The organism is Pseudomonas sp. RT6P73 (genome assembly GCF_054897715.1).
In genome coordinates this window covers 3,641,030-3,756,372 of sequence record NZ_JBUBUV010000002.1, presented here as the reverse complement: position 1 = coordinate 3,756,372, position 115,343 = coordinate 3,641,030, and the positions used below count along the sequence as shown (strand labels likewise).

The window sequence follows — 115,343 nt, the reverse complement described above, 5'->3', positions numbered from 1 at the left end:
GAGCGCAGCCTCAGCCACACGCCGCTGTTCCAAGTGATGTATAACCACCAGCCGCAGGTTGCGGACATGTCTTCGATCCGCACCGACTCGGGCCTGGAGCTGGGCAGCATTGACTGGCAAAGCCGCACCACCCAATTCGACCTGACACTGGATACCTGGGAGAAGGGCGGCAAGCTGCACGCTGCGCTGACCTATGCGGACGACCTTTTCGACGCCGCCACCATCGAGCGGATGGCGCGCCACTGGAGCAATCTGCTGACGGCGCTGGTCGCTGACCAGCGCCAGCGGATCGGTGAAATGCCGCTGCTGGAGGCGGGTGAACAGCAGGTGCTGGTGCATGACTGGAACCGTACTCAGGCTGCTTACCCGACCGATGTCTGCATTCACGCGTTGATCGAAGCTCAGGTTCAGCGAACCCCGGATGCGCCAGCCCTGATGTTCGGTGCACGGACGTTGACCTATGGACAGCTCGATGCCCGCGCCAATCAGCTGGCTCATCGGCTTCGTGAGCAGGGCGTGGGACCGGATGGGCTGGTGGGCATTTGCGTTGAGCGTTCGCTGGAGATGGTGATCGGCTTGCTGGCCATTCTGAAAGCCGGTGGCGCCTACGTTCCGCTAGACCCGGAATACCCGCAAGAACGCCTGGCGTACATGATCGAAGACAGCGGCATTGCCCTGTTGCTCACTCAATCTTCACTGTTGCCAGCCTTGCCAACCGTTGCGATCGATGTCATTACCCTCGATCAGGACACTGGCCGGCTGGATGCCTACAGCGAGCAGCGTCCCGAAGTGGCGGTGGTTCCTTTGAGCCTCGCGTATGTGATTTACACCTCCGGTTCCACCGGTAAACCCAAGGGTGCCGGCAACAGTCATGCGGCGCTGGTCAACCGTTTGTGCTGGATGCAGGAAGCCTATGGATTGGACTCCAGTGACGCGGTGCTGCAAAAAACCCCGTTCAGTTTCGACGTGTCGGTGTGGGAATTTTTCTGGCCGCTGATGACCGGCGCCCGGCTGGTGGGGGCAGCGCCCGGGGCGCATCGAGAACCGGCGCGCCTGATCGAGACCATCGGCGAGTACGGCATCAGCACGCTGCACTTCGTGCCGTCGATGTTGCAGGCATTTATCCACGAGCCGGGTGTCGAGGCCTGTGTCGGTCTCAAACGGATTGTTTGCAGTGGTGAAGCCTTGCCACTCGACGCCCAGCAACAGGTCTTCGCCAAACTGCCCCAGGCTGGGTTGTTCAACCTGTATGGCCCGACCGAAGCGGCCATCGACGTCACCCACTGGACCTGTGTCGATGAAGGTGCCGACAGCGTGCCGATCGGTCGACCGATTGCCAACCTGCGCACCCATGTCCTCGATGCCGAACTCTTGCCGGTGCCCAGCGGCGTGGCCGGTGAGTTGTACCTCGGCGGTGCCGGGCTTGCGCGCAGTTACCACCGACGCCCGGGCCTGACCGCCGAGCGTTTTGTGCCGTGCCCGTTCCATGACGGTGCGCGTTTGTATCGCACGGGTGACCGGGTACGCCAACGCGCCGACGGAGTGATCGAATACCTCGGCCGTCTCGATCATCAAGTCAAGTTGCGTGGCCTGCGGATCGAACTGGGGGAAATCGAAACCCGGTTGATGCAGCATCCGCTGGTGCGTGAAGCGGTGGTTCTGGTGCAGGGCGGCAAACACCTGGTGGCGTATCTGGTACTTGAGAGTGCCGAACCAGCCGAACAATGGCAGCAGGACGTCAAGGCCTGGCTGCTGGGCAGCCTGCCGGAATACATGGTCCCGACCTACCTGATGACGCTGGCGAAATTGCCGGTCACCGCCAACGGCAAGCTTGACCGCAAAGCCTTGCCGCAGCCGGATGCGACGCCGCAACAAGCCTTCGTCGAACCTCAAGACGTCATGCAGAAGACGCTCGCCGCCATTTGGCAGGACGTGCTGGGCCTTGCGCGTGTCGGCCTCGAAGACAACTTTTTCGAACTCGGCGGCGACTCGATCATTTCCATTCAAGTGGTCAGCCGGGCTCGGCAGGCCGGCATCCGCCTGAGCCCACGGGACTTGTTCCAGTACCAGAGCGTGCGCAGTCTGGCGCTGGTGGCCACGCTCGACAGCCACAGCGCTGTCGATCAGGGACCGGTCAGTGGTGAAGCACGGCTGTTGCCGGTGCAGGCGCTGTTTTTCGAACAACCGGTGGTCGCGCGTGAACACTGGAACCAATCACTGCTGTTGACGCCCCGTGAACCGTTGAACGCGGCATGGCTCGAGGCGGCGTTGACCCACGTATTGAATCACCATGATGCCCTGCGCCTGCGGTTCAGCCACAGCGCGGACGGCTGGCAGCAGGTGCACGGACCGCTGGTCGAGCGCGCAGAGTTGTGGCAGCGCGGCGCCACGTCTACCGAGCAGTTGACCGCCGCCTGCGACGAAGCGCAGCGCAGCCTGAACCTGGAAAACGGGCCGCTGCTGCGTGCATTGCTGGTCAGCATGGCCGATGGCAGCCAGCGCTTGTCGCTGATCATTCATCACTTGGTCGTAGACGGTGTCTCCTGGCGCGTGTTGCTTGAAGACCTGCAGCAGGCCTACGAACAACTGGCCAGTGCCGGCCGCGTGTCGTTGCCGGCCAAAACCAGTGCTTATCAGGTCTGGACAGAACGGCTGGCCGAGCAGACGCAGCGGTTTGATGGGCAACTGGCGTACTGGAAACACCAGCAAAGCTGCGCGGCAGAGCTGCCGTGCGATCGCCCCGACGGCGGTTTGCAGAATGTACATGGGCAGAAAATCGAATGGCGCCTCGGTGCCGAACTGACGCGGCAACTGTTGCAGCAGGCGCCAATGGCCTATCGGACTCAGGTCAACGACCTGTTGCTGACGGCGCTGGCGCGCACCATCAGCCGCTGGACCGGCCAGCCGGACACTTTGATCCAGCTGGAAGGCCATGGCCGTGAAGACCTGTTCGACGATGTCGATCTGACGCGTACGGTGGGCTGGTTCACCAGTCTGTTCCCGGTCAATCTGACCAGCACCGACGACTTCGATGGTTCGATCAAGACGGTCAAGGAGCAGCTGCGCGGCGTCCCTGACAAAGGCCTGGGTTATGGCGTGCTGCGCTACCTGGCGGATCCGGCGGTCGGCGCGCAGCTGTCGGCCCTGACGCAGCCGCGCATCACGTTCAACTACCTGGGGCAGTTCGACCGCCAGTTCGACGAGAAGGCCTTGCTGGTGCCCGCGACCGAACCCGGCGGTTCGGCTCAGGATGAGCAGGCGCCGCTGGCCAACTGGCTGACCGTTGAAGGTCAGGTGTATGGCGGTGAGCTGGCCCTGAGCTGGGGCTTCAGCCACGAGATGTTTGATGCCGCGACGGTCCAGCGCCTGGCGGATGATTACGCCGTGCAGTTGCAAGGCTTGATTGAACATTGCTGTGCCTTGAAGGCGCCGCTGGCCACCCCGTCCGACTTCCCGTTGGCGCGCATCACCCAGGCACAACTGGATGCCTTGCCGATGGCGGCCTCGACCCTCGAGGATGTGTACCCGCTGTCTCCGATGCAGCAGGGCATGCTGTTCCATACCCTCTATGAGCCGGAAGTCGGCGCCTATATCAGCCAGTTGCGCCTGGACATCCAGGGCCTGGATCCGCAGCGATTCGCCAAGGCCTGGCAAGCGGCCCTTGATCGTCACGATATTTTGCGCAGTAGCTTCCACTGGCAGGGCCTCGATACCGCGCACCAGGTGATTGCCCGTCAGGTGACATTCCCCCTTGAGGTGCTTGAAACGGCCGATCTGGATACGTTGGCCGATACCGAGCGTGCCCTTGGTTTCGCGCTGGATACGGCGCCGCTGTTGCGCCTGAAACTGGTGCATACCGGCGCCGATGCATGGCACCTGATTTACACCAGCCACCACATCTTGATGGACGGCTGGAGCAACGCGCAGTTGCTGGGTGAAGTGATTGAACATTATGCCGCCGGGCAGGCGTTGCCGACGCCATTGGGTCAGTACCGCGATTACCTTGGCTGGTTGCAACAGCAATCGGCTGCCGATGGCGAGCAATTCTGGAAAGCTGCATTGTCACCGCTGCAAGCGCCAACGCTGTTGGCCGAAGCCTTGCGCCCACCGGTGGGCGGGCAGGGCAGTGAAGCCCATCGCGTTGCCCTGGACCCGCAGGCAACCCTGCGTCTCTCCGAGTTCGCGCGGCAACAGAAAGTCACGCTCAATACCCTGTTGCAAGCGGCCTGGAGCCTGTTGCTGCAGCGTTACACCGGTCAGGATTGCGTGGCTTTTGGCGCCACGGTTGCCGGCCGTTCGGCACCGCTGCCGGGAATCGAGCAACAGCTGGGCCTGTTCATCAACACCCTGCCGCTGGTGTGTGCGATGAGCCCGGATCAGACCGTCAGTCAGTGGCTGAGCGAGCTGCAAGGGCTGAACCTGGCCCTGCGCGAGTTCGAGCATGTGCCGCTTTACGACATCCAGGGCTGGGCAGGGCAACAGGGTTCGGCGCTGTTCGACAGCCTGCTGGTATTCGAAAACTTCCCGGTGGCTGAAGCGCTGAAACAAGGTGCTCCGGCCGGTCTGTCGTTCGCTAACCTGCACAACCACGAACGCACGCACTATCCCCTGACGCTAGGCATCGAACTGGGTGAAGGTTTGAGCCTGGAGTTCAGCTACGACGCGGCGCGCTTCAGTGCTTCGCAAGTCATTGAGCTGAGCGCCAACCTGCAGCACCTGCTCACCCAGTTGAGCACTCAGCCAAACGCCCGATTGGGCACGCTGGCGCTGCTTGACGACGCGGGTGCCCAGGCCATGCTGACGCTCTGCCAGCCGCCAGCGGTGTGCTTGCATGACTACGCGCTGGTGCACCAGCGCATTGCCGCTCAAGCGCAAGCGACTCCGGATGCGCTGGCTGTGCAGGCAGGAGAACTGACCCTGAGCTACGGCCAGTTGAACGCTCAGGCCAACCGTCTTGCACACCGTCTGCTCGCCAGCGGCGTCGGCCCCGGCCAGCGTGTCGGCCTGGCAATGCGTCGCGGCCCGCAGCTGATTGTCAGCCTGCTCGCGGTCCTCAAAAGCGGCGCGGCCTATGTTCCACTGGACCCGAAATACCCGGCCCAGCGGCTGGCCTACATGATCGAAGACAGCCGCCTGGACCTGTTGTTGTGTGAGTCCGGTCTGCTGAGCGACGTGCCGCTGCCATCACACATCACTCGCCTGAGTCTGAGTGAGCAGGCGGACGAACTGGCCGGCTACCCCGAGACTGATCCGTTGAACCGCGCGGTGGCCGAGGACCTGGCCTACGTGATCTACACCTCGGGTTCGACCGGGCTACCCAAGGGTGTTGCCATTGCCCATGATGCCTTGCGCGAGTTCTGCCAGAGCGCTGCCGAGTATTCGGTGCTTGACGCCAGCGACCGCGTGCTGCAGTTCGCGACGTTCAGCTTCGACGGCTTTGTCGAGCAGTGCTACCCACCGTTGTGTGTGGGCGCAGCGCTGGTCATGCGCGGTGACGATCTGTGGGATGCCACGCAACTGGCCGACGAAATCGTCCGCCGTGGTGTGACGCTCGCCGACCTGCCGGCCGCTTACTGGTATCTACTGGCGCGCGAGTGTGCCAGTGGTGTCATCAAAACCCTCGGCGATTTGCGTCAGGTACACGTCGGTGGCGAAGCCATGTCGGTGGAAGGGCTGCGCCTTTGGCACGAGGCCGGCCTGAATCATGTGCGTTTGCTCAACACCTACGGGCCAACCGAGGCAACGGTCGTGTCCAGCGTGCATGAGTGCCGCCTGACGGATGCCAACGACAGTTTCGGTATCCCGATCGGTCGGGCGATTCCCGGTCGCGCGTTGTACGTGCTCGACAGTGCCGGGCAATTGTTGCCTGCCGGTGGCGTCGGCGAGTTGTGCATCGGTGCACCGGCCAGCCTCGCCCAGAGTTACTTCGACCGCCCGGCACTCACCGCCGAACGCTTCCTTCCCGATCCGTTTGCCCGTGAGCCGGGCGCGCGGCTTTACCGCAGCGGTGACCTGGCGCGCTTCAACAGCGGCGGTGATCTGGAATATGCCGGGCGCATCGACCACCAGGTGAAAATTCGCGGTTTGCGCATCGAAATGGGCGAAATCGAGGCCTGCCTGCAAGCCCGCGATCACGTCCGCGAAGCGGCCGTCATCGCTCAGGACGGTCCGACCGGTGCGCGACTGGTGGCGTACGTGGTGCCGAGTGATGCCGGGTTGCCTGACGCCGAAGCGTCCGTGCAAGCGCAATGGACCGATCAACTCAAATCCGCGTTGCGCCAGGCATTGCCCGACTACATGGTGCCGGCACACTTGGTGTTGCTGGCCGCGTTGCCGCTCAACAACAACGGCAAACTCGACCGCAATGCGCTGCCCAAGGTTGACTTCACTCAGGGGTCGCACACCTGTGTGGCGCCGCAAAGCGACCTTGAAATTCAGCTTGGAAGAATCTGGGAGGCGGTGTTGCAGACCCCCTCGATTGGCCTGACCGACCACTTCTTCGAACGTGGCGGACACTCCTTGCTGGCAACCCAGGTGATTTCCCGGGTGCGACACGAACTGACCCTCGATGTGCCGATGCGCGCCCTGTTCGAACATCCGACGCTAGGGGACTTCGCCGCGTGTTGCGCGACGTTCCAGCACAGCGTAACGCTGCCGATGGTTGCGCTTGAGCGCGGCCAGCCCATGCCGTTGTCCTATGCCCAGGAACGCCAGTGGTTCCTTTGGCAACTGGAGCCGGACAGCGCCGCCTACCATGTGCCGAGTGCCTTGCGCCTGCACGGTCCGCTGGACGTCACGGCGCTGCAACGCAGTGTCGACCGGTTGGTGGCGCGTCACGAACCGCTGCGCACCACGTTCCGCCAGGATGACGAACACACCGTTCAGATCATTCACCCGCAGGGCTCGGTGAACATCCACCAGCAAACCCTTGAAGCCGACGAAGCCACAATCCCGGGCTGGGTGCAGACGCAGATCCGTCAGCCATTCGATCTGACGAGCGGGCCGCTGCTGCGAATCAATCTGCTGCAGGTGGCGGCGGATGATCATGTCTTGGTGATCACTCAGCACCACATCGTTTCCGATGGCTGGTCGATGCAGGTCATGGTGCAGGAACTGGTTGAACTGTACACCAGCGAACACGCTGGCCAGCCGCACCCCCTGACGCCATTGACCCTGCAATACGCCGATTTTGCCCAGTGGCAACGTCAGTGGATGGACGCGGGCGAGCGCGAGCGACAACTGGCGTACTGGGTCGCGCAGCTGGGCGGTGAGCAGCCGGTGCTGGAGTTGCCGCTGGATCACGCGCGGCCAGCGGTGCAAAGCTATCGCGGCGCACGGCTGGACCTGGCGCTGGACTCGAACCTGAGCACGCAACTGCATGACGTTGCACGACGCGAAGGTGTGACCTTGTTCATGCTGTTGCTGGCCTCGTTCCAGATCCTGTTGCACCGTTACAGCGGTCAAAACGATGTTCGCGTCGGCGTGCCGATTGCCAACCGCAACCGCGCCGAAACAGAGGGTTTGATCGGCTTCTTCGTCAATACCCAAGTGATGCGTGGGCAGATCGATGGCGAGCTGAGTGTGCGCGATTTGCTGGAGCAAACCCGACAAGCCGCGCTGGGTGCGCAATCCCATCAAGACCTGCCGTTCGAGCAATTGGTCGACGCCTTGGCGCCGGAGCGCAGCCTGAGCCGCAGCCCGTTGTTCCAGGTGTTGTTCAACCACCAGAGCGCCGAGGCACCGAGGGTCGGCCTGGATGATTTGCGTATCGAAAGCCTGGCGTGGGACAGCGCCACGGCGCAGTTCGACCTGACCCTGGATTCGGCCGAAACCGCTGCCGGTTTGCGGGTCTCGCTGACCTACGCCACCGACTTGTTCGAAGCGTCCTCCATTGCGCGCATGGCCGGGCATTGGCAGGCATTGCTGGCCGGTATCGTGGCCGAGCCAGGCCAGCGGATCAGCGATTTGTCGATGCTGGCGCCGGCCGAGCGCCAAGTCATCCTGCACGACTGGAACGCCACGGCCACCGATTACCCTCTGACCTCAAGCGTGCAGCAGTTGATCGAAGCCCAGGTCTTGATCACCCCACACGCTCCGGCGCTGGTCTTCGCTGACGAAACCCTCAGCTACGCGCAACTCAATGCCCGCGCCAACCAATTGGCCCACAAGCTGATCGGCTTGGGTGTCGGTGCCGAAAGCCTGGTGGGCGTCGCTGCCGAGCGTTCGCTGGGAATGGTCATCGGCCTGCTGGCGGTACTCAAGGCCGGCGGTGCCTACGTGCCGCTGGACCCGGAATATCCGCAGGAGCGCTTGCGCTACATGATCGAAGACAGCGGCGTGCAATGGCTGCTGACCCAGAGCCATTTGCGCGATGCGCTGCCGCTGTCCGCCAGCGTGCAAACGCTGCTGCTGGATGAACCGTTGGGCGGTTATGCCCAGAGCAACCCGAACGTGGCGGTCGATGGGGAAAACCTCGCCTACGTGATCTACACCTCGGGCTCCACCGGCCAGCCGAAAGGCGCGGGCAACCGCCATTCGGCGCTGACCAACCGCTTGTGCTGGATGCAGCAAGCCTACGCTCTGGACGCTGGCGACAGCGTGCTGCAAAAAACCCCGTTCAGCTTCGACGTTTCGGTGTGGGAGTTCTTCTGGCCGTTGATGACCGGCGCACGACTGGTCGTCGCCGCGCCAGGGGATCATCGCGATCCGGCGAAACTGGTGGCGTTGATCAACCGTGAGCAGATCAGCACGCTGCACTTTGTGCCGTCGATGTTGCAGGCCTTTGTGCAGGATATCGACGTCGCGAGCTGCACCAGCCTCAAACGTATCGTTTGCAGCGGCGAAGCCCTGCCGGCGGATGCGCAGCAGCACGTGTTCGCCAAGTTGCCGAACGCTGCTCTGTACAACCTGTACGGCCCGACCGAGGCGGCCATCGACGTCACCCACTGGACCTGCGTGGAAGAGGGTCGCGACAGCGTGCCGATCGGCCAACCGATCGCCAACCTCGGTTGCTACATCCTTGACGACAACCTGGAGCCGGTGCCAAGCGGTGTGTTGGGCGAGTTGTACCTGGCCGGTGAAGGTCTGGCCCGGGGTTACCACCAGCGTCCGGCGCTGACCGCCGAGCGGTTCGCAGTCAGCCCGTTTGGTGATGGGGAGCGGATCTACCGCACCGGCGACCTGGCCCGTTATCGCGCCGATGGCGTGATCGAATACGCCGGGCGGATCGACCATCAGGTCAAGCTGCGTGGCCTGCGCATCGAGTTGGGTGAAATCGAAGCGCGGCTGCTGGAACACGACAGCGTGCGCGAAGCCGCGGTGTCAGTGGTCGATGGCAAGCAACTGGTGGCCTACGTGGTACTGGCCGACGCCAGCGCCGATTGGCGCCCGGACCTGGTCGCGCACTTGCAGCGCGGACTGCCGGACTACATGGTGCCAAATCACTGGCAGAGCCTGGCGCAGATGCCGCTGAGCCCCAACGGCAAACTGGATCGCAAAGCCTTGCCCAAACCTGATCTCGGCACCGGCAAGGCCGACTATGTTGCGCCGCGCAGCGAACTGGAACAGCGCATCGCCGCGGTCTGGGCCGATGTGTTGAAGCTTGAGCGGGTCGGGCTGACGGATAACTTCTTCGAACTGGGCGGCGATTCGATCATCTCGATTCAGGTGGTCGGGCGTGCGCGCCAGGCCGGGATCCAGTTCACCCCTAAAGACCTGTTCCAGCACCAGAACGTGCAGGCACTAGCCACCGTCGCCCGCCTGGGTGTCAGCGGGGCGGTTGTTGCTCAGGGACCGGTCAGCGGCGCGACGCCATTGCTGCCGTTCCAGCAGTTGTTCTTCGGCAGCGAGATTGCCGAGCGTCATCACTGGAACCAGTCGGTGCTGCTCAAGCCGGCCGAAGCCTTGAACGCACAACCTCTGGAGCAGGCCCTGCAAAGCCTGGTCGCGCATCACGATGCGTTGCGCCTGTCGTTCAATCAAACCAGCGAAGGCTGGACGGCCACCCATCGCCCGCTCGACAGCGCACACACGCTGCTGTGGCAAGGCGCTGTGACCGACGATGCGCAACTGCACGAGGCCTGCCTGCAAGCCCAGCGCAGTTTCAATCTGGCCGATGGCCCGCTGGTGCGCGGTCTGTTGCTGGGCCTGGCCGATGGTTCCCAGCGCTTGCTGCTGGCGGTGCATCACTTGGTGGTGGACGGCGTGTCATGGCGGATTTTGCTGGAGGATCTGCAAAGTGCCTATCAGCAGCTCTGCAACGCACAGGTGGCGAAGCTGCCGGCCAAAACCAACGCGTTCAAGCACTGGGCCGAACGCTTGCAGCAGCATGCGCCAAACCTTGAAGGCGAACTGGACCTGTGGCGCGGGCAATTGCAAGGTGCGCCGACTGACCTGCCGTGCGACAACCCGCACGGCAGCGTGCAGAACCGCCATGCCCTGACGGTGCAGACGCGCCTTGGCCAGGACCTGACCCGGCAACTGCTGCAACAGGCCCCGGCGGCGTACCGCACGCAGGTCAACGACCTGTTGATGACGGCGCTGGCGCGGGTGATCTGTCGCTGGACCGGCCACGACTCGACGCTGATCCAGCTTGAGGGTCACGGTCGCGAAGACCTGTTCGACGACATCGACGTAACCCGCACAGTCGGTTGGTTCACCAGTGTGTTCCCGGTGCGCCTCACACCGGCCGCCAGCCTCGATGCCTCGATCAAGCAGATCAAGGAACAGCTGCGAGCGATCCCCGACAAAGGGCTCGGCTTCGGCGTGTTGCGTTACATGGGCGATGAGGCCACGCGCCGTGTGCTCGGCGAGTTGCCGTCACCGCGCATCACCTTCAACTACCTGGGGCAGTTCGACAGTCAGTTCGATGACGCCGCGTTGTTCGTGCCGGCCAGCGAAAGTGCAGGCGAAGAGCAGAGCCCGCTGGCACCGCTGGGCAACTGGCTGGAGCTCAATGGCCGTGTGTATGGCGGTGAGCTGAGCCTGGGCTGGACCTTCAGCCGCGAGATGTTCGATGAAGCCACCGTCCAGCGCCTGGCCGATGAGTATGCCGTGGAACTGAAGGCGCTGATCGAGCATTGCAGCCAGGGTCGTCACGCCGGTATCACGCCGTCCGACGTTCCGCTGGCGGCACTGACCCAGGCGCAACTCGATGCCTTGCCGAATGCCGGAGCGGACGTCGAAGACATCTATCCGCTGTCGCCGATGCAGCAGGGCATGTTGTTCCACAGCCTTTACGAGCAAGGGTCGGGCGACTACATCAATCAGATGCGCGTCAGCGTCCAGGGCCTGGACGCCGAGCGTCTGCGCCAGGCCTGGCAGGCCGCGCTGGATAATCATTCGATCCTGCGCACCCGTTTCGTCTGGACCACCGAGCAGGAGCAGCCGTTACAGATCGTGCAGCGTCGGGCTGACCTGCCGTTCGCCTTGCATGACTGGCGTGATCGCATCGACCTGATGCCCGCGCTGGACGCGCTGGCAGAAGAACAACTGCGTGAAGGCTTTGATCTGCTCCAGGCGCCACTGTTGCGCCTGGTGCTGGTGCGTACCGGCAATGACAGCCACGAGATGATCTACACCAGTCATCATATTTTGATGGATGGCTGGAGCAACTCGCAGTTGCTCGGCGAGGTGTTGCAGCGCTATGCCGGGCAGACGCCGGCCGCCACGGTGGGACGTTACGCAGATTACATCGGCTGGTTGCAGCGCCAGGACGCACAGGCCAGCGAGCAGTTCTGGAAAGGGCAGTTGGCGACGCTCGATGAGCCAACACGCCTGGCCCAGGGCCGGATCGATAGCACACCGGCACTGGATGCCAGCGCCCATGATCAGCACACCCGCCTGATGGATCGTGACCAGACGCAACGCCTGAGCGAGTTTGCCCGTCAGCAGAAAGTCACCCTCAACACCTTGGTGCAAGCGGCGTGGCTACTCTTGCTGCAACGCTATACCGGACAGGCCACGGTCGCGTTCGGCGCCACGGTCGCCGGGCGTCCGGCCGATTTGCCAGGCGTCGAACATCAGGTCGGATTGTTCATCAACACCTTGCCGGTGATTGCCAGCCCAAGTCCCGAGCAAACGATCGGTGCGTGGTTGCAGCAGGTACAGGCACAGAACCTGGCCTTGCGCGAGTTCGAATACACGCCGTTGGCGGACATTCAGCGCTGGTCGGGCCATCGGGGTGATGGCTTGTTCGACAGCCTGCTGGTGTTCGAGAACTACCCGGTGTCCGAGGCACTGGACAAGGGCGCGCCGCAAGGCATGCGCTTTGGCCAGGTGTCCAGCCACGAACAAACCAACCTGCCGCTGACCGTGCTGGTGGATCTGGGTGACACGCTGTCGTTGCAGTTCGCCTATGCGCGCCGGCATTTCAGCGCCGAGATCATCGAGCAGATCGCCAGCCAGATGCAGCACCTGTTGCGGCAAATGGCCGGATCGACGGCGGATCATCTGCTGGGCGAGTTGCGCCTGATGGATGACGCGCAGCAGCAATTGATTGTGCGCGACTGGAACCGCAACAGCGCCAGCTACCCGCAAACCGGGAGCCTGCATCAGCTAATCGCGGCCCAGGCGCACAAAACGCCTGACGCGATTGCCGTGAGTCTGGACGATCAGCAACTCAGCTACAGCGAGTTGAATCGCCGGGCCAACCGGCTCGCGCATTTGCTCATCGAGCGCGGCGTAGGTGCCGACGTACTGGTAGGGTTGGCGGCGGAACGTTCGATCGAGATGATCGTCGGCCTGCTGGCGATCCTCAAGGCGGGCGGTGCCTACCTGCCGCTGGACCCGCAATACCCCGCCGAGCGCTTGCAGTACATGGTCGAGGACAGCGGCATCGACTTGCTGCTGATGCAGCCTGGCGTGCTCGCCCACCTGACGCTACCGACACAGGTTCAGACCTTGCTGCTGGGCATCGACGGCGATGTGCAGCCGGATCAACCGGACACCGACCCGCAAGTGACGGTGGACAGCGACAACCTGGCGTATGTGATCTACACCTCCGGTTCTACCGGCAAGCCCAAGGGCACGCTGCTCGCCCATCAGCATGTGTTGCGTTTGTTCGAGGCCACCGACCACTGGTTCAGCTTCGGCGCCGAGGATCGCTGGACGTTGTTCCACTCCTACGCGTTCGACTTCTCGGTCTGGGAAATCTTTGGCGCGTTGCTGCACGGTGGCCGACTGGTGATCGTGCCGCACAGCGTCAGCCGTTCGCCGCAAGCGTTTTACGCGCTGTTGTGTCGTGAGCAGATCACGGTGCTGAACCAGACGCCATCGGCCTTCAAGCAATTGATGCAGGTGGCCACCGATGCTCAGGAAAGCGGGCAACCATCACTGCGTTATGTGGTGTTCGGCGGCGAGGCGCTGGAGGTCAAGAGCCTGCGGCCATGGTTCGAGCGCTTCGGCGACAGTGCGCCACAACTGGTCAACATGTACGGCATCACCGAAACCACGGTGCACGTCACCTATCGACCGCTGACCCTGACCGACCTGCACAACGACGCTGGCAGTCCGTTGGGCGAGCCGATTCCGGATTTGTCCTGGTACGTGCTGGATGCCGATCTCCACCCGGTGCCCAAGGGTTGCATCGGTGAGTTGCACGTCAGCGGCGCCGGACTCGCCCGCGGTTACCTGAACCGCGCCGATTTCAGTGCCTCGCGCTTCGTACCCAACCCGTTCAGCGACAGCGGTGCGCGGCTGTATCGCACCGGCGATCTGGCGCGCTACTGCGCCGACGGGCGGATGGAGTACTGCGGACGGATAGACCATCAAGTGAAAATTCGCGGCTTCCGCATCGAACTCGGCGAAATCGAAGCGCAACTGCTGGCCTTGCCCGAAATCCGCCAGGCCGTGGTGCTCGATCAGCCGGGCGCCGGTGGCGCGCAACTTGTGGCTTACCTCGTCGCTGCGCAGTCTATCGCCCCGACAGAGCAGGGTGCATGGCGCGAACAGGTACGCCAGGTACTCAAGGGCAATCTGCCGGATTACATGGTGCCGGCGCATTGGCTGTTGCTCGATCAACTGCCGCTGACCGCCAACGGCAAACTCGACCGCAGGGCGCTGCCACTGCCGGATGCGAATCTGTTGCAGAACGCCTACGTGGCACCGGTCAGCCCGTTGCAAGAGCAAATCGCCGAGGTCTGGGCCGACGTGTTGAAAGTGGAGCGAGTGGGCCTGGCGGATAACTTCTTCGAACTCGGCGGTCATTCGTTGCTGGCGACCCAGGTGGTGCTGCGTTTGCGCGAGCTGCTGGGCTTCGAAGTCCCCCTTGCCAGCCTGTTCGGCAGTGCCGATCTGGCGGCATTCAGCGACGCCGTTCAAGCCCTGCAACCCGATTTGCAGCCCGTTCATGATGTTTTGGCTAAATCCTTGGAGGCCCTCAATCGTTTATCAGCAGATGAACTTGAAAAACTGATTTCCTAACGAGGACCACGGCATGCAGCAGTTGATTGAATCGGTAGGCGCACTCTCTCCCGAGAAACGCAAGGCGCTGGCGATTCTACTGGGCAAACAGGGCATTAACCTCTATGGCATTGCTCCGATTTTTCGGCGCACTGCCGGTGAGCCCCTGTTGCTTTCCTATGCTCAGGAGCGGCAGTGGTTTCTTTGGCAAATGGAACCGGACAGCGCTGCGTACCACATTCCGACGGCATTGCGATTGCGCGGAGCGTTGGACATGGCGGTGCTGCAACGCAGCTTCGATACGCTGATCGAGCGTCACGAAAGCCTGCGCACCGGTTTTGCCCGTGGGGATCAGGATCGGGCCATTCAGCTGATCAACCCACCGTTTGCGCTGCAGCTTGAGGTGCGCGCGGTGGACTCGGCAATCGATGAGGCCGCACTGCGCGGTCTGATCGAGGCTGAAATCGCCCGGCCGTTCGACCTGGAACAGGACCCGCTGTTGCGAGTCCGCTTGCTGCGTCTGGCCGAGGACGATCACGTGTTGGTGATGGTCCAGCATCACATCGTTTCCGATGGCTGGTCGATGCAGGTGATGGTCGGCGAGCTGATTGAACTGTACGCCGGTTTCGCCCGCGGCACGCCTGCGGTGCTGGCGCCGTTGCCGATTCAGTACGCCGACTTCGCACAGTGGCAGCGCAGCTGGATGGACGCAGGGGAGCGCGAGCGTCAGTTGGCCTATTGGGTCGAACACCTGGGCCGCGATCCGGGTGTGTTGGAGTTGCCGACCGATCATCCGCGTCCGCTGGTGCAAAGTTACCGGGGCGCACGGCTCGACTTGCCGCTGGAAGGCGCACTGGGCAAAGGCTTGCAGGAGGTTGCCCGGCGCGAAGGCGTGACGCTGTTCATGTTGCTGCTGGCCTCGTTCCAGACCTTGTTGCACCGTTACAGCGGTCAGGACGATATCCGTATCGGCGTGCCGATTGCCAACCGCAATCGCGCTGAAACCGAAGGTCTGATCGGTTTCTTCGTCAACACCCAGGTCTTGCGCGCAACGATCGACAGCAGCATGACCTTCAGCGCGCTGCTGGCCCAGGCCAAGCAGTCGGCCCTGGGGGCGCAGGCGCATCAGGATCTGCCGTTCGAGCAATTGGTCGAAGCCTTGGCACCGGAGCGCAGCCTGAGCCGCAGCCCGTTGTTCCAGGTGATGTTCAACCATCAGAGCGGTGCCCGACAGTCCGGTCAGGCCATGCAGTTGCCGGGCCTGGCAGTCGAGAGCGTGAACTGGGACAGCCTGACGGCGCAGTTTGACCTGACCCTGGAAACCCATGAGTCACCTGAAGGGGTCTGGGCGTCGCTGATTTACGCCACCGACTTGTTCGACGCCGCCACCATCGAGCGCATGGGCCGGCACTGGCAGTCGTTGCTCAAGGGCATCGTGGCCAGTGCGCAGCAACGGGTCGGTGAATTGCCGATGCTCGACGGGGCCGAGCAGCAATTGATGTTGCGCGACTGGAACCGAGCGGACGAACCGTTCGCCAGCGATCTGTGCATTCACCAGCTCATTGCCCGGCAAGCCGCTGCAACGCCTGATGCCCGGGCGGTGACGTTCGCCGAGCGTCACCTGACGTACGCCGCCCTCGAAGGCCGGGCCAATCAGTTGGCGCATGCCTTGATCGAGCGCGGGGTCGGCCCGGAAGTGCGGGTCGGCGTCGCCATGCAGCGCTCGGAAAACCTGTTGATTGCATTGCTCGCCGTACTCAAGGCCGGCGGTGTGTATGTGCCGCTGGACCCGGACTATCCCGGCGAGCGCGTGGCCTACATGCTGGAAGACAGCCGCGCCTTATGCCTGCTGACCGAGCGTGAGGTGGCTGCGAGTCTGTCGGTCGCCAGCGGCACCGATGTGCTGCTGATGGACAATGCCGAGGCCGACTTTGCCGGTTATCCGCAGACGGCGCCGGTCACTCGGGTGCAGGCGGACAACCTCGCCTATGTGATTTACACCTCCGGTTCCACCGGCAAACCCAAAGGCGTGGCGATTGCCCATCGCAACGTTCTGGCGCTGATCGACTGGTCGAAATCGGTCTACAGTCGCGACGACATCCAGGGTGTTCTGGCTTCCACGTCGGTGTGTTTCGACCTGTCCGTGTGGGAGCTGTTTGTCACCCTGGCCAATGGCGGGTCGCTGATCATTGCCCGCAATGCCCTCGAGCTGGCGCAGTTGCCGGCACGCGATCAGGTGCGCCTGATCAATACCGTGCCCTCGGCCATTGCCGCGTTGCAGCGTAGCGGCGACATTCCACCCGGCGTGCGCATCATCAATCTGGCGGGTGAGCCGCTCAAACAAAGCCTGGTCGACACGTTGTATGCACACACCACGGTCGAACACGTCTACGACTTGTACGGCCCTTCGGAAGACACCACTTATTCCACCTGGACCCGTCGCACCGCCGGCGGTCAGCCGAGCATCGGCCGGCCACTCAAGCACACCGCCAGTTATGTCCTCGACGGCGAGTTGCAACCCGTGCCACAGGGCGTCGCAGCCGAGCTGTACCTGGCCGGTGCCGGGATCACCCGGGGGTACCTGGCGCGTCCCGGTCTGACCGCGGAAAAATACTTGCCCAACCCGTTTGGCGCACCGGGCGAGCGGTTCTATCGCACCGGCGACCTTACCCGTTATCAAGCGGACGGCAACTTGCAGTACGTCGGGCGTATCGACCATCAGGTCAAGGTCCGCGGGTTCCGTATCGAGCTGGGCGAAATCGAAGCGCGGCTATTGCAGCAAGACGCCGTGCGTGAGCTGGCGGTCCTGGCTCAGGACGGCGCGAGCGGTCAGCAATTGGTGGCTTACATCGTCCCAACCGTTGTCACCCGTGACGCCGAGGCACAAGCGCGCTTGAGTGAGGTGCTCAAAGCGGCGCTACGCGAACATCTGCCGGAATACATGGTGCCGGCGCATTTGCTGTTCCTCGACGCCTTGCCGCTGACGCCCAACGGCAAGCTGGATCGCAAGACCCTGCCCAAACCGGATGCAGCGCTGGTGCAGCAAACCTACCTGGCCCCTGGCAACGAGATCGAGCAGCAGTTATGCGAGATCTGGCAGGGCGTCTTGGGGGTGGAACGCGTCGGCGTGACCGACAACTTTTTTGCGCTGGGCGGCGACTCGATCATCTCCATTCAAGTAGTCAGCCGTGCCCGTCAGGCGGGCCTGCGCCTCACGCCAAAGGATTTGTTCCAGTTCCAGACCATTCAAGGCCTGGCCCGTGTTGTCCAGGTGGGCGACTCGTCCCTGAGCATCGAGCAAGGCCCGATCACCGGGATCACGCCGCTGTTGCCGTTCCAGCAGCGGTTTTTCGACACCGAGATTCCCGAGCGTCAGCGCTGGAACCAGGCGTTGTTGCTCAAGCCGGCTGGCGCGGTAGACGCCGCGATTCTTGAGCAGGCCTTGCAGGCGCTGGTGCTGCACCACGATGCTCTGCGTCTGAGCTTCACTCAAACAGACGGTGGCTGGACTGCGACTCACCGCGCGAGCAATGCCCAAACGCTGCTGCAATGCGTGACGCTGCAGCAGGCCAGTGAAGTCGAAGCCGTGTGCGATGCGGCGCAAGGCAGCTTGAACCTGGAGACTGGGCCGTTGTTGCGCGCGGTGTTGATGGAGCTGGCCGATGGCAGTCAGCGCCTGTTGCTGGCGATCCATCACCTGGTGGTCGATGGCGTGTCCTGGCGGGTGCTGCTGGAAGATCTGCAGCGCGCCTGTGAGCAGCTGCAAAGCGGTCAAGGGGTTTCACTCGCGGCCAAGACCAGCCCGTTCAAGGCCTGGGCCGAACACCTCCAGACTTATGCCGGCGATGCCTTGCAGCCCGAATTGCACTGGTGGACTGAGCAACTGGCTGGCGTCACCGTCGATCTGCCGTGCGACAACCCGGACGGTGGTTTGCAGAACGCCCAGGCGCTGAGTGTCGAAACCCGACTGGATCCGGACCTGACGCGTCAGTTGCTGCAACAGGCCCCGGCGGCGTATCGCACACAAATCAACGACCTGTTGCTGACGGCACTGGCGCGGGTCATCTGCCGCTGGACCGGGCAGGCATCGGCCTTGATTCAACTGGAAGGCCATGGTCGCGAGGAGCTGTTCGACGACATCGATCTGAGCCGCACCGTGGGCTGGTTCACCAGCCTGTTCCCGGTCAAGTTGACCCCGGCCACCGCGTTGGCCGACTCGCTCAAAGCGGTCAAGGAACAACTGCGCGCGGTGCCGAACAAAGGCATCGGTTTCGGCGCCTTGCGCTATCTGGGCGATGCCCGGGCCCGTGAAACCCTGGCGGCACAGCCCGTGCCGCGCATCACCTTCAACTACCTGGGGCAGTTCGACAGCCAGTTCGACGAGACGGCGCTGTTCGTGCCGGCCAGTGAAAGCACCGGTCGCGAGCAGAGCCCGCAGGCACCGCTGGCCAATTGGCTGGACGTCAACGGCAAGGTTTATGGCGGCGAGCTTAACCTGAGCTGGACATTCAGCCGTGACATGTTCGATCCAGTGACGATTCAGCGCCTGGCCGACGACTATGCCAGCGAGCTGAGCGCACTGATCGCTCACTGCTGCGATGCCCGCCATCGCGGCGTCACGCCTTCAGACTTCCCGCTGGCAGGGTTGAACCAGCAACAACTGGATGCGCTGGTCGCCGATCCACAGTGTGTCGATAACATTTATCCGCTGTCGCCGATGCAGCAGGGCATGCTGTTCCACAGCGTGTATGAGCAGGATTCGGGCGAGTACATCAACCAGATGCGCGTCGCGGTGCAAGGGCTGGATGTCGAGCGTTTCCGCCAGGCCTGGCAAGCGGCGCTGGAGGCGCACGACATCTTGCGCACGCGGTTTGTCTGGGGCGGCGAACAGGCCCGACCGCTGCAAATCGTCGAACGCCATGCCGAGCTGCCATTCACCGTTTACGACTGGCGCGGGCAACCGGCCGACAACCTGGACACACTGGCCGAGGCCGAGCGCAACCAGCCCTTCGACCTGACGCGGGTGCCGCTGTTGCGCCTGGTGGTGGTACGCACCGCTGACGACCAGCACGAATTGCTCTACACCAGCCACCACATTCTCATGGATGGCTGGAGCAACTCGCAGCTGTTGGGCGAGGTGCTCCAGCGTTATGCCGGCCAGACACCGGCCGCGACAGTCGGTCGCTACAGCGATTACATCGCCTGGCTACAAGGTCAGGATGGCCAGGCCAGCGAACAGTTCTGGATGGCCCGACTGGCTCAACTCGATGAGCCGACACGCCTGGCTCAAGGTCTGGCTGACCGCTCGGCGCCGGGCATCGGCACTGGACATGACCAGCATCAGCACTTGATCGATGTCACCGCCACACTGCGCCTGGGCGAGTTCGCCCGGGCGCAGAAAGTCACCCTCAACACCCTGGTGCAAGCGGCCTGGCTACTGCTGTTGCAACGCTACACCGGCCAGTCGACCGTGGCGTTCGGCGCCACGGTGTCTGGGCGTCCGGCCGACTTGCCCGGCGTTGAGCAACAGGTTGGGCTGTTCATCAACACGTTGCCGGTGATCGCCCGCCCCGAACCGCAACTGACCGTCAGCGAGTGGCTGCAATCGGTGCAGGCGTTGAACCTGTCGCTGCGCGACTTCGAGCACACGCCGCTGGCCGACATTCAGCGCTGGTCGGGGCAGGGCAGCGATGGTCTGTTCGACAACCTGCTGGTGTTCGAGAACTATCCGATTTCTGAAGCGCTGGAGCAGAGCGCGCCGCTGGGCTTGAGTTTCGGCCCGGTGGACACCCGAGAGCAGACCAACTACCCGCTGACCGTGGGTGTCAACCTGGGTCAGACACTGTCGCTGCATTACAGCTTTACCCGGGAACATTACAGCCTGGAGGCGATTGTTCGGCTGAACGCACAACTGGCTTCGTTGCTGGAACAATTCTGCCAATCCGCCAGCGTGCGCCTCGGTGCCTTGACGCTGCTCAGCGCCGCCGAACAGGCGCGTCTGCACGCCAGCAATGTCGCGCAACCGTGCACTGATCCGCTGCCGGTGCATCAACGCATTGGCGTGATCGCGGCGCAACAGCCTGACCGTGAAGCGGTTCGGTGCGGCGATCAGGTGCTCAGCTTTGGCGAGCTGGACACCCAGGCCAACCGACTGGCGCACCTGCTGATCGCCGAAGGTGTGGGGCCGGAAGTTCGTGTCGGTGTGGCCTTGCCCCGCAGCCCTTCGATGCTGGTGACCTTGCTGGCGGTCCTGAAAGCTGGCGGCGCCTATGTGCCGCTGGATGCCAGCTATCCCCGTGAACGTCTGGCTTACCTGATCGAAGACTCGGGTGTCGCGCTGTTGCTGACCGATTCGGTGTTGAGCCAGCAATTGCCCCTGAGCAATGGTTTGCGTGCACTGGAACTGGATCGACTGTCGACCGAAGATTTCCCCGGCACTGCCGCGCAGACCAGCGTCCACGACGAAAACCTCGCGTACGTGATTTACACCTCCGGCTCCACGGGGCAACCCAAAGGCGTGTGTGTCGCCCATGGCCCACTGGCGATGCATTGCCAGGCCATCGGCCAACGCTACGAAATGACCCCGGACGATTGCGAGCTGCATTTCATGTCGTTCGCTTTCGACGGTGCCCACGAGCGTTGGTTGACGCCATTGACCCATGGTTCGCGCCTGCTGATGCGCGACGACAGCCTCTGGAGCCCGGAACAGACCTACACCGCCATGCAGCAACACGGCGTGACCGTGGCGGCATTTCCGCCGGTGTATTTGCAGCAATTGGCCGAACACGCCGAGCACGTCGGCAACCCGCCAGCCGTGCGCATCTACTGCTTCGGCGGCGACGCCGTGCCCAACGACAGCTTCGAGCGGGCACGGGCAGCGCTGGCGCCGCAGTACATCATCAATGGCTATGGGCCGACCGAAACCGTGGTCACGCCGCTGATCTGGAAGGCCGGCCGCAATGACGTTTGCGGTGCGGCTTATGCCCCCATCGGCACGCGCATCGGTGACCGCAGTACCTGTGTGCTCAGCGACGATTTGAACGCACTGCCTCAAGGCGTCATGGGCGAGTTGTTCCTGGGCGGCACGGGGCTGGCCCGGGGTTACCTGGACCGTCCGGCGATGACCGCCGAACGCTTTGTCCCTGACCCGTTCGGTGCGCCGGGGGCGCGGCTGTACCGCAGCGGTGACCTGGTGCGCGAGCGTAAGGACGGCGTGTTCGACTATCAAGGTCGTGTGGATAACCAGGTGAAAATCCGTGGTTTCCGCATCGAGCTGGGTGAGATCGAAGCACGCTTGCTGGCGCTTGCCACCGTCCGCGAAGCGGTGGTGCTGGCGCATGCCGGGCCGAGCGGCAAACAATTGGCGGCCTATCTGGTGCCAACGCAACCGCTTGAAGAGCATCTGCAAGTCGCGTGGCGTGACGACATCAGGAGCCAGCTCAAGGACAGCCTGCCGGCCCACATGGTGCCGGCGCATCTGATGTTGCTGGCGCAGTTGCCGTTGACGCCCAATGGCAAGCTGGATCGCAAGGCATTGCCAAAGCCGGATGCCAACCTGACGCAACACAGCTACGTGGCGCCACGCACCGATATGGAACAGCGCATCGCCGCGATCTGGGCCGATGTGCTGCGCCTGGAACGCGTCAGTTCGACGGATAACTTCTTTGAATTGGGCGGTGATTCGATCATCTCGATTCAAGTGGTCGGTCGTGCCCGTCAAGCGGGTATCCAATTCACGCCCAAGGATCTTTTCCAGCACCAGACCGTGCAGGCCCTGGCCGCTGTAGCGCAACTGGGCAGTACCGCGCTGACGATTGATCAAGGTCCGGTTAGCGGCGAAGCCCTGTTGTTGCCTCTACAGCAGCTGTTCTTTGCCGGCGACATTCCCGAGCGTCATCACTGGAACCAGTCGCTGCTGCTCAAACCGTCCATTCAGTTGCACGCCGATACCGTCGAGCAAGTGCTACAGGCCTTGGTGCAGCATCACGATGCACTGCGCCTTTGCTTCAACGAGTCGGCGTCGGGCTGGACCGCCCATCACCGACCGCTGGAGGCCGGTCAAAGATTGTTGTGGCAAACGACGCTGGCCGATGCCGGCGACCTCGAAGCCAGCTGCCAGCAAGCCCAGCGCAGCCTCAACCTGCAAAACGGTCCGCTGCTGCGCGGTGTGTTGCTCGATTTACCCGACAACAGCCAGCGCTTTTTGCTGGTGGTGCATCATTTGGTGGTCGATGGCGTGTCCTGGCGCGTGTTGCTCGAAGACCTGCAAACCGCGTTCACCCAAGTCCAGGCCGGCCGTTCGATTGCCTTGCCGGCCAAGACCAGCGCGTTCAAAACATGGGGCGAACACCTGCAGCAATACGCGGGCACCCTGGACGCTGAACTGGCGCTTTGGTCGGAACAACTGCAAGGCGCCGCCCCGGCGTTGCCTTGCGAACGTCCTGACGCCAGCCTGCAAAACCGCTACGCGCACAGTGTGCAGACCCGGCTCGACAAGGCCCTGACCAGCCAGTTGCTGCAACAGGCGCCAGCGGCTTATCGCACCCAGGTCAACGACCTGCTGTTGACCGCGTTGGCGCGGGTCATCTGCCGCTGGACCGGTGATGCCTCGACCCTGATCCAGCTCGAAGGTCACGGTCGCGAAGACCTGTTCGACGCGGTGGATCTGAGCCGCACCCTGGGCTGGTTCACCAGCCTGTTCCCGGTACGCCTAACGCCGTCAGCGGCGGTCGATGACTCGATCAAGCAGATCAAGGAACAACTGCGGGCGATCCCCAACAAAGGCATTGGCTTCGGCGCCTTGCGTTACCTGGGCAATGAGTCGGCGCGTCAGCAATTGGCCGCGCTGCCCATGCCGCGGATCACCTTCAACTACCTGGGCCAGTTCGACAGCCAGTTCGACGAGGCCGCGTTGTTCGTTCCGGCCAGTGAAAGTGCCGGCGCCGAACTCAGTGACCTCGCCCCGCTGGGCAACTGGCTGACCCTCAACGGTCAGGTGTATGGCGGTGAGTTGAGCCTGTCCTGGACGTTCAGCCAACAGATGTTCGACACCGCCACCGTGCAGGCGCTGGCCGACGATTACGCTCGGGAACTGACGTTGCTAATCGAGCATTGCCTGGCGCCGGACAGCCATGGACTGACTCCGTCGGACTTCCCGTTGGCGGCATTGAGCCAGGCCCGTCTGGACGGTTTGCCGGTGCCGGTGCGGGAGATCGAAGACGTTTACCCGTTGTCGCCGATGCAACAGGGGATGCTGTTCCACACCCTGTCAGACGATGGCAACGACCTGTATGTCAATCAGCTGAACTTGTCGGTGGAAGGCCTCGACATCGAGCGCTTTCGCGCGGCGTGGGAATGCGTGGTGCAGCGTCACGAGATTCTGCGCACTTCGTTCCATTGGCAGGATGGCCAAGCCTCGCCGGTGCAGGTGGTGCATCGTCAGGGGGTGGTCGATCTGCAAGCGGTCGACGGCCCGATGGATGAAACCCGACTGGCCGAGTTCGCGCGTCTGGAGCGGGTCAAGGGTTTCGAACTGAACCGCATGCCGCTGCAACGCACGCGGCTGGTGCGCACCGGGGCCGATCAGTATCAGTTGATCTGGACCAGCCACCACATCCTCATGGACGGCTGGAGCAGTTCGCAGCTGTTCGGTGAAGTCTTGCAGCATTACGCCACCGGGCAGGTGGAAGGCGAGAGCGGACGTTATCGTGATTTCATTGCGTGGCTGCAGGATCAGGATCAGGGGCGCCTGGAGCAATTCTGGAAAGGCCACCTCAAGACCCTGGCCGAACCGACGGCGCTCAGTCAGGCCATGCACCCGCGTCATGACTCCACGGAGCACGGGCACCAGGCCCTGTACACCCAATGGAATGCGCAACAGACCGCGACGCTGCAACAGCATTGCCGCGCCCAGGGCATCACTGCCAACACGCTGATTCAAGGTGCGTGGCTGCTGGTGTTGCAGCGCTACACCGGTCAGCACAGCGTGGCGTTTGGCGCCACGGTGGCCGGGCGTCCGGAAGGTTTACCGAATGCCGGCAGCATGCTCGGGTTGTTTATCAACACCTTGCCGGTAATCCAGACCCTGGAACCGGCCCAACGCCTGAATGACTGGCTGAGCGGCTTGCAAGCCTACAACCTTGATCTGCGCGAGCACGCCCACGCGCCGCTGGCGGATATCCAGCGTTGGTCGGGGCAGGGTGGCCAGCCGTTGTTCGACAGCATCATCGTGTTCGAAAACTACCCGATCGACCAACGTCTGGAACAGGCTCAAGGCGGGCTGCGTTTCGGCGCCTCGGTCAGCCACGACGTGACCAACTTCCCGATGGACCTGGCGGTACACCTCGGCGAAGAACTGTCGATCGAGTACCTGTTCCTGCGGGATCGTTTCAGTGTCGAAGCGGTCGAGCGCATTCGCCAGACCATGGAGATGACCCTGCAAGCGATGCTTGATGCGCCGCTTGAACGGCTCGGTAATCTGCAACGCCTGGCGCCGCAGCAATGGCAGGCGCTGCAACAGTGGGGTGGGGAACCGCAAGCGGTCCATCGTCGCGAGCTGCTGCCGGCATTGATTGCAGCGCACGTGATCCCGCGTCCACACGCAGTGGCGGCAGAGTGTGCCGGGCAGGTCCTGAGCTACGCCGACCTGGAGTGTCGTTCCAATCAACTGGCCCATCACCTGATGGCCACCGGTGCCGGTCCTGAAGTGTTGATCGGTGTGGCGCTGGAGCGTTCGCTCGACATGTTGGTGGCGTTGCTTGCGGTACTCAAAAGCGGCGCGGCCTATGTGCCATTGGACATCGATTACCCGAGCGAACGTCTGGCTTTCATGATCGAAGACTCGGGCATGACCCAGATGATCAGCCGTGGGACGGCGGCCCTGCGCCTGCCGTTGCCGGCCGAGCTGCCGCTGCTGGATCTTGACCATTTCGACGCTCATCAGTATCCCGACAGCGCCCCGGCGGTGCAGGTTTGGGAAGAAAGCCTGGCGTATCTGATTTACACCTCCGGCTCCACCGGTGTGCCCAAAGGCGTGGCGGTGACCCATGGACCGCTGAGCATGCATTGCCAGGCGATCCGCGAGTTGTATGAGATGGATCACACGACCCGCGAATTGCATTTCATGTCGTTCGCCTTCGACGGCGCCCACGAACGTTGGCTCACGACGCTGGCGTTCGGTGGCACGCTGGTGCTGCGCGACAATGAACTGTGGACGCCGGAGCAGACCAGCCAGGCGTTGCAGAGCCTGTCGATCGATATCGCCTGCTTCCCGCCGGCCTATCTCAAACAGGTGGCCGAATACGTTGAAGGCAGCGGCATGAGCGCGCCAAAGGTGCGTATCTATTGCCTGGGCGGGGACGCCGTGCCGGAGCAGACGCTGGCGCAAGTACGCCGGATACTGCGTCCGCAATACATCACCAACGGTTACGGCCCGACAGAAACGGTGGTCACGCCGATGCTCTGGAAGGCGGCCAACGATGAAGCGTGTGCGGCGGCGTATGCGCCGATCGGACGGGTGGTCGGTCAGCGTTCGTTGTGGGTCCTAGACGATGATCTCAATCCGTTGCCGGAAGGCTTGTCCGGGCAATTGCACATCGGCGGTTACGGGGTTGCCCGGGGTTATCACGGTCGCCCGTCGATCACCGCGGAGCGCTTCGTGCCGGACCCATTCGGCGAGCCGGGTAGCCGGTTGTATCGCAGTGGCGACCTGGTGCGTTTGCGCGCCGATGGCATCCTCGATTACGTCGGGCGTGTCGACCATCAGGTCAAGGTCCGTGGCTTTCGTATCGAACTGGGTGAAATCGAGGCCTGCTTGCGGGCCCAGGACGGCGTCAGCGATGCCGTGGTGATTGCCCGTGACGGCGTTTCCGGCAAGCAGCTGATCGGCTACGTGGTCAGTGCGCAAGACGATGCCGGTGATCGCCTCAAGTCCGCGCTGCGGGCGCAGTTGCCGGAATACATGGTGCCACTGCAGGTGATCTGTCTGGCGCGGATGCCGATTTCACCGAACGGCAAACTCGACCGCAAAGCCCTGCCGGAACCCGAATTCCAGGCCGAGCATTACGTGGCGCCGCGCACCGCTGAAGAGGCGTTGCTGGCGCAGATCTGGGCCGACGTCCTGCAAGTGGAGCAAGTCGGGATCAGCGACAACTTCTTCGAGTTGGGCGGTGATTCGATTCTCAGCCTGCAGGTGATCTCCAAGGCGCGTAACCACCCAGAGTTGAAACTGGAGATCAAACTGCGTGACCTGATGCGCTTCCAGACCATTGGCAATCTGTTCGATCAGCACGTGGTCGCCCAGGCTGCACTGGCGCCGGATACCACCCATGTGGCCCAGGCCGGTGCCTTTGGCCTGATTCCGATTCAGGCGTGGTTCTTCGACGAGAAGATGAGCGAACCTCACCACTTCAACCAGGCCATGATGTTACGCGCCCGCCAAGGACTCGACGCCCGGGCACTGGAGCGCACGCTGCAGCGGATGCTGGAGCAGCACGACTCCCTGCGCTTGCGCTTCTTCCAGGATGGCGGTCGCTGGTTCCAGCACTACCAATCGGTGCAGGACAGCTTGCGCCTGGCCGAGCAGAACCCGTTGCTGTGGCAGCGTGACGTCAGTGACGTCGCGCAACTGGAGGCGCTGACCAATGAGGCGCAACGCAGTTTGAACCTGGCTGAAGGTCCGTTGTTGCGAGCCATGCTGGTGAGCCTGCCGGACGGCGAGGTGCGCCTGCTGCTGGTGGTTCATCACCTGGTTATCGATGCGGTGTCCTGGCGTGTGCTGTTGCAGGACTTGCAACTCAGTTACGAAGCCTTCAGCCAGAACCGTGAGCCGGTGCTGGATGTGCGCACCAGCAGCTATCGTGCCTGGGCCGATGGCCTGGCGGCGCAGGTGCCGATGCTGGTCGACAGCGAGCTGGGTTATTGGCTGGAACAGCTCGATCAACCGGGTCAGGACTTGCCGTGCGACAACCCGCGGGGAAAAAACCAGGTGCGTTACCGCGAAGAGACCTTCATGGGCCTGGACGCAACACGCACCGGGCAACTGCTCAAACAGGCACCTGCGGTCTATGGCACGCAAATCAACGACTTGTTGCTGACGGCCCTGAGCCGCGTGTTGTGCCGCTGGAGTGAAGCGTCTTCGGTGCTGGTGCAACTCGAAGGGCACGGCCGTGAGGATCTGGTCGAAGGCCTGGACTTGAGTCGTACCCTGGGCTGGTTCACCAGCATGTACCCGGTGCGTCTGGCGCCCTTGGCGGAACAGGGCTTCGGTGCGTCCATCGCCGCCGTTCGGGATCAACTGGCGGGTGTGCCGCACAAAGGTGTCGGCTACGGCGCATTGCGCTACATGGCCGAGAATCCCGTGCAGGCGCAACTCGCGGCATTGCCTCAGGCGCGGCTGACCTTCAACTACCTGGGGCAATTCGACCAGACCTTCGATGAGCAGGCGATGCTGATGCCGGCTGAAGAGGGAATCGGCGATACCTATAGCCTCGAAGCAGGGCTGGGCAACTGGCTGGAAGTGGTCGGCCAGGTGTTTGACGGCAAGTTGTCGATGCGCTGCATCTACAGCACCCGACGTTATCGCCCGAGCACCATCGAAACCTTGATGCAGCACTATCAGGCGGAGCTGGAAGCGCTGGTCGAGCATTGTCTGCAACAGGCGGCGGTGTAGTCGATCTCTCAAACTTTACTCAAAGGGTCGGTCGCTCTTGATGAGCATCGACCCGGGATGTCATTCATGTCATTGAATTCTGAAGTGGCCGCGTTTCTCGATCTGATCGAAGACAATCAGGACGGCGCCATGGCTTTCCACCGCTCGACGCCTGAGCAGGCGCGGCAGGCGTTCGAACAGTCCTCGCAACAGATGCGCTGGGCAGCACCGGACGTCGAAGTGAGCGAGGTGCAGCACATCGCCCGTGATGGCAGTGTTCTGGCTTTGCGCCTGTACCGTCCGTTGCAACGCACCACCGCGCTACCCGTGCTGCTGTTCCTGCACGGTGGTGGCTTTGTGGTCGGCAGCCTCGACTCCCACGACGGCATCTGCCGTGAGTTTTGTGCGCGTACCCCGTGTGCGGTGTTGTCGGTGGGCTACCGCTGCGCCCCCGAGCATAAATTCCCCACGGCGCTGCACGACTGCGCCGACGCGCTGGACTGGTTGCGCAGCCAGGCCGGCGAGTTTGGTCTCGACCTGTCGCGTCTGGTGTTTGGCGGTGACAGCGTCGGCGCCACCCTGGCGACGGTGTTGGCCCTCGAGGCGCGCGAACCGGATGCCCTCAAACCGTGCCTGCAACTGTTGTGCTATCCGGTGACCGATGCTTCGCAGCGACACGAATCCATGGACCTGCTGGGCGAGGGTTACCTGCTGGAAAGCGATACCCTGGAATGGTTTTACCAGCAATACGCGCGCAGCACCGAGGATCGCAGCGACTGGCGCTTCTCGCCGCTGTTGTGTCCCGACCTCAAGGACGTGGCGCCTGCCTATGTGGTGCTGGCGGGCTTCGATCCGCTGGTGGACGAGGGACGGGCTTACGCCGAGCGTCTGGCTGGGGTGAATGGGCTGGTGGAGTGTCGTGAGTTTGGGGGGCATGTGCATGACTTTTTGCGCATGCGCATGGTGACTGAAGAGGTGGAGGAGATTTATCAGGTGTTGGTTGGGGTTTTGCGGGGGGGGATGTATTCGGAGGGGCGCTAAAGAGGAGTTGAAGGTCACCAAATCGCAGCAATGTGGCTTGGTGACCTTCTATGTATCAGCCGTACCGGTGTTCCGTTACGAAGCTGGGCGCTTTCCAGTTAGGTCCTTTGATGGCAATCGGACCTTCACCATTAGCCAATATTCCCTGTTCAAACAGCCGCATGTAGGTTTCAAGTAATTCGCCGCTTTCTATGACTTCGTGTCGATAGCGTCCAAACATTCTGTCTAGAGAGGGGAGTGCCGAGTTGAGTGCGAACACTGTAAGCGTGTCTTCAACCGTTTCAGTCTTTACGATTTGCTCAACGATACTCATTGAACGCCTCCTTTTAAAAAATTATTGAAAAACCGTTCTTCCTGTCTGTCAGCGGCTTTGATGGCTTCTTCCGTGTAAAGCAGCGATTCAATATCTCCAAGCTTATAGTCTTCTAACGTTGCAGTATGCGCGTTGTTCCAGATGGGAGAGTCTTTGTCTGGTTTGAAGTCATCCCGTAGGCCCAGTGCCCGAAACCTTTCAAGTTCTCTGATTTCATGAGTGTAGTAGCGCAAGTCTGTATCGGTTGTCAGCGATTGCTGTCTAATAATTTTCTCGAGACGTTGAATCATGATGTCATTGGCGTCGGATTGATCAAGTCGAGCTATATGCAATTTGACGGCGTTAATCCCCTCTTGAGTAATGATCGCTGTGCGCCAGTTCAGATCAAGTATCGGGTCGCCTGCCTGATCCGGATTGAAGTAACGGCCGCTGTATGTGCCTTTGATCTTCGCACCTTCGTACGGACTACTAACCACCACATACAACGGTGCAATACCCGAATCATCCGGGAAGACCACAACGAACTTATCCCACTCCTCACCCAGAGCCGGGTGCAGATCCACACGTCCCTTCAGCGGAATGATCGGGGCACCGGAGTACGTTGGCGCATCCGGATGAACAACGGGTCGCTCGGTCGAGCTGTTGCCCGGCGTGACAATCGGAGTCCAGGTCAGCGTGTCGCTTGGCGAGCCGGTCAGGGCGATCGTGTAAACGCCGTTCTGCGGGTCGTAAGTGGCGTCCAATACCGGCGCGTTTGAGCGCTGGTCGTCCCCGGCGGCTGTGACGACGAACAGCTCGGCACCCGAGCCGACGAATCGGTAGCCCAGCCTCATCGGCATTTCCAGCGTTCCTCGCCGGTCAGCGATTGCACGCAGTGACTGGGCGTTCTGCGAGGTGAGTTCCGCGAGCGGGACGCTCATGGAGAATCGCTCACCATTGCCGAGCCGCGACGGCGCCAGCAACGCGGCGAAGCCAACCACAACCGGTCCCAGCATCGCTGCGCTTGCCGCAGTTGCCATCATCAGTGCCGAGCGCAGGGCGGTGAGAATCGATTGGGTAATGGCCGGGTTCAGCGGGAGTGCCCGCGAAGCCACCGAAAAGGCTGGCCCGGCTCCCGCCGCCAGGCCCGAGAGCGAATGGTTGTTGATGAACTGACGTCGTTGTTCCTGTTGCTCTGCCTCCAGCCGTGCCTGTTCCGCCTCTCTTTGAGCCTGCGCCAATGCCTCCAGCCTGGCCTGTTCAACTGCCACTTGCTGCGCGGCCGCCTCCGCTGCCAGACGTGCCTGTTCGTCCGCCAGTCGTTGGGCTTCCAGCAGTGCGGCGAGGCGAGCAATACGTCGGGCTTCTTCTTCGGCGGCGATACGTCGTGCTTCTGCCTCCGCAGCCTGACGCTGTAACTCCGCCGCCAGTTGTTGCGCTTGCTGTTGTGCTGCCAGACGCGCCTGTTCCTCACTTTGCACGGCGGCAAGCCAGTTGAGCACGTTGATGTGTTGCTGATTCAAAACCGTGATGGTCTGGCTCAGCAGCCTCGCTTCATGGGCTGCTCGATAGGATTGCTTCCACAGGTTCATTCCCGGGCCGTTGGGGCTTAGAACCTTGTCGACAATAAAGGCCCGGGACAGGAATTGATAAACGGTTTTATGGGTGGGATCGCTGCCATAAAACCCGTGGGACAGGGCTGTCTGACGCTGTTGCTCTGCGGATTTCCTTTGGATAACCGTGTTGCGGACGCCCAGTTCACGAATGATGGCGGCTGCCGGTGGAAGGGGCTGTGTCGAACCTTCCAGCCGGGTCGCGGCCAGATCCGTCTCAATGTTCTGCGGGATCAACGCAGCCCTGGCCTGATATTCCGCCTCAAGCGGAGCGATGAAGTTCTGCAGTACCTGCTGGTAATGGACAGTGTTCCGAGGTGTACCAAACGGGCCGTTATAGCGATTCGAATCAGTAGTGGGTACAGCCGGTTCAAATCCTGGTGGTGCCTGGGCCGTGGTGTGGATGGCGTCAAGCTCTAGAGGTGGAGGTCTTTGCATATTCATATCCTTTTGAATGTGCGTTTTTTGATTGGGACTTATGAAGTATTCATTGTTTCCTGCCATTTAAAAGTTACATCAGAAGTTACAGGTATGCGTCTGAGAGCTGTGTAGGCGGTTACGTTAAGAAAGGAGGGAAGTTTCGACGTGGACAACATTAATGGCAGGTCTTCCGTCGAGTCATAGGAAATGTCCTATGTGATAACAGGAAACATCTCCCGCACGGGTTTAGCGGGGCCTTACAAAACCATCACCCACAAAAAAAGCGCACCGGGTTCGCCGGTGCGCTTTTTTGTTACGCCTGTTGAATCAGAAGTTGTACTTGAAGCCCGTCATGATGTTGCGCGGTGCGCCGTACATGCCGTGGTCGCCGGCGTAGCTCAGGTACTCGCGGTCGAACACGTTGTTCAGGTTGACCGAGGCACTCAGGTTTTTGCTGATGTCGTAGCGGGCCAGCAGGTTGGTAACGGCGTAGCTGCCCTGGGTGAAGGTGTGCAGGTCGGCGCCGGTCTTGCTCTGCCAGTTCACGCCACCACCGAGGGTGACCTTGTCCAGCACGCCAGGCAGGCGATAGCTGGTGAACGTCTTGAGGCTGTGACGGGGCAGGGTAGTGACGATGCGCTTGTCATCGGAGTCAGTGCTGACGGCGTAGGCATAGCCGGCGGACGCCTGCCAGCCTTCGGCCAGTTCACCGTCAAGCGTGAACTCGACACCTTTGGTGGTGGTGCCTTGCTCGGACTTGTAGGTGTTGCCGCCCGGGGTATCGATCCAGATGGCCAGGTTGTCTTGTTCAAGCTTGAACAACGCGACGCTGGAGTTCAGCTTGCCGTCGTAGTGACTGCCCTTGAAACCGACCTCGTAGCCGGTGCCTTCCATTGGGTCCAGGGGTTTGTTGTTGACGTCGCGAACCCAGGACGATTGCGGGTTGAAGATTTTGGTGTAGCTGGCGTAGAGCGACCAGGTGTCGTTCAGGTCATAAACCACGCCGGTGTACGGGATGTACACGCCGGTTTCGGACTCTTTGGTTTTGGTCTCTGCCGCATTGTATGGCTTGTCTTCGATTTCGCGATGCCAGTCGATGACACGGCTGCCCAACAGCACGCTCAGGTCGTCGGTGACGTGCAGACGGGTGGCCAGATAGGCCGCGTACTGGGTTTCGTCGGTGGTGGATTTGCCGGTGACAGCGAAGTCCGGTTTGACCGAGTCGCCGTTCCAGTTCAACAGGTTGTCGATGGCGCCGGCCGGGGAGCCAGAATAGTCATATTTCCAGCCACCGTAGTTCGGCACGTTTTCGTAGTAGTTGGACAGCGTCACGCCGGCGATCAGCTCGTGCTCGCGCCCCAGCAGACTGAATGGCCCGGTGAGGTAGGCGTCGAGGTTGTTCTGACGTGGTGTGCCGGAGAAGCGAACCGGCAACTGCGTGGTGCCACTGCCGTCGGGGTTGAGGCTGCCGTTGACGTAGTTGAACACCTCGTCGAATTTGTTCTCGGAGTGAGTGAACTCGACCTTGCCACTCCAGCCGTTGTCGAACTGGTGTTCGATCGAGGTGAAGTAGCTCGTCTGTTCGTGGTCGTTATAGGACCAGGTCTGTGCCGAGTTCAGCGAACGCTTGAGGTTGGTGCGCGAGCCATCGGTGAAACGGGTCGGCAGGCCGGAACGCATCGGCGAGTCAACGTCGGTTTGCTGGTAGCTGAAACCCATGGTCAGCAGGGTGCTTTCGCTCAGGTCGAACTCGGTGATGCCATAGACCAGTTGCGAATCCTGTTTGTAACGGTCGATCCAGGATTGCTCGGTCTTGAAGTCGGCGACCAGGCGGCCGCGAATGTTGCCGGTTTCGTTCAGCGGGCCGGAGACGTCAAAGCCACTGCCGTAGCGATCCCAGTTGCCGGCTTCACCGGTGATGCTCGCCTGGGCCTCGGCCGTCGGGCGTTTGCGGATCAGGTTGATGGTCGCCGATGGGCTGCCCATGCCACTGATCAGGCCGGTGGCACCGCGCACGACTTCAACGCGGTCGTACATAGCCATGCTCTGGGTGTAGTTGTCCATGCGCTTGACGGTGGGGACGCCGTCGATTTCGAAGTTCTGAATCTCGAAACCACGGGAGAAGTAACCGTCGGATTCGGCACCCTGGCCGTCGCGCAACACGATGATGCCGGGAGTGGCGTCAAGGGTGTCGCTAAGGTTGGTCAGGTGCTGGTCGTCCAGACGCTGGCGGGTCATGACGGTCAGCGACTGGGGCGTTTCTTTGGGGGTCAGGTTCAGACGCGTCGAACTACTGGACGAGTACGTGGTGTAGAGCCCGGTGCCTTCGGTGGTCGAACCCGGCGCCTTGCCGGAAATCGATACCGCGCCGAGCTCCAGCGCGCTGCCGGTACCTGCCGGCGGAATCAGCGAGACCGTGTTGCCGGTCATCTGGAATGTGATGCCGCTCCCCAGCAGCAAGTTATTAAGTGCCTGTTCCGGTTCCAGGTGACCGGACACCGCGCTCGATTTCAGGCCCGACAACGTCTCCGGGCTGTAGAGAATCTGCAGGTTGGCTTGTTGACCCAATTGCTGCAGCGCGCTGGACAGCGGCTGCGCCGGTACATTCACATCGACCGGGGTCGCTTGTACCTGGGTGGTGCCCAGCAACAGCAGGGTCAGCAGAGCGCCGGACAATACGGTGCGACGGGGATTCTGTCGGGAGACGGCCAATGCCAGAGGTGCGCGGGACAACGTTAAGCTTTGCATCGCTCGGAATGCTCCTGAAATACGTGGGCAGTTTTATTAGTTAATGATAATTAGACGCAACACCGCAGAAAAACCGGAAAAAAAACCCGCAAACCGCGAACTTATTTGCTATCGCGAGCGTGCGGGATCGTTTTTTGCCTTGAGTAAACGCGCTGCGGGGTCGTATCAGGCTGGGTTGAGGGCCGTCATTACTTGTCCGGCTTCCATGCGCACCAACTGGTCAGCCACGTCGAAATAGCGGTCGTCGTGAGAGATCACGATGATCGTCTTGCCCAGGCGCTTGAGGTCTGGAAGCAGCTCTGTGTAGAAAATCCGCCGGAATGTCGGGTCCTGGTCGGCCGCCCATTCGTCGAACACCAACACCGGCCGTTCTTCCAGCCAGGCGTTGACCAGCGCCAGCCGCTTGCGCTGGCCGGTCGAAAGGTCAGTCGTGGTGAAGCTGCCGTCCTGAACGCTGACCTTGTGGGCAATTTCCAGGCGTTGCAGATATTTGTTCGCGTCTTCGGGAATGTGCGTGTCGCCCTGCACCACGTCGTCGAACAGGTAGTAGTCGGCAAAGATCGTGGTGAACAACTGACGGTAATCGTCGCGGTTGACGGCGCTGATGATCTCGCCGTTGAGGCGGATTTCCCCTTGCTGCGGCGTGTAAAGTCCCAACAGCAATTTGATCAGGGTGGTCTTGCCGCAACCGTTCTCGCCGACAATGAAGATGATGTCGCCCTGTTCGATTTTCAGGTTGACCGGCCCCAGGGAAAAGGCGTTGCTGCCCGGCGCCGCAGGGAAGGTGTAACGCACATCGTTGAGTTCCAGGCTGTGCACCGGCGACGCTTTTTTACCCTGGTCGCTGAGTAGCAGGTGCGGTTCCGGCGAAGAGAATTGCTCGGACAGTTCGGCAATGCGGCGAAAGGCGATCTGCGCACGACTGACAATCGGCAATGTGCCGACCAGATGTTCCAGTGGCCCTTTCATGTACAGCAGCACCAAGACAAAACCGCTCATCACCGACTTGTCAGCGCTCGGCCAGAACGATTGCAGGGCCAGTGCCAGGCCGATGACAACGAAGAACAGCATCGAGCCGAAGGTCTTGGCAATGACGAACGTATTAATCGATTTGATCTGGGTTTTGCAGATGAAGTCGGCCGTACCCTTGATACCCGCGTTGAACATGCGCTGGCGGCGTGGGCGGTGAATGCGCAGTTCCTTGGCGCCTTCGGCAATGGCGTTGTAGTGCTTTTGCAATTCGTCTTCGGCGTCGCGGGCGGCGAAGAAGCCCTTGATGCCGAGGCTCTGGGCGAAGTATTGAATGCCGGTGCCGATGATGATTGCCACGACCATGATCAGAAACATCGGCCACGACAGCATCGCCAGATAGCCCATGCAGCCCAGGGTCACGGTCATGGAAATGGCCAGCGGGGCGAAGGCAAAGGCGAAATCGCTGATGGTGTCGACGTCGTGGGTCAATACTGGAATCAGGCGATGGCTACGGTAGCGTTCGATCTGTTCGATCGGCGCCGAGAGCACTTTTTCGCCCAGTTGCTTACGCAGGGTGGCGATGATGTGCTGGCCGACATAGTTGGTGCCAATGTCCGAGCAGATCGAACTCAGCAGCGCCACCAGGCACAGACCGCCGAACAGTGCGACGACGCCCTGGGTCAGGCCGGTGTCCGAATGAAGGGCGTTGTTGATAGTCGCCAGGAGCACGGTGACACTCAGGCCGCCGACCATGCCCAGGATAACGGAGATCGCGACGACGAGCCGGAAGGGTTTGAGTAGGGTGAACAATTCATGAATTGCACCGCGCGTAGGCTGGATCATGAGAGGACAGTTCCTTGGGTATAAAGGCAGATACCCAGTAGAACGTCTGATCGAAGGGTTAATTTAACTGGCTGGCGACTGACGGCGACCACCCATGAATCTGTGGGAGCGAGCTTGCTCGCGATGGCGGCCTCAGACTCACCACAAATCTCTGGCCAAAAAAATGCCCGCATCTCACGACACGGGCATTTTTCATTTCAGCTCAAGACTCAGAAGTCATACTTCGCGGTGACCTGCACGTTACGCGGCTCGCCGTAGAACGTGGTATCGAAGTTGCCCAGGCCCGTCAGGTAGTTCTTGTCGAAGACGTTTTTGGCATTGACGGTGAAGCTCAGGTGGTCGTCGAACTGGTAACGGGTCATCAGGTCCACGAGGGTGTAGCCACCTTGCTTGATCTGGGTGTAGTCACCCACGCTGGGGCTGTAGATCTTGCCGTAGAACGCGCTCTGCCAGCTCACGCCGCCACCGACGGTGAACTTGTTCATCACGCCTGGCAGACGGTAAGTGGTGAAGGTGCGCACGACGTGTTCAGGACGGGTGGTGGACAGCGGGAAGCCGAAGATCCGTTGCTCGTCCTGGTCACGGGTGCGGGCGTAGGTGTAGCCGGCGGACAGGTTCCAGCCCTCGGCCAGTTCACCGGCCAGTTCCAGTTCCACGCCCTTGGTGGTTGCACCGTCGATGGCTTTGTAAATGCCTTCGTTGGTGACCGGGTTGGTGCCGATCGATTGGGCGACGTTGTCCTGCTCCATGCGGAAGAACGCCAGGCTGGCGTTCAGCTTGCCTTCGAAGTAAGCCGCTTTCAGACCGGTCTCGTAAGCGTTGCCTTCAACCGGTTCAAGGTTGGAACCGTTGGCGTCCTTGTTGATTTGCGGCTGGTAGATATTGGTGTAGCTGGCGTACGCGGAGTACGTGTCGTTCAGGTCGTAAACCACCCCGGCGTAAGGGGTGACGACACCATGTTCCTTATAGCTGGCGTGGGTGTCGGTCTGGCTGGCGCCCGGGTTGTAGCTGTAGTCTTCGTTGTACTTGAAGGTGCTCAGACGAGTGCCGAGGATAAACGACAGGTCGTCGGTCGGACGCAGACGCGTGGCCAGGTAAACGCCGTTCTGGCTCTGGGTGCGTTCGTATTTGCCGTTCTTCGGGAATTCCTGTTTTGGCAGTTCGCCGTTCCAGTCGTAGATGCTGCCTGGCACTTGGCCGGACGCGCTGGTGTCGTAAGTCGCGCCGGTCTGACGCGAGTGGGACGCCATGACACCGGCGACCAATTCGTGCTCACGACCGCCCAGGCTGAACGGACCGGAGACATTCACGTCTGCGGTGTTCTGCACGCGGTGGCCTTCCCAGCGACCCCAATACATGAACATGCCTTCACCGGTTGCGCGGTTCGGGATACCGCCGCTGGCCGAGGCCAGTTGAGTGTCGTGATCGGTGGTTTTCTGGTCCAGGCTGACTTTGAGTTTCCAGTCATTGGCCAGCGCTTGTTCCAGCGATGCGAAGTAGGTGGTGCTGTCGAAGTCACGACGGCTCCAGTCGGCAGCCGGGTTGAAGTGACGCGGGAACTCGGTACGGCCGCCATCGGCGAAGTACGTCGGGTTACCGGTCCACGACGATCCGCGCGGGGTCGCGCTGGACTTGTCGATGCCGAAGGTCAGCAGGGTGTCGTCGGTCAGGTCGGCTTCGAGGACGCCGTAAAACAGGTCCTTCTTCTGGCTGTAGTGATCCAGGTACGAGTTGGCATCCTGATACGTGGTCACGAAGCGACCGCGGACGTTGCCCGAATCGGTCAGCGAACCGGAAATGTCACCTTCAGCCCGGTATTTGTCCCAGCGGCCGGCGGTGGCGCTGACCGAGGCCTTGAATTCCTTGGTCGGCTTCTTGCGAATCAGGTTGACCGTGGCGGACGGGTCGCCGGTGCCGGTCATCAGGCCGGTAGCGCCCTTGATGACTTCGATGTGGTCCAGGCTGGCCGAGTCGTCGCTGTTGTTCGGGTTTTCACCGTACACACCGTCGTAGAGGGTGTTGACACCATCGTACTGGAAGTTGGTGATGGCCTGGCCACGGGCGGAAAATTCGGTACGGTCGCTGTCGTACTTCTGCGACGTAATGCCGGGGGTGTTGCGCAGTGCGTCGCCGACGCTCTGTGCACCGCGATCGTCCATTTGCTGACGGGTCACCACGGTCACCGATTGCGGCGTTTCGCGAAGGCTCAGCGGCAGCTTGGTCGCAGTGGTGGTGGCACCGGTGGTGTACGAATGGGTGTCTTCAGTGGTCAGGCCCAGGGCCTGACCGGCAATCGTGGTCGCACCCAGTTGCAGGCCCGAACCGCCGCCGGATACCAAGGTGACGCTGTTGCCATTGATCTGGAACGAAATGCCGGTGCCGTTGAGCAGGGCGCTCAGGGCCTCGGACGGCTCCAGCGAACCGGACACTGCACGGGAATCGATACCCGCAACCTGATCTGGGCTGTAGAGGATCTGCAGGTTGGTCTGCATGCCCAGCTCGGTCAGCGCGTTGGAAAGCGGCTGCACGGCAATATTCACTTTTACAGGTGCCGCATTGGCCATCGAGCTCCCCAGCAAGGTGGCCGTCAGCAGGACGCTGGTGAACAGGGTGCGATGCAATGTCGGGCGCTGTACGGCCAACGCGAGAGGTGTGCGGCGTGGTTGAGGTCGCATGACTTGCCTGAGTTCCTGAGAAATGTTGTGCAGAGCTTTTGTTAATAAGAATGATTATTAGACGCGGCGCGAGTAAAAAACCGGAAACAAGCCCGTCATATAAATTTTCGCAGGGCAAAAAGTGAACCCTGTGGGAGCGAGCCTGCTCGCGATGACGGTCCTACATTCAACGTATACGTTGACTGTTACGCCGCCATCGCGAGCAGGCTCGCTCCCACAGGGAATTTTGGTGATGCACGAAAGTGTAGGCTTAGAGATCACGCACGATACGGAACCCCATCCAGTCGCCACGCTCTTGCGGGTACTGGCTGTTGCGGTTGCCGGAGCGGGAGAACACCGGCGCTTCGCCCCAGTCGTTACCACGGATGCGCACCCCTTCGCAGTTGGCTTCTACCCACGCGCTGCCATCTGTGGGGGCGCCAACGTAGTCCGGGTGCTCGCAGTCTTCGACCCACTCGTAGACATTGCCGTGCATGTCGTACATGCCGAACGCGTTGGGTGGATAGCTGCCGACCGGCGAGCTGTAGCTGTAACCGTCCGCCGGGCCGTAAGTGTTGGCGTGTTTGCTGATGCTGTATTCCTTGCCTTCATCGAACGGGAAGGGGAACGGTCCTTTGGTGCCGCCGCGCGCGGCATATTCGCGTTGGGCTTCGCTGACCATGTGGTACGTCTGCCCGGTCTTTTTCGAGAGCCAGGCGACGTAATTTTTCACGTCATCGAAGTTCATGCACACCGCTGGCTGGCGCGGGCCCTGCGGATAACGCGGCTTGCTGGCGACGCACTCGCGACCCGGCCGGGTATCGCCGTTGGCGATGGTCACGCCGCTCTCGCGCATGTAACTGTCCCATTCACCGGCGGTGACCTGGAAACGGCTCATGGCGAACGGCTTGGCGAAGGTCACTTCGTGCATCGGACCTTCGTCGGGCTCGCGACCAACTTCATCGTCCGGCGTGCCCATGGTGAAGGTGCCGGCCGGCAACACGACCATTTCCGGGCAATCGCGGCAGTCCTTGAACACTTTGCCTGGTTGTGGGGCGGCGGCCTGGGCGGCGGTCGGCAGGAGGCCGGCGATGAGGGCGGTCAGGGCGAGTGCCCTGAGCGGCAGGGTTAGTGGGTTGCTGTTCATGAGTTGTCTCAGTCAAAGAAAAAAGCGTGGCGATAACGAAACCTGTAGGAGCCAGGCTTGCCGGCGAAGGCAATCTTGAGGCCGCCTTCGCGGGCAAGCCTCGCTCCTACACAGAAAGCGGTCTGCTCATGCGATCTTGCTCAGCAAGGCCATGAAGCGGTCGATATGGCTCTCGGTGTTGAGCAGGCCGGGCGCGATGCGGATCACTGGGCCGACGTCGCGGTCCACCGAGTCGCAGACCACGCGGTTTTCCATCAACTGGACGGCGACTTTTTCACAGTCGCGGCCCTTGAGCCGGAAGAAGGTAAAACCGGCCGACAGGTCCGGGCTCTTTGGCGTAACCAGTTCGATCTGCGGGTGTTCCAGCAGCCGGTTTTTCGCATAAGTGTTAAGCGCGTGGATGCGCGCTTGCACCTCGGCCTTGCCCAGTTCCAAGTGAAGCTTGAACGCTTCGTCCAGGGCCCAGCGATGTTCAAAGCTGTGGTAGCCGCCCGGCGTCATGGTGGTCGAGAAGGTGGTGGCTTCGGAGAAGGTCGGAATCGTCGGCGTCACATCCTTGAGCTCAGCGGAACGGGCGCAGATGATCCCGGTGCCGCGAGGGCCGAACATCCATTTGTGGGTGCCGGCGATAAAGAAGTCGCAGTGCATGTCGGGGAAATCGAGGTCTTCGACACCGAACCCGTGCACGCCATCGACCACATACAGGATGCGATCCTTTTCCTCGCGGTTGCGATTGTGTTCGTCCACCAATTTGCCGATTTCACCGATCGGCAGTTTCACGCCGCTGCCGGACTGCACCCAGGTCATGCCCAGCACGCGGGTTTCGGGACGGATACCTTTGGCGATCGAGCCCAGCACCTCATCCACCGAAACGTTGTGACTGTTCTCGAACAGCTTGAGCTTGCGCACCTTGACCCCGTCCTTTTGCTGGCGGTAACCCAAGGCGTAGTTCGTGGCGTAGTGTTCATGCTCGCTGGTGAGAATTTCCTGATCCGAGCGCACATGGATGCCGCCGTAGATCAGCGACAGGCCCTCGGTGGTGCTGCCGGTCAGGGCGATTTGCTCAGGCTTAGCCTTGAGGTAACGACCGGCCCAGGCGCGAACTTCTTGCTCGCGTTTTTCGGTTTCGCCCAGGTCCCAGTCCATCGCCAGGCCCGGGTTGCGGTCGAGGTTGGCGCGGTGGCGTTCAATCGCCTCACGCACCGGGCGAGGGTGGGACGTCACCAGAAAGTTGGCGAAGTGCAGGTAGTCCGGATCCTGGTCGAACAATGTGCGCAATTGCGCCCATTTATCCTTGGGCAGCGGCGCAGGATTGGCAGCCAGCGCCGGCAGATTCACGGCAGAACTCAGGGGCAGGCCTGCGGCGAGAATACCGGCCTGCTTGAGGAATGAACGGCGGTTAGTCATGAGCTCGGTTCACTTTTGCAAAGAGGGAATCAGTTTTTCGCCACCGGTCTGGACGACTTCTGCACCTGGTCCCACACCCGCAGGAAATTCCCGCCCCAGAGCTTGGCGATATCGGCCTCGCCGTAGCCGCGGCTGATCAGCTCGGCCGTCACGTTGCGTGCTTCGCTGACATCCTTCCAGCCATCCAGACCGCCGCCGTCGTTGAAGTCGGAACTGATGCCGACGTGGTCGATACCGATTTTCTTCACCGCGTAGTCGATCGCGTCGCCGTAGTCCTTGAGCGTGGCTTTCGGTTCTTCGTCGACGATGGCGTACAGCTGGCTGGCGTACTCGCCGAAACGTTGTTCGGACCAGACGGTGATGATCGGGTCGCCCGGCATCAGCGCCATCTCCAGACCTTGCAACGGTTGCAGGTCGAAGCGTGCGCGCAGGGCGTTGAGTTTGTCCTGAGTGGCCTGGCTCAGCGGGCGGATGTAGGTCGGGAAGCCGACAATCTGCACCACGCCGCCGCTATTCTTGATCAGTTGCATTTCCTGATCGCTGAGGTTGCGCGGGATGTCCACCAACGCACGCGGTGCCGAGTGCGAGGCGACCATCGGCGTGCGGCTCAACTGCGCAACTTGCTCCAGGGCCTTGGTCGACATCTGCGACACATCGATGATCACACCCAGATCGTTGAGGCGATGCACGGCCTGCTTGCCGATCTCTGACAGGCCACCCAGGGCGTCCCGCGAATCATTGAAGAACGGCAGCGGTCGGGACGAATCCGCCCAGGCGTTGTTGCCCACGTAACTGAAACCAAACATGCGCATGCCACGAGCGGCCCACGTGTCCAGGGCGTTCAGGTCGTTGCCCAGCGGATAGGCGTTGAGCATGCTCATAAAGATCGCGAACTTGCCTTCGCCGTGCAGGCGGCGGAAATCATCCGGGGTATAGGCGATGGCGACCTGATTGGGGAAGTCGCGGACCATCGTGCTGATGATTTTGTAGCGGGTTTCCTGCTCGAACCGGGCTTCGTCGACGAAACCGGCGGTTGGCCGATGCGGGGCGTTGGCGCCGTTCCAGATTTCCGGCCAGCCGAAAATCGTCAGGGCCGCGCCGGACAAGCGTCCGCGCCCGGTCTTGACCAGGTCGAATTGCCCGGTGCCGTCCTTATCAGCTTCATTGCCGGCGGTGCCGAAGTCCAGCGGGACGGTGACGTGGCTGTCGAAAGAGAGGAGGCGCTCCTGCAGTTCATCGGCCTGTTTCATCACCTTGACCGGGTAACCGGGATTGTCCTTGAACCAGTAATCCCAGGCGGCAAAGCCTGCCCCGGCACTGATCGCCAGGGCCAGCGGCAGGCCGATGTAAAGAGCCTTTTTCGAACGTGGTTTTGTCATTGCCATCTCAGTCAGGTTCGCCGCCCCGGTGCGGGCGCAGGGGCCTTTGCTATCTGGGAAGAACGAGTGGCCCGGTTGGAAATTTAGTGGGGCTGATGACCCCATCGCCAGCAGGCTGGCTCCCACAGGGGATTTGTGAACGACACAGATCACCTGTGGGAGCCAGCCTGCTGGCGATGCTTTTAAATTTTTGGAGGCAACAAACGTTCTAGCTTGGATAAAGCCTGCTTCATGGCTGACACAGGTAGGGCAATGACGATTTCTCGACGATGGTTCATGGCAGGCCTGGCGCTGACCGGCGCCGCCGTGCCTGCGGCTTTTTATGGGCATCGCGAATGGACGAAACCGGATCCGACGATCACCCCCGGCGAAGCTTCATTCGATGTGGCGGATGTCGCCGGCCAGCATTTGGCGAACACCTTGCGCGGTGTCTGGCAGATCCGTTTCGAAGGCCGTGACGCCGGTATCGAAGGCCTGCCACGGGACGGGCTGGAACTGTTTCTCGACGTCGGCCACAAAGGTCGCGGCTTGATCGGGTTCCTCGACACCGCCCAACGTTTGCGTTCCAGCGATGAACCGCGCTACCGCGTGTTGGGTGATCTGGCTGAAGCCAAGCCGGCGCAATTGAGCTGGCGGCTGGTCGGTGCCAACGCCGCCAACGGCACGCCGGATTACGAATTCAGCATGGCGCTGGACGAAGTCTGGGCCGGTTTCGGCAATGCCGGCAGCGGCACGCTCAGTGGCCGGGTGTTGAACCTCGATCGCCCGCTGATGATGACCGCGCAGGACAATCGTTTCATCGCCGTGAAACGGGTTTTCCCCGAGGCCCGCGAACGCGCTGGTCTCAACGCACCGCTGCTGGCCTGGCTGATTTCCGCCGAGCATCGGTTGTTTCACCAGCTCTGGCATGCCTCGCGGGACAAGTGGCACACCCTGTCCGAAGACAAGCGCAACGCCCTGCGTGGCATTGGCTGGCAGCCCGGCCCGCGGGACAAGGAGCGCGATGCCCGTGGCGCGCGCAAGGATCGCAATGGCTCGGGCGTGGACTTTTTCTTCATGCACCGGCACATGCTCGGCACGGCGCGGTCGATGCAGGATTTGCCGTCATGGCAGCACTTTCCGTTGCCGCAGCCGGAGCTGGCCCGCGATCGCATCGGCTTCGCCAATTACTGTGACAACCACGACGGCACCGCGCTGCCGCCGACCTGGCAGGCCGACGACGATGCCGAGTACTCGCAATGGGTCAGCGACATCAAGACCGCCGAGACTTACCACAGCAACTTCCAGGTCTGGGAGTCGCGCTACCGTGATCCGCGTTTTCTGTCGAAACTCACCTTGGGGCAGTTCGGTTCGGAGGTTGAACTGGGGCTGCATGACTGGCTGCACATGCGCTGGGCCTCGGTGCCGCGTGATCCGTCCAATGGCCAGCCGGTGCCGTTCGCCCGGGATCCGGCAGACTTCTCCGCGCGCTGGTATGCGCCGGAAAACGACTTCCTCGGCGACCCGTTTTCCTCCCATGTGAGCCCGGTGTTCTGGCATTTCCACGGCTGGATCGATGATCGCCTGGAAGACTGGTTCCGTGCGCACGAGCGCTTTCATCCGGGGGAGGTCAGTCGGCTGGAGGTCAACGGCGTGGCGTGGTTTGCGCCGGGGCGTTGGGTTGAGGTTAATGATCCGTGGCTTGGGCCGAGCACCCATGGGTGCAGCACGACGCCCGGGTTACAGGCCGGAAAGTCGGTTGAGATGGACCCGGAAACCATGAAACTGGCGCTGCGCATCACCTTCGGCGAAGACCAGAAGAAACTGGCGGACCTGTTCCGCAAAGTGCCGCAGCGGCCTTGGTATGCGCGGCATTTGAAGGCCAAGCCGATCGTCTCTTAAGCAGGTGAGACCGCGTTATCGTTCTTCGCGGGCAAGCCTCGCTCCTACAAGGGCGTCATTTATCCCTGTAGGAGCGAGGCTTGCCCGCGAAGAGGCCCTCAATAACAGAGCAAATCACAGAACCTGCCACCCGCCGCCCAACGCCTTGTACAGCGCAATACTCGCCTGCAACCGCGACAACCGCAGTTGCACGTTCAAATCCTGCGCCGCATACAACGTGCGCTGGGTTTCCAGCACCGTCAGCAAATCCGCGGCTCCGGCCTGATAACGGCTTTGCGCGATATTGAATGCGGTCTGCGCCTGGTTCAGTTCCTCGCTTTGCCACTGGCGCTGTGCATCCAGCCCACGAATGCTGTTGAGGGCTTTTTCCACATCGGCGAAGCCATTGATGATCGCCCCGCGATACGTCTCCAGCAGTTCTTCCTGGCGGGCCGTGGCTTTATCGCGCTGGGCGCTCAAACGACCGTTATTGAACACCGGCGCAAGCAATCCGGCGGTGAGGTTGTAGAAAGGATTGCGCAGCATGTCGGCCGCACGATCCGCGCCCGATCCGAGTTCCGCGCTCAACATGACCTTCGGCAACATCGCAGCGCGGGCGACGGTGACGTCGGCCTGTGCGGCGGCGAGCTGCGCTTCGGCGCGGGCAATGTCCGGGCGACGGGTGAGCAGTTCGCTGGGCGCGCCGGCATCGATAGTCGGCCATGACAGTTGCTCAAAGCGCTCCTGACCCAGCGCCAGTTCCTGAACCGGTCGGCCGAGCAGGGCGGCCAGACCGATCAAAGCGTCCTGCGCCTGTTGCTGCACCAGCGGCAATTGCCGTTGTTGCGCCGCCACCAGGCTCTTCTGCTGCGCCAGTTCCAGCGCCGTCGCAGAGCCTGAATCGAATCGCGTCTGCACCAGTTTCAACACGCTCTGTGCGTTCGCCAGATTCAGCTCGGCGATGCGACTTTGCTCACGCAGCGACAAGGTCTGCGCGTAGGTATTCGCAACGCCGCTAAGCAGCGTCAACTCCACAGTCGCCTGATCGAACTCGCTCGCCTGCAAACCGAATTGCGCGCGTTCACGGGAGGCCCGCTGACCGCCCCAGAAATCGATTTCGTAACTGGCGCTGAGGCTGGCGTTGAAGTAATCGACGGCCTTGTTATCGCTGTCGGCATCGAGTTGGCTGTAGCCGTTGCCGCGCAGCAGTTTTTGCCGATTGGCGTTCAGGGCACCCTTGACTTCGGGTAGCAGCGAACTGCCGGCAACCACCGTTTCGGCCTGCGCCTGGCGCACCCGCGCAATGGCGGCGGCCAGGTCGTAACTGCCGACCCGCGCCTGTTCGATCAGTTGATCCAGCTGCGGGCTGCCGAACTGCGTCCACCATTGCAGGTTGCTGCGGGTAGCGCTTTGCGTGTGCGGCGATTGCCAGGAGGAGGGCGGCGCAATGCCGCTGTCCGGGCGCTGGGCGGGGGTGCCGCAGGCGCCGAGCAACAGGCAGAGGGTCAGTAAACTCAGTTGCGGCTTCATGGAGAGATCATTCACTGGTAAGGGCCGTGACCGGGTCGAGTCGGGCAGCTTTGCGGGCCGGCATGAAGCCGAAGACAACACCGGTGACCAGGGCGCAGCCGAAGGCGCCGAGCACCGCTATCAACGAGAACGCGACGGCGACTTCGCTGAGGATCAGCACGCCGCCGACGATCAGCGCCAGGGCGATCCCGGCGAGGCCGCCGACCACCGAGAGCATCACCGCTTCCGTCAGAAACTGCCGGAGGATGTCGCGCTGACGGGCGCCGGTGGCCATGCGGATGCCGATCTCCCGCGTCCGCTCGCGCACGGTCATCAGCATGATGTTCATCACGCCGATGCCGCCCACCAGCAGCGAAATCGCGGCAATCGAGCCCAGCATCAGCGACAGGGTGTTTTGCGTGCGCGCTTCGGCCTGGATCATCGCGGCGTTGTTGGTCAGTTCGAAATCCTTCTTTCCGTTGTGCAGGCGCAGCATCAATTGCTCGATGGCTATTTCGGTCTCCTTGACCTTGCGGGCGTCGGCGGCGGCGATGGCCACGTACTCGGGATTGTGGGTGCCGAATAGCCGCACACTCGCGGCGGAATACGGGATGGCGATGCGGTCGTCGCTGTCGGAGTCGCCGGAGCTGGCGCCTTTTTCCGCAAGCACGCCGACCACCTGGAAGGGTACGTTCTCGATCAGGATGTATTGGCCGATCGGGTTGGCCACGTCCTTGAGCAACTTGGTCCGCACCTTGTGGCCGATCACTGCCACCGCTGCGGCGTTGCGTTCATCGTCCTGGGTGAAATAGCTGCCTTGCACCACCGGCCAGTTGAAGATGGCCGGGAAGTTGGTGTCGTTGCCGCCGACGTAGCTCAAGTGGTCGAGGTTGCCGAAGCGCACCCCGGCTTCCTGGCCGTTGACTGGCATGATCCGCGTCACTTGCGGCAGGCTTCCCACCGCCGCGACATCATCCAGGGTGACGATACCCAACGGCGTTCGCGGGTTCGGTGATGAGCCGCCGAGGTAAATAATGTTTGAGCCAAAGGCGCCCATCTGCGCCATCACCTGACGCTTGCTGCCTTCGCCGACGGCCAGCATCACCACCACCGACGCCACGCCGATGATGATGCCGAGCAGCGTCAGTGCCGTGCGAAAGCGGTTGATCCACATCACCCGCCACGCCGCTTGTACCGCGTCGATCAGCTCGCCTTTCCACGCACCAGTGGCTTCAGCGCCCTCGGTCAGGCGCTTGCGCAGATCCACCGCTTGCAGCGCCCCGGGGTTGGCTGAGGTTTGCGCTTCAGGGTTGTCGTGGGCGCTGTCGCTGATGATCAGCCCGTCGCGGATTTCGATGATGCGTTTGGCCCGGGCCGCCACTTCGCGGTCGTGGGTGATGAGGATCACCACGTGGCCCTGGCTCGCCAGTTCGTCGAGCAGGGTCATGACCTCGGCGCCGCTGTGGCTGTCGAGGGCGCCGGTGGGTTCGTCGGCGAGGATGATGTGGCCGCCGTTCATCAAGGCGCGGGCAATCGATACCCGTTGTTGCTGGCCACCGGAGAGTTGATGCGGACGGTTGCCGGTGCGCGAGGCCAGACCGAGGCGGTCGAGCAGGGCGGCGGCGCGGGCGTGGCGCTCGGTCGCCGGCAAGCCTGCATAGATCGCCGGCATTTCGACGTTTTCCTGGGCCGAGCCGGACGGGATCAGGTGATAACCCTGGAACACAAAACCAAAGGCTTCGCGGCGCAGCCAGGCCAGCTCGTCGCTGTCGAGGGCGGCGACGTTTTGCCCGGCGAAGCGGTATTCGCCCGACGTGGGGCGGTCGAGGCAACCGAGGATGTTCATCAGCGTCGATTTGCCGGAACCGGAGGCACCGACAATCGCCACGAATTCCCCGGCATGGATCGACAAGTCGATGCCGCGCAACACGTGAACTTCCGGTGAGTCGCCGCCGCCGTAGGCTTTGCGAATGTCCTGCAGGTCGATCAGAGGCGTCTGCATTCAGCCGCCACTCCCGTCGGCGGGGCCGATCAGCAGGTGATCGCCTTCTTGCAAACCGTCGAGGATCTGTACCCGCAGACGATCGCTGATGCCGGTGCGTACATCGCGTTGCTGGATGCTGCCGTTTTTACCGACGACCTGGGCAATTTGCCTATTCGCTTCAGTGCCGGCCTGCAACGCCGCGATAGGTGCGGTCAGGGTGTTTTTCGCCTGATCCGAAACGAAGAATACCTGGGTGGTCATTTCCGCCATCAACGCGTTGTCGGCGTTATCGACGTCGAGCAACACCGTATACAGCACCACGCGCGCGCTGCCGCTTTTGCTCGAACTGGCCGGGCTGCCGCCGCCCTGGCTGGTCTGGTCCAGCGGCTTGGGCGGCACCGGCAGAATTTGCCGCACGGTGCTGCTCCAGCGCCGGTTGCCGCCGCTGAGGGTGGTGAACCAAGCGGTCATGCCGGGTTTGACGTGGCCGATGTCGGCTTCCGAGACTTCGGCCCACACCGTCATCGGCGACAACTTGGCGATGCGCAAAATCAAGGGTGTTTGCTGCTGGGCGTTGAGGGTCTGGCCGACCCGGGCGTCGAGTGCAACCACGGTGCCGGCCATCGGTGCGTAAATCCGCGTGTAGCCAAGTTCGGCCTGATCGCTGCGCAGGCTGGCCTGGGCCTGACGGATCTGCGCCTGAAACATGTCGATGCGCGCCTGGGTGGCGCGCAATTCAGCCTGGGCAGTTTGCACGTCTTCTTCGCGAGTCGCGCCGCCGGCCTTGAGGTTCTGCTGGCGCTGGAATTTCTGCCGCGCCAGTTCGTGCTGGGCCCGCTGTTCCTGAAGCTGCGCCTTGAGGTTCTCGATGGAGAACCGGCCGGCGTCGAGTTTGGCTTGCTGGGTGGACGGATCTATCTCCACCAGCAGCTGGCCTTCCTTGACCACGTCGCCGACTTCCACGTGAATCTTCTGGATCTGCCCGGATGCCTGGGCGCCGACGTCGACATAGCGTCGAGGTTGCAGGGTGCCCAACGCGGTGACGCTGCTTTCAATGTCGCCACGGCTGACTTGCACGGTGGCGAATTTGTCCCGCCCAGGCGGGATCACTTGCCAGGCGGCGATGGCGATAACAGGTATCAGACAAAGTGCTACAAGCAGGGCGCGTCGGGTCTGTCGGGGACGTTTCATGCAGGGTTCCGGCCAATGGATATCGGCCCGTCGTTCAACCTGCGCACATAAACCGGCGACAGCCGAACGCTGTCGGGGAGCCGACAGACACGGGGAGCTGTCCTGTAAACGAGGAATGTGCCGGGGAATTTAGGTGCAGACACATAGGGTTACAGGTGTAGCACAAGACTATTTATCAGGTAAGTCAAACCAGCACTTTAAATCTATATGAGAATTACTATAAATTACGCGGCTCGAACTGCCACCATCTTGCCATTGCCTATTTCGGCGGTCGCCGAAGTGGCTCAAGGACAGAAAACCGCACTCTGTGCGGCCGGGAGTCATGTTGGAAAACTACTATCGCGAGCTGGTGTGTTTCCTGAACGCCAAGCTAGGTAACCGTCAGGTGGCCGAAGATGTGGTGCATGACGCTTATCTGCGGGTATTGGAGCGTTCCAGTGACACGCCGATCGAGCAGCCCCGGGCGTTCCTTTATCGCACCGCCCTGAACCTGGTGATCGACGATCATCGGCGCAATGCCTTGCGCCAGGTCGAGTCGCTGGACGTGCTCGACAACGAAGAGCGCTACTTCACGCCATCGCCGCACAACTGCCTCGATCACGGCCAGCGCCTGGAGATGCTCCAGCGTGCCTTGGCGGAATTGCCACGGCTGTGTCGCGAAAGTTTTCTGCTGCGCAAGATCGATGGCCTGTCGCACCCGGAAATTGCTGAACAACTCGGCATCTCGCGTGCGCTGGTGGAGAAGCACATCGTCAATGCCATGAAACATTGCCGCGTGCGGATGCGGCAGTGGGACGCCCATTGATCCCTTCTCGCTAAATTTTTTTTCATTGTCCTCGTTCCTACTCAACAGACGACCTGCTGTCCTGCATCAGGTCACTTAGGCTTATTCCCCTTGTTGAGGGGTTCATCCAGAGGACACTGGAAATGACACAGGCAATTGCATCGCCCATCGTTCACGACCTGATCGGCGTCGGTTTCGGCCCTTCGAACCTGGCGCTGGCCATCGCTCTGCAAGAGCGCGGGCCGAACCAGGGCGAACTGGATGTACTGTTTCTCGACAAGCAGCCCAACTACAGCTGGCACGGCAATACCCTATCGACGCAGAGCGAGCTGCAGATTTCCTTCCTCAAAGACCTGGTGACCCTGCGCAATCCGACCAGCCCGTATTCGTTCGTCAACTACCTCAAGCATCACGGCCGCCTGGTGGACTTCATCAACCTCGGTACGTTCTATCCGTGCCGCATGGAGTACAACGACTACCTGCGCTGGGTCGCCGGCCAGTTTGAAGCGCAGAGCCGCTACGGCGAAGAAGTGCTGACCATCGAGCCGGTGCTGCACAATCAACAGGTCGAGGCGCTGCGGGTGATCTCTCGCGACTCCACGGGGCATCAACACGTGCGCACCACTCGCTCAGTGGTGGTCAGCACCGGCGGTACGCCGCGCATTCCCGAAGCGTTCAAGGCGCTGAAGGATGACGGCCGCGTGTTCCACCACTCCCAGTACCTGGCGCAGATGGCCAGGCAGCCGTGCGTGAACAATCAACCGATGAGCATCGCGATCATCGGCGGCGGCCAGAGCGCGGCGGAAGCCTTCATCGATTTGAACGACAGCTTCCCGTCGGTGCAGGTGGACATGATTCTGCGTGGCTCGGCGCTGAAGCCTGCGGATGACAGCCCGTTCGTCAACGAAGTGTTCTCGCCGGAGTTCACCGACCTGGTGTTCCAGCAGTCGAGCAGCGAGCGCGAGCGTCTGGTCAACGAGTACCACAACACCAACTATTCGGTGGTGGACATCGACCTGATCGAACGCATCTACGGCATCTTCTATCGCCAGAAAGTCTCGGGCATCGCGCGTCATGCCTTCCGTACCCTGACTACCGTTGAAAAAGCCACCGCCACCGAGCGCGGCATCGAGCTGGCGGTGCGCAACAATGCCACCGGGGAAGTGACGATTCATCTCTACGATGCCGTGGTCCTGGCCACCGGTTACGAACGCCAGATGCACCGCAAACTGCTCGCGCCGCTGGAGCAATACCTGGGTGATTTCGAAGTGGATCGCAACTACAAACTGATCACCGACGAGCGCTGCAAGGCCGGCATTTACATGCAGGGCTTCTGCCAGGCGAGCCATGGTTTGAGCGACACGCTGTTGTCGATCCTGCCGATTCGGGCGGATGAGATAGCCGGGTCGTTGTATGACCATGGCAAGAACCGCGGGCATAGCCGGTCGGTGGTGGATTTGTTGCTAGCGACTGCCAGCTAAATTTTCGGCGCCTGTCAGGCCGCCATCGCGAGCAGGCTCGCTCCCACATTTGACCTCTGTCTTACACTGAATCTGTGTTCACTAGAGATCCCTGTGGGAGCGGGCTTGCCCGCGAAGGGGCCATTGAAAGCACCACAAACTATCAATCCTGAACCCTTCCTGAAGAACCCCGCAATTCCCCCACCACCCACCGTTCCTTCGTTTACTCTTCAGAAATCGGGGCGTAAGCTTCGCGCGTTTTCATCAATAGCGGAGACCCTCAGTGGGTACTTGTTCGAGTGACAGTAGTCGGCCGGTTTCGATAACCGGCACCTTCCCGGCAAGATAACGCGCAGCCTGTTGTGCCGTTGTCTCGCCGAAAAGCGAGCAGCGGAATCCCGATCGCGGCCAGCCCTGGCCGTGTCTCGACATCCCTCTCATCGACGCTTGACCGTGTGTGATGTTCGACGTGCCTGTCGTCATCGCAGCGACTCGACACGCCTGCTCGAAGGTCTCCCGGCTGACCCTGGGGGCAACGCCATGAACCTTACCCTGCTCAAGGAATTCTTCGCCGGATTCCTGCGCACCCGTCACATCGGCCGGCACTTTCGCCGACTGGCGCTGCTGGAAAGCTTTACCGACACCACGGTCAGCCGCGAAGTGCCGCCGACGCTGGCGCAAACCCTGGTCACTGCCGCCAACAGCGACACCGGCGCCTTGCTGAAAAAACTCGGCAGCCACACCGACGGCTTGAGTGAACAGGAATCCGACACCCTGCGCGGGCAATTCGGACTCAACGAAGTCGAGCACGAACAGCCATTGCCGTGGTGGACTCACCTGTGGCACTGCTACAAAAACCCGTTCAACCTGCTGCTGACCTTGCTCGCGGTGATCTCCTGGCTGACTGAGGACATGAAAGCCGCCATCGTGATTTTCTCGATGGTGGTGCTCTCGACCTTGCTGCGCTTCTGGCAGGAAAGCAAATCCAACCAGGCCGCCGACGCGCTCAAGGCGATGGTCAGCAACACCGCCACGGTGCTGCGCCGGGAGGCGCCGCGTACCGAGTTGCCAATCAAGCAATTGGTGCCGGGCGACCTGATCGTGCTCTCGGCCGGTGACATGATCCCTGCCGATTGCCGGGTGCTCAGCGCCAAGGACCTGTTCGTCAGCCAGGCCGCGATGACCGGCGAATCGATGCCGGTGGAAAAATTCCCGCGCCAGCAGAACAGCGATACGCGCAATCCGCTGGACCTCGAGAACATCCTGTTCATGGGCACCAACGTGGTGTCCGGCACGGCGACGGCGGTGATTCTCACCACCGGCAACAACACCTATTTTGGCGCCCTGGCCCAGCGGGTCGGCGCCACCGACCGCGCACCGACCTCGTTCCAGACCGGGGTCAATAAAGTCAGCTGGCTGTTGATCCGCTTCATGTTCGTCATGGCGCCGCTGGTGCTGTTCATCAACGGTTTCACCAAAGGCGACTGGACCCAGGCGCTGCTGTTCGCGTTGTCGATTGCCGTGGGCCTGACCCCGGAAATGCTGCCGATGATCGTCACCTCGACCCTGGCCAAAGGCGCGGTGTTCCTGTCGCGTAAAAAAGTCATCGTCAAACGCCTCGATGCGATCCAGAACTTCGGCGCCATGGACGTGCTGTGCACCGACAAGACCGGCACCCTGACCCAGGACAAAATCTTCCTCGCGCGCAATGTCGACGTCTGGGGCAATGACTCCGACGACGTGCTGGAAATGGCCTACCTCAACAGCTACTACCAGACCGGCCTGAAAAACCTGCTGGACGTGGCGGTGCTGGAACACGTGGAAATTCACCGTGAACTGAAGGTCGGCACGGCGTTTCGCAAGGTCGATGAAATTCCGTTCGACTTCACCCGCCGACGCATGTCGGTGGTGGTTGCCCGACACGAGCAGCCGCATCTGCTGATTTGCAAAGGCGCGGTGGAGGAGGTGCTGGCGGTCTGCACGCGCGTGCGTCACGGCGTGGTTGACGAAGCACTGAGCGATGAATTGCTGGCGCGGATTCGCCAGGTCACGGCCGCCTTCAATGCCGAAGGCCTGCGGGTGGTCGCCGTCGCCGCACGCCCCATGATCGAAGGCCGGGACACCTACAGCCTGGCGGATGAACAGGAACTGACGCTGATCGGCTATGTCGCCTTCCTCGATCCACCGAAAGAAAGCACCGCCCCGGCCCTGAAGGCGCTTGCCGCTCACGGCGTCGCGGTGAAAGTGCTGACAGGCGATAACGAACTGGTGACCGCGAAGATCTGCCGCGAGGTTGGCCTGGAGCAACAAGGCCTGCTGATGGGCAACGACATCGAGCGCATGAGCGATGCGCAACTGGCGGTCGCGGTCGAGACCACTAACGTCTTCGCCAAGCTCACGCCGTCGCACAAGGAGCGCATCGTGCGCTTGCTCAAAGGCAACGGCCACGTGGTCGGATTCATGGGTGACGGCATCAACGACGCCCCCGCGCTGCGCACCGCCGACATCGGTATTTCGGTGGACAGCGCGGTGGACATCGCCAAGGAAGCGGCCGACATCATCCTTCTGGAAAAGAGCCTGATGGTGCTGGAGGAGGGTGTGCTGGAAGGGCGCCGAACCTTCGCCAACATGCTCAAGTACATCAAAATGACCGCCAGTTCGAACTTCGGCAACGTCTTCTCGGTGCTGGTGGCCAGCGCATTCATCCCGTTCCTGCCGATGCTGCCGATGCACCTGTTGGTGCAGAACCTGCTCTACGACATTTCGCAGATCGCCATCCCGTTCGATAACGTCGATGCAGAAATGCTCAGCAAGCCGCAGCGTTGGCAGCCAGCGGATGTCGGGCGTTTCATGCTGTTTTTCGGCCCGATCAGTTCGATCTTCGACATCACCACGTTTGCCCTGATGTGGTACGTGTTCGACGCCAACACCCCGGACCATCAAACCCTGTTCCAGTCCGGCTGGTTCGTGGTCGGGCTGCTGACCCAGACGTTGATCGTGCACATGATCCGCACACCGAAAATCCCGTTCCTGCAAAGCCGCGCGGCGATGCCGTTGATGGTCATGACCGGGATCATCATGGCGGTCGGGATCTTCCTGCCGATGGGGCCGTTGGCGCACTACTTCAAATTGCAGGCGCTGCCGTCGCTGTATTTCGTGTTCTTGCCGGTGATTCTGCTGGCGTACATGGGGCTGACTCAAGCGGTGAAGGGGTTCTACATTCGGCGGTTCGGATGGCAGTAATTGACGGAATCTGCAGTCATTTAGGAAAAGTCCTACAGAAACCTCTGCGCGCCTCCCGTAGCCTCGCCGCATCAAATCAGTCATTCACCCAAGAGGCTCTGATGCCGAATAAAGCCTTACGTATCCTGATCGCCGATGAGCAGCACTTCCACCGGATGATCATCGAACGGCTGTTCAATCAACTTGACTATTACCGGGTGGCACCGGTGAACGATGTTGCGTCAATGCTGACCCTGATCGAGTACGGTTGCGAGCCGTTCGACCTGGTGGTGGTCAATGCCGCGCTGGCGGCGGGCGAACTGGATTTGCTCAGGTACTTCCTCGATAACCGGCAGGTTCACCACGCGCTGATTTTCGACGGCCAACGGGCGCAGTTGCCACCGGTCCCGGCCAGCGAGCAACAGAAGATTCAGGTGAGCCACGCGGCGCTGCCCGATGTGCTGTGCATTCAGCGGTTGATGACGATCATTGATCCATCGCAGAGGGAGCGCGATCAGCGGTACGCCGGGTGAGAGCGGTATACCGTTCGTCTGAACTGTCATTTCTTACAGGTAGATTCTGCCTTTCCTCCATGCAAGAGTCTTGGCGCAACCGTTGCGTCTACCCCGGCGTTATCCCGTGGGCATTCGTTGAGTTTTTGCACAGGAAGTTGCCATGAAAAATGTGCTGATTGTGGACGATCATCCGGTGATTCGCGCCGCACTCAAGCTTGTACTTGAGCGGGAAGGTTTCAAACAGATTTATGAGGCGGCAAGTGTCGGGGAAGCCTTGACGATACTCCGTGAGCATAGGGTCGATCTGTTGATCCTGGATCTGGTGATGCCCGACGGCAACGGGCTGGATCTTCTGGAGCGAATCAGGTCCAGTGACTGGACATGTGTGGTGCTGGTTTTCACCTCGCTCGATCCGCTGTTTTTCCAGGAGCGTTGCATGCGGGGTGGGGCTTTGGCGTATGTCTCAAAAACCAACAGTCTGGATCAATTGCACAAGGCTGTGCACGCATTGAGGGCGGGCTATACCTATTTCGCGCAGCTAATTTCCAGACCGATGAACCCACTGCAACACAACGAAAAAAAGATGATTGACTCACTGTCCAACCGCGAGTTGACCATCTTGCAACACCTTGCCCGAGGCTTGTCCAACAAGGCGATCGCCGACGCCATGAACCTGAGCCACAAAACCGTCAGCACCTACAAAACGCGTTTGATCATAAAACTGGGGGTCGTGGCGGCGGTGCATCTGCGCGATTTCGCCATACGCAATCACCTGATCTGAGTGCGCCCGACCGTGCGTATCTTGCTGCTGATCCTGATGGTGTACCTCGTGCCGCCGGCGTTGGCCTCGATCGCCGGCGAGCCTGAGCGTTTGCAACTGCTGGGGCGTTCCACAGTGGAAAGCTACGAGGTCCATCTGGATGAACGGGACCGCCAATGGCTGCGCAACAAGCGTGTGTTGCGCCTCGGGGTGAGCGGGCCGGACTACCCGCCGTTCGAGGTGACGCGCAATCACGATGAGCTGGAAGGCATCACCGCCGACTACGCCGCACTGGTCGCGCAATTGCTGAACGTGCAGATCGAGGTGCTGCGTTATGTCACGCGTGAAGCGGCCATGGAGGCCCTCAAGTACGGTGAATTGGATCTGCTCGGGACCTCGAACAACTTCGAACTGGCCGACCCCGAGCTGAACCTCTCCAATGCCTACGCTGAAGATCAGCCGATGCTGGTCACCCGACTGGACGAGCGCATGCCCGAAGATCTGGCGGGTAAACGCATTGCCATGGCCGATGATTATCTGCCGGCGCAGACCGTTGAATCGTTCTATCCCGAGGCCAGCCTGCAACGTTATCCGTCAGCGCTCGATGCACTCGGGGCGGTGGCGTACGGGCAGGAAGACGCGTATCTGGGGGACCTCATCAGCGCCAATTACCTGATCAACAACAACTACTTCAATTCCGTTCATCTGGTGGGGCCGTCGGGCCTCGACGCTAACCCGTTTGGCTTCGCACTGGCTCGGGACAACCTGCCGCTGAAGGACCTCATCGACAAGGCGCTGGCGGCGATCCCCATGGAGCAGCGCTCGGTCATCGAACAGCGCTGGAGCGCCGGCAGGGCGAAAGTGGCGGGGCAGCAGCGCGTGAGTCTGAGTGAGAGTGAACAGCGCTGGCTGGATCAGCACCCGACGGTCAATGTGGGCGCTGTGGAAAATTTTGCGCCGTTGACGTTCTACGATCCCGAGGGGCGATTCAGTGGGTTGACGGCGCAATTGTTGACGCTGATCAGCCAGCGCAGCGGTTTGAATTTCCAAGTGCTGCGAGGCCAATCCCTGGACCAACAGATCCAGCGGCTCAAGGCCGGCGAGATCGACGTCTTGCCCGCCATCATCCCCACGACGGAAGACGTCGCCGGACTGCACTTTACCCGGTCGTATGTGACCAATCCGTACACGCTGGTCAGTGCAACAACCTCCGATAGCCCGAAGACGCTGGACGATCTGGCCGGTAAACGCCTGGCGATTTATCCCCGTCATCCGATGCGCGCATTCATTCAGGCGCGGGCGCCGCAGGTGCAGATGGTGGACGTGCAAAACCCGGCCCAAGGTCTGGAATTTGTGGCGAAGGGGCAGGCCGATGCCGCGCTCAGTTCTTTGTTCATGACCCGCTACCTGATTGCCCGGTATTACCAGGGACGTTTACGGATCAGCAGCACCGTAGGCGATGAACCGGCGCGCATCGCCATGGCAACTGGCCGTGACGAGCCGGTGTTGAACTCGATTTTGAACAAGGCGCTGCTGAGCATTTCGCCTGGGGAAATCGACGATCTGGTCGCCCGCTGGAGCAATGATGTGGTGGTCGATGACAGTTATTGGCTGCGTCATCGCCAAGGTATTTTGCAGGCGTTTGTCGCGGCCGCGGCCTTGTTGTTGCTGGCCCTTGGGTGGATCGCCTGGCAGCGTCGGCAGATTCGCCAGCGCCAGCAGTGGATGCAGCAGTTACAGGAGGCCAAGGATGCGGCGGACGATGCCAACCGCGCGAAAACCACATTCCTGGCGACCATGAGCCATGAAATCCGCACACCAATCAATGCCCTGATCGGCTTTCTGGAAATGGCCTGCAAGCGTGCAGAAGAGGGCGTCGCCGATCGCATCGCCCTCGAAGTCGCCTCCACGGCGGCGCAGCAGTTGCTGGCGTTGATCGGCGACATTCTGGACATCGCGCGCATCGAGTCCGGGCATTTATCGCTGACGCCCGAACGCGTCAATCTGCGTGATCTGGTGGCGTCGGTGTGCCGGATCTTTGAAGGACTGGCCCGGGAAAAGCACCTGGCCTGGCGCGTCGACCTGGACCCGCACAGCGATCGCGATGTGTTGATCGACCCCACACGTTTCAAGCAAGTGCTGTCCAATCTGTTGAGCAATGCGATCAAGTTCACCCGCGAAGGCGAAGTGAGCCTGACGCTTCGGGTAACACCCGGTACGTCGGGGCATCTGGTGGTGAGTGTGCTTATTCAAGACAGTGGCATTGGTATCAGCGCGGCCGACCAGCAGCGATTGTTCAGTCCGTTCGTTCAGGCCGGTAACAGCCCGCAATCCGCGCGCAAGGGTTCCGGGCTGGGGTTGGTGATCAGCCGCACGTTGTGCGAAATGATGGGCGGCCGGCTGGTGCTGCGCAGCGTCCTTGGACAGGGTTCGCAGGTCGAGATCAGCCTGTCGCTGATCGCGTTGAAAGCGCTGCCTGCCGATGAAGCGGTGAACAGGGCGGTGGTGCCAGTCCCCACGAGATCACTGACGGTTCTGGTGGTCGACGATCACCCGGCCAATCTGCTGTTGCTCACAAGTCAGCTGAAGTATCTGGGGCATTGCGTGATGGAGGCCGAGGATGGTAAGCAAGGGCTGGAACTGTGGCGGGCACACGAGTTTGATGTGGTCATCACTGACTGCAATATGCCAAAGCTCAACGGTTATGAATTGACTGGCGCGATACGCGATGAAGAGCGCGCGCAAGGCCTGCCGCCGACGCTGATTCTGGGTTTTACCGCCAATGCGCAGCCTGAAGAAAAGGTCCTGTGCCTTGAAGCGGGCATGGACGACTGCCTGTTCAAACCCATTCGGCTGGCGGATCTGAGTGGGTGGTTGGCTGACCGGTTCGCAGAGACGACGAGCGAACCACCCCTATCGTCAGAGATCGACCTGAGCGGGCTGGAGCAATACGTCGGTGAAGACCGGACGTTGATCAACCAATTGCTGCGCGAACTGGCAGTGACCAATCGGGATGACCGTGAACATTTGCTTCAAGCCCACGCCAGCAAAAATCTCCCCGTTCTGCAAGACCTGGCGCATCGCATCAAGGGTGGTGCGCGCATGGTCCGGGCCCAGCGGCTGATCGAATGTTGTGTGGCGCTGGAGCGTGCTTGCGCCGAGGGTCATGCGGCATTGATCGACGAGACCGTCGATCAATTGCAGGCCGCCATGCATAGTCTCGAACAGAGGCTTAAGCAGGGCTGACGCTTAATCCCAGTGCGGCGCGATGCCTTTGGGGCTGGTCAGTCGATGGCCGCGGTCCAGGGCTGCGATCAACGCCATGTCGGCCTCGTTCAATTGCAGGGCACAGGCTTGCAAATTGCTTTGCAAGTTGGCGCGTTTAGTGGAGGAGGGGATGACCGCGTAACCCAACTGCATGGCCCAGGCCAGTGTGACTTGGGCCGGTGTTGCCTGCAGGCGATCGGCGATTTGCTGGATGACCGGGTCTTTCAATACTTCGCCATAGGCCAGGGTCATGTAGGAGGTGATCTGGATGCCCTGCTGCTGGGCAATTTCGACGACCTTGCGGTTTTGCAGGTACGGGTGCAGCTCGATCTGGTTGGTGGCGATGTTCTCGGCTCCGACCGCTGCAATCGCCTGCTGCATCAGGTCGACCGTGAAGTTGGAGACGCCGATCTGCCGGGTCAGGCCCAGTCGTTTGGCTTCGAGCAAGGCCCCCATGAATTCCTCGACCGGCACTTGATCTTCCGGGGACGGCCAGTGGATCAGCGTCAGGTCCAGGTAATCGGTCTGCAGTTTGCGCAGGCTCTCTTTGAGGCTGTCGATCAACCGCTCTTTGGCAAAGTTGGCGACCCAGATTTTGCTGGTGATGAACAGCTCTTCACGGGCGATACCGCTGGCGGCGATGGCCTCGCCGACCTCGGCTTCGTTTTCGTAGATTTGCGCGGTGTCGATTACCCGGTAGCCCAGCGCAAGGCCGGTGCTCACCGAATCGATGACCACCTGGCCTTGCAAGCGAAAGGTACCGAGACCGAATGCGGGAATAGACATCAATGACTCCAGGGGTTGCAGTGGGAATGGACAGGAGTATCCCCGGCTGCCTCCCTGGGAAAAACCGCTGGATCGGCAAAGCAATGTTTACCGCAAGTCATGAATCAAAAGATCGCAGCCTCGTTTCACTCGACAGCTGCTACACAGTACTCAATCCCTTGTAGCAGCTGTCGAGTGAAACGAGGCTGCGATCTTTCGATCTTAAGCCTTACGCCCGAGCCTCAAGAATCATGCAAGTAGTCGACCCGGTCGCGTACAACCGCCCATCCACATCATAGATCCGCCCCTCGGCCAGCGCGGTGGAACGGCCCAAATGCACGATTTTGCCCTCGGCCCGAACCGGTCCGCTGGCACCGGTCAATGCGCGGACGTAGCTGATGCGCAAGTCCAGCGTCGTATACCCCTGGCCCTTCTTCAGTTGCGTATGAATCGCGCAGCCCATGCACGAATCCAGCAAGGTCGCCGCGTAGCCGCCATGCACGCTGCCCAGCGGGTTGTAATGCCGCGAATCTGGCGTGCCCTGGAAAATGAACAGCCCGGCCGACCATTCGATCGGGATGAAATCCATCAAGGCGCCGATGGGCGGTGAAGGCAGTACACCGTCGCCGATACCCTCGAAAAACTCGGCGGGCGACAGCGCGCTGACCTCGGCCATGGACAAACTGCCCGGCCCGGCCAGACGCGAGCGCATGGCCTGTTCCTGGGCGATCCATTGGGCGAGGGTGGCGTCGCGGTTGGGGCTTTGCATGATGATGTCCTCAGGCGGGAGCGGATATTATGGTTGTAATCTGCATCGATATTATGTCCGAAATAAAAACTCCGCCAGCCCCGTGTGTCGCGTTATCAAGCGATATCGCTGAGGTTGAATTCCTCGCCTAAAAAGTCGATCAACGCTCTGACCGAGGGCAGCAACCCGCGACGTGACGGAAAGATCGCGTGCACGATTCCGCATTTCGGTGCCCAGCCCGGCACCAGTTCAACCAATCGCCCGGCAACGATGTCATCACGCACCACCACGCTCGGCAGGTGTGCAACGCCGATCCCGGCGAGCACGGCATGGCGCAAGGCCAACAGGTCATCGGTGACCATGCGCGGTGCGTGTCGAATCATCGCACTGGCGCCGTCTGCGCCGAACAATTCCCACTGATATTCACGCTGCGCCGCGCCCCAGTGCAGGCTCGGCAAACCACTGAGGTCGGCCGGGGAGGCGGGCGACGACAGGCGTTCGCGAAAGGCCGGGCTGCCCACCAGGCACTGCGTACTGTTGCCCAGCACCTTCATCACCATGTCGGTGTTTTCCAGCGGTGGAAAGCGCACCCGCAGGGCAATGTCGAACCCCTCGTGGATCAGGTCGACCCGGCGGTTGGTGCTCTCGATGAACAACTCCACCAACGGGTATTTGAGCATGTAGCGGGTCAGCATCGGCCCGACCCAGGAGTTGAGCAGCGCTGTCGGGCAACTGATGCGCACCAGCCCTTGCGGCTCGGAACGATTGCGTTCGATGAGTTCGGCGGCGCTTTCCGCTTCCACACGCATGGCCAGGCAGCGCTGGTAATAAGCCTGGCCGATTTCAGTCAGCGAACAGTGTCGGCTGGTGCGGTGCAGCAGGCGTACACCGAGGCGTTCCTCAAGGTCGGCAATGCGCCGGCTGAGCTTGGACTTGGGCATGTCCAGTGCCCGCCCGGCCGGGGCGAAACCGCCGTGTTCCACCACTTGGGTGAAGTAGTAAAGGGTGTTGAGGTCTTCCACCATCGTTCTCCAGATAGAACGCTAAGGCTGATTTTTGCAGTCTAGTGCATCAAAGGCTGCGGTTTTAAGCTTTATCCATCGCGTCAAACAACGAATTTGGAGGCAGGATGAAAAACATCATTGGTATCTACACCAGCCCACGGACCCACTGGGTCGGCGACGGTTTTCCGGTTTGCACGCTGTTTTCCTACGACAACCTCGGCAAACACATCAGTCCGTTTTTGCTTCTCGATCATGCGGGCCCTGCTGAATTCACCCCGACCACCGAACGTCGTGGCGTTGGTCAGCATCCGCACCGGGGGTTCGAAACCGTGACTATCGTTTACAAGGGCGAACTGGAGCACCGCGACTCCACCGGCAGCGGCGGCAAGATTGGCCCTGGCGATGTGCAATGGATGACCGCGGCCTCGGGAATTCTCCATGAGGAATTCCACTCCGAAGGGTTCGCCAAAACCGGCGGCACCCTGGAAATGGTTCAGCTGTGGGTCAACCTGCCGGCCCGGGACAAAATGGCCGATGCCGGTTACCAGACGATTCTCGATGGCGACATCCCGAGCATCCCGCTCAAGGACAAGGCCGGCAGCCTGCGCTTGATCGCTGGCGAGTTCGAGGGGCACACCGGTCCGGCGCGCACGTTCACACCGATCGACGTCTGGGATCTGCGCCTCAACGGCGGCAAGTCGCTGACCCTGGACTTGCACGAAGGTCGTAACACGGCGCTGGTGGTGCTGCGCGGCACGGTTCAGGTCAACGGCCAGGAACTGGTGCGCGAAGGGCAGTTGGCGTTGTTCGAGCGCGATGGCCATCAGCTCAGCCTGGAAGCCAATAACGACGCCGTGGTGTTGCTGCTCAGCGGCGAGCCGATCGACGAACCGATTGTCGGCCACGGCCCGTTCGTGATGAACAGTGAGCAAGAGATTCATCAGGCCTTTGCTGACTTCCAGTCAGGCCGGTTCGGTCGGATGAGCGATTGAACACATTGTTGTACTGCGCTGGCGCGCCGGACTTGGGCGACTACCCTTGTCTGGCCGCGTTTAAGCCACATCAGGATTCATTCAAGCCGGCCCGTTCGGCATCGATAAAAAGCGAGGATTACTCCCATGACTACTTCTTACAAACGTCTCGACAAGGATAACGCCGCCGTTCTGTTGGTGGATCATCAAGCGGGCCTGCTTTCTCTGGTGCGCGACATCGAGCCCGACCGTTTCAAGAACAACGTGCTGGCCCTGGCTGACCTGGCCAAGTACTTCAAGCTGCCGACCATCCTCACTACCAGTTTCGAAACCGGCCCGAACGGCCCGCTGGTGCCCGAACTCAAGGCGCTGTTCCCGGACGCGCCGTACATTGCCCGTCCCGGCCAGATCAATGCCTGGGACAACGAAGACTTCGTCAAGGCGATCAAGGCGACCGGCAAGAAACAGCTGATCATCGCTGGCGTGGTGACTGAGGTTTGCGTGGCTTTCCCGGCACTCTCGGCCCTGGCTGAAGGCTTCGACGTGTTCGTGGTGACCGACGCTTCCGGCACCTTCAACGAACTGACCCGTCAATCGGCCTGGGACCGCATGTCGTCCTCCGGCGCGCAATTGATGACCTGGTTCGGCCTGGCCTGTGAGCTGCACCGCGACTGGCGCAACGACGTGGAAGGCCTGGGCACCTTGTTCTCCAACCACATCCCGGATTACCGCAACCTGTTCACCAGCTACAACGCCCTGACCAACAGCAAGTAATCACTGACACACATCACCCCTGTAGGAGCCGGCTTGCTGGCGATAGCGGTAGAGCAGTCAACAATTCAGTGACTGTCAGACCGCCATCGCCAGCAAGCCGGCTCCTACAGTGTTTTGTGTTGTTCTGAAGGCATCAATTGCTCCTACACTGTGCCCATCCGTACATGGCTGGAGTCGCTTGATGCTGTCACTGCTTACCAATCACCCCTTGATCTGCGCGCTGGTCCTGATCCTGATCGATCTCGGATTGTGGCGCTTGATCAGTGCCAATGGCAGCAACTGGAAACTGGTCGTGCGGCTGGTGATTTTCGCGTTGTTCAGCATTCTCCTGTTCAACGAAGGCATGAACCCGCTGGAGCCGGCACCCTGGGCCGATAACGTGCCCCTGCACCTGGCGGCCACGGGGTTGCAGATCGGCTGGTGGCTGTTCGGCGCGCGTACTTTGACGGTGTTGATCGGTGCGGTGATGATGCAGCGGGTCGGGCATACCGGGCGGTTGCTCCAGGATTTGCTCGGTGCGGTGATCTTTTTGATCGCCGTCATCGCCGCCCTGGCCTACGTGCTCGAACTGCCGGTAAAAGGCGTGCTCGCCACCTCCGGTGCGTTGGCGATCATCGTCGGCCTGGCCTTGCAAAGCACCCTCAGCGACGTGTTCTCCGGGATCGTCCTCAACACCACCAAACCCTATCAACTGGATGACTGGATCTCCATTGACGGCACCGAAGGCAAGGTCACCGACATCGATTGGCGCGCCACGCGCCTGCAAACCTCCCAGGGCAGCATGGCGGTGATTCCCAACTCGCTGGCGGCCAAGGCCAAGATCATCAACTTCAGCCGGCCCAGCGATATGTTCGGCGTCTCGATCAGCCTGCAACTGAGCCCGCACGCGCGCCCGCAAACGGTGCTCGACGCGCTGGAGCGGGCGATGCAGGGTTGCCGTTATCTGTTGAGCAAGCCGGCGCCAAATGTATCGTTGAAAGGTTCCAGCGCCAGTGGCGTGGAGTACGAAATCAGCGGCTTCGTGGTCTCCATGGATCAGAAACGCATGGTCCGCAATCTGTTGTTCGACCTGGCGTACCGGCACTTGCAGGCGTCCGGGGTCAGCCTGTTGTCGAGCGTCGAATCCAACGCGCCTGCCGAGCTGTCACGGCCGCGGGCGCTGCTGGACAGCTCGAACATCTTCTCGACCCTGCGTCAGGAAGAGAAAGAAACCTTTAGCCAGAACATGAAGCTGCAAACCTTCCGCGCCGGTGAAATGATCCTGCCGGCGGGGGAGGTCAGCGATCATCTGTTCATCATCGAATCGGGTGTGGTCTCGGTGCAATTGAGCCGCGGCGGGGTCAAGTTTGAATCCGGGCGCATGGGGCCGGGCGAGGTGATCGGCGAGGGCGGGGTGTTGTCCGATACCGCGTTGCCGGCCGAGTTCAGCGCCAAGACTGCCTGCAGTTTGTACCGGATCGAGAAGGACTACCTCAAGCCATGCCTGGATGCGCGCCACGACATCAGCGAAGCGATGAAGGCGTTGCTGGATTTCCGCTTGCACAAGGCGCAGACCCTGACCCAGGAAGTGCCGAAGGTGGTCGAGAAGAAAGGGTTTTTGCAGTGGTTGCGTAATAGGGCATAGAGGGGGTTACGGGTGTTCCTCTAGGCAAGATCGTAAAGCTCCAGGTTATCCAGCATCACTAAATTGTTGGCTGTACCGCGCTCGATACTCAGGACGACTGTGTATTCATGTGGAAACCCGATTGGAATCGTTTTGAAAGTAACACTCAAACCTGTCCAGTCGGCAGAGGTAGGGATGACTGTTCTCTCCTGGTAATCCCTACCGTTAACTACGACTGAATAGTGGTTATTCTGATCCGGTGTTTGGAATGAGAATTGAAGTTGGTAAGTGGCGTCGGGTCTCAGCGTCCAGGATTTGGTCAGGGCCGTCTCCAGAACGTCTGAAAGGGCGAACGCCGCACAGTAGTTATCGCCCCTGCGAATAATTTCGCCTGGTTGTTCCTTCTGGGTTTTTTCCCAATTGTTCCAGTTGAGGTCTTCAAAGTCGGTTTTATCGATGAGGTCCACTTTGGGTTTGTTCATCGTTCTGCTCCTTGCGATCGAGTCGGTTTGTTTAATCCTCATTGCGACTCCAGTTAGCCTCAATGTGATCTGACCCGCTACTGTCAGAGTTGACAGGTTGTACCGGCGATCGGAGTGTGTCGCGAAAGTACAAATGCGGGAGCGAGCTTGCTCGCGAAGACTGCAGCAGGCCCGCCGCAGAACCTGCGGATCAGCAATCAACCGTCGCCAAATCCTTCAATGGCCTCCTCGACTTCTGAAATATTGGCTATTTGTCAGCGGCGCCGACAGGACTAACTTAGCTCCACCCCCACTTACCATTGGAGCCCACCATGAAACCTCGCATCGATTTCTACACCGCATCCCCCGACGCACTCAAAGCCATGATCGCGCTGGAAACCGCGGTGTCGAAACTGCCGTTGGAGAAGACCCTAATCGAACTGGTCAAGCTGCGCACTTCGCAGATCAACGGCTGCGCCTTCTGCCTGGATATGCACAGCGCCGATGCCCGCAAGGGCGGTGAAGACGAGCGCCGTCTGTACACACTCACGGCCTGGCGTGAAACGCCGTTCTTCACCCCCCGTGAACGTGCGGCGCTGGCGTGGACCGAGTCCCTGACGCTGCTGAGTCAGACTCACGCGCCGGATGAGGACTACGAACTGGCGGCGTCCGAGTTCAGCCCGAAGGAATTGGTCGACTTGACCGTGGCGATTACCACGATCAACGCCTGGAACCGTCTGGCGGTCGGCTTCCGCAAAATGCCTCAAGCCTGATCAGTGAGCGTCTGCTGACGGCGCGGCCGGTGGCTGCACCTTGCGCATCAAGGGCACCATCGCCGTTGCAATGATGAAGCAGACCATGATCATCAGAAACGCATCGCCATAGGTCTGGGTCTGGGCTTCGCGGTAGGTCAGCAGCCAGAGCTGATGCAGGCTGGCGGTGACGCCGGCATCGCCGCTCTGGCCGAGGGCCGCGAAGTTATTGCCGACCTGGGACAGCCATTGATTCAGCGATTCGTTGGTGCTGTTCAGGTGTTCCGCCAACCGGGTGAAGTGCAGGTTGGTGCGGTCGTTGAGAATGGTCGCGCACGCGGCGATGCCGATGGCGCCCCCCAGGTTTCGCATCAGGTTGAATAGCCCCGAAGCATGTTTGAGCCGCGCCGGTGCCAGTCCGCCGAGGGTCAATGTCACCGCTGGCGGCACGGCCAGTTGCTGGGCAATTCCGCGCAAGGCTTGCGGCAGCATCAATTCTTTAGCCCCCCAGTCATGGGTGATCGGGCTGAAATCCCACATCGACAGCGCGAACAGCCCGAGGCCGGTCATCATGATCCAGCGCAGGTCAATGCGATTGGCCAGAAAGGCGTACAGCGGAATCGCCATGATCTGGAACACCCCGGTGGAGAAAACCGCCAGACCAATGTCCAGCGCACCGTAGCCACGTACCCGGCCAAGAAACAGCGGCGTCAGGTAAATGGTCGCGAACAGGCCGATGCCGGTGACGAACGAGAAGAAACAGCCGAGGGCGAAGTTGCGGTCTTTCAAGGCGCGCAAATCGACGATCGGGTTGGCCACGTGTAGGGTTCGGCCGATGAAGGCCAGTCCGGCCAAGCCGCTGATCCATGCGGTGGTCAGAATCGTGCTGTCACTGAACCAGTTCCAGCGCGGGCCTTCTTCGAGGGTGTATTGCAGGCAGCCGAGAAACAGCGCCATGAACACCATGCTCAAATAGTCGGCGCCCTTGAGCAGCGACAGTTCCGGCTGGTCGATTTTCACCAGCATCGGCACCGCCACAGCGACGAAAATACCCGGCACCAGGTTGATGTAGAACAGCCAGTGCCAGGATGAAATGTCGGTGATCCAGCCACCAATCACCGGCCCCAGCGTCGGTGCCAGCGAAGCCACTGCGCCGATGGTCGCGGCCGCGATCACCCGTTGTTTGCCGGTGAAGAAAAAAAACGCGGTGGTGAACACCAGCGGGATCATCGAGCCGCCGAGAAAGCCTTGCAGGGCACGGAAGGCGATCATGCTCTGGATGTTCCAGGCCGCGCCGCAGAGCAGGCTGGCCAGAGTGAAACCCACCGCTGAAGCGCAAAACAGCCAACGCGTCGAGAACACCCGCGACAGCCAGCCAGACAAAGGAATCACGATGATCTCGGCGATCAGGTAACTGGTTTGCACCCACGCCGTTTCGTCGGTGCCGGCCGAGAGTCCGCCGCCAATGTCACGCAACGAGGCGGAAACAATCTGGATATCCAGCAGCGCAATGAACATGCCGATGCACATGGTGGCGAAGGCGAAGACCTTGGTCGCCGTCGCCATGCTGGCAGCATTGAACGGTTGCGCGGGGGCGGCGAGGGCGCGGCTCATGGCGCGCTGGCCACGGCTGGGGTTTCAGGCTCTTTGCGGGTGTCCACTTCAGCGGTCACCGACAGCCCTGGACGCAGATGACCGAGCACGCCATCGGCCGGATCTAGGATGATTCTCACCGGTACTCGCTGAACGATTTTGGTGAAGTTGCCGGTGGCGTTTTCCGGCGGCAGCACGCTGAACTGTGAGCCACTGGCCGGCGCCAGGCTATCCAGATGACCGTGGAATTCCTGCCCGGACAGCACGTCGGCATGAATGACCACCCGCTGCCCCGGAATCATGCGCGCCAGTTGATCTTCCTTGAAATTGGCATCGACCCAAAGACCACTGGACGGTACAACCGACAGCAGTTGCGAACCGGCCTGCGCGTAGGCACCGGCCCGCGCCCGGCGATTGCCGATCACGCCGTCCACCGGGGCTTTGAGTTCGGTGTAACCCACGTTCAATTGCGCCAGATCACGTTCGGCGTGGGCTTGCATCAGTGCGGCGCGGGCTTGCTGTTTTTGCGTTGCGATCACGTTCAGCTGACGTTGCGCGGCCAGCAGTTCGGCCTGAGCCCGCGAGCTGAGCGCCTGAGCAGTCTTGAACGTCGCGTCGGCGCGTTGGGCACTTTCCACCGACACCGCATTGCTGCCGACCAGTTTTTTGTAGCGCGCATTGTCGTCCCGCGAGCGGGCGGTTTCGGCACCGGCGGCATCGATGCCGGCGCGGGCCTGGCCGATCACTGCGTGTTGCAGTTGTTCGGTGGCGTCGAGGTTGGCGAGCAACGCTTCTTCGGCGGCCACCGCGCCTTCGGCCTTGGTCAGGTTGGCGCGGTAGTCGCGGGAGTCGAGGCGGATCAGCACATCGCCGGCCTTGACCTTCTGATTGTCGGTGACAAGCACTTCTTCGATATACCCCGCGACTTTCGGGCCGATCACCGTCACGTCGCCGCCGATGTAGGCATCGTCGGTTTCTTCGATGAAGCGGCCGGCTGTCCACCAGTGAGTCGCGTAGAGCCCGGCAAATACCAGAGCCGCGATGGCCGCCGTCAGCAGGATCAACCGTTTGAGCAGGGGAGGCTTGGGTTTGCTCACCGGGACTGCAACGTCGGGTTCGAGGCTGGGCATGCTGGTCATTGAGTGATTACCTGTGGAAAGCGGGTCTTTATTACGTGCGTAATATGACGTAGGTAATATTTCGTGGCAAATGATTTCTGCTGCCGGCCGTCAGGTGCTTACTTGAGCCAATGGCCAGGGGTGGTGCCGGTCATGTCCTTGAAGAACGCGATAAACGCGCTGTCGCTGGCAAATCCCGATTCGAAAGCGCTGTAGCTGATGCTGCGTCCGGTGGCGAGCAGTTCCATGGCGCGCATCAGCCGCCACTGTTGACGCCATTGCTGATAACTCATGCCGGTTTCACGCTGGAAAATTCGCCCGATGGTGCGGCCGCTGGCGCCGATCTGTTGTTCCAGCACCTGAAGTTCCGGCGGCAGTTTTTCGGGCGTTGCCAGTAGCGGTGCCAGGCGTTTGTCCCACGGCAAAGGCAACAGCATCGATTGCTGCACCGCATCGCGAATTTCGCTCAGACAAAGTCCCAGCAGGTGAACGAATTTGCCCTGCTGCCAATCGGTGTCGAACTCGGCGAGCGCGATCGGCTCCAGCACCGCTCGCAGCAACGGGCTGACTTCAATCACGCAGACCTCTTGCGGAAGCTCGGCGCACGCATCCGCTGTCAGGTAAATGGAGCGGTAGTCGACGCTCTGCTGCATCACGGCGCGGTGTTCAATCCCCGGCGGAATCCACGCTGCACGGGAGGGCGGTAACAGGCACAACTGCTGCGCGAGGGTGATGCGCGTGCAGCCCTGACGGGTGAACAGTAACTGCCCGCGCTGATGCCGATGCAGTCCGGAATCGTGATCGCCCAAGGTCGCGGCGATGCCGACCACCGACGCCGAGTACCGATCGGGATTGAACCTCGTGTGTGCATCAATCCAGGCCATGATTGTCCGATTTTAACGATTAAATGTCAGAATCTGGATAGTACGTCAGTCAGCGCTCTTTAAGCTGCTCGCCAGTTTTTCTTGAAGAGTGAAGTCGTGATGAATTCCAAAAGCCTGTTGATACTGGCGATCGCGTTGCTGATGTTTCCGCAGATAGCTCAAACCCTTTACAGCCCGGCACTGGCGGACATCGGCCAGGTCTTTGCCGTCGCCCCGCAACAAGCCGCACAAACTCTGTCGGTGTATTTCCTGGCGTTTGCCTTCGGCGTGGTGGTGTGGGGGCGGATGTGCGACCGCATCGGCCGTCGCCCCTCGATGCTCGCCGGGTTGGCGTTGTATGCCGGTGCCTCGGTATTGGCGCTGAACACCCATACGTTCGATGCGTTGCTGATGGCCCAGGCGCTGGCCGCATTCGGTGCGGCAGTGGGCTCGGTCGTCACGCAAACCCTGTTGCGCGACCGCTTCAAAGGCGCGGAACTGGCGCAGGTGTTTTCGGTGATGGGCATCGCACTGGCGGCCAGCCCCGCGATAGGCCTGTTCACCGGAGCGAGCCTGGTGCAATTGTTTGGCTATCGAGGCGTGTTGGGATGCCTGTTGCTGTTGTCCTCGGCGTTATGGCTTTGGTGCCTGCGCACCTTGCCGGAAACCCGACCGCAAAATGTAAGGACACCGGCTCTGTTCGAGACGCTGTGGAGGATGCTGCAAGACCGCGATATCTGGCGCTCGACGCTGTTGGTGGCGCTGTTCAACATTGCCTTGTTCAGCTACTACAGCCTCGGCCCGTTCATGTTTCAGCGACTGGGCATGAGTGCGCAATGGTTTGGCTACAGCGGGGTAATTCTCGCCTTGGGTTCCGGCCTCGGTGCATGGCTCAACAAACGATTGCTGGCTCGCGGGTTCAAGGGCCCGCAGATGATTCGGCTCGCGGCAGCGTTGGCATTGTCGGGTGGAGCGGGCGTCTGGCTGATGCAGGACAGTGGTCTGTTTGTGCTGGCGATGGTGCTGGTGGTGCTGGCATTCGGCATGGCGATCCCGAACATCCTCGGCGCTGCTTTGGCCAACTATGGCGATCGGCTGGGCACGGCCGGTGCGCTGTTTGGTTTGCTGTATTACCTGCTGATCGGTGGTGGGTTGATGCTTGCAGCCTGGGGCTAGGCGCTGGGCATAACGTTGGTGTTGTGTGGCGCGTTCGCCTTGTTGTTGGTGATAACAGCAAGCAAACCAATTGTTTAAAAAATGTAAGCGCTGTAGGACGCGTCTTGCATTTGTGTAGGAACGATCTGACTATCACCGGCATTGATGGGGTGGCATTAAGCCATTTGATGATGACAAGGATGTTGAGTGCCGGATTCGTTTCACGTTGTACCTCGTCGTAGATCCTCGCCTTGCACGCTGTTGTTGGCTTCGTTGTTGAGCCTGAGTGCTTCTGCACTCCAGGCGGCAGAGCCTCCCGCTCCAGGTCAGGAAGTGCTGCGCCAGCAACAACAGCAACAGCAACAGCGCGACCTGCAACAACTGCAACTGGATCAGCGCCGTCGGCAACTGGAACGCGGCAGTTTTGGTCCGGCGCAGGTGGCGCCGGCCGTCCCCGCCAGTGTGCCCGCCGATGAACGCTGCTGGCCCCTAAGTGGCACGCGCGTAGGCGGCGTCACCCTGATCAGCAGCCAAACGCTCAACGAGCGGATCAAGCCGCAACTGTCGTCCTGCATGGGCGTTGGCCAGATCAACCATCTGCTGGCGACCATCACCGGCCTCTATGTGGAAGCGGGCTACATCGCCAGTCGGCCGTACCTGCGCAGCGCACCGGCAGCCGGGCAATCGCTGGATATCGTGGTCGATGAAGGTTACGTCGAGTCCATCGAACTGGCCGACCAGAGCCTGCCGGTGTCCCTCGGCGGGGCGTTCCCCGGGATGCTCGGCAAGCCACTGTACCTGCGTGATCTTGAGCAAGGCCTGGATCAGTTGAACCGCTTGCGTTCGCTTGACCTGACCGCCGACATCGCCCCCGGCACCCAGCCCGGCGCCTCGCGGATCATCCTGCGCTCGCGCACCAGCGGTCAGTCACGCTGGGCGTTGGGCCTGGGCGTCGACAACCTCGGCAGTGCCAGCACCGGACGTGATCGCGACACCTTGAGCCTGAGCCTCGACAGTCCGCTGGAGCTCAACGACGCACTTAACGTGAGCCTCAGCGACACCCTCAATCGAGGCGATCGTTACAGCCGTAACGCCAGCATTTATTACGCCATTCCTTACGGTTACTGGACCTACAGCGTGTTCGCCAGCCATGCCGAATACCGCGCGCCGTTCAAACTCAGCACCCTGAAATTCCACAGCACCGGCATCACCGACCAGCTCAGCGTGCGCGCTGACCGGGTGTTGTGGCGCGATCAAAGCCGTCAGCTCAGCGCCAACCTGCAACTGGCCCACAAAGACGTCGACAGTTACCTGGAGGACGTTCGCCTCGGTATTCAGAGCCCGACCCTGACCGTGGCCGAAGCCGGTTTGAACCTGTTCTGGCTCAACAGCGCGGTGTGGAACCTGGACGTCAATTACGCCCAGGGCCTGCGCTGGCTCGGTGCCGACGACGATGCACAGCGCCAGGTCAGCAACCTGCCAAAGGCGCAGTTTCGCAAGTACCGCGCCGGCCTCAGCCAGTGGCGCAACGGCCGGTTCGGTCAACAGACATGGCAGTGGCAAAGTCAGTTGAACGTGCAGTACAGCCCCGATCCGCTGCCTGCCATCGAACAACTGCTCGGCACCGATGATTCCGCCGTGCGCGGTTACCGGGTCAACAGTGCGTCCGGCGCCACCGGCGCGATCTGGCGCAACACGTTACGCCTGCCGTTGCGCAGCGATTTACCGGTGCTGGTCACCCCGCGCCTGGGTCTGGACAACGGCTGGATCAAGGCCGATCACGGCGCCCAGGGCCAACGCCTGAGCGGTGCCAGTGCCGGGGTCAACCTGAGCTGGAAAAACCTGCAAGTGGACGTCGATTACCAACGCAGCCTCAACACCCCCAGCGGTTTGAAGCATGAGCCAGAGACCTGGCTGATGCGCGTGGGGTTGCAGATATGACCACCGCCTCACCCTGCACACATTCAGCCGTCGGACCTGTGCGCGACAGCCTCGGCAATCATCCCAACGCGCACCGTGATGCCGCACTTTTATTGAGAGGTTCCTATGCCTGAACAAACATTTGCGTTCCATCTTTCCCCTCGGGGAAAACTGCGCTGGGCGATTGCCAGCCTGTTCCTGATTGCCCATCTGCCAAGCGCTCTCGCGGGTGGCGTGGTGGTCGCGCCGGGCCCCGGCGGCACCGCACAACTGCAGACCCAGGGCGGCGTGCCGATCGTCAATATCGTTGCGCCCAATGGCTCGGGCCTGTCGCATAACCAGTTCCTCGACTACAACGTCGATCGCCAAGGCCTGGTGTTGAACAACGCCTTGCAGGCCGGGCAGTCCCAACTCGCCGGGCAACTGGCTGCCAACCCGCAGCTACAGGGCCAGGCCGCGAGCGTGATCCTTAACGAAGTGGTCAGCCGCAACGCTTCGGCCATTAACGGTGCCCAGGAAATCTTCGGCCGCGCCGCCGACTATGTGTTGGCCAACCCCAACGGCATCTCGGTGAACGGCGGCAGTTTCATCAACACGCCGAACGCCAACCTGGTGGTCGGCCGTCCCGAATTGAACGACGGCAAGCTGCAAGCCCTGAGCACCCGCGATGCATCCGGCACATTGCAGATTCAGGGTGCGGGCCTGCAAAACCGTGAGGGCTCGATCAACCTGATCGCCCCGCGCATCGACAGCCAGGGCAGCGTCAACGCTCGGGATCAACTGAACCTCACCGTCGGCCGCAATCAGGTGGATTACGCCTCGGGCCAGGTGAAAGCCGTGGACCCGGCCGGCAAGACCTCCGATCAACTCATCGACGCCAGCCTGTTTGGCGCCATGCAGGCCGGGCGCATCAACATCGTCAGCACCGCTGAAGGTGCGGGTGTGCGGGTCGGGCCGGTACAAGTCGCGGGCCGCGATGGCGTGCAGATTCGCTCGGCAGGCGATTTGAGCATCAGCGGCCAAGCGGTTCCCGACAGCCTTGATGTGGTCCGGGCAGGCGTACGCAGCAGTCAGGGCGACGTCGGTTTGCACAGCGACAAGGACCTGACCCTGGCCGCCGCCGACGTCAGTGGTCGCGACGTCAAACTCGACGCCGGACGCAACCTGACCCTGACCACCGTCGAAAGCCGCCATCTCCAGGAGAAACGCGAAAACTGGAACAACAGCACCATCGGCATCACCTGGGAAACCTACGACCGCACGCAGACCGACAGCAACTCACGCCAGCACGGCAGCCAGATTCTCGCCAGCCGGGACGCGCAACTGTCGTCCGCGGGTGACACCGAGCTGAAGGCGGCCAAGATTGAAGCGACAAAGAATCTCAGTGTGCAAAGCGGCGGCAATTTACGTCTGAACGCCGCCACCGAAAGCCACACCCAGACCGATCAGGGCAACCACCGCAAACACCTGTGGAAAGCCGATTGGGACACCAGTAGCGAAGAGCAGCGCAGCATCACCAGTCAATTGAAGGGTGGCAACATCGCCCTGCAGACCGCCGCGTTGCTGCGTTCCGAAGGTGCCGGGCTAAACAGCGCCGGAGACATAAACCTCGCGGGCAAACAGGTGGAAATCACCAGCGCCAGCCGCACTCAGCGCACAAGCGACAACCGTTATTCGGGCGATCTGGTGGGCGGCGGTTTCTTCGGCAAGACCGGCGACGCCGATCAGGGCAAGACCCAGAATCAGGGCAGTAAAATCAACGCGGCCGGCAAGCTGATCGTCAAGGCCGACGATGTGCGCATCAGCGGCAGCCAGGTGCGCGGCGGTTCTGAATCCAGCGTCATCAGCGACAAGGGTTCGCTGGTGATCGATGGTGTGCAAGACACTTCCCACGCTAACAACCACGACAAGGACAGCAAGTTCTTCGGCATCACCAAGGACGAAACCCGGCACAACGCCAAGGACAGCAGCACGGTGCGCAGCGAGCTGACGTCGGACAGCAACCTCACGCTCAAGAGTGCCAGGGACATCGAAGTGGCCGGTTCCACGGTCAAGGCCGGCGGCACCCTGAGCGCGGACGCGGCGGGGGATGTGCAGGTGCATTCCGCGCAAGATACCCACGACAGCAGCACGACCACCGAGACGCGCGGCTTCGATGCCTACGCCAAGGAAAACGCTCCGGGTGCCGGCCAGTATCGTGCCGGTGTGCACTACGAAAACAAGCAACAAACCGTGACCAGCAACGACGTCAAACAGCAGGGCTCAAGCCTCAGCGGCGGCACTGTGCAACTGACGGCGGGCGGCGAACTGACGCTCAAAGGTGCCGAGGTCAACGCCACTCATGGCGATGCGACGCTGTCCGGCAAAAATGTCTCGCTGCTGGCCGAGCAGGACAGCCACAGCACCTCTACCGATAAAGCCAGCACCAGCGGCGGCTTCTATTACACCGGTGGCCTCGACCGCGCCGGCAGCGGCGTCGATTTCGCGCACACCACCTCGCAAGACACCACGAGCAAAACCACAGCGCAAACCACCGGCGTGCAGAGCAGCGGCAACCTGAACATCAACACCGGCAAACTCACCACCGAAGGCGCGCGTCTTGATGCCGGCAAAGGTCTGAATGTCGCTGCGGTCGACGTCGACAATCGCGCCGCGAACAACACCGACAGCAGCACCCATAAAGACAGCAGCTGGTCGGCGGACATCGGCGCCAACGTCGAGTACAGGGACATCGCCCGGCCCATCGCCGGTGCGGTCAAGGACGTGCTGGCCGGTAAAGTGCCGGACAAGGATGCACTGGCTAATCTCGGCCAGCCGAATGTGGGCATCGACGTCGCGATTGGTCATCAGAACACCAGCCACACCGAGCAAACCGGCAACGCCGTGGTCAGCCAGTTCAAGGGCGGCACCGTGGACGTGAACGTGGCCGGGACCTTGCTGGACCAGGGCACTCAGTATCAGGCGAGCGCGGGCAAGGTAAACATCAGCGCCGACACGTTGGTGGCGAGCGCTGCGAGCAATACCCGCAGCAGTACCGATCAGGCACTGGACGCCAAGGCCGACGTGCGGGTCTACACCAAAACCGGTGAGGACGTAAACGTCGCCGGCAGCGGCGCGGGTGGTAGCAGTCAGACGCGCAAGGACACTTCCAGCGCCGTGGTCGGCAGCTATGTCGGCAGCGAAGGGGTGAACATCAACCTGCGTGGCGATGGTCAGTTCGAAGGCAGCCATTTTGATGGCGGGCAGGGCGGTGTTTCGATCAAGACCGGTGGTGAGCTGGCGCTGAATCAGGCCAATGATCGCCAGAGCAGCGACACCACCAGCCTGCGCGGCAATGGCTCGTTGAACGTCGGCACTGCACCGGGCACCAACGGCACCAATGTCGATCTCGGTGCCGGTTTCCAGCTCGATCACACCGGCAAACAGACCCGGGACAGCCAGGCTCAGGTGGCGAGTATTCAGGGCAAAGGTCCGGTGCTGCTGAGCAGCGGGGGCGATCAGATCCTGCAAGGGACGAAGGTCGACACGCTGGGCGGCATCGACTTGAAGGCTGGCGGCAAACTCGATCTGCAAGCGGCGACCGACACCCACACCGCGACCGGCAGCAACCTCGGCGGTGGCCTCAAGGTGGGCGGCAGCAAAACCAGCACAGAGAAAAGCGCTGATCAGGGCGGAAATCTGAGCGGCAATTTCAACATCGGCCGGGTCAATGAAACGACCCGGACCTTGACCGGTGGCCAGCTCAACAGCCAGGACAAAATCGCCCTGAGCGGCGATGCGATCCACCTGCAAGGCACCCAGGTCAACGCAGCGAGCGTCAGCCTCGATGCGCAGAGCGGCGGCATTTATCAGGAATCGGCTGAATCCACTCAGACCCGCACCAACTGGAATGTGGCGCTGAATGCCGGCGGCAACCTGAGCAACAGCACACCGGTTGTCACGGATGAAAAGAACGTCGCCACCCGTGATCACGGCTTCAATGCCGGGGCCAAGGTCGGGGTTGATGTTTTGCGAGACACGACCCAGCAGAACAGCCAGATCAAGGCAGACAGCGTGGTGCTGAACAGCGCTGGTGATGCACATCTGGCGGGGGCGCGGATTGATGCGGCGACCGTCAGCGGCAAGGTAGGCGGTGACTTGAACGTGGAAAGTCGCCAGGACAGCCAGACCAGCGCCAAGCTTGATGTGGACCTCGGCCTGACGGGCAAGAAGGCTGCACCGGCCGACAAGGACAAAGTGGCCGATAACAAAAAGCTGGACGGGACCGACTACAAACCGACACTGAAACTGGAGGGCGGTTACGCGCATAAAGACAGCGTCGGCCAGGCTTCCGGTATCAATGGCACCCAAGGTGTGAGCCTGAAGGTCGGCGGCGCAACACAACTGACCGGTGCACGGATTGCGGCCACTGAAGGCCGCGTTGACCTGGGTGGTTCCGAGGTCAGCACTGCGAGCGTGAGCAACCGTGATTACGGGGTCAACGCTGGTCTGGATTTGCCTGAAAAGGCAGAAGGGGACGCCGGTAAACCGGTTGTTTCAACCCCGGATGAGCACAGTGTCAAACTCGGTCCTGTCACCCTTGGCGGTCATTTCGATAGTCAGACGCTGCAGGCCGGGATCGACGAAAAAAACATCTAAACCACAAGACCCTGTGGGAGCGAGCTTGCTCGCGATAGAGGTGTATCAGGCGATAATTTTCTCGACTGGACGGCCGCAATCGCGAGCAAGCTCGCTCCCACACCTGACTGTCCGTTACGGTATTGATGCCGCTTTTGGCTCCAGGGTGATGGGTGATTCGTCGTCATCGTCGCCATGGAGTCTTGCGCGGTTGTAGGAAATAGCACAAGACGCTGTAGCTTCCACAAACCTTCTGAACACCCATCCCTCCTCTTGATTCTCTTGATGTTCCTGTCGTTTAAACATTAGAAACATTCTGAACAATCCCGCCGAACGCCACGCTCCAAACCCTATGCTAGCTTGAGTAGCAGCAAATCAAAGTCTGCCAACTCTTTCAGCTCATATGTGCAAGGAAGCTTACTTATGCCGCTACAGCGGCCCATCGTGTCGCTGCTCGCCAGCGACGCCTCCGGGGCACCCTTCCAGGTAAAAGTCTGTGTCGTACCCATGACCGAAGCTCTTGCCAGGCAATGGCACGAGACAGTTCAACCCATCGTCAATCGCTATTACTCCCATGACAGCTCAACGAGTCAGAAAACCCGTGCTGACGTCGGATGGCGCTGGCCCAATTACCTGAAGCTCGTGGCTGTTCACAACTACCTCACGAGGATGCCTGGCAACGCTTCCGAGAACGGCAAGGCCATGTGTGTCGTGGTTTCAAAGGGGGAACAAACATTCCCCATCGGCATGCTTTCCCTTGTTCCGAAGCTTCATTGCAATGTCCAGGGTATCGAGCGGCAGCGCGCCTTTACCTGGTATCTATCGGATGCACCCTCGGAATTGTATGAGCAATTCTTGCGTCAGCCAGCGGTTCGTGGGGTGGCCAAGGCGCTGATTGATTGCACGATTCAAGCCGCTTTGGACGAGGGTGATGACGGAGAATTGTTGTTGCATGCTGATCCCAACGGGGGCAAAAAGCTCAGCGATTTTTACGAAAACGGCTGCAAAATGCGCCGTCTATCGCCCACCAACGGACGTATCACGGCGGTATGGCGCAGAGGGTGTCCTGATGAGTATTTCCATTTCAGCGGAGCAGACGCACAGGCGTTTTCTGCTCGCTATGACCCTCGACGATAGGTGGTCATGGTTGCGCTTTGCGCTACGGACTGCCGGGAGGTAGAGTAATTTTATGACTGATGCCAGACCTCAACTTTCAAAAGCTGAACTTGCCCACGCGCTTCGCGAGATGAGGGGGTTCGAGGCTGATCTGGAAACGCAAAGTGGATACGAAGCCTCCGCGGCATTGCTCTCTGAAATAATGGCCGACGCCGTTCAGCGTGATCAGCTCATTAGCGTGCTGGAGCAATTTGATGAACAGCAAACCGAGCGTTCAGGTACTGGCTGGGTAAATGACGGCTCGCCGCTTGACCGGTCCCCGGGAGCATTGATTTTCGATGATCTTTATTTTGATCTGCCGGCAGGTACTGAAGAACCTTGTCTGATGTCCGGTTCGGCTGTTGCCAGCGTTCAGGGTTTTTTGAGCAAGTACAAAGAGGAAATGTCTGCCTCCAGTGGTTTCAAATATGCGTCTGCGACTCATGACACAGCTATGGCAGCCGCTGATTCACGCTCGTATGAATGTCGTGATCATCAGGATTTTGTTTCCTACGATGTTGTTGCCTGGAGCAGAGTGCTGGTATTGGCTAAACAGCAGTTACAGGTGGAGGCGACTCGGCGAGCGTCATTCTTATCCAGACTCGCTCAGGCTTTCGGCAGAAATGAGCCACCTGAATGGGAAGTGGAAAAGTGTCCGATAGCCCGAGACTCTCTTTTAATCATCTTGCATCACGGCAATGATCACGCCTCCATCGGCTTTATCGGCAGTGGGCAGAGTGCTTATGTCATGGTCTCGATTAATGACACCGCGTTGACAATGAATGAGTCCTTTCAGAACACTCAGAAGTTTGCGGCGCGTATCGCAGACTTTTTTACCGATGCCCCGAAGTCTGGCCACAAAGCCATTCAGCATATGCTCAGCGCATTGTGATGTAGGCTTCGGAGCTGCTGAAGGCTTCTGTCTTGCGATGTCCGGCATTGCACCGGACATCGCTCTGACACTCAGACCCGCTCGAAAATCGCCGCAATCCCCTGCCCACCACCAATGCACATGGTCACCAATGCATACCGGCCGTTGACGCGGTGCAGTTCGTGGATGGCTTTGGTGGCGATCATTGCCCCTGTCGCGCCGACCGGGTGACCGAGGGAAATGCCCGAGCCGTTCGGGTTGACCTTGGCCGGGTCGAGATCCAGTTCCTGGCTGACCGCACAGGCCTGGGCGGCGAAGGCGATGTTGGCTTCGATGACGTCCATATCAGCGGTCGTCAGGCCTGCGCGTTTGAGCGCCAGGCGCGTGGCGGGAATCGGCCCCAGCCCCATCAGTTCCGGCTCGACACCGGCGTGGGCATAGCTGACCAGGCGGGCGAGCGGGCGCAGGTTGTTGGCCTGAACTGCCTTGCCAGTGGCCATGACCAGTGCCGCGGCACCGTCGTTCAGGCCCGAGGCATTTCCGGCAGTGACCGAACCGTCCTTCTTGAACGCCGGCTTCATCAGTGCGAGTTGTTCCAGGGAGGTGGAACGCGGGTGTTCGTCGATGCTGAACAGCGTCGTTTCCTTGCGACCACGGATTTCCACCGCAGCGATCTGCTCACTGAAGTAGCCATTGGCGATCGCGAACGCCGCGCGTTTTTGATCTTCCAGGGCGAGGGCGTCCTGCATGTCGCGGGTGATGCCGTTGCGCAGGGCGATGTTCTCGGCAGTGATGCCCATGTGGATGCCATGGAACGGGTCATGCAGGATGCCCAGCATGTAGTCGATGGCCTGGACGTTGCCCATCCGCGCGCCCCAACGGGCGGACGGCATCAGGTACGGGCCGCGACTCATGGATTCGGCGCCAGCGCCGATCGCAATCTCGGCGTCGCCAAGCATCAAGGTCTGGGCCGCGCTGATAATGGCTTGCAGGCCGGAACCGCAGAGGCGGTTGACGTTGTAGGCGGGTGTTTCTTTCGGAATGCCGGCGTTCATCGCGGCGACCCGGGAAATGTACGCATCACGGGTTTCAGTCGGGATCACATTGCCCATCACCAAATGGCCGATTTGCGCCGGGTCCACGCCGGACCGCTCCAGGGCTGCCTTGACGGCCGTGGTCGCCAGATCGGCCAGCGGCACATCTTTGAGCGAGCCACCAAAGGAGCCGATGGCGGTGCGTGCGGCGCTGACAACAAATACGTCTGGGGTGTTCATGAAGGCTTTCCTGTAGAGGGGTTCTTTTCGGTGCTGCGATTAAGGAGTGCGTTCAACGCCGCCTGCGCTTCAGGGGTTTTCAGGCGTTTGATGAGCAGCAAATTTTCCTGGCGAAGGGTGGCTTGCAGTTCCGGCATCGACGTCTGTTTGAGTAATTGCCGGGACTGACGCAGGGCTTCCTGGGGGAGCGCCAGCAGTCGACGGGCCATGTGCTCGGCGGCCGCCAGGCACTGTTGCCCGTCGTCAAACAGTTCGTTGGCCAACCCGCACGCGACGGCGGCGGCCCCGTCCAGGCTGTCGCCCAAAAGCAGCAAGCGCGCTGCCCGGGCATGGCCGAGCAGGCGCGGCAGCAGCAGACTGGCGCCAAACTCCGGGCACAGGCCCAGGTTCACGAACGGCGTGCGCATCCGCGCATTGCGGGTGACCAGCACCTGATCGCAATGCAGAAGCAGGGTGGTGCCAATTCCGATGGCCGCTCCGCACACGGCCGCGATCAACGGTTTTTGCAGGTGGATGACCACGCGCATCAGGCGAAACGCCGGGCTGTCCAGATCGGTAGGCGGATGCTGGAGAAAATCCGCCAGATCGTTACCGCTGGTAAAGCACGAGGCTCCGCCCGTGAGAATGATCACGCCGGTTTCAGCGTCTTCATCAGCGGCCAGCAACAGGTCGGCCAGCTGCGTGTACATGCTGTTATTCAGCGCGTTCAGTTTGTCGGGGCGGTCAAAGGTGAGCGTCAGGACGCCTTCATTTCGTTCTTGTTTGATCAGGTCGTTCATGTACGTGCCCTGGGTGATCTTTATGTGGGGCACTCTAAGCGCGGGACCTGCGCTGGATCTATGACAAAACAAGTCAACGAAACTGCTGCTTTTTGCCATGTCGGGCAGTCGCGAGCGCCGCAAACCGGCTCACACACCCATTCGGGGTATGGTGCCGTTGGCTGAATCGCTCAATAGTGGATTCATCCGCTCATCCAGATCGGAACTCGCTTGATAAGGTGAATTTGCTATGCGCAAGGCCTTCTTGGTGATGCTTGGTGCGTTAATCGTGCCACTGTCGGTAGGCGTCCACGGCGCCGAAGTGGACGATAACAACACGCTGCGGCTGTATAACTGGGCGGATTACATCGGCGAAAAAACCATTGCCGACTTTCAGAAAGCCACGGGCATCAAGGTTATTTACGACACCTTTGATGCCTATGAAACGGTTCAGGCCAAGTTGCTTACCGGCCACTCCGGTTATGACCTAGTGGTGTTGAACGCCTCCCTCGCGCCACCGCTGATCAAGGCCAAAGTGTTCCAGCCACTCGATAAAAAGTTGCTGCCAGGCTGGACCAACCTGGACCCGAAAGTCTTGCAGGACTTGCAGGGGTTTGATGCCGGCACGCTGTACTCGGCGCCCTATACCTGGGGCAGCAACGGCATTACTTACAACGTCGACAAAATCCTGGAGCGCATGCCGGATGCGCCGATTGGCTCGTTGGCGATGATCTTTGATCCGAAAATCGTCTCGCGCTTCGCCGATTGCGGCGTGACCCTGGTCGATGCGCCCACTGAAGTCATACCACTGGCCCTGAAGTATCTGGGGCGAGACCCGAGAAGTGCCGCGCCGGCGGATCTTAAAGCCGCTCAGGATTTGCTGCTGTCGGTCCGGCCCTACATTCGCAAGTTCGACTCGGTCAACTACCTGACCAGCCTGCCCAATGGCGATGTGTGCATGGCCATGACCTGGTCGGGCGATTACGCGACCGCCATGGCTCGCGCCGAAGAGGCCAAGTTGAAAATCAAACTGGCCTATTTCATTCCCAAGGAAGGTTCGTTGATCTGGTTCGACAACCTGTACATCCCCGCCGATGCGCCACACGTGGCCAACGCCCACAAGTTCCTGGATTACTTGATGCAGCCACAAGTGATGGCGGACGTGACTGACTACATTCATTACGCCAACAGCAATGCGGCGGCCACGCCGTTGGTGCACGCCGATGTGCGCAACAACCCGGCGATTTATCCCGATGACGAGACTCGCCAGCGGTTGTTTCCGCAGAAAACCCAGGATGCGAAAGACATGCGCGCCATGACTCGCGTCTGGAGCACGGTGAAGAGCGGGATTTGATCGTTTAATTTTTCGGTTCGAGGTTTTTTGTATGGCGACTCCAATCAAGAAAGTTGTGCCCACCGTTGATAATGCCCACTTGGTCAAAGCCGACAAAGCGCACTACATGCACGGCTATCACATGTTCGACGAACACGCCGAACAGGGCTCCCTGAATATTGTTGCCGGTGACGGCGCTTATATTTACGACACCGAGGGCAACCGCTTTCTCGACGCTGTCGGCGGCATGTGGTGCACGAACATCGGTTTGGGCCGTGAAGAAATGGCACTGGCGATTGCCGATCAGGTCCGTCGCCTGGCGTACTCGAACCCGTTTTCCGACATGTCCAACAACGTCGCCATCCAGTTGTGCGAGAAACTCGCCAGCCTGGCCCCCGGCGATCTCGATCATGTGTTCCTCACCACCGGCGGCTCCACCGCCGTGGACACCGCGTACCGGTTGATTCAGTACTATCAGAACTGCCGCGGCAAACCGGAAAAGAAGCACGTCATCGCCCGTTTCAACGCGTATCACGGCTCCACCACCCTGACGATGTCGATCGGCAACAAGGCCGCCGACCGTGTGCCGGAATTTGATTACGCCAACGACAAGATTCACCACGTCTCCAATCCCAATCCTTACCGGGCACCGGATGGCATGGACGAGGTGCAGTTTCTCGAGTTTCTGATCAAGGAGTTTGAAGACAAGATTCTGTCCATCGGCGCGGACAAGGTGGCGGGCTTTTTTGCCGAGCCGATCATGGGCTCCGGCGGGGTGATCATTCCGCCCAAGGGTTATCTGAAACGCATGTGGGAAGTCTGCCAGCGCTACGACATTCTGTTTGTCGCCGATGAAGTGGTGACGTCGTTCGGCCGTTTGGGCAAGTTCTTCGCCTCCTGGGATTTGTTTGAAGTTCAGCCGGACATCATCACCACGGCCAAGGGGCTGACGTCGGCTTACTTGCCGTTGGGCGCCTGCATTTTTTCCGACCGTATCTGGAAAGTCATTGCCGAGCCCGGCACGGGCCGCTGCTTCACCCACGGCTTCACCTACAGCGGCCATCCGGTCTGCTGCACGGCGGCGTTGAAGAACATTGAGATCATCGAGCGGGAAAACCTGCTGGCGCATGTCGATGTCGTCGGCGCTTATCTGGAACAGCGTCTGGCGACACTTAGCGACTTGCCGTTAGTGGGCGATGTGCGCTGCCAGAAGTTCATGGCCTGCGTGGAATTCGTGGCCGACAAACGTACCAAGGCGTTGTTTGCCGACGAGATCAACATTGGCGAAATGATTCATTCCCGGGCGCAGGCCCGAGGGTTGCTGGTGCGGCCGATCATGCACCTCAATGTCATGTCGCCGCCACTGATCCTGTCTTGCGCGCAGGTGGATGAAATCGTCGAGATCCTGCGGGTGTGCATTCTTGAAGTGGCGGGCGAACTTGAGCAAAACGGCCAGTACTTCGGCCAATGAGTTCGTCGACTCCGCGGTTACCAGGTGCCGGTTCACCCGCTAGACTGCGGGGCATGAGCAAACCAAACGACGACACATTGATCGCCTTGCCCTTCGGCGCCTTGCATAAGTGGCACGGCGAGATGCGCCAGGCATTCGCCCATATCAATGAGCCCGACGCGCTGCACTTTCTGGCGTCGGCCTTCGGGCATCTGGTGTCCATCGAGTCGGTGATGATCAGCCTGGAACACAAGGACCGCCCGCCACAGTTGCTGTATCAGCGGGGCATTCCGGAAAAATACCGGGAGTCGATCATCGACCGCTATTTTTCCGGCGGCTACTTGCTCGACCCGTTTTGCCTGGCGGTGGAACAGGGGCTGGCCGAAGGGTTTTATCACTTGGAGGACATTGCCCCGGACAACTTCTTCGACAGTGAGTACTACAAGACTTACTACTTGAAGGCCGGGAGTTCGGAAGACAGTTTTTATATTGTCGATACCGGCAATGACACCAAGGTATCCGTGAGTCTGTTCCAAGGCTTTGGCGGGGAAGGTCTGCGGGTGGAACAGCTGAATCTGCTGCGGGCGGTTGAGCCGCTGGTGCGCGAATTCATCACTGAGTTCGGACGCCGGGGCTTACAGCACAGCACCGTGAATCAAGGCGTGCGTGACGATCTCAGGCAACGCGTGCAGTCCGCCTTCGAGCAGTTCGGCTGCGATTTGCTGACCGAGCGCGAGCGGGAAGTGGCGCACATGGTGCTCCGGGGGCACTCCGTGAAGTCCACGGCCAGCCAGATGAGCATCTCGCCGGAGACCGTGCGCATGCACCGCAAGAATCTTTATCTGAAGTTGAACATCGGTTCACAGTCGGAGCTGTTTGCACTGTTTATCGAGTGGTTGCGCAAGCACTGACCCCCAATCTCCAATCCACCAAAAAACCTGTGGGAGAGAGCCTGCTCGCGAAAGCGGTGTGTCATTCAGTATTTAAGTTGGCTGACACAACGCCTTCGCGGGCAAGCCCGCTCCCACAGGGTCTTCAGCGAACACAAATTTTGTGCATGACGTAAATCAAAATGTGGGAGCCCACAAAAAAGCGCTCGTGTTTAAAAATGTTTAGCGTTACTTCCTGAAAGCTACAGCGCCTTGCGCCATTGCCTACGACTACGCCAGAATCCGCCGGCTTGTGCGCTTTGGCCCCCCTCGGTAACTTGATCCCCGTCACTGATTCCCAGTGATCGGGTTTAGTAGCCCGAGGTACGAAGCATGCACAGGCGTCTGTCAGACAGGTATTTCCATGCCTGTACCTGATGGTGGCTGTGCGTAGGGCGCCCTCGGGCGCGCCGGCTTTGTCTTCGTTCCCCGGTCTACTAACCTGCGTACAGCCGCCACCCTTCGTATTAGTAGCGAGGCGTGGCTGCCCACAAGGAACGAATCAATATGTGCAAAGTTACTCCAAACCCGCCAGACACTGATCCGGCATCCCCCTACGAATCACTCGATTCCAAAAAGCTCCACGAAGCCGCCGAGCGCGCCCTCGATCACTACCTCAACCCCGACGCCCTCAAAAACCCGGTCGCCCGCAAACCGAGCACCATGTTTATGATCGCGCCGGATATCAAAGACGAAGACCTGCTGGCACACACCTGCGAATCACTGGCCTCGGCCAGCGTCATGACCAGCGATTTCGCAGCGCACCTGGACGGACCGCATCGGAATACGGCGATGGGGATCCAGCAAATCATCATGCAGGCGGAACTGGCGGTGAACCGGATGATGGATAACGTCGAAGTACCCAAGTAACCACGGCCCCTGTGGCGAGCGAGCTTGCTCGCGCTGGGCTGCGTAGCAGCCCCAACATCTTCGTCATGTTCGATTATTTTGTGAGTGCTGCGCACTCAAGCGGGAGCAAGCTCCCTCGCCACAAAATCAATTCTGGTTTGAAAGGTTCCTTTGGCTGACTAACGGCAACCCCTCCTCAGTGGAATGCATTGCTTCCCATTAATAGGAAGCATTACTATTCACGCCCGTCTCCACAGCACACCGCAATGACCCCCAAGTTGCCCCGCAGACACGGCTTTTTCGAGCATTACGAAGAGTTGGTTGGCACCTGGACCCGTCGCCTGAGAAATCGTCAGCAGGCCGAGGATCTGGCCCACGATACCTTCGTGCGGGTGCTTGAGTCCGATTCGTCGGCGGTGGAACAACCTCGGGCGTATTTGCACCAGACCGCACGCAACATCGCGGTGGATGGTTATCGGCGTGAGGACCGGCGGGGCGCCATGGAGTCGGAGGCGGTTGATCACAGTGTGTCGTCGTCCGGCGACCCGGAGCATTTCATGCATGCGATCCAGTTGGCTGATTCCATCGACCGGGCGCTTACCGAGCTGCCGGTCAACTGCCGCAAGGTGTTCGTCTGGCAGAAGATCGAAGGCCTGACCCAGGCGGAAATCGCCGAACGCCTGGGACTGTCCAAGAACATGGTGGAAAAGTATATGATCCGCACCTTGCGGCATCTGCGCGACCGCCTCGACGGACTGCACCCATGATCGGCCGCGCCTTCTCACCCCCAGCCAAACAGGAACTTCCATGATGGATAATCGTGATTGTGCGTGCGGGCAAACAACGGTTCGCGACGACGCGGCGCGGTGGTTTGTGCGTTTGCAGGAACCGGCCGTGGACGTCGAAGAATACCGGCGTTTCGAAGCCTGGCTGGCTGAACATCCTCAGCATCGCGACGAATTTCAACTGCTCCAGGGTCTGTGGTCGGCGGCCGATCTGCTGCCCGCCAAGCGTCTGCAAGCCCTGTGCGAAACTCCGCCGGCCCGTCGCAAACGTCAGCCGCTGGTGCGTTATGCGGTGGCGGCCAGTGTGTTGGCCGTGGCGCTCGGGTTGGGGCTGTTCAGCGGTTTGAATCATCCGGCGATCTACACCGCCGACTATTCCACGGGCTTGGGTGAGCGGCGTCATGTGGCGTTGCCCGACGGTTCGGTGATCGATCTGAATAGCCGCAGCCGTGTTCAGGTGCGTTATGAAAAAGACCGTCGCGGCATCGAGTTGACGGAAGGCGAAGCCATGTTCAGCGTCGAGCACGACACCAGCCGACCGTTCGTGGTCGAGGCGGGTAGCGGCAAGGTGACGGTCACCGGCACGCGTTTCGATGTGCGCCGCGACCTCACGGAAACCCGGGTGGCGGTGGAGCAGGGCACCGTCAAGGTTCAGGGCCAGGGGCCTGATGTCGTCAGCCTCACCGCCGGCCTCGGCACTCGTGTCGATGCCAAAGGCGTGGTTGCTGCCGCTTACGCGGTCAATCCGGCAGAACTGACCGCGTGGCGCAGCGGCAAACTGGTGTTCAACAACGCCAGCCTTGCCGAGGTCGCCGCAGAAGTCTCGCGCTATCGCGAGAAGCCACTGACGGTCGGCAACGACAAAGTGGGCGATCTGCGCCTGACCAGCGTGTTCAGATCCGACAACACCGACGCACTGCTCAAGGCCTTGCCCAGCATTCTGCCGGTGGCCGTGCGGACCCTCGACGACGGCAGCCAACAAATAATTTCAAAATAGATTCAGGTTTTTTTTGAGTACTTCGTCTTCTTGTCCAACTGCAACTGGTTTGCATTAACAGCCGCACACTCTTGCGATCTACAGGACAATGTTCGACGTGAAGAAAACCACCGCTAAAAACAACAACTCCCCTTGGTTGCGGCTTGCGCTCGCCTTGGCTGTCAGTGCCGCACTTCCCCAGGCATTCGCCGCCGACGGCATCCATATTCCCGCGCAGCCGTTAGGCCAGGCGTTGAGTGAGCTGGGTCAGCAAACGTCGCTGCAGGTTTTCTTCAGTCCTGAGCTGGTGGCCGGCAAACAGGCGCCCGCCGTTGACGGCGACCTCTCGCCGGAGCAGGCCTTGCGCCAATTGCTGCAAGGCAGCGGCCTGCAATATCAGATCGATGAAGGCTCGGTGACCCTGACGCCTGCGCCGACTTCCGCAGCGGCCGGCCCGATTGAACTGGGCGTGACCGACATCAAAGTGGTCGGCGACTGGCTCGGCGATGCCGACGCGGCGGTGGTGCAGAACCACCCCGGCGCGCGTACGGTGATCCGCCGCGAAGCGATGGTCGAGCAGGGCGCCATGAACGTCGGCGACGTGTTGAAGCGCGTGCCCGGCGTGCAAGTGCAGGACGCCAACGGCACCGGCGGCAGCGACATTTCCCTGAACGTCGGCGTGCGCGGCCTGACCTCGCGCCTGTCGCCTCGCTCCACGGTATTGATCGACGGCGTGCCGGCAGCCTTCGCGCCGTACGGCCAGCCGCAACTGTCCATGGCACCGATTTCCTCCGGCAACCTCGACAGCATCGACGTGGTGCGCGGTGCCGGTTCCGTGCGTTATGGACCGCAGAACGTCGGTGGCGTGATCAACTTTGTGACGCGGGCGATCCCGGAGAAAGCCACCGGTGAAATCGGCACCACCCTGGAAACCTCCCAGCACGGCGGCTGGAAGCACATCGACACGGCATTCCTCGGCGGCACCGCTGACAACGGCATCGGCATGGCGCTGTTGTACTCGGGCGTGAACGGCAACGGTTACCGCGAGCGCAACAACGGCAATGACATCGACGACGTGATTCTCAAGACGCACTGGGCACCCACCGATGTCGACGATTTCAGCCTCAACTTTCACTACTACGACGCCAACGCCGACATGCCCGGCGGCCTGACCCAGGCGCAGTACGACGCCAACCCGTTTCAGTCCGACCGCAACAACGACAACTTCACCGGGCGCCGCAAGGATGTCTCGTTCAAGTGGACGCGACAGCTCGACGACCGCACCCAGGCCGAAGTGCTGACTTACTACACCGACAGCTTCCGTGGCAGCAACATCGCCGCTCGCGATCAGAGAACCCTGGGCTCGTTCCCACGCACTTACTACACCGTCGGCATCGAACCGCGGGTGTCCCGTGTGTTTGACGTCGGCCCGACCACCCAGGAAGTCAGTGTCGGTTATCGCTACCTCAAGGAAGCCATGCACGAACAGGCGAGCCGCCTGGCGCTGGTCAACAACGAGCCGGTGGTGCGTCCGGGTTCGGACGGGCATGTGTACCAGGACCGTACCGGCGGCACTGAAGCCAACTCGGTGTACATCGACAACAAAATCGATGTCGGTAACTGGACCATCACCCCTGGCATCCGCTTCGAACACATCAGCACCGACTGGCACGACCGCGCCGTGCTCGACACCGCTGGCAGACGCGTACCGGAGAAGAACCGCAGCATCGAAAGCAACGAGCCGCTGCCGGCCCTGAGCGTGATGTATCACTTGTCGGAAGAGTGGAAGCTGTTCGCCAACTACGAAACCTCGTTCGGCAGCCTGCAGTATTTCCAGCTGGGTCAGGGGGGCGCGGGGGACGAACCGGCCAATGGCCTGGAGCCGGAAAAGGCCAAGACCTATGAGGTCGGCACGCGCTACAACAATGAGGCGTGGGGCGGGGAGTTGACGGCGTTCTACATCGACTTCGATAAAGAGTTGCAATACATCAGCAACGACGCGGGCTGGACCAACCTCGGCGCGACCACGCACCAGGGTATCGAGGCGTCGGTGCACTACAACATGGCGGCACTCGATCCACGACTCGACGGCCTGACCGCCAACGCCGGGTTCACTTACACCCGCGCCGTTTACGAAGGTGAAATTCCAGGCTTCAAGGGTCGTGACCTGCCGTTTTACTCGCGCCAGGTAGCGACCGCCGGCCTGCGTTACGACATCAACCGCTGGACCTACAACCTCGATGCCTTTGCCCAGTCCAAGCAACGCTCACCCGGTGTTGCCGTGAACGCCGACGGCAGCTTCACCAACAACTACATCACCGAAGGCTCCGCAGATGGTCAGTACGGCGACATTCCGGGTTACGTCACCTGGAACGTGCGTGGCGGCTATGACTTCGGCGCGACGCTTTCGAACCTGAAGGTCGGCGCCGGGGTGAAGAACGTCTTTGACAAGCAGTACTTCACCCGCTCCAGCGACAACAACTCGGGGATGTACGTCGGCGCGCCACGCACGTTCTTTGTGCAGGCCAGCGTTGGGTTCTGATAGACCGAGGTGACCCCATCGCCAGCAGGCTGGCTCCCACATGGGTCTCTGCTAAACACAGAATTTGTGTTCACTGAAGATCCCCTGTGAGAGCCAGCCTGCTGGCGATAGCTTTATCAGACTTTCAACACCCTGCCGCCAATGGCCACCGCCACCAGCAACACCGCCATCAACCCAAACGCAAAGCTCAAACTGCTGCCATGGGCGATAAACCCGATCACCGCCGGGCCCGCGAGAATCCCTGCGTAGCCCAATGTGGTAATGGCCGGCACCGCAATATGCTCAGGCATAACCGTCTGTTTACCGACCGCGGTGTACAGCACCGGCACGATGTTCGAGCAACCCGCACCCAGTAATGCATAACCGACCAGCGCCGCCTCCCAGGCCGGTGCAAACGTCGCCAACGCCAGTCCCACCGCCGCGGTCAGGCCACCGAACACCATCACCCGCGTCGCGCCCAGACGCCGGACAATCCGGTCCCCGGTCAGCCGCCCGGCGGTCATGGTCAGCGCAAACGCCGCGTAACCCAGGCCCGCGTACGCCGTGTCGATCCCGCGTTCCTGCACCAGGAACACCGCGCTCCAGTCGAGCGCTGCGCCTTCAGCCAGGAAAACGATGAAGCACATGCCGCCAATGAACAGCACGATGCCATGGGGCACCGCAAACGCAGGTCCTGAGCTTTCGCTGCCGTAAGGCAACAGGTGCGGCGCGGCTTTGAGCAAGGCCAGTACCAGCACGACAACCACCACGGCCATCGCCCCCAGCGGCGACAAACCCAGGGCGAGCAGGGCGCTGACACCCGCCGCGCCGACAATCCCGCCGAGGCTGAACATTCCGTGAAACCCCGACATCATGTTCTTGCCGCTGGCGCGTTCGACGATCACCGCTTGCAGGTTCACCGTTGAATCCACCGTGCCCAGGCCCGCGCCGAACATGAACAGCGTGGCGATCAATGCCGGTATCGTCGACACCGTTGCCAATAACGGCAACGCCGCGCAAATCAACAACGTTCCCCCGGTCGCCACTCGACGACAGCCGAAACGCGTGGACAAGAGGCCAGCCATCGGCATCGCCAGAATCGACCCCACCCCCAGGCACAACAGCAACAACCCGAGCGTCCCTTCGTCGAGCCCGGCTCGCGCCTTGGCATACGGCACCAGCGGCGCCCAAGCAGCGATACCGAGACCTGCGATGAAAAAGGCGATGCGGGTGGACATCTGCTCCAGGCGTCCGGGAACAAATGAGGCTTGGGTATTGAGGTTGGTCATATCGATCCTTGGCAAAAAACGTCGCGTCCCCAAAGGACAGCGACTTACCCATAGGGTTCGGTCAGCGTCCGCGCAGGTTTGCGGTCAGGCAGGGCGACATCGTTGCACAGCCGGAGCCTATGTCGCGAGCGCAAGTGCCGCCATTGAAAGATTATTTAAGTGGACTACCTGTTAGTTCTGACAGTTTACAGCGCCGTTTTTTGCGCCTAGAACGAAGCCTGCTGTTCAGGATGCATCGACGAGTTGATGAACAGGACAGACTGGAGGCGATATGGACCATCCCACTCAGGTTTTGCTACTGAAGTCGCTGCTGAACATGATTGAGCAGCGACAGACCAGCATGGCCGATGCCATTTACTTGAACCCTGTCGAGTCATATACCAGCCTCGTTCAGCAGCGACGGGAACGACGGCATCTGTTTGACTCGCGACCCTCGATGATCGGACTTGGCTCTCAAGTGGCTTGCCCGGGCGACTACCTGACCGACGATTTAAGCGGTGTGCCGGTTCTGGTCGTGCGCAACAACGATGGATCATTGAACGCTTTCATCAATGTTTGCCGGCATCGTGGCGCGAGGCTGCTTAACGGATCGGGAAACATCGCGGGTGCGATGACCTGCCCGTATCACGGCTGGGCCTATGGTCTGGATGGGCGGTTGCAACGGCTGAATCCGCCTGGCAGTTTCGAGGGGTTGAGTTGCGCCGAGCGCAACCTGACTCGCCTGAGTGTTCTGGAACAGCATGGGTTGATCTGGGTACACCCGATGCCGGGCGGGCAGATCAATGAAGCTGAAGTGCTAGGGCCGTTGACCAATGAGGTCCGGGATTTCGGCTTCCAGCATTACTCGCATTACGAAACGAGGCGTTTACGCAGGCGCTTTAACTGGAAAGTAGTGATCGATACGTTTCTGGAGAACTGGCATTTTTCCACCCTGCATCGGCAAACGGTGCTGCCGATTTTTATACCCAATACCAGTCATTTCGAAGGCCTCGGAGCGAATGTACGGCTGATCATGCCGCGTCGCTCAATTGTCGAGTTGTTCGATCAACCCGAAGAACAATGGGACCTGCTCCGGCATTCGGCGATTATCTACCTGCTGTTTCCCAATACGCTTCTGGTCTGGCAGGGCGATCATCTGGAGGTGTGGCGGGTATTTTCCGCAGGCCCAAACTGCGTCGATCAATGCCTGATTGAAGTGTCGCTGCATGTGCCTACAGCACCAACGTCGGCAAAAGAGAAAGAACATTGGGACAAAAACATGACCCTTCTCATGGACACCGTCGATGGCGAAGACTTTCGAATGGCCAGACATCTACAGAAAGGTTATGCCTCCAGCGCTCAGGATTTCCTGACGTTCGGTGGAAACGAGCCGGCTCTTCACCATTTTCATCGTGCGATTCAGACTGCGATCACCGGGCCATAAACCGTGTCACCGTGACGACCTGCGTCCCCTCCACCTGAAGGTGCAAAAGCGCCGCCGGACGAACATGCTCGCAAAACGACAGCGCCACCTCACGCGGTGGCGGTGCGGGCGAGCACTGGAGTTGCTTGCCGCAGACGTACCGGTGACGACCATCGCGCTGGAACCGGTCTACGACAATGTCAGTGCGCTCATTGCGATGTTCCGGCGTGCGTTTGGCGTGACGCCGAGGCGGTATTTCATCGCAGGAAGTTGACGCCTACAGTACAGGCTCTTTTCACGCTGACTCCAGGACCGATCCATGACGCCGTTCTACGATGCTCGAGGCAATATCTACGCGGTAGTGGCTCCCGACGCCGTGCGCGATAGCGGTATCGATTTGCCTGACCAGGCCAGCGACGCTGCGCAAATTCGCGAGCGCTGGGCGTTGGCGGCCATCGAGGCGTTCTGCAGTTGGGCGCCCGGTACACAACCGCCCGGCAGCAAAGGCCATCGCTGCGACGGGCTGTTGGTGGGGCCGTTTCAATCGTCGCCGCCGTTTGATCTGTTGATCGTCAATACCGACGGCACCTTGGCCGAGCGCAGTGGCAATGGGCTGACGATTTTTTCCCAGGCGCTCAGCGAGCAAGGCTTGATGCCGAAAGAGCAGGCGTGCCTGCTGCGGGTTCATCACGACAAGGGCGATGCGGTTTCGCCGGTGGACACCTCGGTGAAAACCGCAGAGGTCGACGACGTGCAAGGGTTCTGGCTGGATCTGGGAAAACCTTCGTTCGGGCCACAAGCGGTGGGCGCGCCCGAGGTTGAAAGCGTGACGTTGAATGAGCGCGAAGTCAGCCATGTGCAGCCATTGTCGGCGCTTGATCCGGCCTGGCACCGCAGCCAGTTTGTGCGCATCGGCAATCCGCATTGCGTGACGCTACTGGCGAATGCCGACGCGTTGCCGAGCAATGAGCAGATGCGTGAACCGCCATTGGCCCAAGGCTTGATGCGCATTGCCTATGCCGCGCCGACCGGGGCTGGGCAGCCGTGTCCGGCGGGGGGGAATCTGCAATGGGCGATGCTTGAGGCCGAGGGGCGGGTGGTGGCGCGGGTGTTTGAGCGTGGGGAAGGGCCGACGGCGTCGTCGGGCACCAGCGCCAGTGCGGTGGCGTGTGCTGCCTGGCGGGTGGGTTGGGTGGCGGCGGGTGAGGTGAAAGTGGTGATGCCGGGCGGCACGGCGCCGATTTTGTTGGAGGAATTGGAGGGGGAATTGAGTCGGGTCAGGCTATTCGGTACGGCTCGGTTGATGGGGTGAATTGAAGATTGCCTTCGCGGGCAAGCCTCGCTCCTACAGGTAACGTATATTCCTTGTAGGAGCGAGGCTTGCCCGCGAAGAGGCCCGCCCAGTCAGTGAAAATCAAAGCTGATCCGCCCATTCCACCACCGGCATCGTCCGTTTCATCAACACTTTGCCATCGCGAACCGAATACAACGGCAACCCCTGACTGCGGATCACCTCGTAGTCGCTGTCCGCCGACAGAATCAGCAAATTCGCCGGCCGTCCGGGCTCCAGCCCATAACGGTCCCCAAGGTTCATGGCCTTGGCGCTGTTGTCGGTGACCAGGTCCAGCGCACTTTGCAGGTTGCGGTATCCGAGCATGTGGCAGATGTGCAGACCGGCTTCCAGCACCCGCAGAATGTTGCCGTTACCCAGCGGGTACCACGGGTCAACGATCGAGTCCTGGCCGAAGCACACGTTCATCCCCGCTTCCAGCAGTTCATTCACCCGGGTCACGCCCCGGCGTTTCGGGAAGTTGTCGAAGCGCCCTTGCAGGTGAATGCTCTCGGTGGGGCAGGAGACAAAACTGATGCCTGAGTGCCCGAGCAGGCGGAAGAGTTTGGCGCAGTAGGCATTGTCATAAGAACCCATGGCCGTGGTGTGGCTGGCGGTCACCCGCGAACCCATGTCGCGGCTGCGGGCCTCTTCGGCCAGCACTTCCAGAAAGCGTGAATGCGGGTCGTCGGTTTCATCGCAATGCACGTCCACCAGGCAGCCAGTGCGCTCGGCCAGGTCCATCAGAAACTTCACCGAGCTGACGCCCTGATCGCGGGTGTATTCGAAGTGTGGAATACCCCCGACCACATCGGCGCCCATGCTGATCGCTTCTTCCATCAGTTCTCGACCGTTGCGATAGGACTCGATGCCTTCCTGCGGGAACGCGACGATTTGCATGTCGATCAGGTGACGGCTTTCCTCGCGCACTTCGAGCATCGCCTTGAGCGCGGTCAGTTGCGGGTCGGTGACGTCGACGTGGGTGCGCACATGCTGGATGCCGTGGGCGGCGAGGGTCTGGATGGTTTTCTTGGCGCGGGTCTTGGTGTCTTCTTCGGTGATGGTCACCTTGCGTTCGCCCCAGCACTCGATGCCTTCGAACAGCGTGCCGCTCATGTTCCAGCGCGGCTCGCCGGCAGTGAGGGTCGCGTCGAGGTGAATGTGTGGTTCGACGAAGGGTGGCACCACCAGGTTGCCGCCGGCGTCGAGGTCGTCAGGGCCCAGGGTCGGGGCTTCGGTCTGACGGGCGATGGTGCGGATCAGGCCGTTTTCCAGGTGCAATTCATGCAGGCCTTCTTGGTTGCGCAGGCGGGCGTTGATGATGTGCATCAGGCGAATCCTTTTATAGATCTTGTAATGGAGCTTCAGCGGCACGGGCACCCAGTACGCTGGTCAATAGCACATACGTTAGCGCGGCAGCGGCAATCCCTACCAGTGGCGCGATCCAGGGCGAGCTGAATGCGGCGACGGTGCCGACGGCATAGGCGGTTAAACCGGGCCAGTTGAACGCCGGCAATCGAGCGTCGGCCAGACGAGGATATTGACCACGATAGCGGAAGAAAAAATCCGCCATGATGACCCCGCCTATCGGCGGAATGACCGTGCCCAGCAGGATCAGATAAGGCACCAGCATGTCGTACATGCCCAGCAGCGCGAGCAAGGTGCCGATCACCGCGCCGGCCAGGGTCACGGTTTTGCGACGACCGGTGCGCACCAGGTTGCAACCGGCGACGGCGAAGTTGTAGATGGTGTTGTCCTGGGTGCTCCAGATGTTGAGCAGCAACATGGCCATCGCAGCCATGGCGAAACCTTGCAACAGCAGCACTTCGACCACGTCCGGTTGCTGGTAGACGATGGCGCCGTAGGCACCGATCAACACCATCAGGCCGTTGCCGATGAAAAAGCCGATCAGGCTCGCCAGCACCGCGACCCGTGCGGAACGGGAGAAGCGCGTCCAGTTGGTCGCCTGGGTGGCGCCGCTGACGAAGGTGCCGAACACCAGGGTAATCGCGGTCGACCAGTCCAGCGTTCCCGACGGGACCACCGCGAGCAGTCCATCAAGCCCGCCGACCTTTACCGTGGCGACCCACATCGACAGCATCAGCAGCACCATCATCGCCGGCACCGCGATGTACGAGAGGATTTCCAGCCCCCGATAACCGACATACGCGGTGGCGCAAAACGCCAGGCCGAACAGCACCATCAAGCCCAGAACGGCACCCTCGCTCAGTTCGAAATACTTGCCCAGCACTACGGCGGCCGTGGCCGTGCCCCAGGCGTACCAGCCGATCTGGGTGAAACCGAGGATCAAGTCGCTGAGCTTGCTGCCGACCTCACCGAAGCAAAAACGCCCCATCAACACCGAATTCAGGCCGCTTTTGAAGGCGATGTAACCCAGGCCTGCGGCGTAGATCCCCAGCAGCAGATTGCCGACGATGATCACGGCCATCATCTCGCCAAAACTGAACGCCACGCCGAGCTTGCCGCCAGCGAACATCGTGGCGGTGAAGAAGGTGAAACCCAGCAGCACCATGGCCGTGGAGGCGAGACCCTTGCGGGCATGCATCGGCACTTCGCTGAGGGGGTAATCGTTGCCCGGATCTTTTTGCGTCATGTGGCGTTCCTTGCTGAATGGGGGACGCGGGAAGGGTTGCAGTGGTCGTGCCAAACGGGGATGGCTTAGTTATGTATAGCCGAGCCGGCGGGATTGACGCGGAGGAGGGCACAAAAGCGGTGCACCCGACAGAACACAGAACCCATGTGGGAGCGACCTGTGGCGAGGGGGCTTGCCCCCGTTGGGTCGCGCAGCGGCCCCAAAATTTAGGCAACAGCACAGATTTTACGACTGCTGCGCAGCCGAACGGGGTGATGCGGCATTCCGACAAGCCCCCTCGCCACAGGTCACTCCCACAGGGGATTCGGTTTTTTCAGGGGGATTGGATTAACGGCAAAAACCGCAGCAACGCAGCGACGATGGCTTCTGGCGCATCTTCCTGAACCAGATGCCCGGCATTGGGGATGGGGTGAAACTGCGACCCCGCAATCATCTGATGCAGGGCCCTTCCACGCTCAATGGGAATCCACTGATCATCCTCACCCCACAGAATCTGCACCGGGCAACGCACCGTCGGGTACAACCCCTCGGCCTCACGGGTGTAACGCTCATCCATTTGCGCAATCTGCCGATAGAACGCCGCTTGCCCGGGATCACCCAGCCACGGTTGCACATAGGGGTCGAGTTCTTCATCGGGGATGTCGCGCTTGATCGCCCCGCGAATATAGGCCGGCACGATCGCTCGCTGAATGTAATCGGGCAGTCCGCTGAACGCCGCTTCGTGCTGGCGCACATGCTGCACGAACGGCGAACCCCAGGGCGTCAGCGCCACTGGATCAATCAGCGTCAGGCTGCGGTAATCCTTGCCGTTCAGCAGGTGCGCACGCAGCGCGGTGGCGCCGCCGAAGTCGTGAGCCACCACGTCCGGCCGCTCCAGGCCCCAGTGATCGAGCAAGTCCGCCAACAGGTCGTTCTGCACGCCCAGCGACACGTCGCCGGCGATTTTCTCGGATTGCCCATAGCCCAGCAGGTCGAAGTAATGCACCCGGTGGGTGGCGATGAAGTGCGCAGCGATGCGGTGCCACACGTAAGACGAAAAGGGCGTGCCGTGCACAAACACCAACGGCGGGCCGTCGCCCCGGACGTCGTAGCGAACGGAGTGCCCGTTGAAGCGATAGGTCTGAGCCAGCGGCCAGTCAGTCCTCATGGGGATGTCCTTTTGGCGTGTTCGAGCCAAAAAGCATAGGCATAAAAAAACAGCCAATGAAGGCTGTTTTTTGTATCACTGACGAAACGCATCCTCACTGTGGGAGTGAGCCTGCTCCGGGCGGCGTTCCGACGATGGCGTCGGCACACACAGCATCAATGTGACTGACAGGCCGCTATCGCGAGCAGGCTCGCTCCTACAGGGGGCTTGTGTTGTCTTTTAGAGGGGCTTACTCGCCGTGATAGATACAACCGCTGGTGCACGTCTCGTGGATACGGATCGCGCTCAGTTCCGGCAGCAGGGGCTTCAATTCCTTCCAGATAAACTTGGCCAACACTTCGCTGGTCGGGTTTTCCAGGCCGGGAATGTCGTTCAGGTAGTTGTGGTCCAGGCGCTCGTAGAGCGGCTTGAAGATCGCCTTGATTTCCGAGAAGTCGCGGATCCAGCCGGTGTGCGGATCGAGGTCGCCGCTCAAGTGAATCGCTACTTTGAACGAGTGACCGTGCAGGCGGCCGCACTTGTGGCCTTCCGGTACGTGAGGCAGGCGGTGGGCGGATTCGAACGTAAACTCTTTGAAGATTTCCACAGTGATTTTCAGCTCTGTCAGGTGGCGATCGCCGCGGCGATGTGGGCAGGCGGCGAGTTTACCAGAGCGCTGGGCAAAACACTGACTAAAGGGTCAGCAAGCGCTCGCCGAGGCGACCATTGGCGGTCAGCTCCAGGAACTCGTCACCCAGGCGACGGCTTTCGTCCATGGTCGTACGCCAGTATTTCTGCCGGCTCGGGGCATCGCCCATGAAGCGTTTGAAGTCGTTGCGGTCCGGCAGCTTGCCGTAGGGCAGGCGTGCCAGATAATCCTTCGACGGCGCCAACAGCAGAACATCCTGCAACCGTTCAGGGCAGGCGCGGCGCCACGGCAGGGTCTTGTCGAACCAGCCGGGAATCACCCGGTTGGTGAAGTGCGGATAGAGCACGATGTCGTTGCCGCTGTAGGGCAGGTCGAGGTGATAGTCGAGCAGACCGCCATCGCGGAACGTCCCCACGCCGGCGCCCGGCAGATCACGCACGCCTTCCATCACCATCGGGATCGAGCCCGAGGCGAGCAGGGCCTGACGCAGGTTGCCGGTATTCAACGCGACGAAGCGCGACGGGAAATCGTTGAGTGCATTGACCGGCGGAGCCTGGCGCGGGTCGTGGATGATCAGCCGTTCGAAGTGCCGCGACAGTCGCGCCCGACCGCGCAGGTTGTCGGCGATCACCGACGACAGGCCCAGCCCGAGGCGGCCGCGGTGATCGTCCGCGAGCAGGCCGTGGCTTTTGACCACCATGATGTTCAGGCGGTAATGGGCGTTGTCCAGAATCGACGCATCGCGGCCGTCGAGCAGTTCATCGAGCATGCGCCGAGAGCTCCGGCTGATCTGCGCCATGGTCACGCCCTTGGCGAAGTTCTGCTCGGTGTAGAGGTGACCGAGGCGCCGTATGCCTTCGGCGGCATCCGGCAGACAGGCGCTTGCGAAGCGCCAAGAGCCCACCGAAGCGCCGATCAATGCACGCTCGCGAGGTGCGGCCGGCAGCCATTCGCCAAACAGCGCCAGGTCCAGACCTTGTATCCCCAAGGCTTTCGGCCCCCCGGCGGCACCCGGCAGCGTGCCGACATCGGCGGCGCTCAAACCGTTTTCGCGGATACGCGCCAAGGCACGAGGGCCGGCCTTGAGGGTCAGGGAAGGGAACTTGATGTGGATGGCGGTCATACCGGTCTCGAAGTCTGGCAAGCGGGGGATTATAAACAGGTGTGGGTGATGCAAAACCTTTTGAGCCAATGCAAAACCTGTAGGAGCCAGGCTTGCCGCACCGCTGGCTCCTACGGGGTTTTGTGCAGGCCGATGATGTCGCGTTGTCATCACCAATGATGGCAATTCAGTTTCAGTTAAGTTCAGCTCGCTAAGGTGCCCCCCGTAGGCAACACATAAAAATACGGAGACACCCCATGAAAACCCTGACTGCCCTGTTCACCGCGTCCATCATTGCCATGACCGCCAGCCTCGCCCACGCCCGTGACCTGGGCCCCGATGAAGCCCTTCGGCTGCGCGACGCTGGTACCATTGTGTCTTTCGAGAAGCTCAACGCCACCGCTCTGGCCAAACACCCCGGTTCCGATATCACTGAAACCGAGCTGGAAGAAGAGTACGGCAAGTACATCTACCAGGTTGAGCTGCGCGACCCACAGGGCATTGAGTGGGATCTGGAATTGGACGCTGTCAGCGGGCAGGTTCTCAAGGATCATCAGGATACGTAATGAAGGTGTTTTCATTTTCACGCATGACGCTGCTGCTGCTGGCGTTCTGCTCGGTCGTCATGGCCCGCGACCTCGATCAGGACGAAGCCCTGCGCCTGCGTCAGCAGGGCGTGATTCTGCCGCTGGAGCAGCTCCTGCAGCAGGCGCTGGACCTGTACCCCGGGTCCAAATTGCTGGAGGCCGAGCTTGAAGAAAAACATGACGTCTACATTTATGAAGTCGAGCTGCTGACCACCGAAGGGGTGGTTCGTGAGCTGGACCTCGATGCCGCCACTGGCCAGTTACTGAAAGACAAGGAAGATTGATCGATGCGTTTGCTTCTGGTGGAAGACCACGTGCCGCTGGCCGACGAATTGATGGCCGGCCTCAACCGGCAGGGGTATGCCGTGGACTGGCTGGCCGATGGCCGCGACGCGGTGTATCAGGGCAGCAGCGAGCCGTATGACCTGATCATCCTCGACCTCGGCCTGCCGGGTCTGCCGGGGCTTGAGGTGCTGACGCAATGGCGGTCCGGTGGGTTGGCCACGCCGGTGCTGATCCTCACGGCGCGCGGTTCCTGGGCCGAACGCATCGAAGGCCTCAAGGCCGGCGCCGACGATTACCTGACCAAACCGTTCCACCCCGAAGAGCTGCACCTGCGGGTTCAGGCGTTGTTGCGGCGCTCCCACGGTCAGGCCAACCAGCCGACGCTCAAGGCGGCAGGGCTGCATCTGGATGAAGGTCGTCAGTGCGTGATGCGCGACGGCGCCGACATCCAGCTGACCGCCGCCGAGTTTCGCCTGCTGCGCTATTTCATGCTGCACCCCGAGCAGATCCTTTCTAAAAGCCACCTCGCCGAACACCTCTACGACGGTGAAACCGAGCGCGACTCCAATGTGCTCGAAGTTCACGTCAACCACCTGCGACGCAAGCTCGGGCGCAGCGTGATCGAGACCCGTCGCGGCCAGGGTTATCTGTTCGGCGGACAAGCCCGGTGAGGTCGATTCAGCGCCGCTTGAGCCTGGGGCTGATCAGCGTAATGGTGGTCGTCGGCCTGGTGCTGGCGCAAACCAGCCTGTGGTTGTTCGAAATGGGACTGCAGCGCTACCTCGAAGACGGTTTGCGCAACGACAGTGAAAACCTGCTGGTGGCGCTGGTGCGCGGGCCGCAGGGGCTGCAACTGGATGAACGGCATCTGTCGCCGGCCTATCAACGGCCGTTTTCCGGGCATTACTTCCGTATCGATTTTGCCGACAAGCATTGGCGCTCCCGCTCGTTGTGGGATCAGGAACTGCCGCCACTCGACCATCCCGGCCTGCACAGCAACCTGCAACTGGGGCCTGAAGGCCAGCAATTGCTGGTGCTGCGTTCGGATTATCGACGGCTCGGGCAATCGATTTCGATCAGCGTGGCGCAGGACTACACGCCGGTGCGCGAAAGCTTCCGGCGTATGCAGCAGATCGGTCTGGGCCTCGGGCTGACGGGGTTGCTGCTGATTCTGCTGCTGCAACGGATCACCGTGCGCCGGGCCTTGCGTCCACTGGAAAAGGCCCGTGAGCAAATCGCTCAGTTGCAGCAGGGCCAGCGCTCGCAACTCGATGACCAGGTGCCGGTGGAACTGGAGCCGCTGGTGGCGCAGATCAACCATTTGCTCGCTCACACCGAGGACAGCCTCAAGCGTTCGCGCAATGCCTTGGGCAACCTTGGGCATGCACTGAAAACGCCCCTGGCCGTTTTGTTGAGCGTGGCTTCAAGCGAGAAGCTCGACGCTCATCCCGAGCTGCGCAAGCTCCTCAAGGCACAACTGGAACAGGTCCAGCAGCGGCTCAATCGCGAACTCAATCGCGCCCGGTTGTCCGGCGATGCGCTGCCGGGGGCGTTGTTTGATTGCGATGCTGAATTGCCGGGGCTGCTGGCGACGTTAAACATGATTCACGGCGAACACCTGAACCTGAGCTATCGCGCACCGGCCGGTTTGCAGCTGCCGTGGGATCGCGAGGACTTGCTCGAAATGCTGGGCAATCTCCTGGATAACGCCTGCAAATGGGCGGATGCCGAGGTTCGGCTGAGCGTGGTCGAGACGGCTGAAGGGTTTGAGTCAAGCGTGGAAGATGATGGACCGGGAATTCCCGAGGCGCAGCGCGATCAGGTGCTCGACCGGGGAACACGGCTGGATGAACAGACGGATGGGCATGGGTTGGGGCTGGGGATTGTGCGCGACATCGTCGACACGTGGGGCGGGGTGATGAGGTTGGAAGAGAGCGAGTGGGGCGGCCTGAAGGTCGTCATCAAACTCCCCAAGCGCTGACACAGGCCTGAGGCTCACTGACCAACCTGTGGGAGCGGGCTTGCCCGCGATGGCGATCTAACAGTCAACACAGATGTTGGATGTTATGGCCCCATCGCGGGCAAGCCCGCTCCCACATTAGTTCATGCGGATACAGAAATTGGGTTAAACGCGAAACTGATCCATCAAACTCTGCTGCTGATTCGCCAGGCTGTTGAGCGACTGACTCACCCGCGCCGACTCATTCGCTTGCCCCGACAACGACTCCGTCACATCACGAATCGTCGCCACGTTGCTGTTGATCTCCTCGGCCACCGCGCTCTGCTCTTCGGCAGCAGACGCGATTTGCAAGTTCATGTCGCTGATCACCGTCACCGCCTCGCCAATCTGGCGCAACGCCGTCACCGCTTGGCCCACCTGCTCGACGCTGCCTTGCGCCTGGCGATGGCTGTTGTTCATCGAACCGACCACCTCCTGCGTGCCGCTCTGCAACTGCTCGATCACCAGGCGGGTTTCCTCCACCGACTCCTGCGTGCGTCGCGCCAGATTGCGCACCTCATCGGCGACCACGGCAAACCCACGGCCGGCCTCACCGGCGCGGGCCGCTTCAATGGCCGCGTTGAGCGCCAGCAGGTTGGTCTGCTCGGCAATGGCGCGAATCACTTCCAGCACCGAGCCGATTTTCTCGCTGTTGGCCGCCAGGCCTTCCACTTGCACCATGGCCGCGCTCATGTCGGCGGCGAGGTTGTCGATGCTGGTGGTGGTCTGGTCGATGACGGTCAGGCCCCGGCGGGTCGCTTGATCGGCATCTTTCGCGGCCTGGGCGGCTTGCGCGGCACTGCGGGCGACGTCCTGAGCGGTGGCGCTCATTTCGTGGGACGCGGTGGCGACCTGATCGACCTGACGGTATTGCTGCTCCATGCCGGCGCTGGTCTGCGTGGCGATGGCGGAGGATTGATCCGCCGTGCTGCGGGCGTCCTGCACTGAGCGTTTCACCTCGGCGATGATCGGTTGCAGCTTGTCGAGGAAGCGGTTGAACCAGCCGGCCAACTGGCCCAGTTCGTCCTGCTTGTCGTAAGCCAGGCGCCGGGTCAGGTCGCCTTCGCCGCTGGCGATGTCTTCGAGCATGTCCGCCACGCCGAGGATCGGCTTGGTCACGCTGCGCGCCATCAGCCACACCAGCAATAAGCCAATCAACGCGGCCAGCACACCGAGGCCGAGTTCCACCAGGGTGCCGCTTCGGTTGCTGTCATCGAGTTGGTTTTTCAGGGCTTCGGCGGGGCCGACCAGGACTTTTTCCGGCACGTCGAGCAACACGCCCCAGGATTTTCCGCCGGGAATCGGTTGGAATGGCGACAGCACTTTCAGTTGCTGATTGCTGTGCAGGCTTTCGGTTTTGCTGCTGGTGGCGAGCATGCGAATCAGCTCGGCACCGTTGGTCTTGTCCACAGCGTCCAGGCGCTGGCTGAGTTTGCTGGCGTCCCGGCTGTAACCGGCGAGCAAGCCGACCGGGCTGATGATGCTGACGCTGGTCTGGCCGTCATAGAGCTTTTTGCTCGCGCCCTGACTCATCGCCTGCAGGCTGTTGAGGTTGATGTCCACCGACAGCGAGGCGATGACTTTGCCGTTGACCATCAGCGGGAACACGATGCTGGTCATCAGCACGTTCTGGCCATCGATCACATAGAAGTACGGTTCGATCACGCAGGGCTTGAGCGTGGTGCGCGGGCAGGTGAACCAGGCGTTGGCCGGCTCGCCGCTGGGGCCGGCACTGGTGTCGGCCATGTCGCTTTCCGGCAGCGCCATGGAGGTCACTTTGCCAGGCGTCGGTTGCGACCAGTACAGGGCAAAACGGCCCTTGTCGTTGCTGCCCAACTCGGCCTGACCGGCGAAAAGATCGTCCTTGCCGTCCAGCGCGTTGGCCTCGAACACCAAGGATAGCCCAAGCAATTGCGGGTTGGCTTGCAGCGCCGACTTGACCTGACGGGTCAGGTCTTCACGCAGGTCGAAGGCATCCAGAAAGCGCTTTTCCGCCTGATCGCGCAGGAACAGTACCTGACGCGAAAAGCCGTGGCCGTATTGATAGGCGTCCATGAACTGCTGACGAATGACCAGTGCCTGGTTTTCACCCTGGGATTCGATCCGGGCCTGAGCGGCTTCGGTCAGCATCTCCATGCTCGAGGCTTTCACCATCTCGGAGCTGTGCTCCATGCGATACAGCGAAAGACCCACCAGCAGGGTCACGATGCCCGCCAGGCACAGCCCGGCCAGCAGGGTGATTTTCCATTGGATGGAAAGTTGTCTGAGCGACATGGAGAGACGTCCTTATTCGATATTTATCTGAGACTTTGCACTGTAACGGCTGCGAATTGGCTTTCTTTATGCGTACGCCCAAATAAGAAATCACACAAAACTTGTAGCAGCTGGCGAAGCCTGCGTTCGGCTGCGCAGCAGTCGTAATCCCGGGCTGCATGGTGTATCTGACGGACCGCAGTGCCTGATTTCACGACTGCTTCGCAGCCGAACGCAGCCTTCGGCAGCTGCTATGTATGGACTCGCCCCCACTGTCTACCCGCTTTTGAAAAACCGCCGCCCCGTTGCATCTATGTATTAGGCCTATTCGAGGAAGCCGTCTTCGGCTTCTGGCCAAAATTGGAAGAGCTCGTGGTATGCCGATTACAGTCAGGCCTCGAAGGCCAGTAGCAGCTAAGGCATCAATCCACGCCGGTCTTACCTGGGGTCAATTTTTTTTCAGCAAAGGGCCGGACAGTTAGTACCTCGGTGGCAGAACTCTGTCGCTCAGTGGCTCATCGTCGCTTGCTGGCCATCACCCGCCTGGCGACGATAAGTCTGGTCATTCTGTAGAAGCACCCAGACGATTCGCAGGTTGCGGTTGGCTAGCCTGATCGCAGCCTCCTTACGGCCCAGTCGGCTCATCCAGCGCAACAAGCGGCGGTCATCGGGTTGCTGGGAATCAGGTCGTAGTTGTTGCAGTACGGCATGGGCTCCCTGGATCATCAGGCTGCGTAAATAAACATCGCCTCGCTTGGTCATGTCCCCCAGCCGGACCGTCTGCCCGCTGCTGTGCTGGTCAGGCACCATGCCAAAGTACGCGGCAAACTTGCGGGCATCGGGAAATCGCTCAGGCTTGGTTTCCTTGGCCACCAGTGCCGTGGCAGTGACTGGGCCGATGCCGCGCACAGTCATCAGTCGCTTCGCCGTCATGTCGGCGTTGGCGGCCACTTCCAGGCGCCCCGTCAGCACGCTGATGCGTTCGCCCAAATGGCGCCACTCGGCCAACAGTTCGTCGATCAGTTCACGCAGCACGCCCGGCACCGGCTGGGTGGCATCTTCCAGTACCCGCGGAATTTTCTGGCTGATCGCAACATCGCCTTGCGCCAAGGCCACGCCATGCTCGAGCAGCAGGCCGCGCATCTGATTGCTCACCGCCGTGCGTCGACGCACATAGCCCTGGCGGGCGCGATGCAACGCCTGCATTGCCAGCGCCGCAACGCTTTTGACCGGCACTGCGTAGATCTTTTCATCGCGACCCGCCCGCAGAATCGCCAGCGCATCGTTGCGATCATTTTTAGGCCCGCTGCGATGTGTGGCCACCAAACGGGCTGGAAGAATCCGCGCCAGATTGCCTTGGTCTTGCAGCTGCCGGGCCCAGGCTTGAGCACCCGGACCGGTCTCCATCAGAACCACGACATGAGGTGGCAACTGGCGGAGAAACTCATAAAACGCCTCGCGCGACTTGATCCGCTGCTCGTAGTGCACCTGGCCGAGGACATCCTCCCCGGCGACCTGAAAGACCTGCTTGGCCAGATCGACCGCCACGGTTGTGCAGGCCGACAAATCGGAAGAAGACAGGGATTGATCAATCGAAGTATGCTTTTTCATGGACTCGCCCTCGCTGTCGTTGGCTGTTTAGACTGCCACCGTGGCGCATTGACGCCTCGGCTTGGGCGAGTCCATCCAATTACAAGGGTCGAGTTCGCTTTGACAAGGCATTGATGCTGCGGCACAGTGCGCGCCCTCTAATAAAACCCATTCTCCCCATCCGCTGGCGGCTCTATGCAGACTGCCGGCTGAGCTCATTCCGCTTGCCCTGAGGTAACGATGATTAATGCTGTAATTGCCGCGGTCGGCGTCATGCTGGTCCTCAGCCTGTCCCGCGTGCACGTAGTGATCGCGCTGATTGTCGGCGCCCTGGTGGGCGGCTTGACCGGTGGCCTGGGCATTGATGCCACTCTTAAAGCCTTTAACAGCGGCCTCGGCGGCGGGGCGACGGTCGCGTTGTCTTACGCCTTGCTCGGCGCGTTCGCCGTGGCGATTGCCAAGTCTGGCCTGGCCCATGCCCTGGCGGACAAAGCGCTGCTGATGGTTGATCGCCAACACGCCAGCGGTGGCCGTCAGGTCAAGTGGCTGCTCATCGGCTTGCTCTGGGTCGTGGCCATCGCTTCGCAGAACATTCTGCCGATACATATCGCCTTTATTCCGCTGCTGGTACCGCCGCTTTTATATGTGCTGACCAAGCTGCAACTGGATCGGCGCTTGATTGCCTGCGTCATGACCTTCGGCCTGATCACGCCGTACATGTTCCTGCCGGTGGGTTTCGGCAACATTTTCTTGAATGAAATCCTGCTGGCCAACGTTGCCCGCAGCGGTGTCGACATCAGCGGCATCAACGTCACCCACGCCATGGGCATTCCGGCACTGGGCATGGTCGTTGGCCTGGCGGCCGCGTTTATCAGCTACCGCAAGAAACGCGTCTACGACCTGAAAAAGATCGAGAAAGTCGAGCAAGTCGCGGTGGAGTACAACCCGCTCAGCCTGATGGTCGCCGGTGTGGCCATCGCGGCGGCGTTCATCATTCAGCTGCTGCTGGACTCGATGATCATTGGCGCGCTGGCGGGTTTCCTGATCTTCTCGGTGTCGGGCATTGTGAAATGGCGCGACACCGACGACCTGTTCACCGAAGGCATGAAGATGATGGCGATGATCGGCTTCATCATGATCGCCGCTTCCGGGTTCGGCGAAGTGATCAAAGCCACCGGGCAGGTGCAAACGCTGGTGGAAACCTCCGCCTCGTGGATCGGCCACAGCAAAGCCATTGGCGCGTTGTTGATGCTGTTGGTGGGCCTATTGGTGACCATGGGCATCGGCTCGTCGTTTTCCACCGTACCGATTCTGGCGGTGATTTTCGTGCCGTTGTGCGTGCAGCTGGGTTTCAGCCCGATCGCGATCGTGTGCATCGTCGGCACGGCGGGCGCCCTGGGCGACGCGGGATCGCCAGCCTCGGATTCGACGCTGGGCCCGACCTCCGGCCTGAACATCGACGGCCAGCATCACCACATCTGGGACACCGTGGTCCCGACCTTCCTGCACTACAACCTGCCGCTGCTGGCGTTCGGCTGGGTGGCCGCGATGGTCCTCTGATTTCACTCCCGTAGGAGCCAGGCTTGCCGGCGAAGGCGTACCTGAGATCGCCTTCGCCGGCAAGCCGTGCTCCTACAGTTTTGCGTTGGCGTGCCGTTAAAGCCTTTAATCACGCCAACAAAATCAAAAGAGTGAACCGTCATGCGCATGAGCCTGAAGGCTAAAGTCCTGTCCCTTGCCGTCCTCCCGGTGTTGCTCTTTGCGCTGGTCATCAGCCTGACCACGCTGTTCATTCTGCAGGAGCAGGCGCACAAGGAAGTCGAGGAAACCCGCCAGCGCCTGCTCAGCGATGCCAAGGCCACCCTGCAAAGTTACGTCGCCGTGGCCATGACCACGATCAAACCGCTCTACGAGGCGGCTGCCCCTGGGGACGACGCGGCGCGGGCGCAGGTGATCAAGCTGCTGTCGAGCATCACCTACGGCAAGGACGGCTACTTCTTCGGCTACGACTCCAACACCGTGCGCCTGTTCAAGGCCAACAGCCCCGATGGCGTGGGTCAGAGCTTCAAGGACAACCGTGACCCGAACGGCGTCTATGTCAACCGCGACCTGGTGAAAGTCGCCAAAGACGGCACCCACTACCTGCAATACAGCTCGACACTGCCCGGCAATACCCAAGTGCTGGTGCCGAAACTGGGCTACACCGAATACCTGTCGAAGTGGGACATGGCGGTCGGTACGTCGGTGAACCTCGACGGTATCGAGGCGCAAGTCGCGCTGGTCGAAGCCAAGGTACAAGAGCGGATGGAAGGCGTGGTGCTGACCATCGCTGGCCTTGCGGTGGTGATGTTGCTGGTGATCGCGGCGGTCGGGCTGCTGCTGGCTAATACCATTTTGCGTCCGCTGAACCTGATGAAAGCCAACCTCGATGACATCGCGGCGGGCGAGGGCGACCTGACCCGGCGTCTGACCATCACCAGCCAGGACGAACTCGGCGAGCTGGCCGGCTCGTTCAACCGCTTCGTCGACAAGATCCACAGCCTGGTGCGTCAAATCACGGAAATGACCTCGCAACTGACCGGCCTGGTGAATCAGGTTTCCGATCAGGCCCAGCGTTCGGATCAGGCCATGGAGCGTCAGCGTCACGAGACCGATCAGGTCGCCACGGCAATCAACGAAATGTCGGCGGCAGCCCAGGAAGTGGCGAAAAGCGCACAAAGCGCGGCGGTGGCTGCCCAGCAAACCGACGAAGAAGGCCAGGCCGCCAAGCGTGTGGTGGCTGGCAGCATCGTGAAAATTCATGCGTTGGTGGACGACATTCGCAGCAGCGGCGTGTCCCTCGACAGCCTGCAAAAAGACGTGTCGTCGATTGTCAGCGTGCTGGGGGTGATTCGTTCGATTGCCGAACAGACGAACTTGCTGGCGCTGAACGCCGCCATTGAAGCCGCGCGCGCGGGTGAAGCGGGTCGCGGTTTTGCGGTGGTGGCTGACGAGGTGCGGGCGCTGGCCAGTCGCACGCAGATCAGCACCCAGGAAATCCAGGGCATGATCGACCGCTTGCAGGCCGGAACCCAGTCGGCGGTGGAAGCGATGCGTCGTTCCAGCGAGGCGGGCGATGGCACGTCGGCCCAGGCCAATGAGGCCGGTGCATCGCTGGACACCATGGCTCAGCTGATTGGCACCATCAACTCGATGAACGCGCAAATCGCCAGCGCGGCGGAAGAGCAGACTGCCGTGGCCGAAGAGATCAACCGCAGCGTGCATCAGATCGCCGTGGCGGTGGACAACGTTGCTGACGAAACCCAACTCGGCGCCCAGACCTCGCGCAGCCTCGCCGACCTCGGTCAGCGCCTGGGCAAACTGGTCGGACAATTCCGAATCTGACAGCGTCTACCAACTGTAGGAGCCAGGCTTGCCGGCGAAGGCGTTCTTGAGGGCGCCTTCGCCGGCAAGCCTGGCTCCTACAGGAAGCGATTCTTATACATCTTCGGGGTCTGATACACCGCTATTGCGAGCAGGCTCACTCCTACACGGATTGCGGTGTTGACAGATATTAAGGTCTGTCCCAGTAGGGCACCGCGCCAAAACACTCGACAAAGAAATCAATCACCGTCCTTACCTTCACCGACAACCGTCGGCTACCGGGCCACAGCACCGCAATCTGTTGCGGCTCAAGGCTGTTGGACACCTGATACTCCCCGAGCACCGGCACCAGCGTGCCGTTGCGCACCGCCTCACCAATCAGCCACGACGGAAACATCACCAGCCCCAGGTCTTGTTCGGCGGCTTGAGTGAGCGTGTCGGCGTGGTTGCCGGTGATCGGCCCTTTGACTGAATAGGGCGTCCAGTCTTGCTGGTCCTTGCGGAAAAACCAGCGCTGCTGACCGGTCACGCCCTTGTAAGCCAGGCATTGATGCGCCGCCAGCTCGTCGGGATGTTGCGGCGTGCCATGGCGTTCGAGGTAAGCCGGGCTGGCGGCGACTTGAAAGCGATGGGGCGCCAGGATTCGTGCCTGCATGCTCGAATCGTGCAGCGGGCCGATGCGAAACAGCAAGTCGGCCCCTTCCTGCAACGGGTCGACGTAGCTGTCGGTTTGCTGGATATCCAGTTGCAGTTTCGGATAGCGCGCGCACAACTGCCCGAGCCACGGCGTCAGATGCCGCTGCCCAAAGACCACCGGCGCGTTGATCCGCACCAGCCCGCTGGGTTCGCTTTGCTGTTCCTGCAAGGCCTGTTCGGCTTCCTCCAGCTGCACCAGCACCAGCCGTGCGTGATGGCCGAGCATGCGTCCTGCTTCAGTGGGCGTTACGGCGCGTGTGTGGCGGTAGAGCAATTGCTGGTTCAGGGCCTGTTCCATCAACTGGATTTGCCGGGAAATCGAAGAGGGCGCCAGGCCCTCGCGGCGAGCGACTTCGGAAAAACTGCCATGGTCGAGCACCGCGACAAACAGTCGAAGTGCCTTGAATCCCAGCTCGTTAAGGCCGTGCATGATCAATCCTGCTGTGCGAGTTACGCAAAAGTGTTGTCCGGATGCTCCCATTTATCGCAAAGGATCGCCAGACGATAATGCGGCATACGTCCACTGTAGGAGCGAAGCTTGCTCGCGAAGGCGTCGTACGAGTCGACATCTTCGTCGTCTGACACGCCGCCTTCGCGAGCAAGCTTTGCTCCTACAGGGGAGGCCGTGTTTCACCTGATAAATGGCAGGTTTTCCTTATGCAATCTTCTTCAATCGACATCGCGGCAGCGCCAGCGACCAAGCCAGGACTGCGGCTATTGCTTCTGCCACTGGTCATTCTCGCCGGCATGGGCCTTTCTGTGGAGGCCGGTTTACTCGGGCCGCTCGGGGTTCAGGTCGGGCATCTATGGGCCACGTTGAGCATCTTCGGCGTCGGCTCGGCGATTCTGTTTTTGCTGCTGTTGTTCAGCGGCAAGCAACAAGGTCCGGCCCTGAACACGTTGCCGCGCTGGCAATTGATCGGCGGTTTCCTCGGGCCGATCTACGTGGTGGTGCTGACCCTGGCCACGCCGCACATCGGGATCGCAATGACGATGATCGCGATCCTCTCCGGGCAGGTCGGCAAAAGCGTGTTGATCGACCACTTCGGCTGGTTCGGCGCTACCCGTAAAAAGGTCAACGGTGAGCGTTGGCTGGCGTTGCTGCTGATTGTCGCGGCACTTGTTCTGATCGCTCGAGGTTGATGATGAATCTGATTATTTTGTTGGCCGTGGTGGTGGCTGCCGGCGCGGTGTTGAGTGTTCAGGCTGCGATCAATGGGCGTCTGGGCGAAACCGTCGGCGTGTTGCGCAGCAGTTTGCTGACCTTTGCGGTGGGTGCGGTAGTCACCGGGTTGCTGATCCTGTTTTTCGAACCGGCCCATGCCGTGAGCCTGCTCGATGTGCCGAAATGGCAGCTCAGTGGCGCCTTGTTCGGCGTGGTCTACATGATGGTCATGGTCGGCGCAGTGCCGCGGGTCGGCACGGCGGTGGCGACCGTGGCCGTGATCGTCGGGCAACTGGGCATGGGGATGTTGATCGACAACTTTGGATGGCTGGGTAACCCGGCGATCGAGTTGTCGAGCAGCCGGATGCTGGCGATGGTGTGCCTGGCACTGGCTTTGCTGTTCATGTACCGCAGCAGCACCCGAAGCGAGTAACGAATACCCAACTCACCCTTGTAGCAGCTGCCGAGCAGCGCGAGGCTGCGTCCGAGGACAAAGTCCTCGTAAACCCTGGGCACGCGGTTTGCCTGAAACACCGCGGTGCTGGATTTTACGACTGCTTCGCAGCCGGACGCAGCCTCGCGCTGCTCGGCAGCTGCTACAACGGTTGCTACAAGGGCTCCTACACTGGTGAGTGAGGTGCGCATTTGCCGCACGCGACGACCACATCAATGGAGTCAGGCTCATGATCGACAGTGAAAGTAAATGCGACTGCCCCAAATGCTCCTGCAAACTCGGCGAACACCCGATAGCGCGCCACGGCAAACACTATTGCTGCGAAGCGTGCGCCAAGCACCACGAACATGGCGAAGAGTGTGCGGGCAAGGGCTGCAAGTGCGCCCACGCCAAATAACTCATCAAAAACATAAAGTGGAGCCACTCGGGCTCCACTTTTAGTGTCTGGTTTCTCCCCCCTGGATCCTTACCCCGCCGGCCGCCATGTCACGTTTTCGATGCCGAATTTCTCCGCCAGCGGCTTGCTGGTTTTTTGCACCTTCTCTCGGCCAAAGCGAGGGATTCGTCCGACCCCTGCGTCACAACTGGCCCAGTGCCAAGCCTCCGCGTTGTCCATTTTGTCCAGGCGGATAATGAAAGACTTTGGCGCGCCATGAAGGGTGTATTCAATGACGAAAAGTTTTGCGTTGTTCATAAAGCCCGTATTCCTCCCTGTGGTAATACAAGGATCGTCGGGGCTACGGAAAATTCAGTCGGATTGTCAGACGGCTGCCGCCAGTGGCGACATGGCCTGTGCGCCGTTACCATGCAATACCTGAAAACCCCAATGATCATTGCCCATGGCCCTTGCCGCCCCTCCAGACCTGAGTGACACCGATGTGCCCGTGCAACCGCTGGCGCGCACTTACCCGCGCGGCTTGTACATCGAGCCGCACGAGCATGTCTGGGGCCAATTACTGTACGCAATGAGCGGGGTGATGTGGGTCGAAACGCCCCATGAGGCGCTGGTGGTGCCGCCGCAACGGGCGGTGTGGCTGCCGCCGGGTGTGCCGCACGGCATTCGTGTGGTCTCGGACCTGCAGATGCGCAACATCTACTTGCGGCCCTCATTGGCGGCCACGCTGGATGACAGTGTTCAGGTGATTGAAGTCGGCGGGCTGCTGCGTGAGCTGATCGTCGGGCTGGTGGAGCAGGGCGACGATGGCGCGCCCGAGTATTACGACGCGCTGGTCGGCCTGGCGCTGTTGGAGCTTAGGCGAGCCCGGCGTTCGCTGTTGAAAATCCCGTTACCGGATGATTCCGACCGGCGCCTGATGAACCTGTGTCAGGCCGTCATGGCCGCGCCCTCGCTGGACATACCTTTCGAACAACACGCGGAAAACGCCGGTGCCAGCGTGCGCACCCTGGCGCGGCTGTTCAAGGACGGCTTGGGCATGGGCTTCGCAGAATGGCGGCGGCAGGTGCAACTGGCGATCGCGGCGGCGGAGTTGATTCAGGGTGTGCCGGTCAGCACGATCGCCCGGGAACTGGGCTATTCGCCGAGCAGCTTCAGCGACATGTTCCGCCGGGAACTGGGTGTCGCGCCTTCGCAGTTTTCGACGAGCCTCAGCCTTAACGCAGATTTGTAGCAGCTGGCGAAGCCTGCGTTCGGCTGCGTAGCAGTCGTGAAATCAGGCAACGCGGTCCTTCAGGAAACCCGTGCATGCAGGTTTTACGACTGCTACGCAGCCGAACGCAGGCTTCGCCAGCTGCTACAGGTTTGCATCGCACCCGCCGCGCTTTGGCCGTTATTCAGAAGCACTTGGCCGATGCCCGTCGTCGCCTCCCTCTAGACTTCAGGCATACCTTGTTTGCCCACGGAGTCTGCCATGAGCTACCTCATCTCGCTGGTCATCGGTCTGGGCGTCGGCCTGCTCTACGGCGCACTGGATTTTCGTTCTCCCGCCCCACCGGCCATTGCCCTGGTGGGCCTGCTGGGCATGCTCGCTGGCGAAAAGTTATGGCCCATGGGCCGGCAACTTGTAGCCGGCTGGGTCTCCTGAAACCCCTTCCTTGATGCGATGGAAACTCCCATGAAAGCACTGCAATTCGACAAGACCGGCGACCTCTCGGCCTTGCGCTATGTCGATGTTCCGACCCCCGTTCCCGGCGCCGATGAAGTGCTGGTCCAGATCAAGGCGGCCGGCCTTAATCCCAGCGATGTGAAGAACGTGCTGGGACGTTTTCCCTACACCACCTTGCCGCGGATTCCCGGCCGGGATTTCGCCGGTGTGGTGGTTGAAGGGCCCCAGGCGCTGATCGGTCAGGAAGTCTGGGGCACCGGCCGTGAATTGGGGTTTTTTGCCGATGGCTCCCATGCGCAATTCGTCAAACTGCCGGCCAATGGCGTGGCGCTCAAACCGACCCATCTGAGCTTCGCCCAGGCCGCCAGCCTCGGTGTGCCGTACACCACGGCGTGGGATGCGTTGGAGCGCAGTCTGGTGACGGCCCAAACGCGGTTGTTGGTGATCGGCGGCGGGGCGGTCGGCAGTGCCGCGTTGGCGTTGGCCAAGGTGCGTGGCGCTCAAGTACTGGCGGCGGCGCGGCGGCCCGAACAGGTCAAGGATTTGCAGGCGCAGGGGTATCAGACGCTGCAACTGGATAAACCGGAAGACCTGGGAGCGCAGGTGAATGCCGTGTATGCCGGCGGCGCCGACGTGATTTTCGACACCACCGGCTTCTGGCTACCGGCCTCGGTCCCGGCCCTGGCGACGTTCGGTCGCATCGCGATCATCGCTGCACCGGTAGACGGCATGGTGCAATTGCCGGCGCTGGCGTTGTATCGCAAGGGCGGCTCGGTGGTGGGGATCAATTCGTTGTTGTACGGCGTCCAGGCGTGTGCGGCGATGCTTGATCAGTTCGGCAAGTTCTTTGATCAAGGGTTGTTGCCGTTGCCGGAAGGGTTGTTCGAATCGCCGTTGGCGGAGGGGTTGGAGCGGTATGCCGAGGTGAATCAGGGGGCTGGTGACAAGGTGATTTTGTTGCCGTAATCAATATTGATGGTGGATGTTTTGGCCTCTTCGCGGGCAAGCCTCGCTC

Annotated in this window: 69 protein-coding genes and 4 pseudogenes (1 of these 73 cut by a window edge); 42 read left to right on the top strand and 31 right to left on the bottom strand. The window is 61.0% G+C overall.

What is annotated here, in order from left to right; genetic code table 11:
- From ACYZT6_RS17610 to ACYZT6_RS17600, 3 genes are all read left to right on the top strand, one after another.
- Positions 1 to 14,421, top strand: partial view of a non-ribosomal peptide synthetase gene (locus ACYZT6_RS17610; protein ID WP_462027990.1) — the 3' portion only. It extends 1,155 nt beyond the left edge of the window; only the last 14,421 of its 15,576 coding nucleotides appear in the window; its start codon lies off the left edge, out of view; the stop codon is at positions 14,419 to 14,421.
- Between the two features lie 13 nt (positions 14,422 to 14,434).
- Positions 14,435 to 28,069 (top strand): non-ribosomal peptide synthase/polyketide synthase, encoded by a 13,635-nt coding sequence (locus ACYZT6_RS17605; protein ID WP_462027989.1) that lies wholly within the window; start codon positions 14,435 to 14,437, stop codon positions 28,067 to 28,069.
- 66 nt (positions 28,070 to 28,135) lie between these two features.
- The gene (locus ACYZT6_RS17600; RefSeq protein ID WP_462027988.1) at positions 28,136 to 29,089 is read left to right on the top strand and encodes an alpha/beta hydrolase; all 954 of its coding nucleotides are present in this window, start codon (positions 28,136 to 28,138) and stop codon (positions 29,087 to 29,089) included.
- Between the two features lie 55 nt (positions 29,090 to 29,144).
- On the opposite strand, the gene ACYZT6_RS17595 is transcribed toward ACYZT6_RS17600, so the two are convergent.
- From ACYZT6_RS17595 to pvdM, 8 genes are all read right to left on the bottom strand, one after another.
- Positions 29,145 to 29,402 (bottom strand): immunity protein, encoded by a 258-nt coding sequence (locus ACYZT6_RS17595; protein WP_462027987.1) that lies wholly within the window; start codon positions 29,400 to 29,402, stop codon positions 29,145 to 29,147.
- Complete coding sequence (locus tag ACYZT6_RS17590; RefSeq protein ID WP_462027986.1) at positions 29,399 to 31,498, bottom strand: S-type pyocin domain-containing protein; 2,100 nt, start codon at positions 31,496 to 31,498, stop codon at positions 29,399 to 29,401. The genes ACYZT6_RS17595 and ACYZT6_RS17590 overlap by 4 nt, the downstream gene beginning before the upstream one ends.
- Before the next feature lie 243 nt (positions 31,499 to 31,741).
- Positions 31,742 to 34,162, bottom strand: coding sequence for a TonB-dependent siderophore receptor (locus tag ACYZT6_RS17585; protein ID WP_462027985.1), 2,421 nt, complete (start codon positions 34,160 to 34,162; stop codon positions 31,742 to 31,744).
- 165 nt (positions 34,163 to 34,327) lie between these two features.
- Positions 34,328 to 35,977 carry a cyclic peptide export ABC transporter gene (locus ACYZT6_RS17580; RefSeq protein WP_462027984.1) on the bottom strand — a complete coding sequence of 550 codons (1,650 nt, stop codon included), beginning with the start codon at positions 35,975 to 35,977 and terminating at the stop codon, positions 34,328 to 34,330.
- Between the two features lie 209 nt (positions 35,978 to 36,186).
- On the bottom strand, positions 36,187 to 38,652 hold the full coding sequence (locus tag ACYZT6_RS17575) for a TonB-dependent siderophore receptor (protein ID WP_462027983.1): 2,466 nt from the start codon (positions 38,650 to 38,652) through the stop codon (positions 36,187 to 36,189).
- A gap of 250 nt (positions 38,653 to 38,902) precedes the next feature.
- Entirely contained in the window at positions 38,903 to 39,778 is an 876-nt protein-coding gene (gene pvdO, locus ACYZT6_RS17570; RefSeq protein WP_462027982.1) for a dihydropyoverdine dehydrogenase, read from the bottom strand.
- A 126-nt stretch (positions 39,779 to 39,904) separates the two neighbouring features.
- Positions 39,905 to 41,185, bottom strand: coding sequence for a pyoverdine-tailoring periplasmic protein PvdN (gene pvdN, locus ACYZT6_RS17565; RefSeq protein ID WP_462027981.1), 1,281 nt, complete (start codon positions 41,183 to 41,185; stop codon positions 39,905 to 39,907).
- Between the two features lie 29 nt (positions 41,186 to 41,214).
- On the bottom strand, positions 41,215 to 42,564 hold the full coding sequence (pvdM, locus tag ACYZT6_RS17560) for a pyoverdine-tailoring dipeptidase-like protein PvdM (RefSeq protein ID WP_462027980.1): 1,350 nt from the start codon (positions 42,562 to 42,564) through the stop codon (positions 41,215 to 41,217).
- 252 nt (positions 42,565 to 42,816) lie between these two features.
- On the opposite strand from pvdM, the gene pvdP reads away from it, so the two are divergent.
- Positions 42,817 to 44,445, top strand: coding sequence for a pyoverdine maturation tyrosinase PvdP (pvdP, locus tag ACYZT6_RS17555; RefSeq protein WP_462027979.1), 1,629 nt, complete (start codon positions 42,817 to 42,819; stop codon positions 44,443 to 44,445).
- A gap of 114 nt (positions 44,446 to 44,559) precedes the next feature.
- Here the strand turns inward: pvdP and ACYZT6_RS17550 are convergent, their stop codons facing one another.
- From ACYZT6_RS17550 to ACYZT6_RS17540, 3 genes are read right to left on the bottom strand one after another with little or no spacing between them, the layout of a single operon-like run.
- Positions 44,560 to 45,954, bottom strand: a complete 1,395-nt coding sequence (locus tag ACYZT6_RS17550; protein ID WP_462027978.1) for an efflux transporter outer membrane subunit — start codon at positions 45,952 to 45,954, stop codon at positions 44,560 to 44,562.
- Positions 45,955 to 45,961: 7 nt separating this feature from the next.
- Entirely contained in the window at positions 45,962 to 47,935 is a 1,974-nt protein-coding gene (locus tag ACYZT6_RS17545; RefSeq protein ID WP_462027977.1) for a MacB family efflux pump subunit, read from the bottom strand.
- A complete protein-coding gene (locus ACYZT6_RS17540) occupies positions 47,936 to 49,108 on the bottom strand; it encodes an efflux RND transporter periplasmic adaptor subunit (protein WP_462027976.1) in 1,173 nt (390 codons plus the stop codon).
- Positions 49,109 to 49,430: 322 nt separating this feature from the next.
- On the opposite strand from ACYZT6_RS17540, the gene ACYZT6_RS17535 reads away from it, so the two are divergent.
- The 6 genes from ACYZT6_RS17535 (at position 49,431) to ACYZT6_RS17510 (ending at position 59,095) form a co-directional block, all read left to right on the top strand.
- Positions 49,431 to 49,913, top strand: coding sequence for a sigma-70 family RNA polymerase sigma factor (locus ACYZT6_RS17535; RefSeq protein ID WP_131059844.1), 483 nt, complete (start codon positions 49,431 to 49,433; stop codon positions 49,911 to 49,913).
- A gap of 122 nt (positions 49,914 to 50,035) precedes the next feature.
- Positions 50,036 to 51,373, top strand: a complete 1,338-nt coding sequence (locus tag ACYZT6_RS17530; RefSeq protein WP_462027975.1) for a lysine N(6)-hydroxylase/L-ornithine N(5)-oxygenase family protein — start codon at positions 50,036 to 50,038, stop codon at positions 51,371 to 51,373.
- A 519-nt stretch (positions 51,374 to 51,892) separates the two neighbouring features.
- Positions 51,893 to 54,595, top strand: a complete 2,703-nt coding sequence (gene mgtA / locus ACYZT6_RS17525) for a magnesium-translocating P-type ATPase (RefSeq protein WP_462027974.1) — start codon at positions 51,893 to 51,895, stop codon at positions 54,593 to 54,595.
- A gap of 101 nt (positions 54,596 to 54,696) precedes the next feature.
- Positions 54,697 to 55,107, top strand: coding sequence for a response regulator (locus tag ACYZT6_RS17520; protein WP_462027973.1), 411 nt, complete (start codon positions 54,697 to 54,699; stop codon positions 55,105 to 55,107).
- Positions 55,108 to 55,249: 142 nt separating this feature from the next.
- Positions 55,250 to 55,870, top strand: a complete 621-nt coding sequence (locus ACYZT6_RS17515; protein WP_462027972.1) for a response regulator — start codon at positions 55,250 to 55,252, stop codon at positions 55,868 to 55,870.
- Complete coding sequence (locus ACYZT6_RS17510; RefSeq protein WP_462027971.1) at positions 55,871 to 59,095, top strand: transporter substrate-binding domain-containing protein; 3,225 nt, start codon at positions 55,871 to 55,873, stop codon at positions 59,093 to 59,095.
- A 3-nt stretch (positions 59,096 to 59,098) separates the two neighbouring features.
- Here the strand turns inward: ACYZT6_RS17510 and dkgB are convergent, their stop codons facing one another.
- The 3 genes from dkgB to ACYZT6_RS17495 all read right to left on the bottom strand — a co-directional run bounded on the left by dkgB (position 59,099) and on the right by ACYZT6_RS17495 (position 61,654).
- Positions 59,099 to 59,902: a 2,5-didehydrogluconate reductase DkgB gene (dkgB, locus tag ACYZT6_RS17505; protein ID WP_462027970.1), complete on the bottom strand. Its 804-nt coding sequence runs from the start codon at positions 59,900 to 59,902 to the stop codon at positions 59,099 to 59,101.
- Between the two features lie 208 nt (positions 59,903 to 60,110).
- A complete protein-coding gene (locus tag ACYZT6_RS17500) occupies positions 60,111 to 60,650 on the bottom strand; it encodes a PaaI family thioesterase (RefSeq protein WP_462027969.1) in 540 nt (179 codons plus the stop codon).
- Positions 60,651 to 60,745: 95 nt separating this feature from the next.
- A complete protein-coding gene (locus ACYZT6_RS17495) occupies positions 60,746 to 61,654 on the bottom strand; it encodes a LysR substrate-binding domain-containing protein (protein WP_462027968.1) in 909 nt (302 codons plus the stop codon).
- Positions 61,655 to 61,758: 104 nt separating this feature from the next.
- Here ACYZT6_RS17495 and ACYZT6_RS17490 point away from each other — a divergent pair, with 104 nt between their 5' ends.
- The 3 genes from ACYZT6_RS17490 to ACYZT6_RS17480 all read left to right on the top strand — a co-directional run bounded on the left by ACYZT6_RS17490 (position 61,759) and on the right by ACYZT6_RS17480 (position 65,002).
- Positions 61,759 to 62,625, top strand: a complete 867-nt coding sequence (locus ACYZT6_RS17490; protein ID WP_462027967.1) for a pirin family protein — start codon at positions 61,759 to 61,761, stop codon at positions 62,623 to 62,625.
- Positions 62,626 to 62,751: 126 nt separating this feature from the next.
- Positions 62,752 to 63,378, top strand: a complete 627-nt coding sequence (gene ycaC, locus ACYZT6_RS17485) for an isochorismate family cysteine hydrolase YcaC (RefSeq protein ID WP_138968269.1) — start codon at positions 62,752 to 62,754, stop codon at positions 63,376 to 63,378.
- A gap of 181 nt (positions 63,379 to 63,559) precedes the next feature.
- Positions 63,560 to 65,002: a mechanosensitive ion channel domain-containing protein gene (locus ACYZT6_RS17480; protein ID WP_462027966.1), complete on the top strand. Its 1,443-nt coding sequence runs from the start codon at positions 63,560 to 63,562 to the stop codon at positions 65,000 to 65,002.
- Between the two features lie 20 nt (positions 65,003 to 65,022).
- Here ACYZT6_RS17480 and ACYZT6_RS17475 read toward each other — a convergent pair whose 3' ends face one another.
- The gene (locus tag ACYZT6_RS17475; protein ID WP_462027965.1) at positions 65,023 to 65,463 is read right to left on the bottom strand and encodes a hypothetical protein; all 441 of its coding nucleotides are present in this window, start codon (positions 65,461 to 65,463) and stop codon (positions 65,023 to 65,025) included.
- Between the two features lie 311 nt (positions 65,464 to 65,774).
- Between ACYZT6_RS17475 and ACYZT6_RS17470 the strand changes: the two genes are divergently transcribed.
- Positions 65,775 to 66,215 (top strand): carboxymuconolactone decarboxylase family protein, encoded by a 441-nt coding sequence (locus tag ACYZT6_RS17470; RefSeq protein ID WP_462027964.1) that lies wholly within the window; start codon positions 65,775 to 65,777, stop codon positions 66,213 to 66,215.
- Here the strand turns inward: ACYZT6_RS17470 and ACYZT6_RS17465 are convergent, their stop codons facing one another.
- From ACYZT6_RS17465 to ACYZT6_RS17455, 3 genes are all read right to left on the bottom strand, one after another.
- Entirely contained in the window at positions 66,216 to 67,808 is a 1,593-nt protein-coding gene (locus tag ACYZT6_RS17465; RefSeq protein ID WP_462027963.1) for a DHA2 family efflux MFS transporter permease subunit, read from the bottom strand.
- Entirely contained in the window at positions 67,805 to 68,926 is a 1,122-nt protein-coding gene (locus ACYZT6_RS17460; protein WP_462027962.1) for an HlyD family secretion protein, read from the bottom strand. Before ACYZT6_RS17460 ends, ACYZT6_RS17465 begins: the two co-directional genes overlap by 4 nt.
- Before the next feature lie 98 nt (positions 68,927 to 69,024).
- Positions 69,025 to 69,789 (bottom strand): AraC family transcriptional regulator, encoded by a 765-nt coding sequence (locus ACYZT6_RS17455; protein ID WP_462027961.1) that lies wholly within the window; start codon positions 69,787 to 69,789, stop codon positions 69,025 to 69,027.
- Between the two features lie 99 nt (positions 69,790 to 69,888).
- Here ACYZT6_RS17455 and ACYZT6_RS17450 point away from each other — a divergent pair.
- The 5 genes and pseudogenes from ACYZT6_RS17450 (at position 69,889) to ACYZT6_RS17430 (ending at position 79,507) form a co-directional block, all read left to right on the top strand.
- Positions 69,889 to 71,022 (top strand): annotated as a pseudogene (locus ACYZT6_RS17450) (MFS transporter).
- A gap of 108 nt (positions 71,023 to 71,130) precedes the next feature.
- Positions 71,131 to 72,864 (top strand): ShlB/FhaC/HecB family hemolysin secretion/activation protein, encoded by a 1,734-nt coding sequence (locus ACYZT6_RS17445; protein ID WP_462027960.1) that lies wholly within the window; start codon positions 71,131 to 71,133, stop codon positions 72,862 to 72,864.
- A gap of 105 nt (positions 72,865 to 72,969) precedes the next feature.
- Positions 72,970 to 77,481, top strand: a complete 4,512-nt coding sequence (locus tag ACYZT6_RS17440; RefSeq protein ID WP_462027959.1) for a hemagglutinin repeat-containing protein — start codon at positions 72,970 to 72,972, stop codon at positions 77,479 to 77,481.
- Between the two features lie 402 nt (positions 77,482 to 77,883).
- Positions 77,884 to 78,597, top strand: coding sequence for a hypothetical protein (locus ACYZT6_RS17435; RefSeq protein WP_462027958.1), 714 nt, complete (start codon positions 77,884 to 77,886; stop codon positions 78,595 to 78,597).
- A 52-nt stretch (positions 78,598 to 78,649) separates the two neighbouring features.
- Positions 78,650 to 79,507 carry a hypothetical protein gene (locus ACYZT6_RS17430; protein WP_462027957.1) on the top strand — a complete coding sequence of 286 codons (858 nt, stop codon included), beginning with the start codon at positions 78,650 to 78,652 and terminating at the stop codon, positions 79,505 to 79,507.
- A gap of 71 nt (positions 79,508 to 79,578) precedes the next feature.
- On the opposite strand, the gene ACYZT6_RS17425 is transcribed toward ACYZT6_RS17430, so the two are convergent.
- Together ACYZT6_RS17425 and ACYZT6_RS17420 are read right to left on the bottom strand one after the other, a co-directional pair.
- Positions 79,579 to 80,760: an acetyl-CoA C-acyltransferase family protein gene (locus ACYZT6_RS17425; protein WP_462027956.1), complete on the bottom strand. Its 1,182-nt coding sequence runs from the start codon at positions 80,758 to 80,760 to the stop codon at positions 79,579 to 79,581.
- Entirely contained in the window at positions 80,757 to 81,539 is a 783-nt protein-coding gene (locus tag ACYZT6_RS17420) for an enoyl-CoA hydratase-related protein (protein WP_462027955.1), read from the bottom strand. Before ACYZT6_RS17420 ends, ACYZT6_RS17425 begins: the two co-directional genes overlap by 4 nt.
- Positions 81,540 to 81,768: 229 nt before the next feature.
- Here ACYZT6_RS17420 and ACYZT6_RS17415 point away from each other — a divergent pair, with 229 nt between their 5' ends.
- The 7 genes from ACYZT6_RS17415 to ACYZT6_RS17385 all read left to right on the top strand — a co-directional run bounded on the left by ACYZT6_RS17415 (position 81,769) and on the right by ACYZT6_RS17385 (position 90,382).
- Positions 81,769 to 82,872, top strand: a complete 1,104-nt coding sequence (locus ACYZT6_RS17415) for a polyamine ABC transporter substrate-binding protein (RefSeq protein ID WP_462027954.1) — start codon at positions 81,769 to 81,771, stop codon at positions 82,870 to 82,872.
- A 31-nt stretch (positions 82,873 to 82,903) separates the two neighbouring features.
- Positions 82,904 to 84,322 carry an aminotransferase gene (locus tag ACYZT6_RS17410; RefSeq protein ID WP_462027953.1) on the top strand — a complete coding sequence of 473 codons (1,419 nt, stop codon included), beginning with the start codon at positions 82,904 to 82,906 and terminating at the stop codon, positions 84,320 to 84,322.
- A gap of 53 nt (positions 84,323 to 84,375) precedes the next feature.
- Entirely contained in the window at positions 84,376 to 85,212 is an 837-nt protein-coding gene (locus tag ACYZT6_RS17405) for a helix-turn-helix transcriptional regulator (RefSeq protein WP_462027952.1), read from the top strand.
- Between the two features lie 525 nt (positions 85,213 to 85,737).
- Positions 85,738 to 86,100 (top strand): DUF6124 family protein, encoded by a 363-nt coding sequence (locus ACYZT6_RS17400; protein WP_462027951.1) that lies wholly within the window; start codon positions 85,738 to 85,740, stop codon positions 86,098 to 86,100.
- A gap of 245 nt (positions 86,101 to 86,345) precedes the next feature.
- Positions 86,346 to 86,846 (top strand): sigma-70 family RNA polymerase sigma factor, encoded by a 501-nt coding sequence (locus ACYZT6_RS17395; RefSeq protein ID WP_462027950.1) that lies wholly within the window; start codon positions 86,346 to 86,348, stop codon positions 86,844 to 86,846.
- A gap of 40 nt (positions 86,847 to 86,886) precedes the next feature.
- On the top strand, positions 86,887 to 87,861 hold the full coding sequence (locus tag ACYZT6_RS17390; protein ID WP_462027949.1) for a FecR family protein: 975 nt from the start codon (positions 86,887 to 86,889) through the stop codon (positions 87,859 to 87,861).
- A gap of 97 nt (positions 87,862 to 87,958) precedes the next feature.
- Positions 87,959 to 90,382, top strand: coding sequence for a TonB-dependent siderophore receptor (locus ACYZT6_RS17385; RefSeq protein WP_462027948.1), 2,424 nt, complete (start codon positions 87,959 to 87,961; stop codon positions 90,380 to 90,382).
- A 116-nt stretch (positions 90,383 to 90,498) separates the two neighbouring features.
- Here ACYZT6_RS17385 and ACYZT6_RS17380 read toward each other — a convergent pair whose 3' ends face one another.
- Positions 90,499 to 91,650, bottom strand: coding sequence for an MFS transporter (locus ACYZT6_RS17380; protein ID WP_462027947.1), 1,152 nt, complete (start codon positions 91,648 to 91,650; stop codon positions 90,499 to 90,501).
- A 340-nt stretch (positions 91,651 to 91,990) separates the two neighbouring features.
- Between ACYZT6_RS17380 and ACYZT6_RS17375 the strand changes: the two genes are divergently transcribed.
- The 3 genes and pseudogenes from ACYZT6_RS17375 to ACYZT6_RS17365 all read left to right on the top strand — a co-directional run bounded on the left by ACYZT6_RS17375 (position 91,991) and on the right by ACYZT6_RS17365 (position 94,364).
- Entirely contained in the window at positions 91,991 to 93,073 is a 1,083-nt protein-coding gene (locus ACYZT6_RS17375; protein WP_462027946.1) for an aromatic ring-hydroxylating oxygenase subunit alpha, read from the top strand.
- A 94-nt stretch (positions 93,074 to 93,167) separates the two neighbouring features.
- Positions 93,168 to 93,326 (top strand): annotated as a pseudogene (locus ACYZT6_RS17370) (helix-turn-helix domain-containing protein); the annotation flags it as partial.
- 45 nt (positions 93,327 to 93,371) lie between these two features.
- Complete coding sequence (locus ACYZT6_RS17365; protein ID WP_462027945.1) at positions 93,372 to 94,364, top strand: diaminopimelate epimerase; 993 nt, start codon at positions 93,372 to 93,374, stop codon at positions 94,362 to 94,364.
- A gap of 102 nt (positions 94,365 to 94,466) precedes the next feature.
- Here ACYZT6_RS17365 and codA read toward each other — a convergent pair whose 3' ends face one another.
- The 5 genes from codA to ACYZT6_RS17340 all read right to left on the bottom strand — a co-directional run bounded on the left by codA (position 94,467) and on the right by ACYZT6_RS17340 (position 99,894).
- Entirely contained in the window at positions 94,467 to 95,711 is a 1,245-nt protein-coding gene (codA, locus tag ACYZT6_RS17360) for a cytosine deaminase (protein ID WP_462027944.1), read from the bottom strand.
- Between the two features lie 13 nt (positions 95,712 to 95,724).
- Positions 95,725 to 96,996 carry a cytosine permease gene (gene codB, locus ACYZT6_RS17355; protein WP_462027943.1) on the bottom strand — a complete coding sequence of 424 codons (1,272 nt, stop codon included), beginning with the start codon at positions 96,994 to 96,996 and terminating at the stop codon, positions 95,725 to 95,727.
- A 313-nt stretch (positions 96,997 to 97,309) separates the two neighbouring features.
- Complete coding sequence (locus tag ACYZT6_RS17350) at positions 97,310 to 98,143, bottom strand: alpha/beta fold hydrolase (RefSeq protein ID WP_462027942.1); 834 nt, start codon at positions 98,141 to 98,143, stop codon at positions 97,310 to 97,312.
- A 229-nt stretch (positions 98,144 to 98,372) separates the two neighbouring features.
- A complete protein-coding gene (gene queD / locus ACYZT6_RS17345) occupies positions 98,373 to 98,729 on the bottom strand; it encodes a 6-carboxytetrahydropterin synthase QueD (RefSeq protein ID WP_008152165.1) in 357 nt (118 codons plus the stop codon).
- Between the two features lie 85 nt (positions 98,730 to 98,814).
- The gene (locus tag ACYZT6_RS17340; protein WP_462027941.1) at positions 98,815 to 99,894 is read right to left on the bottom strand and encodes a patatin-like phospholipase domain-containing protein; all 1,080 of its coding nucleotides are present in this window, start codon (positions 99,892 to 99,894) and stop codon (positions 98,815 to 98,817) included.
- A gap of 236 nt (positions 99,895 to 100,130) precedes the next feature.
- On the opposite strand from ACYZT6_RS17340, the gene ACYZT6_RS17335 reads away from it, so the two are divergent.
- Genes ACYZT6_RS17335 through ACYZT6_RS17320 form a run of 4 tightly spaced genes read left to right on the top strand, consistent with a single transcriptional unit; the run spans position 100,131 to position 102,726 of the window.
- Positions 100,131 to 100,439, top strand: coding sequence for a PepSY domain-containing protein (locus tag ACYZT6_RS17335; protein WP_462027940.1), 309 nt, complete (start codon positions 100,131 to 100,133; stop codon positions 100,437 to 100,439).
- Positions 100,439 to 100,744: a PepSY domain-containing protein gene (locus ACYZT6_RS17330; RefSeq protein ID WP_462027939.1), complete on the top strand. Its 306-nt coding sequence runs from the start codon at positions 100,439 to 100,441 to the stop codon at positions 100,742 to 100,744. The genes ACYZT6_RS17335 and ACYZT6_RS17330 overlap by 1 nt, the downstream gene beginning before the upstream one ends.
- 3 nt (positions 100,745 to 100,747) lie before the next feature.
- Complete coding sequence (locus tag ACYZT6_RS17325) at positions 100,748 to 101,416, top strand: response regulator transcription factor (protein WP_462027938.1); 669 nt, start codon at positions 100,748 to 100,750, stop codon at positions 101,414 to 101,416.
- Positions 101,413 to 102,726, top strand: coding sequence for an ATP-binding protein (locus ACYZT6_RS17320; protein WP_462027937.1), 1,314 nt, complete (start codon positions 101,413 to 101,415; stop codon positions 102,724 to 102,726). Before ACYZT6_RS17325 ends, ACYZT6_RS17320 begins: the two co-directional genes overlap by 4 nt.
- Positions 102,727 to 102,870: 144 nt before the next feature.
- On the opposite strand, the gene ACYZT6_RS17315 is transcribed toward ACYZT6_RS17320, so the two are convergent.
- The 3 genes and pseudogenes from ACYZT6_RS17315 to ACYZT6_RS17305 all read right to left on the bottom strand — a co-directional run bounded on the left by ACYZT6_RS17315 (position 102,871) and on the right by ACYZT6_RS17305 (position 106,563).
- Positions 102,871 to 103,626 carry a methyl-accepting chemotaxis protein gene (locus ACYZT6_RS17315; RefSeq protein WP_371928410.1) on the bottom strand — a complete coding sequence of 252 codons (756 nt, stop codon included), beginning with the start codon at positions 103,624 to 103,626 and terminating at the stop codon, positions 102,871 to 102,873.
- Between the two features lie 102 nt (positions 103,627 to 103,728).
- Positions 103,729 to 103,875, bottom strand: a pseudogene (locus tag ACYZT6_RS17310) (HAMP domain-containing protein); the annotation flags it as partial.
- A gap of 1,629 nt (positions 103,876 to 105,504) precedes the next feature.
- Positions 105,505 to 106,563 (bottom strand): IS110 family RNA-guided transposase, encoded by a 1,059-nt coding sequence (locus ACYZT6_RS17305; RefSeq protein ID WP_462029972.1) that lies wholly within the window; start codon positions 106,561 to 106,563, stop codon positions 105,505 to 105,507.
- 267 nt (positions 106,564 to 106,830) lie between these two features.
- On the opposite strand from ACYZT6_RS17305, the gene ACYZT6_RS17300 reads away from it, so the two are divergent.
- From ACYZT6_RS17300 to ACYZT6_RS17290, 3 genes and pseudogenes are all read left to right on the top strand, one after another.
- Positions 106,831 to 108,147 carry a Na+/H+ antiporter family protein gene (locus tag ACYZT6_RS17300; protein ID WP_462029971.1) on the top strand — a complete coding sequence of 439 codons (1,317 nt, stop codon included), beginning with the start codon at positions 106,831 to 106,833 and terminating at the stop codon, positions 108,145 to 108,147.
- Between the two features lie 141 nt (positions 108,148 to 108,288).
- A pseudogene (locus ACYZT6_RS17295) lies at positions 108,289 to 109,065 on the top strand (cache domain-containing protein); the annotation flags it as partial.
- Positions 109,066 to 109,149: 84 nt separating this feature from the next.
- The gene (locus ACYZT6_RS17290) at positions 109,150 to 109,971 is read left to right on the top strand and encodes a methyl-accepting chemotaxis protein (RefSeq protein WP_462029970.1); all 822 of its coding nucleotides are present in this window, start codon (positions 109,150 to 109,152) and stop codon (positions 109,969 to 109,971) included.
- Positions 109,972 to 110,140: 169 nt separating this feature from the next.
- Here ACYZT6_RS17290 and ACYZT6_RS17285 read toward each other — a convergent pair whose 3' ends face one another.
- A complete protein-coding gene (locus ACYZT6_RS17285; RefSeq protein ID WP_462027936.1) occupies positions 110,141 to 111,076 on the bottom strand; it encodes a LysR family transcriptional regulator in 936 nt (311 codons plus the stop codon).
- Positions 111,077 to 111,303: 227 nt separating this feature from the next.
- Between ACYZT6_RS17285 and ACYZT6_RS17280 the strand changes: the two genes are divergently transcribed.
- From ACYZT6_RS17280 to ACYZT6_RS17270, 3 genes are all read left to right on the top strand, one after another.
- Positions 111,304 to 111,789 (top strand): DMT family transporter, encoded by a 486-nt coding sequence (locus ACYZT6_RS17280; RefSeq protein ID WP_438662538.1) that lies wholly within the window; start codon positions 111,304 to 111,306, stop codon positions 111,787 to 111,789.
- Positions 111,789 to 112,244 (top strand): DMT family transporter, encoded by a 456-nt coding sequence (locus ACYZT6_RS17275; protein WP_462027935.1) that lies wholly within the window; start codon positions 111,789 to 111,791, stop codon positions 112,242 to 112,244. Before ACYZT6_RS17280 ends, ACYZT6_RS17275 begins: the two co-directional genes overlap by 1 nt.
- A 250-nt stretch (positions 112,245 to 112,494) precedes the next feature.
- Positions 112,495 to 112,662, top strand: coding sequence for a metallothionein (locus ACYZT6_RS17270; RefSeq protein ID WP_462027934.1), 168 nt, complete (start codon positions 112,495 to 112,497; stop codon positions 112,660 to 112,662).
- 69 nt (positions 112,663 to 112,731) lie between these two features.
- On the opposite strand, the gene ACYZT6_RS17265 is transcribed toward ACYZT6_RS17270, so the two are convergent.
- Positions 112,732 to 112,959 carry a DUF6555 family protein gene (locus tag ACYZT6_RS17265; protein ID WP_010458578.1) on the bottom strand — a complete coding sequence of 76 codons (228 nt, stop codon included), beginning with the start codon at positions 112,957 to 112,959 and terminating at the stop codon, positions 112,732 to 112,734.
- A gap of 145 nt (positions 112,960 to 113,104) precedes the next feature.
- Here ACYZT6_RS17265 and ACYZT6_RS17260 point away from each other — a divergent pair, with 145 nt between their 5' ends.
- The 3 genes from ACYZT6_RS17260 to ACYZT6_RS17250 all read left to right on the top strand — a co-directional run bounded on the left by ACYZT6_RS17260 (position 113,105) and on the right by ACYZT6_RS17250 (position 115,294).
- On the top strand, positions 113,105 to 113,893 hold the full coding sequence (locus tag ACYZT6_RS17260) for an AraC family transcriptional regulator (RefSeq protein WP_462027933.1): 789 nt from the start codon (positions 113,105 to 113,107) through the stop codon (positions 113,891 to 113,893).
- A gap of 240 nt (positions 113,894 to 114,133) precedes the next feature.
- Complete coding sequence (locus ACYZT6_RS17255) at positions 114,134 to 114,307, top strand: DUF1427 family protein (protein ID WP_010458583.1); 174 nt, start codon at positions 114,134 to 114,136, stop codon at positions 114,305 to 114,307.
- A gap of 30 nt (positions 114,308 to 114,337) precedes the next feature.
- Positions 114,338 to 115,294 carry a quinone oxidoreductase family protein gene (locus tag ACYZT6_RS17250; protein ID WP_462027932.1) on the top strand — a complete coding sequence of 319 codons (957 nt, stop codon included), beginning with the start codon at positions 114,338 to 114,340 and terminating at the stop codon, positions 115,292 to 115,294.
- The last annotated feature ends 49 nt before the right edge of the window (positions 115,295 to 115,343 follow it).

Bases quoted from the DNA above. Each gene is read 5' to 3' on its own strand.
- ACYZT6_RS17545 (WP_462027977.1), bottom strand. From the start codon at position 47,935: ATGCAGACGCCTCTGATCGACCTGCAGGACATTCGCAAAGCCTACGGC.
- ACYZT6_RS17290 (WP_462029970.1), top strand. From the start codon at position 109,150: ATGACCTCGCAACTGACCGGCCTGGTGAATCAGGTTTCCGATCAGGCC.
- ACYZT6_RS17590 (WP_462027986.1), bottom strand. From the start codon at position 31,498: ATGGCAGGAAACAATGAATACTTCATAAGTCCCAATCAAAAAACGCAC.
- ACYZT6_RS17250 (WP_462027932.1), top strand. From the start codon at position 114,338: ATGAAAGCACTGCAATTCGACAAGACCGGCGACCTCTCGGCCTTGCGC.
- ACYZT6_RS17535 (WP_131059844.1), top strand. From the start codon at position 49,431: ATGTTGGAAAACTACTATCGCGAGCTGGTGTGTTTCCTGAACGCCAAG.
- ACYZT6_RS17420 (WP_462027955.1), bottom strand. From the start codon at position 81,539: ATGAACGACCTGATCAAACAAGAACGAAATGAAGGCGTCCTGACGCTC.
- ycaC (WP_138968269.1), top strand. From the start codon at position 62,752: ATGACTACTTCTTACAAACGTCTCGACAAGGATAACGCCGCCGTTCTG.
- ACYZT6_RS17325 (WP_462027938.1), top strand. From the start codon at position 100,748: ATGCGTTTGCTTCTGGTGGAAGACCACGTGCCGCTGGCCGACGAATTG.
- ACYZT6_RS17415 (WP_462027954.1), top strand. From the start codon at position 81,769: ATGCGCAAGGCCTTCTTGGTGATGCTTGGTGCGTTAATCGTGCCACTG.
- ACYZT6_RS17405 (WP_462027952.1), top strand. From the start codon at position 84,376: ATGAGCAAACCAAACGACGACACATTGATCGCCTTGCCCTTCGGCGCC.
- mgtA (WP_462027974.1), top strand. From the start codon at position 51,893: ATGAACCTTACCCTGCTCAAGGAATTCTTCGCCGGATTCCTGCGCACC.
- pvdM (WP_462027980.1), bottom strand. From the start codon at position 42,564: ATGACAAAACCACGTTCGAAAAAGGCTCTTTACATCGGCCTGCCGCTG.
- ACYZT6_RS17400 (WP_462027951.1), top strand. From the start codon at position 85,738: ATGTGCAAAGTTACTCCAAACCCGCCAGACACTGATCCGGCATCCCCC.
- ACYZT6_RS17275 (WP_462027935.1), top strand. From the start codon at position 111,789: ATGATGAATCTGATTATTTTGTTGGCCGTGGTGGTGGCTGCCGGCGCG.
- ACYZT6_RS17335 (WP_462027940.1), top strand. From the start codon at position 100,131: ATGAAAACCCTGACTGCCCTGTTCACCGCGTCCATCATTGCCATGACC.
- ACYZT6_RS17330 (WP_462027939.1), top strand. From the start codon at position 100,439: ATGAAGGTGTTTTCATTTTCACGCATGACGCTGCTGCTGCTGGCGTTC.
- ACYZT6_RS17255 (WP_010458583.1), top strand. From the start codon at position 114,134: ATGAGCTACCTCATCTCGCTGGTCATCGGTCTGGGCGTCGGCCTGCTC.
- pvdP (WP_462027979.1), top strand. From the start codon at position 42,817: ATGACGATTTCTCGACGATGGTTCATGGCAGGCCTGGCGCTGACCGGC.
- ACYZT6_RS17380 (WP_462027947.1), bottom strand. From the start codon at position 91,650: ATGACCAACCTCAATACCCAAGCCTCATTTGTTCCCGGACGCCTGGAG.
- dkgB (WP_462027970.1), bottom strand. From the start codon at position 59,902: ATGTCTATTCCCGCATTCGGTCTCGGTACCTTTCGCTTGCAAGGCCAG.
- codA (WP_462027944.1), bottom strand. From the start codon at position 95,711: ATGCACATCATCAACGCCCGCCTGCGCAACCAAGAAGGCCTGCATGAA.
- ACYZT6_RS17470 (WP_462027964.1), top strand. From the start codon at position 65,775: ATGAAACCTCGCATCGATTTCTACACCGCATCCCCCGACGCACTCAAA.
- ACYZT6_RS17540 (WP_462027976.1), bottom strand. From the start codon at position 49,108: ATGAAACGTCCCCGACAGACCCGACGCGCCCTGCTTGTAGCACTTTGT.
- ACYZT6_RS17365 (WP_462027945.1), top strand. From the start codon at position 93,372: ATGACGCCGTTCTACGATGCTCGAGGCAATATCTACGCGGTAGTGGCT.
- ACYZT6_RS17435 (WP_462027958.1), top strand. From the start codon at position 77,884: ATGCCGCTACAGCGGCCCATCGTGTCGCTGCTCGCCAGCGACGCCTCC.
- ACYZT6_RS17395 (WP_462027950.1), top strand. From the start codon at position 86,346: ATGACCCCCAAGTTGCCCCGCAGACACGGCTTTTTCGAGCATTACGAA.
- ACYZT6_RS17265 (WP_010458578.1), bottom strand. From the start codon at position 112,959: ATGAACAACGCAAAACTTTTCGTCATTGAATACACCCTTCATGGCGCG.
- ACYZT6_RS17580 (WP_462027984.1), bottom strand. From the start codon at position 35,977: ATGATCCAGCCTACGCGCGGTGCAATTCATGAATTGTTCACCCTACTC.
- ACYZT6_RS17575 (WP_462027983.1), bottom strand. From the start codon at position 38,652: ATGCGACCTCAACCACGCCGCACACCTCTCGCGTTGGCCGTACAGCGC.
- ACYZT6_RS17605 (WP_462027989.1), top strand. From the start codon at position 14,435: ATGCAGCAGTTGATTGAATCGGTAGGCGCACTCTCTCCCGAGAAACGC.
- ACYZT6_RS17595 (WP_462027987.1), bottom strand. From the start codon at position 29,402: ATGAGTATCGTTGAGCAAATCGTAAAGACTGAAACGGTTGAAGACACG.
- ACYZT6_RS17340 (WP_462027941.1), bottom strand. From the start codon at position 99,894: ATGACCGCCATCCACATCAAGTTCCCTTCCCTGACCCTCAAGGCCGGC.
- ACYZT6_RS17530 (WP_462027975.1), top strand. From the start codon at position 50,036: ATGACACAGGCAATTGCATCGCCCATCGTTCACGACCTGATCGGCGTC.
- ACYZT6_RS17520 (WP_462027973.1), top strand. From the start codon at position 54,697: ATGCCGAATAAAGCCTTACGTATCCTGATCGCCGATGAGCAGCACTTC.
- pvdN (WP_462027981.1), bottom strand. From the start codon at position 41,185: ATGACTAACCGCCGTTCATTCCTCAAGCAGGCCGGTATTCTCGCCGCA.
- ACYZT6_RS17460 (WP_462027962.1), bottom strand. From the start codon at position 68,926: ATGACCAGCATGCCCAGCCTCGAACCCGACGTTGCAGTCCCGGTGAGC.
- ACYZT6_RS17270 (WP_462027934.1), top strand. From the start codon at position 112,495: ATGATCGACAGTGAAAGTAAATGCGACTGCCCCAAATGCTCCTGCAAA.
- ACYZT6_RS17440 (WP_462027959.1), top strand. From the start codon at position 72,970: ATGCCTGAACAAACATTTGCGTTCCATCTTTCCCCTCGGGGAAAACTG.
- ACYZT6_RS17515 (WP_462027972.1), top strand. From the start codon at position 55,250: ATGAAAAATGTGCTGATTGTGGACGATCATCCGGTGATTCGCGCCGCA.
- ACYZT6_RS17430 (WP_462027957.1), top strand. From the start codon at position 78,650: ATGACTGATGCCAGACCTCAACTTTCAAAAGCTGAACTTGCCCACGCG.
- ACYZT6_RS17260 (WP_462027933.1), top strand. From the start codon at position 113,105: ATGGCCCTTGCCGCCCCTCCAGACCTGAGTGACACCGATGTGCCCGTG.
- ACYZT6_RS17495 (WP_462027968.1), bottom strand. From the start codon at position 61,654: ATGGTGGAAGACCTCAACACCCTTTACTACTTCACCCAAGTGGTGGAA.
- ACYZT6_RS17425 (WP_462027956.1), bottom strand. From the start codon at position 80,760: ATGAACACCCCAGACGTATTTGTTGTCAGCGCCGCACGCACCGCCATC.
- ACYZT6_RS17600 (WP_462027988.1), top strand. From the start codon at position 28,136: ATGTCATTGAATTCTGAAGTGGCCGCGTTTCTCGATCTGATCGAAGAC.
- ACYZT6_RS17490 (WP_462027967.1), top strand. From the start codon at position 61,759: ATGAAAAACATCATTGGTATCTACACCAGCCCACGGACCCACTGGGTC.
- codB (WP_462027943.1), bottom strand. From the start codon at position 96,996: ATGACGCAAAAAGATCCGGGCAACGATTACCCCCTCAGCGAAGTGCCG.
- ACYZT6_RS17500 (WP_462027969.1), bottom strand. From the start codon at position 60,650: ATGCAAAGCCCCAACCGCGACGCCACCCTCGCCCAATGGATCGCCCAG.
- ACYZT6_RS17390 (WP_462027949.1), top strand. From the start codon at position 86,887: ATGATGGATAATCGTGATTGTGCGTGCGGGCAAACAACGGTTCGCGAC.
- ACYZT6_RS17375 (WP_462027946.1), top strand. From the start codon at position 91,991: ATGGCCGATGCCATTTACTTGAACCCTGTCGAGTCATATACCAGCCTC.
- ACYZT6_RS17585 (WP_462027985.1), bottom strand. From the start codon at position 34,162: ATGCAAAGCTTAACGTTGTCCCGCGCACCTCTGGCATTGGCCGTCTCC.
- ACYZT6_RS17315 (WP_371928410.1), bottom strand. From the start codon at position 103,626: ATGGAGCAGCAATACCGTCAGGTCGATCAGGTCGCCACCGCGTCCCAC.
- ACYZT6_RS17285 (WP_462027936.1), bottom strand. From the start codon at position 111,076: ATGCACGGCCTTAACGAGCTGGGATTCAAGGCACTTCGACTGTTTGTC.
- ACYZT6_RS17455 (WP_462027961.1), bottom strand. From the start codon at position 69,789: ATGGCCTGGATTGATGCACACACGAGGTTCAATCCCGATCGGTACTCG.
- ACYZT6_RS17480 (WP_462027966.1), top strand. From the start codon at position 63,560: ATGCTGTCACTGCTTACCAATCACCCCTTGATCTGCGCGCTGGTCCTG.
- ACYZT6_RS17465 (WP_462027963.1), bottom strand. From the start codon at position 67,808: ATGAGCCGCGCCCTCGCCGCCCCCGCGCAACCGTTCAATGCTGCCAGC.
- pvdO (WP_462027982.1), bottom strand. From the start codon at position 39,778: ATGAACAGCAACCCACTAACCCTGCCGCTCAGGGCACTCGCCCTGACC.
- ACYZT6_RS17475 (WP_462027965.1), bottom strand. From the start codon at position 65,463: ATGAACAAACCCAAAGTGGACCTCATCGATAAAACCGACTTTGAAGAC.
- ACYZT6_RS17280 (WP_438662538.1), top strand. From the start codon at position 111,304: ATGCAATCTTCTTCAATCGACATCGCGGCAGCGCCAGCGACCAAGCCA.
- ACYZT6_RS17410 (WP_462027953.1), top strand. From the start codon at position 82,904: ATGGCGACTCCAATCAAGAAAGTTGTGCCCACCGTTGATAATGCCCAC.
- ACYZT6_RS17550 (WP_462027978.1), bottom strand. From the start codon at position 45,954: ATGAAGCCGCAACTGAGTTTACTGACCCTCTGCCTGTTGCTCGGCGCC.
- ACYZT6_RS17350 (WP_462027942.1), bottom strand. From the start codon at position 98,143: ATGAGGACTGACTGGCCGCTGGCTCAGACCTATCGCTTCAACGGGCAC.